This window comes from Fructilactobacillus sanfranciscensis (genome assembly GCF_029023685.1).
Classification (GTDB): Bacteria; Bacillota; Bacilli; order Lactobacillales; family Lactobacillaceae; genus Fructilactobacillus; species Fructilactobacillus sanfranciscensis.
This window is the reverse complement of the sequence record NZ_CP118925.1, coordinates 230,687-346,029: the sequence shown is the minus strand read 5'-3', so window position 1 is coordinate 346,029 and position 115,343 is coordinate 230,687. Positions and strand designations below refer to the sequence as shown.

Below are 115,343 nucleotides of genomic sequence, written 5' to 3'. Positions count from 1 at the left end.
ATTGGTTTTGGTTTGTTTCCGTTGGCTAATTACGTGAGCCCCATAACTAAAGATAATCGACAAAGAATCTCCAAGGTTGTGAATCGCATCTGATAGTAGTGACAAACTACCAGAGAAAATTCCACCTAAAAATTCCACAATTGTAATCACAGCATTTAAAACCGTGACTTCAAAGAACCGTTTTCCCGATAATTCTGCGTTATGTTCATGTTCGCTCATTTATAAGTCTCCTTCACATTCGACTTTGTTTCAATTAAATAAATTCGCCATTATATTCACTGATTGGCATCTTCTTAAAATCATAGTTTTCCACTTCTTCACCGGTTTTAAGGTAAGCATGGAGACTTTCTGAAATCATTAAGTTAACCATATTGTCTTTTTGTTGGAAAACCACGACTGGTTTACCCATGGCAACGGCTGCTCCAATTTCGTAAGCAGTTCCACTATCAACGTTTGGGCCTTCAAAATCAATCACAGCTAAAACAGCATCCGCTGCTTCAATGTTTTCGATATCACGTTGGTAAATTTCTTTAGCCCAAGGTTTTGTGAATTCTTCATTTTCAGCTTCTTGGTGTTTTCGTGGTGAATAAAAATCAGCCACCGTTGGGTTATTGGTTAAAGCTTTTTCGACCATTTCAATTCTAGTAATTTGTTCTTCACTAAAAAATGGACTTGCTAAATAGATTTGAGCCATCTTAGTCCTCCTCATTTTCTGCGACAATCCGCCAAGTACCTTCATCTGTTTTTTCTAGTTGTTCAAGATAAGCTAAAACTGCTTCTGCACGAGTTTGATCGTGTTTTTCAAGAAGGTTTAATCCAGCTCCCGTATTCATTGGTTGACTTAAATTAAAATCACCATCAGACTCTAAATCTCCTTGCGAAAATGCCATGACCGTTTCACCAGTAGCAATCTTCGTGATAATGAAAAACAATGTAAAATCATCATCGGCTGTCATATAAACTGGCAGCGCCCAAATCTTGGGTGAAATTTCCATCATTTCGTAATTCTCGAAATGGTATTTTGCATGATTTTCTTCAGTCACTGGTTCGGCTAAAGTAAACATCATCTTATCAAAGGCTTTGGTGCCTAATTTAATGTTATCTTCCACTGAAAGTCCTCCTAAACAGTTCTTACAAATATTTTAGCATATTATTTTAAGAAAGAATTAATAATTATTAACTTTAACTTTATCTTTGACCCTTTAATTCTCGAATATCATGATGTAATTCATTAACTTCACGTTGTAATTCGCTAATCATTTTTAATTGAATTTGAGCAATCGAAATGGCATGTGGCATTTGTTCTCGTGAAAGTAAATCTAATTTAGCGTGTAAAATCCGTAATTCTTGTTCAGATTTCAAGCTTACATGATAATCATTTTCGGCATTCATCCGATCTAAATCAGCAGCTCGGTTTTGACTCATTAAAATAATGGGTGCTTGAATCGCAGCCACACAACTCAAAAATAAATTTAACAAGATAAAGGGATATTTATCAAAGTGAATCCCAAACAATTGCATTCCATTTAGAATCATCCACGTCGCTAAAATGATAAGAAAAATAATGATGAACGTCCAACTTCCGCCAAACCGCGCAACAGCATTAGCAATCTTTTCACCCACCGTCAAACTGTGTTTCATCACATCATTAACGTCGGTAATTTTGAAATTGGCTTTAGTCATCGTTTTGGCTAACCGGCGATCAAGTTTTATTAATTTTTTATGGTCATCTTGCACTAAAGTATCAACGTGTTGCAAAGTATAATGCAAAATATCCCGATTACAAACAAAATCTGTCGACTTTATTTTTGGATGCTTAACTCGAATAATTCTTTGAACTGGGGCGGCTAACTCAGAAAATAATTCCCCTTCACTCAGTGAGAAATGTTTTCCGTCTAGGTAGCAAGTTTGTAAATCGTCATTTTTCATGCTATTTTCCTTCTTCCATTACCGTTTGCATGTCAGCTGGAATTGGTGCTTGAAATTCCAAAGTTTGCTTTTGAAAGGGATCAACAAACTTTAAACTTTCAGCGTGGAGGGCTTGTCGTTCAATTCCGAAGTTCATTGGTCCATGATAAAGTTCATCACCGAGTAACGGCTTTCCTTGGTGGGTAAAATGAACTCGGATTTGATGGGTTCGCCCCGTATGTAATTTAACTTCCACAACTGTGGCATTCTGCAAGCGTTTTTTAACCCAGTATTCGGTTTTTGACGACTTCCCTTGCTCGGTAACTTCCCGATAGAAATGATCATCAACGCGACCAATTGGTAAATCAATTATCCCGTGTTCATCAGCTACTTGACCTTTGACAATCGCTAAGTAACGTTTATCAATGGTTTTATTAGCCAGTTGTTGATTGGCATAGCTGTTGGCTAATCGATTTTTAGCCACTAACACGACGCCACTCGTAAAACGATCCAATCGCGTAATAATGTGGGGGCGTAAATCAATCGCTTTTTCATCAATTAAATGGCCCTTAATCCGATTTACTAAGGTATCTGTTGAATTAGCGGGACCAGGGACAGTCGTCAATCCCGCTGGTTTATTGATGACTAGCCAATTGTCATCTTCATATAAAATATCTGTTGGCTCATGACTAACGGTAACTTGGGGATCAGCTGCTTCGGGCGGAAAAGTGACCGTTACCACTTCTTGTGGTTCAATTTCACGATTAGCGGGAATACTTTGCCCTTGAATTTGAAAGCTAGCTGCATTTTCTTTCAAAGTTTGATACATTCGATGGCTAACGCCATGTTCCGTGACCAATTTCTTTAATGAAATTGGTTGCTGCTCGTCATTTTTCCATTCCACTCGCATGCTAATCTCCCTTTAATTTAATTCGGCTTTTTGTTACCTCAATCTTAACAAAGTGTATTAGGTGTCACAATCAATTTTAGGTAATAAAAAACTCCCCAAATAAATTGGAGAGTTTTTACACTTTAATTAATCTTGATCATTAAAGACCCCAGAAGTAATTAAATAATTGTAAGCATCGTCTGCTTTTTTGTAAACATGTTCTTTCGTGTCGTTCCAGTCTTTAGAAATTACCATTCCAGTATCTGAAAGATAGTTAGTAAAAGCTCGAACAGCAACCGCATCTTCACCTTGAGGAACTACTTTGGCACATTGTTGTAAAGTACCAGCATCATCAATGGTTCCCATGATATTAGCATCGTCGCTACCTTTTTTCACTTGAAGGCCAGCATTTTCAGCTAACTTTAAAACTTCTGCATAAACTTTATTATTCATTATAATCACCTATCATTTTTTATTTGCTTACCTTTAGTTTTACCGATTATCTGCGCATATGCAATGTTAATGCATTAATTGCCACGATAATTGTTGAAAGTGACATGATAATGGCACCGATTGCAGGTGATAAAACAATTCCAATTGGTGCTAAAACTCCGGCAGCTAATGGCATGGCAATAATGTTATAACCAGACCCCCACCAAAGGTTTTGAATCATCTTACGATTAGTAGCTTTAGCAAGGTCAATGAAATCAATGATATCTTCTGGATCACTCTTAACCAAAACCACATCAGCTGAATCAATTGCTACGTCAGTTCCAGCTCCAATGGCAACTCCGATGTTAGCACGTGACAAGCTAGGAGCATCGTTCACCCCATCACCAACCATCATGACATCATTTCCTTTAGCTTGATATTCTTTAATAATTTCTTCTTTTTGACCTGGTAATAATTGAGCTTTGTAAGCAATGTCACCTAATTCATGAGCGACGCGTTTGGCAGCTAAATCATTATCTCCAGTTAGCATAACTGGCACAATGTGCATGGCGCGAAGGTGTTTAACTAATTCAAAGGAAGCGGGACGAATCACGTCTCCTTGAGCGACAATTCCTAAGACTTGGTCACCACTAATCAAGTAACTAACTGAATTACCTTGACCAGCTAATTTATCAAATTGGGCTTGATCATAAGCCATGTTGTGAGCTTTAAGATAAGCAGCGGTAACAATCGCATAGTCTTTACCAGCAATCGTTCCTTTGACTCCAACCCCTTGCATAATATCAACGTTTTGGGCTGGAACAACGGTTACCCCTTCTTTTTTAGCAGTGCGAACTAAGCCAACTGCTAAAGGATGACTCGAATTGACTTCGAGGTCAGCTAGAATTTGGAGAACTTCCTGTTTTGTTAAATCAGAAAGTGATTCCAAAGCATTAACGGTAAAGACCCCTTCTGTTAAGGTTCCAGTTTTGTCCATAAAGACGTAACTAAGTTTTTTCACTGCTTCAATTGATTGACGATTTCTAATTAACAAACCATTTTGCGCAGCAATTGAAGTACTTCGAGCAATCACTAATGGAACAGCTAATCCTAAAGCATGAGGACATGCAATTACTAAGACTGTTACCATCCGTTCTAATCCATAACTAAAGCCACTGATAATTGTCCAAACAATTAAGGCTAAAATTCCGATTGATAAGGCACTGTAGAATAACCATCGTGAAACGCGATCAGCTACAGTTTCCGCTTTTGATTTTTCTTTTTGCGCATCTGCCACTAATTCAATTACTTGGGCAAGATATCCATTTTTACCAGTTGCCGTAACTTTAACGGTTAACGCACCATCACCATTAATAGAACCACCAATTACTTTGCTATCAACCTTTTTGGTAACGGCTTTTGATTCACCAGTGACTAAAGCTTCATTAACAGCGCTAGTTCCTTTAATAACCACTCCATCAGTGGGAATCTTTTCCCCGGCTTGAACTAAGACTTCTTCACCAACCATTAAGTCACTTAAGGGTACATCTTTAGTCGAACCATCTGGTTGAATTAGGTGGGCAGTGTTAGGAAGTAAGGCAGCCATTTTTTTCACCGCGCTCCCCGCACTCATTACGGCACTCATTTCAATCCAGTGACCCAATAACATGATGACAATTAAACTTGCTAATTCCCAAAAGAAATTCATAACCATGACATGTTTATCTACAAAGGTATTCATAATAAAGGAATAAACACTGTAAATGTAAGCCACACTAATTCCCATGGAAATCAAGGTCATCATAGCAGGTGCCTTGGCTTTTAGTTCTTCTTTGGCTCCACTAAAGAATGGTTGTCCTCCATAGAAGAATAAAATCGTCGCTAAGACTAAAACCACCCATTGTGATCCAGGAAAAGTAAGTTGAAATGGTAAAACAATTCCCATAAATGGTGAAAGTAATAAAATTGGAATCGCCAAAATTAGGGAAATCCAAAAGCGACGTTTAAAATTATCCATGTGCATCATGTGACCGCCGCCCATATCCATCATGTCATCGTGTTTCATGTTCATGTGATGATCCATTTTCATCGAATGGTCCATGTGCATGTCTTGCTTATTCATATCCATTTTGAAACCTCCTACTCACAGCTACCTGATGGTAAACAGTTACAATCAACTTCATCAGGAGCCGTCTTCATTTTTTCTGTAATTACTTTTTGTAAAGTAGCTAAATCATTTTTCGTCATTTCTGTTTTTTGCACCAACTCAATGAGTGTTTTTCCACTCTTCATCTTGCAGAGATGGCTAAATAACTCGTCGGCGCTTTGGTTCATGGCCGTTTGTTCTGGTACTAAAGCCCGATAAACAAACTGCCGGCCGTCTTTTTCACTCGTTAAAAAACCTTTTTTAACTAAGCGAGCTAGCAATGTTTTAATCGTCGAATCTTTCCAATCTGACGCTGCTTGTAAATTTTCAATGATGGTTCGTGTCGAAGCAGAACCTAGTGACCACACGATTCGCATCACATTCCATTCTGCTCCCGTAATTAATTCAATGTTATTTTTCATATTTCACCTCACTTTCATCTACAGTTGTAAACACAAATTGATTATAGTCTACATTTGTAGATTTTGCAACTAAAACAACATCAATTTACTTTTATAGTTGAAGTAGTGCAAAAATACGTCAAAATGGCTAAAGACTTTGGTGTTGAAAAAGTAGTCGGAATGACAAGCGAATGGGAAATCATTAGATGAAATTAATGGTTCTGTAACCGTTCCGCGTAACATTGGATTTTGGAAAACCTTATTTATGTACTCAGGACCTGGTGCATTAGTCGCGGTTGGTTATATGGATCCTGGTAATTGGTCAACTTCAATTACTGGGGGACAAAATTTCCAATACCTATCGCTGTTTTCATTACAGTCCTAGATGTTTTGGTATTGCTAATGTCCTCTTGTTAATTATGGGTGTGGCTGTCTTTAAATCTGGAGTAGTAAAGGATCCATCATTCTTTGGTTTGTTCCATGCCTTATCAGATCCAAGTATGATGAGTAACGGAATTCTTAAAAATGTTGCCAAAACAGGAATTTTATCAACTTTATTCGCCGTTGCCTTATTAGCTTCTGGTCAAAACTCCACGATTGCTGGAACCTTAACTGGTCAAGTAGTTATGGAAGGTTTCATTCACATGAGAATGCCTCTTTGGGCACGTCGTTTAGTAACTCGGATTATTTCAATTATTCCAGTTACCATTTGTGTAATGATGTCAAGTGCGGGATCAGAAATTTCTCAACATGAGGCCCTCAATGACTTAATGAACAACTCACAAGTTTTCTTGGCCTTTGATTTGCCATTTGCGATGTTGCCATTATTAATCTTAACTGATAGTGCCTTTGAAATGCATGGTCATCGCTTTACTAACTTGGGTTCTCTACGAAATTGTTAAGAATGGAAAGATGTTAGAGAAAAAAGAAAAAGCTGCTTCTGAAACATTTAACTAAACTAACAAAAAAAGTCCCAATCAGTTAGAAATTTCTAACTAATTGGGACTTTTTTAGTATTTACGTAAATAAATTTGGTCAATTCGATGTTGCGGTCCTTTATGAATAATCACATTGGCCCGATCACGAGTTGGTAAAATAAATTCATTTAAGTTAGGTAAGTTAATGGTCTCCCACGTGTGACGTGCCATTGCTAAGGCTTCTTCATCGCTATATTTGGTATAACGATATAAATAGTTTTCTGGATCGTTAGCTGACGTTTTCACTAATTGTTGGAAACGATTCAAAAACCAGTCTTCAATTAGGTTAACATCAGCATCAATGTAAATCGAAAAATCAGTAAAATCACTTACATAAATATTTTGTTCTGCTGGAATTTGTAAAGTGTTAATTCCTTCCACAATCAAAATATCCGGATTATTAATCTCAGCAAATTGATCTGGAATCACATCATAAACTTGATGCGAATATAACGGAGCCTTCACCTTTGGTTGTCCTTCTTTAACTTTGACTAAAAAATCAATTAACGCTGTCATGTCATAGCTTTCGGGAAAACCTTTCCGTGCTAAAATCCCCTTCTCTTCTAAGATTTTAGTTGGATACAAAAAGCCATCCGTCGTAATCAACTGGGTTTTCCGATTCGGCAATAAATAAGCAAATAAATATTGCAATAACCGAGCGGTCGTTGATTTTCCCACGGCAACACTCCCCGAAATTCCGACAATAAAAGGTGCTTTAACCGGTTTACGATGTAAAAAATCACTCTTTTTATCCTGCCATTGCCGATAACTCGCTAGTGCTTCACTAATTAAGTGGACTAGTGGCATATAAACTTTGGTCACGTCATCAAGCGATACTTTATCATTAAAAGCCTTTAAATTTTCCAAATCAGCCAAAGTAATTGGATTTAAATTAGTGGGATAAAATTGTTCCCAGGTTGCTTTATCATAAGCATAAAAATTGTCCATAGTTACCCTTTCACGAGCTCATATTGGTCTTTAGGTTCATTGGCAAAAATTGGTGAAGGTTTCCCAATTGAGACAATGGCTAAATTATGCATGGCCCGCGTACAAATTGTATAAACTAGTTTGTCATCTGCAGCGGTTGGATAGTTTTCTGCCGAACCATTCCACATGATAACGTCATCGAATTCAAGTCCTTTAGCAAGGTAAGCTGGCACCACAATGGCTCCTTTTACCAAACGTTGGTTTTCAGTTTGAATTAAAGTAGCAGTAATTGCTTTAGCTTTTAGTTGTTGCGCCACTTCACGACATTCAGCAAGTGTTTTACAAATAATAGACGTTGATTCGTTAGCTTCATTATTTTTGGCAACTGTTTTTCCCACTAAATCAATAGCGGCAATTTCGGTAGGAACCTCAGCAAGCACCGGCTTTGGTCCTTTACGTGCAAAGGCTTCGATTTCTTTTCCGTCTGGAATTAAGTACTTACTAAAATCAGTAATTTCCATCGTGGAACGGTATGATTTCAAGAGTTTAATTACCCGAATTTTAGCGGGATCAAAGAGTTTCTTCAAATCATCCATCACCGTATGACTGTTTTGGCGAGTAAAAATAGCCTGGTTCAAATCTCCAAGTAAGGTGAACTTTGCTCTGGGATAATTCCACTTTAAGTAAGCCAATTGGAAAGGAGTATAGTCTTGTACTTCATCAACAAACAAGTATTTCATTTCTAAGTCAGGGCGTTTTCCTGTCACTAAATCAAATAAAGCTAAATAAATTGAAACATCAGCCATACTAATTTGACCTGCTTTAAACCGTTCAATTGTATTATCCACACTCTTTTGCCAATCTGCTTCAGTAATTTGATATTTACTCAAATCAACTAATTGAGGCACTGTTTTCAAGAAGTGGGCAAATTGACGATTAATACTAAAGAAACGTTGTTTTTTAATTTGTATTAAAACGGGACGAAGCGCCTGTTTAACAATTCGTTTGGCTAAAAAGTTATATTCCTTATCGCTATCGCCAATTTTGTCACCATATTTAGAATACAATAACTTAAGTTGTTCTTTAGAAAGTCCTTCAATCGTCTCTTCAACCCAACGTTGTTTCATTTCACTACTAATGTGGCCGTTTAAAATCTTAACTAAAGCATCCTTAGTTGACTCTAACCGAGTTCGAAGTGTGTAATTATCGTTAAAACTATAGTAAATTTCTTTGATTTTTTCTTTAGAAATAAAAACTTGGCCTTTAAACATAATGTTTTTAAACTGAATGTGACTTTGATTCAAAGTCTTAGCATATCGGTTCACTAAATCATAAAATGCCAAACTGCTCTTAAAGGTCGTTACATTTTGTTGTTTTGGATCTAATACTTCCTCAAATCGCTCTTGTAAAGTTTCGACTTGTAAATGTGGAACCCGACAACTCATAAATTGATAATAAGTCATCTGGACCATATTTTGTTCTCCAAGTTCTGGTAAAACTTGGTTAATATAATCATTAAATAATTGGTTTGGTGAGAATAAAATCAATTGACCAGGATTTAAGTTACCACGATACCGATAGAGCAAATAAGCAACTCGTTGTAATACGGCCGCTGTTTTCCCGGAACCTGCGACCCCTTGCACAAATAACAAGTCCGAACTCGTATCTCGAATAATGGCATTTTGTTCTTGTTGAATAGTGGCCACGATACTCTTCATCTTGGTAGCTGATTGATGACTTAAATTTTCTAATAAAACAGGATCTCCAACGGCTTCATCCGTATCTAAGACGTTTCCCACAATTCCATCTTTAATTTGAATTTCCCGTTTCAAAGAAACGTCAACGGTTTGTTTCCCCATTGGCGCATCATACGTCATTTTTCCAATTCCACTATCATAGTAAACACTACTAATCGGAGCCCGCCAATCATAAATTAAATAATCATCAGGATGATCAGGATTCGTAAATGAAGCGAGTCCAATGTAAATTTTTTCTGTTTGATTACCATCTTCTTGCACGTCAACTCGAGCAAAGTAGGAATTCTTGTCTAATTTATCCAGGGTTTCCATATCTCGTGTAGCCGTTTGCCAGCGATTTTCCTTTTGCATCAACATTTGTTGTTGCTGACGAACTGAAACACCAGTTTCCATAATCCCTTCATAGGTGCTAGTTTTCACTCGGACGTCATTGTAAAAATCTTTTTCTAAGTCTTTTTGACCAGCTTTAGCCTTGGCAATTGTTTTCGTTAATTTTTCCTTGGCTTTGCCAATTTTTTCTCGCACAAAGTTTAAGTGTTTCTGTTCATATTCTTTAATATTCTCTAATTCAGTCATGTTCCGCCTCCAAGTCGTTCAACTCGACTAATAATTCTAACATAACGACAAGGTAAACACGATAATAACGGGCTGAAATATGCTAGAATTAAGGAAAAGCACAAGTACGGAGGAAATTATGACAGGAATTAATTTATATTTTGTACGTCACGGCCAAACTCATTTGAATCATTATCGTCGGATTCAGGGTTGGGCTGATTCTGATTTAACTGATCGAGGCGTAATGGATGCGCAAGCTGCTGCTAAAGTGCTTGCCCCAATCAAATTCGACCAAGCCTACAGTAGCGATACAAAACGAGCTAGTCGCACAGCACGAATTATTCTAAAGGCTAATCCCACTGACATCAAAGAACCAACGCAAACCATGGCTTTACGTGAAGAAAACTTTGGTTACTTTGAAGGAAACGATACTTCACAAACTTGGAACATGATCGGTGGACCAAAAGGTGCTAGCGATTATTCTGACATGATTAAAATGTTTTCTATCGAAAGAACACGCGATATGATTTCGGATGCTGATCCATTTGGTGAAGCTGAAAATGATGCACAATTTTGGGCTCGAGTTCAACCAGGAATGGATGAAATTGTTAGCAACGCTAAACCTGGTGACAACATTCTCGTGGCAGCCCACGGGACTTTAATTAGAAGTATTGTCAGCAAATTTAGTGACATTGACATTACTGCACGAATTTTAAATGGTAGTATTACCAAACTCGTTTACGAAAACGGGGAATATCAGGTAGAATACTACAATCACACTGATAATATAGATTAATAAGGAGCACTATGGAAAAAACAACCACCCCAGTTATCACAATTGGGTTAAACGTAAATAATCAAGCCTTTGACTATTCTATGGAAGAATTAAAAAATTTGGTCATGGCCAACAACATGGAAAATGTCGAAACGGTCACGCAAAAATTAGACCATCCCGATTCACGGGCGTATTTCGGAAAAGGAAAGATTGAATACCTTGCCCAATTAGTCACGACTACTGGTGCGCAAGTGATTGTTGCTAATGATGAATTAAGCCCCAGTCAAATTAGAAATATCGAAAACGAAACCAACGCTACTGTAATTGACCGAACTGGTTTAATCTTGGAAATCTTTGCTAACCGTGCGCAAACCCGAGAAGCAAAGCTCCAAGTCCAAATGGCAAAATTGAAATATCAACTTCCCCGTTTACGGACAAGTGCCAGTCAACGACTTGATCAACAATCAGCTGGTGGTGGCTTAGCCAACCGTGGTGCTGGTGAAACCAAACTAGAATTAAACCGTCGAACAATTGAACATCAAATTGATCATGTCCGCCACGAACTAAAAGAAATTGATAAGGCTTATGAAACTCAAAGTAAGCGTCGCAAAGAAAATAAAATTCCCACTGTAGCCTTAATTGGTTATACCAATGCCGGTAAATCAACCATCATGAATCAATTAGTTACTAAATTCGGGGAAAATGACGAAAAACAAGTTTTCGTTAAAAATATGTTATTTGCAACTCTTGATACTAGTGTTCGTGATCTTCATTTGCCTGACCATAAACAGTTCCTATTGAGTGATACGGTTGGATTCGTTAGTAACCTTCCCCATCAACTAGTTCAAGCATTTAAGTCTACTTTAGCTGAAGCAGCTAGTGCTAACCTATTAGTCCAAGTCGTCGACTATTCAGACCCTGATCAACAGCTCATGATGGAAACAACCGAAACAACCTTAAAAGAAATTGGTGTACCTGATTTACCAATGATTAAAGTTTTCAACAAAGCCGACTTAGCTGGAACTAATTATCCAACCCGTGAAGGTGATAATTTAATCATCTCTGCCCTTGATGACCAATCAATTGAATTATTAACCAGCGTCATTAGTGAAAAACTATTTAAAAACTATGTAACAAAAACCTTCTTATTTCCCTTTGATAAAGGCGATTTGGTTTCAACCTTAAATCATAAATTTAACGTACAATCAACTGACTATACAGAAGACGGAACTAAATTGACGGTTGAGCTTCCTGAACCAGATGTTGCCCGTTATTCACAATACTTAGATAAAGATTAACATTTAGCGTTGACAAGTGTTTATTATGAATGTACAATAAATTCATAATCTTAAAGAAGAAATTTAAGTTCCGTTTCACAGAGAGTCCGATGAATTCTGGAATTCGGATGAAACAACTTATTTAGCCGCTTTAATTAATCATTATGAATATTAAAAAGTGCTTCTACCAACTTTGTAGAAGAATCTGGGTGGAACCGCGCGAAAGCGTCCCTGACATTAATTTGTCAGAGACGTTTTTATTTTTAGGAGGAATTAAGAATGAAACAGCAAGAAAACGTTACTTTAAATCGAGCGCTGGGATTACCAGCTGCCTTAGCTTTAGTAATTGGAACCATCATTGGTGGTGGGGTATTTGTAAGACAAGCTGCTGTGATTAATGATGCCGGTTCAGCTAAAGCAGCTATCTTAGCTTGGATTGCCGGAGGAATTTTAACCTTAGCTGCGGGTCTTACAATCGCTGAAGTAGCTTCCCAAATCCCCAGTACTGGTGGACTTTATGCCTACATGGAAGAAATGTACAACGAACTTTGGGGCTTTCTCTCTGGTTGGGTCCAAATTATTGTGTACGGTCCTGCCATGATTGCCGCACTAGGATCATTCTTAGCAATTCTTACTTCGGCGTTTTTCCATACTAATCCGATTTGGAATCTACCAATCGCTTTAGGAAGTATCATTTTAGTGGGAATTCTAAACATTTTCCCTAATAAATATGGAGCTAGCTTTGCTTTAATTACTACGGCTTGTAAATTAGTCCCTGTAGCAGCATTGATTGTCTTTGGTCTTTTCTACGGTCATGCCGATGCCCTTGGTCAATCAATTAAAGAAATTCATTCAACCACTGGTGGTTTTGGAGTCGCTATGTTAGCAACTTTATTTGCCTTTGATGGTTGGATATTAATTGCCAACTTAGGTGGAGAAGTTAAGAATCCCCGTAAAGTCTTACCACAAGCCATTTCATTTGGAATTTTAGCCGTTTTAGCCATCTACGTTCTAGTAGCTTACGGTGTTTTAAAAAGTATTGGTGCAGAAAAAGTCCACGAATTGGGTACTGCAGCAATTCCTTATATTGCCAATCATGATTTTGGTAATATCGGTGGAAAAATCATTTGTATCGGGATCATCATTTCGATCATTGGTTGTATGAATGGAAAAATTATGACCTTCCCACGAATTATGTATGCGATGGCTGAAAGAAAACAATTACCTTTCTCAAAGCAACTTGCATACCTTAACCCTAAAACAAGAACTCCAATTTTTTCCATCTTTGTTGTCATTTTTATTGCAGCAGTAATGATTTGTTTAGGAAGCGCTGATCGTCTTTCAGAACTATGTATTTTCACCATTTACTGTTTCTACGTAATGGCCTTTGTCGGGGTCTTTCTGCTTCGGAAACGGAATCCAGAAATGAAACGTGAATTTTCGGTTCCTCTCTTCCCCTTTACACCGATTGTAGCCATCCTCGGTTCACTCTTTGTGTTAATCTCAGAAGTAATGTCTGATCCAATCGGGGTTTTCATTTCCCTAGCAATTGTTGCCTTAGGGATTCCTGTTTTTTATTATCAAGTTTATAAACGTAAATAATGCAAAAGGATCTCAGAAAACTGAGATCCTTTTTTGTTTATTGATAGTCTTGCATTAATCGTTGAACTAATTCAGCGACACTCGGTTGATCCTGAATAAGGTCAATTCCAGTATTAATTGAAATTTCACCATCTTCTAGTTTTCCCTCTAACATCGCCGTACGTGTTCCACCCATTTTACGCGTTTCCGCAAATGTATCATGATCACCATCTGCAAATCGTTTAGCTAATTCATCCATTTTTGCATTTCGAATTGAACGTTGTTGAGGAGCAACTAAAACCATATCTTCTACTGTTGAACTGATAATCTTAACTTTGGCGTTCTCAGCTGTCCGATTTTCTTTAGTCACAATAAAGCGACTTCCAATATAAAATCCTTCAGCACCTAAAGCCCGAGAAGCTCGTACACCACGTACGTCGGTGATTCCACCAGCTGCCAATACTGGAACTGAAACAGCGTCAACAATCCTTGGAATTGTGGTAAAAGTTCCGTTTCCCTTGGTTGGAATCACACCACCTTCGTCATAACCCGTTGCCACAATCAAATCAGCACCCAAATGCTCTTGAAGTTGAGCTTCTGCTGGAGTTGGATTATAACTTCTCGCAATTAACACGGCTCCTGATGCTTTAATTTGTCGATAAATATCTTCATCAGGTTCTCCACCAACGATAAAGTAACTGACATTTTCGGCCAAAGAATTATCCAAAATTTTGTGAGCATAGGCTTGGTCTTCACCTTGTGGGTTTAACCCAATCGTCATCGCAAATGGACGATTTGTTAATTGTTGGGCTTTGCGAATTTGTTCTCGCATCACCTTCATTGAATCTTGTTCCAAAGAATCACGCCCAGCATTAGGGCCAAAACTGCCAAGCCCACCTGCATTAGAAACTGCTGCTACAAATTCTGCATCAGTTAACCAATTCAAAGGCGCTTGAATCAAGGGATATTTAGTATTTAAAATTTCAGCGACACGATTTTTCATTAATTCATTCTCCATTCACTAACTAATAGTAATTAAAAGTATAGTTGATTAGAGCAAAAAAGACCACTAATCGGCTTCGACTAGTGGTCTTTTCAATTAATTATTTAAGTTCTTTTTTATTCTTACGTTCCCAAACCATATAACCAATAATCATGGTAGCAAAGAAAATTACCGTTGCAATCACAGAAATTCTTGTTTCTGCATTGAAAAGTAAAACAGCTAAGACTGCTAAGTAGAATAAAATGGTTAAATAACTTGATCCAGGGAAGAATGGCATCTTAAAGGTGTCAGCTGGATTAGGATTTTTCCGCTTGTATTGGATATGAGCTAACATAATGATAATCCAAACGAAAATAAAACTAATTGTAGCAACTCCTGTAATCAAGACGAAAATCTTACTTGGATAAAAGTAATTTAATAAGACAATTCCTAGGAATACAAATGCAGAAACTAAAATTCCAACATAAGGTACGTTTGCCTTAGAAAGCTTACTAAATGATTTTGGTGCATGACCATTATTACCTAAAATGTAAAGAGTTCTTGAAGTTGAGAAGATTGCTGAATTAGCAGCTGATAAAGCAGCTGTTAAAACAACAAAGTTAATTAAATTAGCCGCAAAGCTAATTCCTAAACCTGAGAACACTTGTACAAATGGTGATGTAGAAGCATCAATTTCATTCCAAGGATAAACTGACATAATTACAATCATTGATCCAACATAAAATAGTAAAATTCTAAGCGGAACTGAGTTAATCGCCTTTGGAATGTCCTTTTCAGGGCTCTTTGTTTCACCGGCTGATAGACCAACCATTTCAATTCCAGTAAAGGCAAAAATTACCATTGGAAATGCCAAGATAAAACCAAGTCCACCAGTAGCAAAGAAGCCACCGTGACTAACTAAGTTAGATAATGATGCTGTATTACCTTGAGTATGGAAGCCGAATGCAATCATCCCAACTCCAGCAACAATTAATGCTAAAATAGCAAAAATTTTAATACTTGAGAATGCAGATTCTAATTCTCCGAACCAGGCCACATTAATTAAGTTAAAAGTTACCAAAATAGCAACCACAATTAATGGCGTAACCCATTGTGGTAATTGGGGGAACCAATATCTTAAGTAAATTCCGGAAGCTGTCAAATCAGCCATTGCTAAACTGGCCCAACTTAACCAATAAGCCCAACCAATTGCAAATTCCCATTTGTTACCTAAATATTCACGTACAAAGTCAATAAATGAATGTAACTTAGTATTGGAAAGTAATAATTCACCAACTGCACGCATCATTAGGTAAGAAAAAATACCTGTAATCAAGTAAGCAAGGATTAACGCTGGCCCAGCCGATTTAATTGCAGTTCCTGAACCCAAGAACAATCCAGTTCCAATGGCTCCTCCAATCGCAATCATCTGAACGTGACGAGAAGTTAAGCCTCGTGACAAATCTTGATCATTCGTTTGATTCTTTCCAGTCATAGTACATCACCTTTCTCAAATAAAAAATGTCCCCTATCAAATCATTTCGGTTTGGGGGTGTTCCCATTGTTTTTTATTAAAAATTCCTTAATTCAACTAGACCAATCGTAACAACTATTTTTTTGTCAGTCAACTAATTACGATTCAAAATTCCATGATACAATTAAAAAAAGGAGTGTAATTTTTATGCAAAAAAAACGAAAACGCATCGTGTGGATTGCCTTCATTCTTATCTTTATCGCAATGTTAGGATTGAAACTTTACACCGAAAAGCAACAACAAAAAGTAAGTGAAAACAAAGCTGAAATTGTTAGACAAATTAACATGCTCTAATTAAAAAGAAACCGAAAATTTTCGGTTTCTTTTTATTTTTTCGTGTAAGCCACTTGAACTTCAACATGATAATTATCATCAGTTTCGATGATACCGTTACGCCCTTTAATTTTATATTTACCACCAGTTAAATAGGCAGCTGCTAAATATAAATTAATTTCGGTTGAATCAATCTGTTTTATTGACTGTAGCCCCACTGTTTTAAGGTGACCAACTGCTTTTGCATTTGGTTCATTAATTCCAGCATAAACAACATATTGTCCATCAACCTTTTTCATAGAGAAGTATGGAATAATTGTCCCATCACCAATGGCATAAAGTGGTTTATCATTTTCTCTTAAAGCAACCTTAATTTGATGTTGATCTAATCCATTATAATCATCTTTAACTAAATTTTCTTTTATCATTTGCACTGCTAAATCATTAATGGCAACTTGTTGAGTGGTGTCACTAGTTAATTTAGCAGGCATTGTCCGTCGTTCATCAAATAATCCATTAGCAGGAATATCCCGATATCGTTTTGTTGAGTTAGTTACTTCTTTAGGTTGAATGTGAAGCGTCTTATTAATAATTGGCGTAATATCAAATTTTGAACTTTTATTAGTAAAATAATAAATAAAGTTCAAATAAAGAAAATAACCTAATAAGACTGTTACACCAAACATTAAAAGTCCTCGGGTATATACTTGATTGGTTAAAAACCGATAAGTGATGTAAATCATATAAAGCCAACCAAAGAACCCTAAAATCGTATAAATGCGGGCCTTGGTTTTCGCTTCAATACTAATATAAGATAACCAAGAATTAAGTCCACCTAAAATACTAAACATTATTGATTACCTCCTGAAGTTGGTGTAGACGCAGGATTCGTAGTTGAACTATCATTGTTTGCTGCTGGTTTACTACTATCATTCCCACCCGTTGCATTAGAATTAGTCCCGCTATTGTTAGAATTTGATGTATTTGAGCCATCTGTTCCCGTTTTTTGACTATTATCAGAACTATTATTATTTGTTTTATTATCAGTTGTATTATTTTTATTGCTATCAGCGTTTGGAGTAGTAGAATTAGAATCTGTTTTTTTACTGTCATCCGCTGTTTTATTAGTATCGTCTGTTTTATTAGTATCGTCTGTTTTATCGGTATCTTTAGTTTGATTTGTGTCTTTATTTTGATCATCGGGGGTATCTTGCTTTGGATCCGTTTTAGCTGGAACATTTGTGTTAGTAACTTTGGCTCCTTCTTGGGTATGGGTCACCGTATTAGTTACAACATTAGTTGCACCAAGGGCTAAACAAATTGTTAAAATTGCAAATGGTGTTAACAATGGTGGAACTCTCTTCATAAAATTATCCCCTTTCCTTAATCTTCTTATTATTGTCCCTTAAACTTAAAAAAGGGTTAATCATTACTTAATTTTTTGATAATTTGATCAATCGATTGTTTTGTTTTTTGCCAATTTTCATTTTCAATGATTGTCGCATGTCCTTGTAATTCACTTGGTAAATTCAAATCACGATTAACTTCTTTACTTTGCATTCTTTTTTCTACATCAGCTAACCGATCACCGCGCTTAAGCATTCTGGTTTTGATTTCACATTGATTATCAACTGTCAAAAAGATAATTTTAGCTTTTTCACCTAACTGTTTTTGGTAAGTAATCGCCCCGGCAGTATCTAAAACAATACTGGCAAATTGATGTTCTTGAAGGGCTTTATTAATTCCTTCCCAAGAAGAACCATAACGATTGTCAGCGTATTGAACAGATTCTAGCAAGTGAAGTTGGTCAAAACTAGCCTTATTTTCAAAGTAATAATCAACTCCACCTTGTTCACCGGTACGAGCTGAGCGAGTAGTATGCGTAATAATTGAGGGCATTTGATAAGCTTGTTTCAAATAATTTTGAACCGTGGTTTTGCCGGTTCCGGCAGCCCCAGTCAACACAATTACCCGTTGATTTTCTCGCATTTTAATTCCCCCTTGCATTAATTAAATGTTTCTCTTTATTGTACCGTAATTACTCTCGATTACCACTTAACAAGAACATATTTTAAAAGAATTGGTGAAATAACGGTCGTCAAAATAATTACTAAAATAATCTCTGAATAAAGTTCTGACGAAAGCAAGTGGCTACTAATCGCAACTTGAGCCACAATTAAGGCCATTTCTCCTCGCGAAATCATCCCAATCCCAATCACGTTGGCATCTTTAAGATCAATTTGGCACAGTTTGGCACCAACGCCACAGCCAATCCATTTGGTTAAAACCGCAATTAAAGTCATTAAAACAACAATCAAAACGCCGTGCCAGTTAGTAATTAATTTTAGTTCTAAACCAATTGAAACGAAAAAGAATGGAATTAAAAATGAAGAACCTAAAATTTCGATTTGCTTAGAAACATCTTGTTTCACAGGAGTCCTTGCCAAACTGACTCCTGCAACAAAGGCACCTAAAACAGAACTTAAATGACAAAGTTCTGCTAATTCAGCCATTCCAAAACAGATCAGTAAGCCAACCGTAATCGTTAAACTGAGACTTTGAAAATGGATCACTATTTTAATTATTTCAGGTACTAACCACTTAAACATCACGTAAACAAGTGCGACATAGATAAGTTGTAACCCGATAATCACCAATAAGTTGGTTGATTTACTGGTATAAATACTGGAAAAAACACTCAACAAGATAATCGAAATTACATCATCAACCACAGCTGCTCCTAAAATGATTGCTCCTGCAGTGGTTTTTAACTTCCCCATTTCCTGTAAGACAGCCACCGTTATTGAAACAGAAGTAGCTGAAAAAATAACGCCCCATAAGATTGCTTCTTGGGTAGTTTGTTGTAATGCCATTCCTAAGCACCAAAAAGCAGTTAGCGGTAAAACCACCCCACTAACAGCTATGATACTAGCCGCTTTTAAATGTTTTGTGACTTCTTTAAAATCGCATTCCAATCCAGCAATCATCATTAAAATGATAATTCCTAAATCTGCAAAATTAGAAATCATCTGGTCTAGATGTACTAGATTCAAAAGTAAGGGTCCCAAGATAATTCCTGCTGCAATTTGGCCAACGACCCGTGGTAATTGGATGCGCAGTGCTAATTCACCACCGATTAAAGTTGCTAATAAAACTAAGATAATTTCAGTTAAATAATTCATAGTGCTCCTAAATAAATTTTTTCTACTATAATAATAGCGATTTCAACAAAAGACAATTTGGGTTTACTTCTATGATACCACGATGCGTTTTAGTGGTATCATAGAAATAAATTTAATAAGTAGGTGGAAATGATTATGAAGCAAGGAACAAAAATTTTAACATTAGATAACGGCTACCATTTATGGACCAACACACAAGGTGAAGGAAAGATTCATCTTCTAGCTCTTCATGGTGGACCTGGTGGAACTCACGAATACTGGGAAGATACTGCCAAACAACTCAAGAAACAGGGACTTGATGTGCAAGTTCATATGTACGATCAATTAGGTTCATGGTACTCAGATACTCCTGATTGGGATGATCCAGCTGTAGCAAAAAACATCGAAACTTATGAATACTTTGTTGATGAAGTAGAAGAAGTTCGTCAAAAACTTGGTTTGGATAATTTCTATCTCATTGGTCAATCATGGGGTGGCGCTTTAGTCCAAATGTATGCTGCTAAATATGGTGATCATTTAAAAGGTGCCATTATTTCATCAATGGTTGATCGGATCGGTGACTACACTGATCATTTAGCCCAAATCAGAGAAAAAGCCTTAACTCCTGATGAATTAGCTTACATGAAAAAATGTGAAGCTGAAAACAACTATGATAATGACCGTTATCAAGAATTGGTTGGCAAACTTAACGACCAATTCGTTGATCGTAAGAAACCTGCTGCCATTGCTCATTTAACAGAAACAATGAGTGTTCCCCTTTACAACGCTTTCCAAGGTGACAATGAATTTGTCATTACTGGTAAGTTAAAAGACTGGAACTTTACCGATCATCTTAAAGACATCAAAGTGCCTACCTTAGTTACTTTTGGTGAACACGAAACCATGCCAATGGAAACTGGTAAACGAATGGCAGAAATGATTCCTAATGCCAAGTTTGTTTCAACTCCTGAAGGTGGTCACCACCACATGATTGATAACGCACCCGTTTACTATGATCATTTAGCAACTTTCATTCGTGAAGTGGAAAATGGTACTTTTAACAAATAAATATTTCATTAAAAAATGTCCTATCTCAACGATAGGACATTTTTTTATTCTCTTTCAAAGTTAGTAATTAAATCAGCAACTTCTGTTTTAATGGATTCATTAGCAAACGAATGATTAATCGCATTTAAATTACATTGACGTAATTGCTCTTTAGTCATGTCATTATGATGAGCCATTTGGAAATATTCTTCTGTTAAAGTTGTATCAGAAAACGTTCGATTATCTGTATTAATACAGAGTGCCTGACCTTGTTTTAACCACCGTTGGAAAGGATAAGCAGCATGATTGGGAAGCGCATGAGTTTGCACGTTACTAGTAGGACAACCTTCAATACAAGTCCCTTTTTCTAACATTGCTTTTTCAATGGTTTCGTTACCCATGGCAGCGATTCCATGTCCAATTCGTTCACTACCAGCTTGAATGGCGGCCAAAACATTGTCAGCACAGCCACATTCACCGGCATGAAGCGTTAACTGAACTTTTTGACCATCTACAATCATCGGGAAAGCTGCTTTATACATATCTACAAAACCTACCTGTTCAGGTCCAGCTAAATCGACACCCACTAATTTTTCGTTTACATCTTTGGATTCAGCAAATACTTTTGCAACCTCTGCTTCTTGATCAGTCCGCATTCCACAAACTAAAAGATTTCCATAAATATCATAAGTTGCTTCTGCACGTGCAATTCCCTTAACAACAGCATTGATTGTCTGGGCAATTGTTAATCCTTTTTTGGTAGAAAGAGTGGGTGCAAATCTAATCTCGATGTATTTTACTCCATCTTGATAAGCTTGTTCCATCACATCATAAGCAGCTCTTTCTAAAGCAACTTCTGTCTGTAAATATTGCAACACAAAATCAAATGGACGTAAATAATCAGCTAAATCCTTGGCATCATCTGATACCACCATTTTTTGGGTTAATTCCATTAGATTAAAGTGGACCATTTCTCCTTGTCCTTGTGCAATTTCACGTAATGTATGGGGTCTAATTGACCCCTCTAAATGACAATGTAGTTCGGCTTTTGGGAATCTTTGAATCTCCGCTCTTGTTAACATTGGTATCTCCTCCCGCTTTTTTCTCGCTTTAAATTGTTATCATGTTACCGAAAATTGACCTTCTTTGCAAGAACTTTTTAAAATTTTTTCAAAATAAAAAGCGAATCTTTAAAAAGTTCGCTTTCATTTTTATTCGTCTTCTTTAAGACTAAGTTTTTCAACATCAATCTTTTTATCCACTAAGCCGTCATAAAAACTAGCCTCATGACTAACCACAATCGCGTTCCCTGGGAAATCATTAATTGCTTTTTTCAATGATGCCTTAGTTTCATCATCTAAATGATTAGATGGTTCATCAAGAATCAAGAAATTACTAGGGACGAATTCCATTAAAGTCAATTTAACCTTAACTTGTTCTCCCCCGGAAAGCTTGCCAATTTCTTTAAAAGCATTGGAAGCATTCATTCCAGAACGAGCTAACTTAGTTCGAATTTCTTTTTGGGTTAACTTAGGATACTTATCTTGAATAATTTGCATTGGGGTTTCTGTTTTATCTTCCCACACTAAATCTTGACTAAAATAATTAATTTTAGCTGATGGAGAAAATTCAGCTGTCCCACCTAATGCAGGAATAATTTTCAAAATACTCCTAATCAAAGTGGATTTACCAACTCCATTGAATCCTTGAAGTCCAACCTTTTGATCAGTATCAACGGAAAATGTTACAGGACTAAGTAATGGTTTTTCGTATCCAACTGATAAGTCTTTAACCACTAAGGCATTTTGTGAACCAGTCTCGTCATAAGGAAAACTAAAGTTAGCTTTCACATTACTCTTAGGTGGCTCAATCACGTCCATCCGGTCCAACATCTTTTCCCGAGATTTAGCCATGTTAGAATGGCTACCAGCCTTATTCTTTTGAATGAATTTCTTAGCTTTTTCGATGGCAACCTGTTGCTTTTCAAATTCCCGTTGTTGGGTCATTTCTTTTTCAGCCCGCTGACGCATGGCTGACTTAAAGTCTCCTCGATATTTAGTGATTTTTCCAAACGCAACGTTAATAATACAATTAGTAACGGGTTCCAAAAAATCATAATCATGAGAAATTACAATAAAAGCACCATCAAAATTATTGAGATAATCTTCGAGCCAGTTAATATGGGTCGTATCTAAATAGTTGGTTGGTTCATCTAATAGTAAAACATCTGGATTTTCTAAAATTAACTTAGCTAAGATAATTTTAGACCGTTGTCCCCCACTCATTTGGGAGATTTCGTGATCTCGACCAATATCATCGAGTCCTAAACCAGTAATTACTTGTTCAATTTGGGTTTCCACATCATAGAAGTTTTTTGCTTCTAATTGAGCTGAAATCCGTCCTGCCCGTTCAAGCAGCGTATCGTCCATGGTTGTAGCATATTCTTCATACAAATTTGTCATTTGCTCATTTAAATCATATAATTCTGCAAAAGCCGTATGTAAGAAATCAATTAATGTCATTCCACTAGGAATATCTACGTATTGATCTAAATAACCAATTGTGGTACCTTTTTGCCAATTAATTGAACCAGTGACGGGTAATTCTTTCCCAATCAAAATGTTAATTAAAGTTGATTTACCAACTCCATTTTGACCCACAATTCCCATGTGTTCACCTTTGTTCAATTGGAAACTTGCATCTGAATAAAGTTTTTTATCTGCAAAACTCATACTCAAATCTGAAACTTCTAAAAGAGCCATTTGTTCACCTTTAAACCTTTCAATCACTAAATAATACAGTAACATATCACCGCAACTTTTGCAGTTTATTTTAGTTTAATGTTATAATGGTATGTATCTTTTTGAAAAGGAGTTAAAAATTATGCGAGTTCAAGATATTGATCATATTGACTTAACTGTTGATGATTTGGAACAAGCCATGCGTTTTTACCACGAAGTACTTGACCTTCCCATTCTTTTCGAGGGAAAAACAAGTATGATTTTTCAATTAGGTAAGCAGAAGTTGGTCTGCAAAACCCCAGCTGATGATAACTTGCATGCTATGAATCCAACTGTGGGATCAACCACCTTTAGCATTCTTGCTAAGGATTCACTAGCTACGATTGAAAAACATCTTGCAAATTATTTTATTGATATTGTCGCAGGTCCCGTTGAAAGTGATTTAACTAAGAAAAAAATGACTTCACTTTTCATTAATGACCCCGCTGGAAACTTAATTGAAATACGTGAATATCATAAATAGCAACTATTAGGATTAAAGAAAGGATTATTTTATCTATATGAATCAAAATAACAATACCAAAGTAGCAAAGCCAAAAATGTCTTTGTTCAGTGTCGTAATGTTAGCTTTAAGTTCAATTATTGGATCAGGTTGGCTTTTCGGGGCTTGGGAAGCTTCTAAAGTCTCTGGACCAGCCGCAATTATCTCATGGGTAATTGGTGCTATCGTAATCGGAATCATCGCTTACGTTTACATCGAATTAGGAACAATGTTTCCTGAAAGCGGTGGAATGAGTAAATATGCAGGTTATACCCATGGACCTCTTCTGGGTTTCATTGCTTCTTGGGCAAACTGGGTTTCTCTTGTGACCTTGCTTCCAATTGAAGCGGTTGCTGCAGTTCAGTACATGAGTTCTTGGCCTTGGGCTTGGGCAAATTGGACAAATCATTTTGTCGCCAACGGAACTGTTACTACTGAGGGTCTAATGATGGTTTTCTTATTCATCTTAGTCTTTACCTTATTAAACTATTGGTCAGTTAATTTATTAACGCGTTTCACTAGTTTAACTTCGATTTTCAAATTAGTAGTTCCATCAGTAACCATTATTATGTTATTAATCAGTGGATTTCATCCTGGTAACTTTACTAACCATAATTTTGGTGGTTTCTTACCTTACGGAACTGCTCCTATTTTCGCTGCCACGACTGTTTCTGGAATCATTTTTTCTTATAATGCTTTCCAAACTGTTATTAATGTTGGTGACGAAATTACTAACCCTAAGAAAAACATCTGGCGTGGAATTGTAATTGCCCTATTTGCTAGTATCGTAATTTACATCATGCTTCAGTTTACTTTTATTGGTGCAATTGATCCCGCAATGTTAGCCAAACACGGTTGGCATGGAATCAACTTCGAATCACCATTTGCTGACTTAGCCATCATGTTAAACATTAACTGGTTAGTTATCTTACTTTACTTAGATGCCTTTGTTTCACCATTTGGAACTGGAGTTTCCTTTGTTGCTTCAACCAGCCGTACTTTAGCCGCTATGACTCAAAACGGTCATATGCCAAAAATTCTTGGTAAAATAAACCAAAAATGGGGAACTCCTCGAATTGCTATGGTAGCCAACTGGTTAATCAGTTGTATTTTAGTTTCTATCTTTAAAAACTGGGCTGTGTTAGCTAGTGTTATTTCAACTTCAACGTTAATTGCCTACGTTACTGGTCCGGTTACATTGATGGCCTTAAGAAAACATGCTCCTGAATTCAAGCGTCCCGTTACGATTAACTTTGCTAAAGTAGTTGCACCATTGGCATTTATTTTGGCCAGTCTCGCAATTTACTGGGCCATGTGGCCAACTACCATGGAAGTTATCGTGGTGATTGCTTTAGGATTACCATTCTACTTATTCTATGAAGATAAATTGAATTGGAAAAATTCAATGAAAAAATTCAAGGGTAGCCTTTGGATGTTATTCTATCTGGCCTTCATGTCTGCCTTTTCATATGTTGGTTCAACTCCTTTTGGTGGTCAAAACTGGATTCATTATCCTTATGATTTCCTTGTAATTATTGCTGTATCCCTTGGATTCTATTACTGGGGTGTTAACAGTTACCAAGAAACAAAAGAAATGCAAGATGCCAAAAATGTTAACAATAAAGTGAAAAACAATTAGAATAGTTATATAATGAGTTAATCATATAACTATTCTTCCATCTGGGAATCGAGGTCATTATGAACAATCAAGATCAAGATACTAGATTCCAAAGATATGACTTTACTCCTAAGCGTTCGCAAAACAAACGCAAACATCGGCCGCATATTTGGCCATGGATTTTAGGGTTAGTCATTGTTGTACTTATTCTAACTTTTGGAATTCGGTATGCTTTAAATACCAGTAACCAAGTGACAAATAATACTGATACTTCGAAAAGTACTTCGACAAATAGTAGCGACAATTCAGATAATAGTTCCACCAAAAATAGTAAAGGTAATGATACTACATCATCTGCTCCAGCAACCCAACCTGCTAAATCAGCTAGTCCCGCTATGAGTCCTTCTGCCAGTTCATCATTTGCTGAACCACATACTTTTAATTCAGTTCAAGATGCAAAGGATTGGGCTAATGCAACTAAGCCAGATTGGACAAGTGACGGATATAATTACTGGACGGTTACACAAAACAGTCAAGGTTACTATGTACTAACTTTTACTAAATAATCAAAAGAAGTCTTAAATTAAGTTAAATAATTTAAGACTTCTTTTTTTATGTTCGAAATTAGTTAGTTTATAATAAACTTGAGGAGGAAGCACATAATGAAAATTTCAGTTCCCTTACAAAACGGTTGGTTACCTGATCGTTATACCAAACACGCAAATGATTCTGATAAAATTGATGGTCGTCCTTATGTTTCATTTCCAATTAACATTGAAGAAGTTCCTACTAATGCCCAATCATTGGCTTTAGTACTAACTGACGACGACGCTATTCCTGTTTGTGGATTCACTTATATTCACTGGGTAGCTGCAAACATCGATCCTAAAACAACTTTAATTCCAGAAAACGCTAGCCATGCCGAATTGATTCCCATGACTTATGGTCACAATAGTTTAGCTGGTCAATTACTTGATGTTCAAGATCCAATGGTCAATGAACATTATGTTGGTCCTACCCCACCTGATAAACCTCATGATTATCATTTGACACTTTATGCTTTAGATCAAAAATTAACATTAAAAAATGGTTTTTGGCTAAATGAATTAGAAGCAGCTAGCACAGATCACGTTTTAGCAGAAGCTAACGCAATCTTACCAGTTAAAAATTAATTGGAGGAAATTATGTACAACGAATACAAAAACATCCTAGTTCCAGTCGATGGTTCAAAATATGCAGAAGCAGCCGTAGCAAAGGCTGCTGAAGTTGCCATTCGTAACGAAGGCCGCTTAGATATCTTAAGCGTAATTAACACAACATCATTTGGCTTTACCTATGGCGTTTTGAGTGATGATGCCATCACACAAATAGTTGACGGAGAACTTGATTACCTTAAAGATTTAGTGAAAAAGATTAGCACTAAAACTGGTTTTGAAAACATTCATATGCACGTTCGTTTTGGAAACCCCAAGAATGTGATTACCTATGATTTTCCTAAAGATTATCATACTGATTTAATTATGATGGGTGCTACTGGAAAAAGTGCGGCTGAACGATTATTAGTTGGCTCAACTGCTAGTTACGTTAATAGTCATGCTAAGTGTGATGTCATGATTGTTAGAACAAGCCTTAAAAATCAACCAATCACTAAATAATTAATCAAATAAAAGAACTACAACAATTGTTGTAGTTCTTTTATTTTGAGTTTATTTTACATAAAATGAGGAATTAACTTATCCCATAACCAGGTTGGCAAACATGCATATAGAAAAACAGTTAATTTTGCCATAAACCCGATTAAATACCGTGACTTAGGGTGTTTCCTGACAATTATTTTTTGAATGGTTTTTGCAATCAATTCCGGCTGAGACGCAAATTTAGAAGCATAAATTTTATCTAAATGTTGCTTCAATGTTGTAGCTCTTTTTTCGTAATCGGTTCCTTGAGAAGCTGACTGCAAATTTTTCATGGCAATCTTTTCCCAAGCACTTCGAACCACCCCTGGTTCAAGTAAAACCACTTCAATTTCAAACCATTTAACTTCCATCCGTAATGAATCACTGATAATTTCGAGTGCATGTTTAGATGCAAAATACCACCCGCCCATTGGGCTACTGAAACGACCTGCCATCGATGAAATATTAATTATCTTACCATGATGTTATTGCTTCATATATGGTAAAACCAGTTTGGTTAAAACTACTAGTCCAAAGACATTTACCGAAAATTGACGTTGTGCTTCTTCATCAGAAACATTTTCAATGGCACCAAAAGATCCATAACCAGCAGCATTCACTAAAACATCAATTTTATGTGCTTGTTGAATAATTTCAGCAATCCCTGCTTTCTTGATTGATCATTAGTCACATCCATTTCAATTGGGACGACACCAAATTCTTTCAAGGGTTGCATCTTTGCAACGCTTCGTGCAGCTCCAAACACTTGATAACCTGCTTTAGCTAGGCAAAGTGCGGTTTGATATCCCATTCCAGAACTAGCACCTGTGATTAAAATTGTTTTCATCTTAATCCATTCCCATAATTCGTTTTTTGGCCAGAAAAGCATCCAAATAATCAAACGCTAGTTCATCAATATCATTTACTGATAACTCAATCAATTGCGGTTCATTTGGTTTGTCCTTATCCAGATACCTTACCGAAACAGTACCTTTTTCAAATTTAAAGGGTACCCCAAAATAAGTTTCACCTTCATTTGATTTAATCCGCAAAAAACGTTTAAATTTAACGGCTTGATTAATCACTCCCACAAACTGATCAACGGTACTATCAAAGCTCCGCTCATTATTTAAAAGTGGTTGCAAAAAGGTATCGTGTGCCATATTTAAAGAAACAAAGTGATTAATTAAACGTAAATAATCACTTTTAATTTCAAGATGACTAATCTCATTTAAACGAATTAATTCATAACCACCAAACTGCCCGTTCATGTCCACCACGGCAAAAACAACTGAATCAGCATTGACTGCCCGAACTTGTCCAATGAAAAATAACTCTGGATTGATTTTTGGAATCATAATAATTCGACGTCCACTTTCTAAAGCCTGATGTAGGGCAGCAAAAATCTCTAAATCACCACCGATATCCTGTGATTCAACGTGTCCAGTCATCAAAAGTTTTTTGGAGTGTTCCAATAAATTCAATTCTTGTCCTAAAAACTCAATTAATTTAATGTCGTAAAGAGGCATTCTAGCATGCTTAACTTCACTACTATCAAATTTATCAAAATTCGTTAATTCCACTTCGTTATCAGAAAGTGACGAGACAAATCCTTCCATCATCGTATCATCTTCTTTGATTAGCAAAATGGGACGCTGATACACAAAAGAACTACCTAATACTTGTGTTAACAAAGCACCTTTATCGTTTAATTGTAAGTCTGGTTGCTCAGCAGAAATCAAATGAAGGTTACGCGCCATTTTAATGCGTTCTTCCATTTTTGTTAAATCTTCACTGTAAAAATCAACATCAAAAATGTCATTATAATCTAAATAAACAAACCCATTACTGAGTCCGTCCTCAGTGAAAGTGCTCAAAATCGTCCCATTTCGATCAACTCCAAAAACAGTTCCAGTATAAAAAATGGATGATCCAGTTTGAATAACGTTTACTAAAGTTTGATTTTCCATTGAGTAACGAAGATTTTTAACAATCTGCATTTTTTGTGAATATTCCAAGCTGAACCTCCCTTTTTAAGAAAGAGCATTTGCCATATAATCTTTCAAATCTTTGCCTTTTTTCCCACAACTGAGAGCGACAATTAATTTCATGCGCGCCTTTTGTCCGTTTAACTGGGTACAAAATAACAATCCAAGATTTTGTAACTCAATTCCCCCACCTGGATAAGCGTAAATTGGTTGGGCAGAGCCACTAAAACAACGTGAAACTAATACAATTGGAATTCCACGATCCAATATTTTTTTGATTGCAGGTAAAGTTACAACGGGTAAATTACCAGCCCCCATTGCTTCAATAACGATTCCTTTGGTTTGATCATTATCTAATGCTTCAAATAACGACTCAGTCATACCAGCATATGCCTTTAACAAATAAACGTTGTCTACTACTCGATTAATGGCAGTATATTCACTACCGATTAGTTGTTGAGCAAAAACCACTTGATCATGATCGACGGTTCCTAAAGTTCCATAAATTGGATCTTTAAAAGTATCGACACTGGTCGTATGCGTTTTGGTAACAAAGCGTGCTGCGTAAATTCCGGTATTGAAAACCACTAAAACACCCTTATTTTTGGCTTCATCAGAAGCTGCAACTTGAATCGCAGATTTAAAGTTAAAGACTCCATCCGCACCAATTTCGTTAGATGAGCGCATTGCTCCAGTAACCACTACTGGAATCGTATTTGGTAGGGTTAAATCCAAAAAATAAGCGGTTTCTTCTAAGGTATCGGTTCCATGAGTTACAACCACTCCATCAATTCCATCCGCAATTGCTTGCTTAATTCGGTTAGTAACTTGCAACATTGTTTCGGGTGTCATGTGTGGAGATGGTAAATTCATTAATTCATCATTAATGACATTAATATCAGAAAGACCTAAAATATCATTATTATCAATTGGATTTTCGTCGTTTTGAACAACGCCACCTTTTTCGTCCTGTGACATTGAGATGGTACCACCTGTATGGATTGCTAAAATATTTTTCATTTTAAACTACTCCTAATCGTTCTTAATGTTTACCATTAATCTTACCACATAGCCTACTTACAAGTAGACATTCTAGACCATTATTTTCTTTTAATTAAGTTAGCTTTTATCCAAAAAAGAAAGGGAATTTCAATGCCAAATTCTAATCGTTATTATCAACCCACTAATTCAAAAGATGCAATGCGTAAAATTCAAAAACTATTTAACCAATATTGCCAAGCTCCATTGACCAATGAACTACTCCAATATCACTTTAAGTTACTTAACCAAGTTAAAACAAATGTTCTCCCCATTGCTAAAACTGAAAACGTTCCTGAACGCATTCAAGCCGCTCAAAGTATTATTGAAATCATGGAAAATTGGTTATCTTTGCGTTTAGCTGGAAAAGACTATCACGGTAAAATGCAACATTTTCATTTTGTATCTGATCGCGATGTTTTACACTATAAACGCCATGAAATTAAAGTGAAAAGTAATCATAATTTTAGAAGTAGTCGGCATTAGTAACATGATTTCCCATTCTGGAAAATCTGGTCTAAAATAGAGGTGAGGTGAAAGAGATGTCAGGTAAAAAAATAGAAAAAGAAGCAAGAGAAAAAATTGTAATTGATATGAATGATTTTCTAATTACATATGCTAAGACTATTTTGGGACCCGTACCTGATTTAGCACAAAAAATTTATGCAGCCGGCAAAAATGATATTACTGGCCTTGACCAACTTTTTAATGATTCTGGTTATGGAAGAAAACAAAAATACCAAGCCATCGCACAAGGTTTCGTCAGTGACTTTTATCACACCGCTCCTGATAATACCAAAAACGATGTCGATAAATTAGTTCATGAAGCAATGCAATATCTTGGTAAACATTCTGAACAACTTAATCATTGGGCTGAAGTATAAAAGTAACTGTAATATGGTTACTTTTTTTGTTTGCACAGAAAGAAGGTGAAAACTTATGAATAAAATTGGTGTTCGTGATATGGTGGGCTTTATTTTACGAAGTGGTGACTTAAATTCCGCCATGAATAGTACTAATACTGCTCAAGCAGGAACCAGAATTCACCAAAAATTACAGCGAAATCGGACCGAAAACTATCAAGCTGAATATTATCTCGCTGATAATACCCAAATTAATGGCCACAAATTTACGGTTGATGGTCGTGCGGATGGTGTTATCTTACAAGATACAACGGCTGAAATTGAAGAAATCAAAACTTCAGATATTGAATTTAAAGAGTTACCTCAAAATAAATTAACTTTGTATTGGGGACAAGCCAAGGCCTATGCTTATTTATTAATGAAGGCCAATCCAGAAATTATTGAAGTTACTCTAAAGCTAACCTATGTTCAGACGCCTGATGAAATCATTACAGAAACCAAACAAACCATCACTCAAGCAGATGCTACTGAATTTTTCCAAAAGTTAATTAATGAGTATGCTGAATGGATTCGATTACAAGATCAATTACAAGCCGAAAAAGTAACGTCAGCACAAAAGGTAAAATTTCCTTTTGGTGCTTATCGCAAAGGACAACGTGAATTAGCTGCTGTAGTTTATAAATCAGTTTTATATCATAAGCACCTTTTTGCTGAAGCTCCCACGGGAACTGGGAAAACAATTTCTACCCTCTTCCCGGTTATCAAAGCGATGGGCTCACAACTAACGGAACGAGCCTTTTATCTTACTGCAAAACAGTCAACAAGACGCGTTGCCGAAGAAGCTATTAGCATGATGAGTGAAAATGGCTTACAACTTCATAGCATTACGCTAACTGCTAAAGATAAAATTAAATTCCCTGAAGAGGCGGATTTGCGTCCTGAACAAAATCCCTTTATGGTAGGTTATTATGATCGACTTAAGCCTGCCTTAAAAGATTTGTTAACCCATGAACATCAGATTACTCGTCCAATTATTGAAGAATATGCTCGCAAACATACCCTAGACCCTTTTGAGTTTTCTTTAGATGCTAGCCTATTTTGCGATATTATTATTGGCGATTATAATTATCTGTTTGATCCCCGTGTTCACCTCACTCGTTATTTTGAAGTGGAAAACCCTGATAATTTCTTCTTAATTGACGAAGCTCACAATCTAGTTGATCGTTCTCGAGACATGTATTCAACTGATTTAACCTCCGAACCCATCAAAAACCTAATCAAAATTTTTAGTGAGGATAAAGAAAAAAATAAAAATATTTTAACTAAATTACGTAGTTTAAACCGTGCATTTAATGCAATTGCCAAACCCTTAAAAGATGAACACCAAACTCAAGCAGAGTACCTCGAAGAAAATGAAAAATTTACGAAAGCAGTTATTAACCTAACTAAAGTTTTACGAAAATGGTTAGCGAAAGCCAAGCCATCCGAAACTAGCGATACCGTACTCGACTACTTTTTTCAATGTATTAGTTATACTAAGATCAATGAATATTTTGGACCTAATTATCGGTTACGCGTCTTATTGAATGATGCTGGTGTGACGGTCCGTTTGTTTTGTATGGATCCCAGTACCTTTTTAGCTGATACTTTAAATTTAGGAGGCGGTGCTGTATTATTTTCTGCGACCCTTTCTCCTATGGATTATTACAGTTCGGTATTAGGAGATGAAGTTGATAGTCTTAAATATCAACTTGACTCACCTTTTGATCCTAAAAATCGGGAAATATTAATAACTTCTTATATCGATACTCGTTATAACCAAAGAGATCAAAGTATTCCAAAAATTGTTGCTTCCATTAAAAGACTAATTGACGGTAAAAGAGGTAATTATCTTATTTTTGCCCCCTCTAATCAGTATTTACAGACTATTTATGATGCTTTTCATCAAAAGTACCCCGAGATTAACCTAGTTAAACAAGAATCAGCCATGAACGATGATGCTCGTGCCGACTTTTTGCATGCCTTTGATCATCCAGATACTAAACCAGTACTTGGATTTGCACTCTTAGGTGGAATCTTTTCTGAAGGAATTGATCTGGTTGGGGATAAATTAATTGGAGTTGGAATTGTAAGTGTTGGCTTACCTGGTTTAAATCACGAAACTAATTTAATTCGTGATTACTTTGATGAAAAAAATGGCCATGGTTTCGAGTATGCATACCAATTACCTGGTCTAAATAATGTTTTTCAGGCTGCCGGACGTTTAATCCGAGGTACAAGTGACAAGGGAATTATTCTGTTGATGGATAACCGTTTTATTGAAAATCGGTATCATGACTTTTTTCCTAAATCATGGTATAGTAATAACATAGTGTACAATTTAAATGAGCTAATTTCTTCTGTCAAAAAATTTTGGCAGTCGAAGTAAACTTGGCTTGATTTCAGCGCATTTAATAAAATTTTAATGCAACATTAGTAATTTAAAAACGAGGCAAGTATGACTAATAAACATTACGATAATGCGATGAAACGTTTGAAAGAAAATAACGTTCGCATTACTCCGCAAAGACAAATTATCTTAAAATATTTGATTGAAAACGACAATCATCCCACTGTTGAAACTATTTTCAACGTGTTAGACAAAACTTTTCCTAATTTAAGCATGGCAACGGTTTACAATAACTTACGACTCTTCAAAAAGTTGAATTTAATTATTGAATTACCTAGTGTTGACAGTGGTTATCGTTACGATTTCTACGATCACCCTCATTTGCACGCTGCCTGTGATATCTGTAATAAGATTATCGATATCGATGATCCTGAGTTTGCAGAGATTGAAAAAAATTTGAAAGATAAAACTCGCACAGTTGGTTTCAAACCAACTGTATCAAGCATTTCCATTCATGGGATTTGTAAAGAATGCCAAGAAAAGCTTGCGAACCAATAAAAATTTCCCACGAATCAATTTCGTGGGTTTTTTAATACATATTTTAATTAAGGAGTCTGAACTATGAATTTATATTCATTACAATACATTGAACATAGTTTTAACTTAATCACCTATTTTCATTCAATTCTAACGGCTTTTATTGCCCTAGTTATGATTATCAGTGGAATTTTTTACTACCGAAACCAAAATAATCCTCGTTTTCGTACCTTATTTATTTTAGTTTCGATGATTGGAGCATTAATCATCGAAATGCAAGCTGGTCGTTTAATTGACCAACAAAATTCTGATAGTAAAACTGGTTAAACTGTCCAATTAATTAAAAAAGTTGCCAAAGACCATCATGTTTCTACTAATCAAATTTATTCAAGTAGCACTACTCTTGCTGATGGCATGACCTTACAAATTGGGAAAAAATACTATACTGTTAGTTTCAATGGTGATCAATCTAGTTATTCATTAGCAAAAACAAATTTAGTTAATCAACCCCATCAAGTTAAATCTGCTGATTTTAGTTTTGGTAGTGCTGGCGGAACAAATGGTGAAATGGATTACTGGGACATTGCCTTGAAGTTTATCGTTGGTTTAATTACGATTGTGCTTCAAATAAACCTCTCTGGAAAAGGTAACTTAGCCCCTTCTAATGCCATTGATCAGGTTCAAAACTACATTCTTGGGGGAATTATTGGGGGAACCATTTACAATTCTCAAATTACTAACCTTCAATTCATTGTCATTATGTTAATTTGGTCGGTAATTGTCTTTACAATTAAATTTTTAACCTCGCAGAATACAACTTTAAATAAGCTGATTAACGGGAGCCCACAAGTTTTGATTTCAAATGGAATCATTAACGTGCGTCGAGCTCTCAAAAATGGTATAACTGCCAGTGAATTAACATTCAAACTTCGAACTCATGGAGTTAATGATATTAAAGATGTCCAAAATGCTACTTTAGAACAAAATGAACAACTTATCGTTAACACTTACGATGATGACTCTGTCAGCTACCCTCTTATTTCTGATGGACAATTAAATCCAAATTCTTTAAAACGTGAAGGAATTACGGAAGAACAATTAAATGAAATGTTACAAGCTAAACACACTAATATTTCAAATGTCTATTTAGCACAAATGAATGATCATACATTAGACATTGTTAAATATCCATCTCTAAATAGAATTTTTAAAATTAAATACCCAACTCAAATTTAGTATTTACTACAATTAAATTTTAAGGTAAAATAAAAGAGTGTTATAAATTAGAATAATTCCAAATAGGGAGTCTCGATTATGAAAAAGAAAAAAATGTCATTAGCCCAAAAAATTAACGTTTTACGGGCTAGTGTGATGGGTGCCAATGATGGGATTTTGTCAATTGCTGGAATTGTTTTAGGGGTAGCTGGGGCCTCTACCAGTAATTGGGCCATCTTGGTGTCTGGTTTAGCCGGAATGCTAGCCGGTAGTGTTTCTATGACCATGGGTGAATATGTTTCGGTTAATAGTCAAAAGGATTCCGAACGTAAAGCCGTTGCTACTGAGAAACAAGCCTTAGCTGATAATTATCAAAAAGAATTTGATTTCGTTCAACAAAAATACATGGCAACTGGAATGGCTGAAGAATTAGCACATAAAGCAACTACTGAAATGATGACTAATAATGCACTTACCACTGCTGTACGGGAACGTTACTCATTTGACCCAAGTAAATTCACTAGTCCATATGCAGCTGCTTTGGCATCTTTGATTTCATTTCCTTTAGGATCATTACTTCCTTTGATTTCAATCTTTGTGGGTCCTAAGAACATGCATATTGCCACGACTTTTATTGCTGTGATTATTGCTCTAGCAATTACCGGTTATTTAGCTGCAATTTTGAGTAAAGCTAACAAGACACATTCAGTATTACGAAACGTAATCTCAGGAATCGTTACCATGACTGTTACATACTCAGTTGGGGTATTGGTTGGAATTTTAGCAGGTTAGGAGGAATAAATCATGAAACTATTTAAAAAGCATCATAAATTAACAATGGACGAACGATTAAATAACCTTCGAGCCGGAGTCCTTGGTTCTAACGACGGAATTTTAACTGTTGTTGGTGTGCTATTCTCTGTCGGAGTAGCAACTACTGACATCTATACAATTTTCATTGCTGGTCTTGCGGACTTACTTGCTTGTGCCTTTTCAATGGCCGGAGGAGAATATGCCTCAGTTAGTTCTCAACGTGATACAGAAGAATCTGCCGTTCGTGAAGAAGAAACGTTATTAGATACTAACTTTACCGGTGAACGTCAAGACGTTGTAGACTACTACATGGAACGGGGAATTTCAGAAACTACTGCCGATGAAATTGCTGATGATTTATTAAGTAAAAACGCCCTTCAAACTATGGTCTCAGTTAAATATGATATGCAAATTGGTCATTACATGAGCCCCTGGTCAGCTGCTTTTTCTTCATTAGTATCTGCCGCTCTTGGTGGTTCACTTCCATTATTGGCAATGACCCTACTTCCCACAGAATTTAAATGGACAGGAACCATTATTGCCGTTGTAATTGCAGTTGCCTTAACTGGTTACTTTAGTGCAATTCTTGGAAAAGGAATCGTTAAAACTGCTATTATTCGGAACGTTTTCGTCGGAATTTTAACAATGTTTATTCACTATTTCGTGGGTATCATTTTCGGACATTACTTCTAATCATTTAAAAACCAAATTAAATTTAGAAAAAACTACGTTAAAGTTACTTTTACGTAGTTTTTTTGTTACTATTAATAACAATCATTGAAAGGATTTGCTAAATATGACAAAAGACAAGTTTACAGTAGATAAAAATGAAATTAAGCAAAACATCTATGATGCCGTAAATGGTACCTGGATTAAACAAGCTACCATTCCCGGTGATCACTCATCTGTTGGTGGTTTTATGGATTTAGTTGACGGCATCGACAAAACCTTGATGTATGATTCCGCTGCTTTAGCTGATGGCTCACTTACAGCTAAAACTCCCGAATTAAAAGAATATACTAAGTTTTACAAAATGGCAGAAGATTACGCACATCGTGATGCTGATGGTGCCACACCATTACTTCCAGTTATTGATAGAATTAATAATCTTGCCAATTATCAAGCTCTTAATGATCAACTCCCAGATTGGATTTTAAGTGGATTACCTACTCCATTCAGTCTAGGAATTGATCCTGATATGAAAAATGCAAAACTTAATGCTTTATTTGCCGAAAGTCCTTCTCTATTCATGCCTGATAAAACATACTATGAAGATGGTAACCCAGCTTACGCACAATTAATGCCAATTTTTACTGATATGAACGTTAAATTATTAGAAATGATTGGTTATAATCATGCTGAAGCAGTTGAAACCGTTGAAAAAGCCAAAGCGTTTGATAAGCTAATTGTGCCAAACGTTAAGTCAGCTGAAGAATCTGCCGATTACAGTAAGATGTACAATCCTCAAACTACTGATGAATTAGCTAGTTCAACGACTGCTTTAAACTTAAAAGCAGCAATTAATCAATTAGTAGGCGAAGTTCCTAATACAGTTATTGTTACTGAACCTAAATACTTTGAACATTTAGAGGAATTATTAACTCCACAAAACTTTGATTTGATGAAAGCTTGGATGATTGTTAAAACAGTGAGTGGTTACAGTTCATTACTTAGCGAAGAGTTCCGTCAAGTTGGTGGCATTTACAGTCGTGCTTTGTCTGGTAAAAAAGAAGCTACTAACCCAACTAAAGCTGCTTATTACCTTGCTTCCGGTACTTTTGATCAAGTTGTTGGTGATTACTATGGACACAAATACTTTGGTGAAAAAGCCAAAGCAGATGTTCATCACATGGTCGAAAATATGATTGCTGTTTATAAAAACAGACTAGAAAACAACGATTGGTTGAGTCCTGAAACAAAACAAATGGCCGTTAAAAAGTTAACAAGTCTCGGAATTCAAGTTGGTTACCCTGACGAAGTTGATCCTCTTTACAGTAAATTCCACGTTGATGAAAAATTATCCTTATTAAATAATGCTAGAAACTTTGGCAAAATTGCTACCCAAGATTCTTTTGCCAAGTGGAATCAACCTGTTGAAAGAGAACGTTGGGAAATGAGTGCTTCTACAGTTAACGCTTATTACCATCCTTTCAAAAATATAATTGTCTTCCCTGCCGCTATTTTGCAAGCCCCATTTTATAGCTTGGAACAAAGCTCAAGTGAAAACTATGGTGGGGTTGGAGCAGTTATTGCCCATGAAATTTCTCATGCCTTTGATAACAATGGATCACTTTTTGATGAATTTGGAAACCTTAACAACTGGTGGACCAAAGCTGATCATGAGCATTTCCAAAAATTAGCTGATCAAATGATTGCTGAATTTAATGGCATTCCATTTGCAGGCAGCAAGGTTAACGGAAAACTAACTGTTTCTGAAAACATTGCTGATGCCGGTGGTCTTAGTTGTGCCGAAGCAGCTGCTAAAAATGAAGATGATGTTGATTTAGCAGCATTCTTCATTAATTGGTCAAGAATTTGGCGGATGAAAGCTACCCCAGAATACCAACAACTATTACTTTCAATTGACGTTCATGCTCCCGCACCATTAAGAGCATCCGTTCAAGTTAAAAACTTAGATGATTTTTACACAACTTTTGACGTTACTGAACAAGATGAAATGTATCTTGCTCCCGAAAAACGAGTAAAAATCTGGTAATAAACAAAAATTCCCCATCCAAATGGATGAGGAATTTTTTTAATCACTGAATAAGAAACGATTAACTAGTCTTTCAGCAATTTGATTATCTAAAATATTAGAATGTAATGCGGCTGGCCCAGTAAGGCGAAGTGATTGGTAATTATCAGACTTAACTAATTTTTTAATCGCAGTTGCTGATTGTTCACTAACACGACCATCTGATTTATCACTTGGACTTAAGACTCCGTATATATTAAGAACCTTAGTGTTTTCGTCCAAATTACCTGATTTCTTCTTTAAATCAGAATAATTGGGGAAACGACTATTTGTAATTTGTTGATTATTAACTTGGATATGGGAATGTATCTGATGATCATTGGTCATCTGATTTGGCGTTGCATGCGGATCATTTGGATGATCATCCATTACCCCTTGATATGGTCCCGCAATTGAAATAAAATGACTTAAATTCATCTTATTTTTCTTTGTTCCATATGTGATTGCATTATCATAAACCGTCAATGCACCTGACCCGAACCCAATTGCATCATATGTTTTATATCCATACTTTTTATTCAAATGAACTAAAATTGCTTGTAATTTAGCAGACTGTTCTTTTGTTGTATTAGAACGACTACTGTAACTAACCTCAATAATCGGTTGCTTAGCTTCCTTCACGTTCTTATTGGCAAGATACTGAATCTTACCATTATCATAAACATCAACATGCATAGCAACTGATCCACCAGAACGGCTTGTCGTAGTTACTAAATGTCGTGCAGCACTTGAAGTTCGATTTTGATCAGAAACAAAAATAATTGGTTGTTGTGAATTAACTGATTCAGGTTTATCATCAACGCCCACTCCAAATTGAATATAGACAAATCCAATAATGACAGCTAAAATTCCGACAATCAGGACAAAAAAATCCTTTTTGTTAAATACTTTACTCACTTAATTATCACCTTTTTGTGTTTATTTTAATAACTTCGTCAACTTCCATCATAACATACAAATAAAGTTTATCAGATAACTGATTCTCTCAAAACTAATTGCAATTTATGCCAAAAACGTTTTTAATAACATTATTAAGCAAATAAAGGAGTTTTTGTTGTGGAAAAATTTACTGTACTATGTGCGTTTGTAGCTGATTGGCTTTTATTTATTTTTCCACTTTATCAAGGGAAAATGGAATTAATGGAATCAAATACGGTTTTTGCTAAATATCAAGGTAGCAAAGGAAAGAAAAAAAGCATTTCATTTGTTTATTGGCTTTTTCCTCCCCTTCTCCTTCATTATTATAAAAAGAATACCCATCAACAGTTAGTTAGACTGGCTTCTAACAAAAAAGATTTGAAAAATTTTTATAGCTTTTATAATAAAGAATTTGCTTGGTACTTTGTTTCCTATGCTGGTTTTCTACATGCGATTGTTTCAAGCTATGAAGTCATGGAAAAACTTGAATTAGGTGAATTTTCAACATTAGCTAACTTAATTGTGGTTGTTATTTTTTTCTTTGCTGGTAATCACTACGTTGACTATCTCTGTAGTAAGAAACGTCATCAGCGTTTCATTAAAGGAATTGCAACTACCTTCATTTCAGATGGAATTTCCAAAAAAACAAATAAATAAATAACGATTAATATGGTGGAGGAAAATCCATATGGATTCTTTAAATACACAAATAAAAAGCTTTTTAACTGGAAATTTCATGTATAACTTTTCTAGGGTATTGCCCATGCCATATTATCTGTAATTTTATTGGATAAAGGTTTTTCAATCAGTCAAATTTCTTTAATTCAAAGCATTTTCATGATTGATGCACTAATCATGGAAATTCCATCTGGAATAATCTCTGATATTATTTCAGAAAAAACATGTATCAATTATCGTTAATTTTCATCTTCATCTCTTATTTTTTAATTTTTTCAACAAGTTCATTTCTTTTAATTAGTTTAGCGTGGTTTTTTTATGGAATGTCATCGGCGGGAATGACTGGATCATTGGATACATATTTTGTTAAAACAATCAAAAGAAAGCATGAAAGCATCAAAAATTTCAATGTTAAAAATAACTACTCACTGTTATTCAGTGGCTTAATTGGTGGTGGAGTGGGTGCAACTATCTATAGTTACATCGGAATCAACATCTATCTCTTGTCGTTATCAGGTTTTATTATTGCATTTATATTAATTCAAATCTTAATTCCTAAAAAAATCATAAAATTGGAAGATCGAATTACTTTGGAACAGATGTTGGTAGGACTAAAAAGTCTGAAGCACAATAACAAATTAACATTGAATTTCAATATAACGTTAACAGCAAAATGATGTCAACATTCATTTCTATTATGGAATTCTTATCAATGATCGTGGCAGCTTTAACTTTGTGGTTCATTGCGGCTTTTGTTTCTAGCAGTAATTTGATGATGGTTTTAAATATTGTTGTATTAGTTTTCTTTATATTTTCAATGATAATAAATGTTTTTAGAAAATATGAAAAAATAAGCAATGAATAGGCTTTGAATTTATAATAATCCTGTGAAAAAGAAGACTAGTGCTTCTTTTTTATTTTACAGATATTTAAATCTGTAACCTTCCAAAACGTTTTCCAATCCCCACTTAGTCACATTCGTAAAATTGATTATCTCAATTTTCTCTTTTAACGAAGTCTAATTTATATAATTAAGCTAATTACATTTGCGCAACTAAGGAGATTCTAATGATTCATATTGTAACTGACACAACTACCCAATTAAATGCTGAAGAAATTAAAAAATACAAAATTCAAATGGTTTCTCTTCAAGTTATGTTTGAAGGGAAAACTTATAAAGATCAAATCGATATTAGTTCTAAAGAATTTTCTGATATTTTGGCAACTAAAAAAGAGTTTCCCACTACTAGTCAACCAAGTATGGGAGATTTTGTTGCAGCTTATCAATCCATTATTGATCAAGATCCAGATGCCCAAATCATTTCCATCCACATTGCGAGTGTTTTAAGTGGAACTAGTAGTACAGCCACAGTGGCCGCCCAACAATTCCCTAATCAAATTAAAGTAATCAATAGCGAATCGGCCGCTCGGGGAACATCCTTTTTAGTTTTAAAAACTGCTCAACTGGCAGAAGCTGGGGCAGAATTAGAAACAATCATTCAAAGATTAAAAAATTTAATTCCTGATAACAAAGTCTACTTATTCATTAATAATTTAGACTATTTGGTAAAGGGAGGTCGTGCTAGCAAAGCAACCGGATTTATTTCTTCGGTAATTAGATTGAAACCCGTACTGACATTAGAAAACGATAAATTACAATTCAAATACAAGTGTCGTGGTAAAAAACAACAACGTAAGATTGAAAATCAAATTGTCGCAGATATCATTGCTAATCCCAATGTCAAAGACGTCGGTTTGCCATTTGTCGATGATGACAGTGAAGTACGTAGAATTGCGGCTGAAATTTTAGAGGCTCGGCCAGACATTAACACTGAAATCAGTTATGTTAGTCCGTCTTTAATGCTCCATGCTGGTCCTGGAGGTTTTGCTATTATTTATAATGAACAATCTCAAATCTTTTATTAATCGTTTCTTCTTTAATTAGTGGTATATTAGACATATAGAAACAAATCACTATTAAAGGAGAAAACTCACTTGATTACATTAAAATCAGATCGTGAAATTAAAAAAATGGCTGAATCTGGCGCTGTTTTAGCTGGTGTTCACCAAGGATTACGTAAACTTATCAAACCAGGTCTCGATACTTGGAAAATTGAAGAATTTGCTGACAAATACATTACCGAACATGGAGCTACTCCCTCTGAAAAGGGATTTGATGGTTACAAATTTGGAACTTGTATTTCTATCAACGACGAAGTTGCTCATGGAATTCCCCGTAAGGGTTTAAAACTCAAAAACGGTGATCTAGTTAAAGTTGACATGTGTGTCAACAAAGATGGATTTGAAAGCGATTCATGTTGGACTTATGCCGTTGGTGATGTAAGTCCTGAAGCCAAAAAATTAATGGAAGTTACCAAAACTGCCCTTTACAAGGGTATTGATCAAGCTCAAGTTGGTAATCGAATTGGTGATATTGGTGCTGCCATTCAAGAATATGTTGAAGATGAAAACGGTATGGGTGATGTCCGCGAACTAATTGGTCACGGAATTCAACCTTCAATTCATGAAGATCCTGCTGTTCCTGCATATGGTGAAAAAGGTCAAGGACTTCGCTTACGTCCCGGAATGACGATTACCATTGAACCAATGGTTACACTTGGTACTTGGAAAATTAAAGATCGTTATGATGCTAAAGATGATTGGACTTATTACGTTACGGCTGACGGTTCCCTTTCAGCACAATATGAACACACATTAGTAATTACTAATGATGGGCCTAAGATTTTAACTTCTCAAGATCCTGATATTGATGCTAAATATTTATTAAAATAATCAAAATTAAAAGCTCGATGAATTTTAAAAAAATTCATCGAGCTTTTTTTATTAATATTTTTTTCCTAAAATATCGACACTATATAATTTATCATCCATCACGGCTACACCAGGCAAATGCGCCCACTTTGCAAAACCGTTTTTCTTAAACAATCCCTGACTAGGAATATTATGAGAAAAGATAAATGCCACAATTGTATTAATTTTTAGCTTTGGTAGTTGAGCCTCAACAAACTGCAGTGCTTGTTGACCTAAACCATGGTGGTGATAATCATTAGCAAAGTAAATTGAAATTTCTGCTGTTTTACCATAAGCTGGTCTACCATAAAACGCTTCGAGCGAAATCCAACCAACGATTTGATGATTAACTTTAATTACCCAAATTGGGTAATGATCATGATTAAATTCCTGAAACCATTTTTCTCTACTAGCAACGGTTATCGGTTCGGTATCTGCAGTTGCTAAGCGACCAGGAATCGCTTGATTATAAATTTCTACAATCCGTGGAAGGTCCTTACGATCAGCAAATTCAAATTCTGCCATTTTATCTCCTACATTAATTCGCGAAGCTTTTCTTCAGCTTTTGAAATTCTCATTCTGATGATTTGTTTAAGTCCCAAAATCACGATTGAAACAATTACAACAGTGAAAATTACGGTAAAAATGGTTGCTCCTAATTGAATTCCAAGTAGATGTAAAGATCCACCTTCAAAAAAACCACTTTCTGAAATCGTTGGATTAACTGCTTTACTAGCAAATAATCCAGTTAGAATGCTTCCAACAATTCCAGCAATTCCATGACAACCAAAGGCGTCCAAAGTATCATCAATTTTAATGATTGGCTTAACTTTATTAATGAATAAGTAACTTGCCAAAGTAGCAACTAACCCAATTACCATTGATCCAGTAATTGTTACGTAACCACAGGCTGGCGTGATGGCAACTAACCCACAAACTGCCCCAGAACAAATTCCTAATAATGAAGCATTTTTCTTAAAGAAAACATCTAAAATGATCCAAACTAACATCGCAGTCGCCGTTGCAATTGTGGTAGTAAGCATTGCTTGCATGGCAATCGTGTTCATTCTCAATGCAGAACCAGCATTGAATCCATACCAGCCAACCCAAAGCATTGAAGTACCTAAAACTACCCAACTTAAGTTAGCTGGACTAGCATTTTGCTTAACTAAACGAGGTCCCAAGAACCATGCTAAGATTAGCGCCGTAACACCAGCATTAATGTGAACAACTAGTCCACCGGCAAAATCTAGCGCACCTAATCCTTGAAGAAATCCTCCACCCCAAACCATATGTACCATTGGATAGTAAACAAAGATTGACCATAAAACAACAAATGAAATCAAAAATTTAAAGTCCATCCGTCCCACAATTGCACCTACAAACAAAGCTGGTGTAATCACAGCAAACATCATTTGAAAAATAATGAACGTTACATTATTTAATTTGCCATCCGTTAATGCTGAAACAGCACCCATTTTAACGTTATGTAACATGAAATTATGTAAATCGCCAATCAAGTTCCAGTTGTTCCCAGAAAATGAAAGTGAGTAACCACAAATTACCCATAATAGAACAGGAATACTACACATGATGAAAACTGACATCAATGTATTGTTAACCTGTTTCTTAGGAACCATTCCCCCATAAAAAAAAGATAATCCTGGTGTCATAAAAAATACTAATACTGAACAAACAAAGATAAACACAATGTTAGTTGCCATGAAATAAATTCCCCCTAATCAATTAATGTTGCAAGTATATCTGTCTATTTTTAGCTTGAATAGGTTTAGTGTTATAAATCGTGACATCAAACAAAAAAGTCCAATTTTCCAAAGAAAATCGAACTTTTACTTGAAATTAATTAAGCTAATTCGGCAGCTGAATTATTAATTAAAACGCGTTTGTTAGGAACATCTACTTTGTATTCAAGTCTAACTTCTTTACCTGAAGGGGTTACGACTGTAATGATTTTGCTATCACGAATGTAACCATCAAGAATATCATCATCAGATTTAAGTATACCTTGACCATCATTGTAAATAACTTGTGAATCATCGATTCGATAAGCAATTAATCCCACAATAATTTTGTTAATTGAAACTTCTTTCATAATGTATACCTCCAACGTTTTCTTTTACTTTGTTCATCTCTAATTTAACACAAATTAGACTATTTTATTTAAGATAAATCTGAACGCTTAATTGTTTTAATTTGATCTCCACCAATAATTAATTCGTCACAAACATTTAAGAACAACCCATGTTCTACTACTCCAGTTTGCTTCTTCAAATCAATGGATAATTTTTCTAAGTCAGCATCTTTTGGAATGATAATGTTAATTAAATAATTACCTGAATCAGTTTCCAATATATCACCGTTATCTTTAAAGCGAAATTCTGGTTGATATCCATTTTCCTTCAAGTAACGAAAGACTCCCATTCCACCAAAAGGAATTACTTCAATTGGTAAAATATGCCCAGCTAAAGAATCGGTGTATTTACTCTGATCAACAATCCAGATATTTTGCTTAGACATATCAGCAACAAGTTTTTCAAATAGTAGTGCTGCACCACCACCTTTAATTCCGTTAAATTGATGATCAACAACATCCGCACCATCAACCGTTAAATCTACTTGATCAATAGTGTTAACATCTAACATCCGCATGCCCAACTTTTCAGCTAATTTTTCTGTCCCCACTGAAGTTGCAACACATTGAATATCTAAATGCTCATCATTGATTCGTTGATTAATGGCTTTAACAAAGTAAGCAGCTGTTGTTCCTGATCCCAATCCCAATACAATATGGTCAGGAACAAGTTTAGCAGCATAGGCTGCAGCTTGAGCTTTTTGTTTTTCAATTTCTGTTTTAGTCATCTGATCTTGATTAATGACATTCAAAATTGCTTCTCTGGTTGGAATTGAATTCTGTGCACCTGCAACTTGAATAGTTAATGATGAAGCATGACTAGCATAAAGCATTGCTTTTCGAATATTTGACAAATCAATTTCTAGTTGTGATGCAAGAGAACCAATAAAGGTATCTCCGGCTGCAGTAGTATCAACTACCTTTGCTGGAAATGGTGGAATTAAAGCATGGTCATCTGGGGTAGCAAAAAACGAGCCACGCCCACCAACGGTGATTATAACCATCTTAATTCCTCTTTCAAAGAAGAATTTTGCATTGGCTAACATCGATGTTTCATCTTTAACTTCAATTCCAGTTAAGGTTGCTGCTTCTGATTCATTAGGAGTAATAATATCAGTTAATTTTAGTAATTCTTCTGGAAGTTCCTTAGCAGGAGCTGGGTTCAAAATCGTCTGTACGCCATGTTCTTTCGCAATCTTAAAGGCCTCAATAACTGCTGGAACAGGAATTTCCAATTGAGCAATTATACGATCAGCATTAATAATTGCCGATTTGTGGGCGTCAACATCAGTAGGAGTCATGGCCATATTTGCACCACCATAGACATAAATCGAATTTTGACCTGATTTATCAACAGTGATGTAAGCTTTTCCGGTTTCTTGATTGGTGGTTGTAATCACATCGTCAATATTCATTCCGTCTGCTTTAAAACCCTTAACCATCATTTTCGCATCTTCATCATTACCTAGTTTAGTAATAAATGTAGTGTCTGCTCCAGAACGAGCAGCTGCAATAGCTTGGTTAGCACCTTTACCACCACCATGTGATTGTTGGTAAGTATTAATAGCCAAAGTTTCACCTGGAAGGGCATATTTTTCAACATTTAGAACTTTATCTACATTAGTCGAACCGACGACAACAATTTTTTTCATCTTTGTAGCCTCCTCTTTTCCACCTTAATTATAACGCACTTTCTAATTAATGTAAGCGTTTTCTTATTTTGAAAAACTTTGTGAAATATTAAACGAAGTTTTGAAAAAACATAATTGATTTTTTGGTTGTCATGATAAGCTTTGGCCCTATAACCTTTGCATTTAAAGTTTGTGAAATAAAAATTAATCAGTAAAACACCTTGCAATCAGTAAGGAAATCGCTTACTCTTGTAAGAGCAAAGGGCAAGCAAAACAGAATTTTATCGTTCAATACACAAATTAGCAATTTTGTTAGGCTTGCTCATAATGTAACTATATAAATTATATTTAAGAGGAGATGTATTATGGCTGAAAAAATGAAAGCTTTAGTAATGACTGGCAAACAAGAAATGAAAATGGAAGAACGTGACATTCCAACTCCAAAAGACAACGAAGTATTAATTGAAACTGCTTACGCTGGTATTTGTGGAACTGATGACGCCCTCTTTAATGGACTTCCAGGTTCAGCAGATGCTGTTCCTCCAATTGTTTTAGGACACGAAAACTCTGGTGTTGTTAAAGCTGTTGGTAAGAATGTTACTGAATTTAAAGAAGGAGACCGTGTTTCCGTTGACCCTAACATTTACTGTGGTCACTGTTTCTACTGTCACACTGGTCTTTTTGAAGAATGTGAAAACCTTTCTGCAGTTGGTGTAACTCGTGATGGTGGTTTGGAACAATACTTCACTGCTCCTGATACTGTTGTTTACCGCATTCCAGATGCAGTTTCACTTAAAGCTGCATGTTCAATGGAACCTATCTCATGTGGTGTTCACACTATGCACATCATGGAAAACATCCAACCACATATGAGTGCTTTAATCATTGGTGATGGTTTCATGGCTAAATTATTTGCTCAATTATTAAGAGCTTACGGAATCCGTAACATCACTATGACTGGTCGTCATGATGATCTTCTTGCTAAAGAACAAAAAGAATTAAAATTAACCCGCGTTGTTAACACAACTAAAGAAGAAATTCCTGGTGATTACGATATCGTAATCGAAGCCGTTGGTAAGCCTGAAACTCAAGAAGCTGCCGTTAAACACACTAACAATGGTGCTCAAGTATTCATGTTCGGTGTTGGTGAACCAGGCCAAACTTTCTCAATGAACACTTACGAAATTTTCAAGAAACAATTAACTGTTAAAGGTTCAATGATTAACCCTAACTCATTCGAAGACACTCTTGCATTACTTGAAACTGGTGCAGTTGAAGTTGAACCATACCAAGCTAACACAATTAGCTTAGACCAAGTTGAAGATGTATTGAACAAGACTACACCTATGACTGGTAAGACTGTTGTTGCAGTTAACCCAAACCTTAAATAATTAAATACGAGGAGAATTTACATGGCTGTTAAAAAAAACAAAAAAACCCCTCGTACAATCTCTATGAAAGCTTCAATTATTTACTTTGTAATTTCCTTAGTAATTAACTCACTTGGTAACGTATTAACTTTAGTTACTAGTGCCAAAGTTTTCCCATCATTCTTAGGTTCTGCCTACTGGACTGCTGCGGAAACCAACTTTGGAATTGCTTTCCATTGGAACTTGTTCTGGGCTTTCTTAATTCTAGGAATTGTGATTACCGTCTTAAATGCCATTTTGGTTGGTCGTTGGGATTGGGGTCGTGCATTAGGAAACGTAATCTTCATGGTACCTTTCTCATGGTTGATTCAAACTTTCTACACCCTCTTTACCACTACCATCAAATTACCAGAAGCACATTCATTAGGACTAATCATTCTTTACGTCTTAATTAACTTCTTTGGAGTTGCTTTAATTGCGATTGCTATCTCAATCTATCAACGAGTTAACCTTGTGTTACATCCCGCTGATGATTTAATGCAAATCCTCCGATTCAAATACTTCAAAGGTGCTGCGGGAAAAGCAATGTGGGCCTCATATATTCCCCCTACCATTATGGGAGTAGTTGCTTTTGCCATTACTCACCAGTTTACTTATTATGGAATTGGAACTATTTTTGCTTTCCTATTCCAAGGTAACATTACTGGGATAGCTGATAAACGCGTTTTTCCTAGCTTAAAACATCAAGCTGTTGATATTGATCCTGAATTGGAAGAATCAATTGTATCAACTGATATTGATGATGACATCGCAAAAAAAGAACAAGAAAAATAAAATAATAATTATTTTAAAACACATAATCTTCGGATTGTGTGTTTTTTTCTTCTATATAAATCTTTAAATTTCGGTATTTATAATGTATGTTTTCGTTACATTAACAAATGTACAAAATATATTGACAGTATTTTCTTGCCCGTGGTATATTAATAAAAATTTTATTTTTAACAAACAAGGAGGAATAAAAATGAAATCTTTATTTAGAAAAAAAGACATCACTGGTTTGTTAGAACAAAAGACCCCCTTAAAAAGAACCCTGAAAACTTGGGATCTGACTTTTCTAGGGATTGGGGCCATTATTGGAACTGGAATTTTTGTTCTAACTGGTAAAGGTGCTTTAGTTGCTGGACCTGGACTAGCCCTTTCATTCCTGTTAGCTGCCATCTGTTGTGGATTTGCCGGACTTTGTTACGCTGAATTCGCTTCGATGGCTCCGATTTCTGGATCAGCTTACACATACTCATACATTGCTTTTGGTGAAATTACTGCCTTTATCATTGGATGGGACTTGATTTTGGAATATGCCTTAGGGGCTGCCACTGTTTCAGTGGGTTGGTCGGGTTATCTGGTAAACTTGCTCGATAACTTTGGAATTCATATTCCAACCGTGTTAACTGCTGCAGCCGGTACTACTCCAGGAGTACACACCATTTTTAACCTCCCTGCTTTCTTGATTATTATCCTTATCACTTGGATTCTTTCAATGGGCATTAACCAAACTAAACGGGTTAACGACATCATGGTCCTTGTTAAACTTGCCGTAGTAATCCTCTTCATCGTTTGTACCGTTTGGTTTATCAAAACGGCTAACTGGCACCCATTTGTTCCTTACGGTTTGTACTCAGTTCATGATGGTACTGCTGCTGGAATTATCCCTGCTGCTTCAATCGTTTTCTTCTCATTCATCGGATTTGATGCCGTTTCTTCCAGTGCTGAAGAAACCATCAACCCTAGTAAAACGCTTTCTCGAGGAATTCTTTTATCACTATTCATCTCAACGGTTCTCTACATCATCATGACCCTCATCATGACTGGAGTAGTTAAATACACGGTTTACAGTAAATACCTAAACGCACCCATCCTAGCTGTTTTAGTAAAAACTGGTCAAGGTTGGCTCTCAATGATTGTTAGTCTGGGAGCTATCTTAGGAATGACCACCGTTCTATTGGTAATGCTTTACGGTCAATCAAGAATTAGCTACGCAATGGCACGTGATGGTCTCTTCCCTAAAGTATTTAGTAAAGTTGATGCTAAGAGAAAAACCCCATTCGTGGTAACTTGGTTCTTTGGAATTGTAACTGCTTTAGCTGGTGGTTTCATTAACTTAAACATCTTAGCAGAACTAGTAAATATCGGAACGTTATCAGCCTTTATCCTCGTATCAGCCGGAATTTTAGTAATGAGATACACACAACCCAAAGCAAAACGGGGCTTCAAAACTCCATTGGTTCCTTTCACACCAATCATGGCAATTCTCTTCTGTTTAGTTCTAATCGCTGGATTGAACTGGGAAACATGGTTACGGTTCCTCGTTTGGTTAATCCTAGGGATGGTATTCTACTTTACTTACGGTCGGAAACATTCCGTTTTAAATAAATAATGTTAACAAAAAACAATCTCTTTACGAGATTGAACTGCACCCCAAAAATTGGATAGTAATTATGCAACTAGCTGGAAGGTTTGTTGCCGGTATTTAACCGGCGATAAACCTTCCAGTTTTTCTTTAATACGATAATTATTGTAGTAGAATAAATAATCTTTTGTTGATGTTTGAAGCTGATTTAACGTCTGATAATGATTGTTTCTAGTGGTTCCAACTTTTAACTGATTGAAAAAACTTTCCATACAAGCATTATCCAAACATGTAGCCTTACGGCTCATGCTTTGGAATATTTTGTTTTCCTTGAGAAGGTGGATAAATTCATCATTTTGATATTGAAATCCTTGATCAGAATGAATAGTCATTCTATATGGTAAATCCGGTCTAATTTTAATAAGTTCCCTAAGTGGTTCCAGTATAAATTCAACTGTTGGATGTAAGCTTAAATTCCAAGTTAAAATTTCTCCATTAAATAAATCCATATAGGTTGTTAGATAAGCTCTTTCACTGGTTGTCTCATTTCCCCAACGTAATTCTGTAACATCAGTAACAATCTTTTGAAACGGACGATCAGTATTAAATCTACGATTTAAACGGTTAGGTGCTTTCTTACCACAGTTACCTTTGTAAGAGTTGTACTTTCTAACTTTCTTATCATATGCATCACATAATATTTTATTTTCATTCATAATACGCAGAACTTTTTTATGGTTAACATGAAACCCACGGTTTCTTAATTCTAATGTAACTCGACGATAACCATAATCTTTAAAGTTCTTTCTTATCTCACGAATTTCATTAACTAAATCATTATCATCTTTATTGTAATCATGATTAACAGCGTGATAGTAACTACTACGAGAAAGATTAGCAATTTTTAAAAGGTGCACTATTTTAAATTTATGCCTTAGCTCAGTGACTATTTGTGCTTTTTCTTGGTTTGAAATTTTTTCTTCCTTTGAACCAAGGCATCTAATTTTTCCAAGTATGCAATCTTCGCTTTTAAGTAATCATTTTCTTCTTTTAGGTCTTCATAACTCTTATTTGAACTTTTTTTATCAGGTTTAATCATTTTAGGGGCCTTTCTAATCGAGAGTTAAGGCGTCCCTCTAGATAATCCCTTTCCCAACTATAAATAGTAGTAGGGTTTCTGATTTTAAAATGCCGAGCGGCATTTGGATAAGAAGATTGATTATCAAGACGCCATTTAATTACTCTTATTTTAAATGAATAATCGAATTTTGTCTTTTCATGTTTATAAACTAATCCATCAATTCCAAATTGATCCATACGCCTAATCCATTCAGAAATTGTAGCAGACCCTTTAATATTATATTTTTTCATAATTTCAGAACGGGAAATTCCTGAATGAAAGTCATTAAGTGCTGCAAGTTTTTCATCTAAAGAATACAAAAAGAACCTCCTAAATTGTTTGTCCAATTTAGGGGGTTCAGGTCAGATTGTTTTTTTATGTGAATTTTGCATAATACCATAGTTCGGATTTTAATCAAAGTGTCGGTGTAACATAACCCAACATCTAACTTTTTTTAATGTTAAAGGTAAAATATTGACCTTAACATTAAGAAATTACATTTACATTTTTGGAAAATTGCCCTATGATTAAGAGAAACTTAAGTTTTTAAATTTTATGGAGGTGGTCCACAATGAAAAACTTACGTTATAGCAAGTTAATTTCATTTGCAATCATCGGAGTTTCTGCCTTGGTGTTAACTGGGTGTGGTGCCCAGAAGCACGATAGTAGTTCTCCGAAAGACAAGACCATGGCAGTTAGCTCAAAAGCAACGATTACAACCATGGATTCAAGTCTAAATACTGACCAATATGGTGCGCAAAACTTAAACAACACCATGGAAGGTCTTTATCGTTATACTGGTAAGCAACTTAAGCCTGGAGTGGCTAAGAGTATTGCGAAACCAACTGATGGTGGTAAAAGATACACCATTGAACTTAAACATACGAAGTGGTCAAATGGCGATCCTGTCACCGCTAACGACTTCGTTTATGCTTGGCGTCGGATTTGTGATCCCAAAACTGGTTCACAATATTCTTACATCTATAGCGGAATTAAGAATGCCGATGACATTGTCGCTGGTAAAAAAGCTCCCGATACTTTGGGAATCAAAGCTTTGGGTAAATACAAGCTTCAAGTAACTTTGGAACACCCAATTCCTTACTTTGATACCTTAGTTTCTGGTGGTCAATTCTTACCAATCAACAAAAAAGCCGTTGATAAGATGGGTGACCAATACGGATTGACTAGTAAGGGAATGATTTTTAACGGACCATTCAAACTCGAAAACTGGAAAGTTGGAGATACCGAATGGCACGAAGTTAAGAATAAATCTTACTGGAATGCTAAAAATGTCAAACTTAACGAACTTAAGTACTACTACATTGCCGATCCAAATACTGGATTGAACTTGTATGATACGAACGTGCTTGATCGTTATGCTGACCTTAGTGGTGACTCTGCACGTCAACTTGCTCACAACAAGGACTTCAAAACTACTCCAAATAATGGAACTTATTTCCTTGAATTAAACGAAAAAGCTCATCCTTACTTGAAGAATGAAAAACTTCGTCAAGCCATGTCAATGACGATTAATCGTGATGAATTATGTAATAACATTCTTGGTAAGACTGGTCTTCCTGCTCATAGTTTAGTGCCATCAAAAATGAGCAAGAGTCCAACTACTGGAGTTGACTTTACTGATGAACCTTCAGCCATTGCCGACCGGAAGTACACTGAATACAACCCTGAACTTGCTAAGAAACTCTGGCAAGAAGGATTGAAAGAAACTGGACAAAAACAAATCAACCTAACCCTTACGGCTGATAATACTGATACCACTAAGAAAATGGCTGAATATCTCCAAAGTAACATGGAAAAAGATTTACCTGGTTTCCACTTGAACATTAGTAGCGTGCCATTCAAGACCCGTCTTCAAAGACAAGTTAGCAAGAACTTTGACATGGTTACTAGTGCCTGGGTTGCTGATTATCCTGACCCAACTAACTTCTTAGATCTTCAAACCACCGGAAACTCAAACAATGATGGTAGTTGGTCAAACAAAGAATATGACGAGGCCGTTAAGAAAGCCGAAACCACGGATGCTAACAATCCAGAAGCTCGTTGGAACGACATGCTTAAAGCACAACATATTATCACTAAGGAACAAGGAGTTATCACGACTTACCAAGATAACGGTGCTGCTTTAACTAAACCAAACAGTAAAGGATTTAACATCACCCCAACTGGTATCTACGACATGGGTGCTGCATACAAAAAATAGGAGGTAAATAATGACAAAATATATTCTTAAACGTATTTTCTACTTATTTTTAACATTATTGATTATTGCCTCGATTACATTTTTCATGATGAAGGCTTTACCGGGAACTCCATATACTAACCAAGCTAAAATGAGTCCCGCTCAATTAACCGTTATGAATCATAAGTATGGTTTTGACAAACCAGAATACGTTCAATACTTCAAATACTTAGGTGGCCTCCTTCACGGTGACTTAGGCACATCTTTCCAATTTAACAACCAACCCGTTACACAATTAATCGGTGATCACATTGGTCCATCGATGCAACTTGGATTACAAGCGATGATTATCGGTAGTCTGTTAGGAATTATCCTTGGAAGTATTGCAGCAATTAAGAAAAACACCTGGGTTGATGCCCTTGCTACAATTGTTTCAATCCTTGGAATTTCAATCCCAAGTTTCGTTTTAGCAATCTTGCTTCAATACTACTTTGGTTACAAACTTCAATGGTTCCCAGTTGCCCTCTGGCATAACTTTAGTTCCTCAATTCTCCCAACGCTAGCATTAGCAGCCTTTCCACTGGCTAGCATTGCCCGTTACATGAGAACTGAAATGGTGGACGTTTTAAGTAGTGACTACATCGAGCTTGCAAAAGCCAAAGGTGATGCTACTTGGCAAGTAATTACGAAACATGCTTTACGTAATTCCTTGATTCCCATCATCACAGTTGTTGGTCCAATGGCCGTTTCAATCATGACTGGTTCAATGGTTGTCGAATCAATCTTCTCAATTCCTGGAATTGGTGACCAATTCGTTCAATCAATTTTAACCAATGATTACCCTACAATTATGGGATTGACTTTGTTCTACTCACTCTTGATGGTAGTAATTATCTTGGTCGTTGATATTCTCTATGGAGTAATTGATCCAAGAATTAGACTAGGTAAAGGAGGAAAAGCATAATGCATGATAACTTACCACCACAAGAAACCGAATTTCAATATCTAAGTAATGATTTATCTAACATCCCTACTGAGGTGTTTGGTGCTTCAAGAACTTACTTCCAAGATGTTAAACGCCGTTTCTTCCACAATAAAATTGCCATGGTTTCTTCAGTTATTTTAGTTTTTATTATTTTGATTGCTTTCCTTGGACCGGCATTTGTGCCAACTGATCCAAATGCCCAACACGTTTTATTTGCCAACTTACCACCTAAATTAGGAAACCTAAACATTCCTGGAATGAACGGAATGCAAACGATTGGTGGCCACACCATCAATGCTTATAAAGAAGCCCATGTTCCCGATGGGACTTACTATATTTTTGGAACTGATTACCTTGGTCGGGACCTATTTGCCAGAATTCTTTATGGAACTCGTCTCTCAATCATCGTTGCCATGGTAGCCACTTTACTTGATTTAGTAATTGGGGTCCCTTATGGGATTGTGTCTGGATTAGCTAGTGAACGAGTTGATACTTTCTTACAACGGATTATTGAAATCATCTCATCCGTTCCTGATCTAATCATCGTAATTCTTTTACTAGTTGTTTTAAAACCAGGATTAACTTCAATCATCATTGCCATTGCCTTCACAGGTTGGATTACGATGGCTCGTTTGATTAGAGCCCAAGTTTTCAAACTTAAAGAAAACGAATACGTCTTAGCTTCTAGAACTTTAGGTGAATCAAACTGGAAAATTGCTACTAAGCATTTAATTCCTAACCTTAGTTCAACGATTATTATTCAAACCATGTTCTCAATCCCTACTGCCATCTTCTTTGAAGCTTTCCTAAGCTTTATCGGAATTGGGATTCCCGCACCAAATGCTTCACTTGGTACTTTGATGAATGACGGTCAAAAAGCTTTCCACTTCTTGCCTTACCAAATGTGGATTCCCGCAATCATCTTGAGTTTGATTATGATTACAACTAACTTAGTCGGTGATGGAATGCGTGATGCATTCGACCCTCAATCTGATTAGAAAGGAGCCCCATAATGACCAAAAAAGTTTTAGAAGTTAAAGATTTAAAAGTTGATTTTACAACGTTAAACGGAACGGTACATGCCATTCGTGATGTTAGTTTTGACTTAAACAAAGGTGAAACTTTGGCCTTAGTTGGTGAATCTGGTTCTGGTAAATCAGTTACGGTTCGAAGTGTGATTCAACTTTACGCCAAAAACGCCATTGTAACTGGTGGTAAAATCAAATTTCGTAACCAAGACTTGCTTAAGTTAAGTCCCAAAGAAATGGATAAAATTCGGGGAAAAGACATTTCGATGATTTTCCAAGATCCGATGACTTCACTTGATCCAACCATGCCAATTGGAAAACAAGTTGCTGAACCTTTACTCGTGCATAAAAATGCTGATAAAGCGGATGCCATGAAACGGGCTCAAGAAGTCCTGGAATTAGTTGGGATTCCGAATGCGGCTAACCGATTGGGTGATTATCCTCACCAATTCTCTGGTGGACAACGCCAACGGATTGTAATTGCGATGGCAATTATCGATAATCCTGAAATTTTAATTGCCGATGAACCAACTACGGCCTTGGATGTGACCGTTCAAGCCCAAATCATTAAGCTATTAAAAGATCTCCAAAAGAAAATTGGAACTTCAATCATCTTCATCACTCATGATTTAGGCGTGGTAGCTGGAATTGCTGACCGAGTTGCCGTAATGTATGCTGGTAAAATTATTGAATACGGAACTACTGACGAAATTTACTATGATCCAAAACATCCTTACACTTGGGGACTATTGGATTCCATGCCTACTTTAGACATTAATGGGAAACGTTTGAAAGCTATTCCAGGAACACCTGCGAACTTAATTAACCCACCTAAGGGGGATGCATTTGCGCCACGAAATGAATTTGCTTTAGCAATTGATAAACGTTTACAACCACCCTACTTCAAGGTCACGGATACCCATTATGCCGCAACTTGGCTATTAGATCCTCGTGCTCCCGAAGTAATCCCACCTGTTTCCATTCAAAACCGGCGGAAGAAGTACAAACCAGCAGGAGGTGAAAATGATGGCTAATGAAAAAGACAAACGTAAAGTAGCCGTTAAGGTCCGTAATTTAAAACAATATTTCAACGTTGGTAAAAAAGACGAAGTTAAAGCCGTTGATGATATTTCATTTGATATTTATGAAGGTGAAACTTTAGGTTTAGTTGGTGAATCTGGTTCTGGTAAAACGACGACTGGTCGGAGTATCATCCGCCTTTACGATCCTACTAGTGGAGAAATCGACTTTGAAGGCCAAGATATTGCTAAACTTAAAAACAGTCAATTAAAGGATTTCCGGAAAAACTTACAAATGATTTTCCAAGATCCTTATGCTTCATTAGACCCACGAATGAAAGTTAAAGATATCATCGCTGAAGGAATTGACATTCATGGTTTAGCCAAAAACAGTGAAGATCGTGACCGTCAAGTCCGTGAATTACTTAAACAGGTTAACTTAAACCCGGAATTTGCCAACCGTTATCCCCACGAATTCTCTGGTGGTCAACGGCAACGAATCGGGATTGCCCGTGCTTTAGCGGTGCAACCTTCTTTCATCATTGCTGATGAACCAATTTCAGCCCTTGACGTTTCGATTCAAGCCCAAGTGGTTAACTTACTCCAAGATATTCAAGAGGAAAAAGGTCTCACTTATCTATTTATCGCCCATGATTTATCCATGGTTAAATATATTAGTGACCGAATTGCTGTGCTTTACAAAGGTAAAATCGTTGAGTTATCAGATACCGAAGAGGTTTATAACAATCCCCTTCATCCTTACACTCAAAGTTTACTATCAGCAGTTCCCATCCCTGATCCTGAATTAGAAAGAAACCACAAAATTAAAACTTTTGATCACAGTCATCCTTTCAAAGAAGGAGAAGCCCTTCGAGAAGTTCTTCCCGGACACTTCTTATACTGTGATGAAGAAACTGCTGCTTCATTTAAAAAATAAACAGTTAAAAAGCCTTTCCCATGCATTCGCATTGGTAAGGCTTTTTGTTTGGCAAGATTTAAGTCGTATTATTGTAACGAAAAGCTTTAAAGACCTATGCTTATCTTGGTAAAGATACTAGCTTACTCAGAAATAAAAGGAGCAATTATGAAAGCATTTGGCATTAAAGCATACGGTGGTCCAGAAAATATCACCGAATTAGAAGTTGATCAGCCAGAAATTAATGACGACGAAGTTTTAGTCGAAACACGCGCCGAAGGAATTAATCCATTTGATTGGAAAATTGCTGAGGGAATGGTCCAAAGTTGGTTAAAACTAACCTTCCCCATCATTACTAATTCTGACTTTGCGGGAATCATTACCAAAGTGGGAAAAAACGTTCAAGCCTTTAAACTTGGTGATCGAGTCTGTGGCTTCACTTTGACTGGAGCCTCTGCTCAATCAATTGCCGCTAAACCGAACCGCTTAGCTCTTTTACCTGATAACGTGGACTTTGTCACGGGAGCTGGGATTCCAGAAGCTTCTATGACTATTTGGCAAGGAATTTTCAACCATGCTCACATTATCCCAGGCCAAAAAGTGCTCATCCAAGGGGGAGCTGGCGGTTTAGGGACTTTCGGCATTCAGTTACTTCATCAAATTGGAGCAACGGTTTACACGACTGCAAGTACCAAAAATAAAGACCTGTTACTTTCTTTAGGTGCTGATCAAGTAATTGATTATCACACGACTAACATTAAAGACGTCTTACATGATATTGACGTCGTCTTTGATACCATTGGCGGTGACAGTGTGGCGGATGATTTTGCGGTGCTTAAACCGGAAGGACTCCTAGTTTCGACCTTAGGTGCTAAAGCTGATCAGTTAGCTAAACAAAAGCACATTCGGGTGATTGATGAAAGTGCTGACTTTAACCACCTTGATTTACAACCCATGGTCGACTTAGTGGCAAACGGCAAAGTAAAAGTTATTATTAGTCAAACTTTCCCCTTCTCTGTGGACGGGATTCGCCAAGCAATTAAAACGAGTCAAAGTCACCATGCGGTTGGTAAACTAATTATCGATTTTGATAAATAATGCAAAAATAAAGACGCCTTTAGATTAATTCTAAAGCCGCCTTTTTACTTAGTTGATTAATTGGGCATAGCGATTAAAGAAACTCTTGTACCCCATGTAACAACCAATAATAGAACTAATTGAAGTGATTCCGAGTAACATAAACGTTACCATGATTTGATATTTAATGGCTAAAACTGGATCAGCTCCGGCAAAAATCATTCCCGACATCATACCGGGTAAAGCAACTAACCCAACTGTTTTAGCAGTATCAATGGTTGGTTGTAACCCGGTTTTGATGGAATCTCGAATGATATTTTTACTGGCCATCATCGGCGTGGCGCCTAAAGCAAGCATTTCCATGATTTGAGAACGACGGTCTTTAAACATCGAACTCATCGTCCGAAAACAAAGTCCCATCGCTACCATTGAATTACTAACAATCATTCCAGTTAAAGGAATAATTTGCGATGGAATAAATTTAACTGAGCCATCAAGCACTAGGACTAATAAAATGACAATCGTACTAGTTGCAATTGCTGTCAATGAGATTTTAAACGCATTAGCTAACCCATTACTACGTCCCTTAGCATTGTAAGCTCCATTAAAAATGATAATCAGAATCAAACAAATCGTTAATAACCAGTTATCAATCTTGAAAACGTATTTTAAAACATATCCGACCACAAATAATTGAACGACACAACGAATTGTAGCGATGATTAAGGACTTCGCAATTCCTAAATCTTGTTTATAACCAATCCACAAAGCAAATAAAACAAACACACTCGTTAACGCTAACGCCGTGTTGGAAACAATCAGATTATGCATCGTCACGCACCTCTTTCATTTGTCCATCAGTAATCTCATAAAGATGTTTAGCCAATTTAATTTCTTCATCATCATGTGTAATCATAATAATGGTCACTCCGTGCTTGACGTTAAAATAATCAATCATTTTGTGAACACTAGCTTTACTAGCATTATCTAATCCCGTCGTAACCTCATCTAAAATTAAAACTTTGGGCACAAACATCACATTTCTTAATAAGGCAATGCGTTGCTTTTCACCACCGGATAAACTGGTAACTTGTCGATCTAAATCATTAGCCCCTAAATCAACTGTTTGAAGGGCTTTAATCGCATGTTGTTCATCAAATGGTTTCTTCCGAATCATGTACGGAAATTCCAAATTTTCGCGTACCGTATCTCCAAATAAAGTTGGTTGTTGGACGGCATACGAAACTTCACGTCGGTACGAAACCGAGTTATAGTCCTTAACGTTTTTCCCTTCAAAATAGACTGCTCCAGAAGTTGGGGTTAACAATGATGCTAAGAGCTTCGCAAACGTTGATTTCCCACTTCCTGAAGGTCCAGTAATTGTAACGATATCAGCCTTTTCAACTGAAAAATTAATGTCTTTGATGATTTTAGTTTGACCCACATCATAACAAAGCTTTTTAGTCTCTAACTGTCCCATTTATCTTCTCCTATATCTAGTAATAATTAAATTATACGCTATCTTGATAAGCAAGAAAAATGCCAATTAATGATGTTTCCCGTTATCATGCTATAATTAGAGTAATTGATTCAAACAAAAGGAGCACAAATGAAAAACGAAAATAACAATTATCGGCCCAAAAGAAACAACTTTAATAATCGTCGTCCTAGCAATCCGGGAGTACAAGTTAAATTAGGTCAACGGGTAACCGTGACCATCAAACGGCTTGGAATTAACGGTGAAGGAGTCGGATATTACCGTCGCAAGTTAATCTTCATTCCAGGTGCCCTTCCTACTGAAGTTGTTCAAGCTGATATTACTGACATTCAGCCTAAATTTTTACGTGGTGAAGTCGTTCAAATCGATAAAAAGAGTCAATTCCGAATTGAACCTCGAGATGCCTACGCTAGTGAAGTCGGTGGCTTTGAACTCGAAGATTTAGAATACAGTCAACAATTAAAATTCAAAAGAGACTTGGTTAAACAGGCCCTTAGTCGCTATCACCCTCGTGGTTTTGAAAAGTATGATGTTCGTCCCACAATCGGGATGGAAAATCCCTATGAATATCGGAATAAAGCGGCGTTCCAAGTTCGGACGAATGCTGATGGCTATGTGATTGCCGGATTATACAAAGAAGGTACTCATGAAGTTGTGAATATGCCAACTTGTTCTGTTCAATACCCATTAACTATGAAAGTCATAAGAGCTGTAGTTAACATGGTCGAAGATTTTGAGATTCCCACTTATGATGAAAAGACTAATTCTGGAATTTTAAAAACCATTGTCGTTCGTGCTGCTTTAAACACAAATGACGTTCAAGTAGTTTTCATTACCAATTCAAACAAGTTAATCAAAAAGCAAAAATTAATTATGCGGATTGCCGAAGAACTCCCTGAAGTTACTTCAATCATGCAAAACGTTAATCCTGGAGAAACTCCACTTATCTGGGGCGATGAAACCATTCATTTAGCTGGTAGTGAAACCATTACCGAAAAAATTGATGGTTTAGCTTTTGACTTATCTCCTAGAGCTTTCTTACAATTAAATTCAATCATGACGCCCAAACTTTACCACTTAGCTGGTGAAGCCTTGAACCTCGATGCAAGTGATTATTTAGTTGATGCTTATTCCGGAGTTGGAACCATTGGACTAACGTTAGCTAATCAAGTTGCCGAAGTCCGTGGAATGGATACGGTTAAAGAAGCAATTGAAGATGCTAACGAAAATGCTAAAATCAATCACATTGATAATGCAGAATATTTCTACGGTAAAGCCGAAGATGTCCTTCCTCAATGGATGGCAGCTGGTTGGCGTCCAACCGCTTTAGTAGTTGATCCACCACGAGTTGGATTAGATCAGGCGTTGATTGATACTATTTTACAAACTCGTCCAGAAAAGTTTGTGTACGTATCATGTAATCAATCAACTTTAGCCCAAAATTTAGTGCAATTAACTAAATCATATAACGTTGATTATCTACAACCAATTGATATGATGCCACAAACCCCTCACGTCGAAATCGTCGTTAAATTTACCCTTAAAAAATAGGAGGAATCTGTTTTATGGATCCATTTTTCAATGGGAATAATGATGAAAATAATCAAGATGAAGAAGAAAAGAAAGCATTCTATTCTTTACTACCTAGCAACTATGCAATTGTTACTAATGGTGAAAACACAAAAGTAAATAAAGTCGGATTTTCATATACTTCACTATTTTTTGGTGTTTTACCTGCTATTTTAAGATCTGATTGGTACAACTTAGCTTGTATGATTGGAATCCAACTATTTTTTTCAATGTTGGTTACCTTTGTAACTGGGATTGGTTTAGATCAAGCCTCCGAATCACTTAGCTTTTTATTTCAGGTTATTTGGGGATTTATTTATAACTTAATGTATTTTAGACATCTTCAAAACATTGGTTATAAAGCTGGCACTCCAGAATCACTCAAGTTACTAGTTGAAAATCATTATTTCAAAGTTAAACGCAAATAAAAAATCCCCTTCTAACGAAGAGGATTTTTTGTTATTCAATTTTATAAGAATGCAGTAACTGTTGCTGCAAGAATAATCAAAGCTAAACCGATAAGCGTTGCAACCATTTCTTTGGTTGTTTTCTTTTGGTGAAGCATGTAAATTCCACTAAGAGTTGCAAGAACAACATTAACTTGTGAAAATACAAAGGCTGTTGATAATCCTAAGAAAGCTGGTTGAGCTGCTACTAAGTAAGCTAACGCAGCAATTCCAAAGAAGAAACCAGCAACAATTTGTTTATATGAAACAGATTCTTTAAAGACGTTTTCTGACTTAAGGTTCATCAAACTGTAAATTACAGCTATCAATAACATTCCAAGAGTTTGTGGCAAGAATGCTTCCAAACCATTCATTGGAGCAGTTCTAGGAATAAAACTATGTGCCCAGTTTAGGTTTTCAATTTGTGGTGCAGCTGAGTACAACCAGTAACCTATTACCCCAATTAATTGATAAATCGTAGCTTTTCTTAAAGCAGCTACGTCAGTATTTTCTTTGTTTGAGCTCCAGGTAGTTAAAGTAGCACCAAGAATAATTACTACTAATGCAATAATTCCAATCACTTTGTGCATAATCCCAGGCCAACTACTTAAAGCAAAGGCACCCCATAAAGTAGTTGCAATCAATTGAAATGCCGTTGTAATAGGCATAACCCGTGATGAACCAACTAATGAATATCCTTTAAAGGCCATGATTTGACCGAATCCCCAACCAAGACCAGAAAGAATTCCGAAGACTAAGTTCCAACCCATTGGGAAACCGCATCCTGTAAAGAGAAATACAATAAATGCCACAATTACGGCACCTATTGTTGCACCTAGAATTTGGTTTGAAGGTTTACCACCAATTTTTGATGAAACTGTGGGAAAGAATCCCCAACCAAGAATCGGAATAAGCCCAATTAACAAAGCTAACATTATTACATCCTCCAATATTTATCTGTTTTTACAAATTTAATTATACGTTCATTATAACGCACTGAAACTTTATATGAAAGCGGTTTCAACGAAAAACTTTAATTTATTTCTGGTTTAAAAGTCTGGGCTGCCTTGACTGCTCGTTTCCAACCATGATAAAGTTTTTCTCTTTCTTGAGAACTAATTTCGGGGGTGAACAGCTTACCAGGTTCATGAATCGATTTTACTTCATCAATATCTTTCCAGAATCCAGTTGCCAAGCCAGCCAAAACAGCTGCTCCAAAGGCCGTCGTTTCTTCATCCGCCGCTCTTTCAACTGGTTTATCTAAGATATCAGCTTGAAATTGCATCAAATAACTATTCCGACTAGCCCCACCATCAGCTCCAAGTTGTGAAATTTTAATGTTGGCATCTGCTTCCATCGTATCAATAATATCTTTGGTACTATATGCAATCGACTGGAGGGTTGCCTTAACGATATCATCATCATTTGTTCCGCGAGTAATTCCAAAGATTGCACCCCGGACGCTTGAATCCCAGTATGGAGCACCTAATCCTGTAAAAGCAGGTACCAAATAGACTTCATTATCATTATTTGAACGTTTTGCCGCAATTCGTGAACCAGGAATACTACTAATCAATCCTAATTTGTCACGAAGCCACTTCAATGCACTTCCAGCCGTAAAAATCGATCCTTCTAATGCGTAATAAACTTTTCCATTCATTCCATAGGCAATCGTTGTTAATAATTTTTCATCTGAAATTTCTGGTTTAGTACCAGTGTTCATCATGATAAAAGCACCATCACCATAGGTACTTTCTACCATCCCTGGTTCAAGCCCCATTGATCCAATCAATGCTGCTTGTTGATCCCCAGCAATTCCTGCAATTGGCACTTGAACTCCATAAAATTGGTAATTCTCGGTTGTTCCATAAACCTCATCAGAAGCATGGACCTCAGGTAACATTTGCACTGGAATATGCAAAATATCTAAAATATCTTGATCCCATTTCAATTCGTGAATGTTATAAAGCATTGTCCGACTGGCATTACTGTAATCAGTAATATGATATTTTCCATCTGATAACTTCCATACCAGCCAACTGTCAATCGTTCCAAACAGTAATTCACCTTTTTCAGCCCGTTCTTGGGCTCCTTCAACGTGATCTAAAATCCAACGAACTTTGGTGGCTGAAAAGTATGCATTCAACACCAATCCCGTTTTTTCCCGAATTAAATCACTGTAGCCTTCCTCACGAAGTTGTTTAGCAATTCCAGTAGTTTGTTTTGAAAGCCATCCAATCGCATTATAAATTGGTTTACCGGTGTTTTTGTCCCATACAACGGTTGTTTCTCGTTGGTTAGTAATTCCAATTGCTCTAATCTTTTCAGGATGAATTCGGGCGTCAATCATGGCACTAGAAATTGCTGATAAAACAGAACTCCAAATTAAATCAGGATCTTGTTCCACCCATCCATTTTTGTCATTTTTTTGGGACAATGGTTTCGTACTTTCAATTACCTTGCGACCACTATGGTCATAAAAAACGGCTCTAGTACTTGTTGATCCTTGGTCAATTGCTAGTACATACTTAGTTTCGTCATCTTCCACAAGTTTCCCTCCTTTCTGCTTTTAATTTGTTTAATCATCAGATCTGTTTAGCAACAAAAAAGAAGCGACATTTGTCACTTCTCTTTTACCGATTAACTAATTAACGTTTAATTTGAACACGAATATCAGCATCAACTTCTACAGGTTCAACTTCTTCTTTGTAGTCAAAGTCAGCTTCTTTAAAGTATTTTTTCATTTCATCGTTAATCACGTTAAGATCACGAACATCACCATTTTGACGATTAATTAAAATCGTGTATTCGTTAGTATCTTCATCAACGTTTTCAAAGTTATAAATTACATCGACAGTATTCAAAATTTCTTGAATCATTTGACGTTCAGACATTTCCATAATTATGTATCCCCTTAATTGTTTTCTATCCTTAAGATTAGTCCAATTGTTCTGCTTTGTAAACAAAAATAGCTTGCAAATGAAAGTGAGTCTAAAACAGTGATATAATAGGCATACTGAATACAGATAAAAGGACGTGAAATAATGGAAAACAAACGTGTAATTGATCTTGATAATGCCGATAATGTTCGTGAATTAGGTGGCTATCAAACAATGGACGGTCACCACATTAAATGGCATAAGTTACTTCGTTCTGGTAGCTTAGGCTTCATTAATGATCGCGAAGTTCAATTTTTAGAAGATTATGGAGTCCGTTATGACGTTGATCTTCGCTCTGCTCAAGAGGTCAAAGATGTTAAAGATCTTGTTGATGGTAGCAAACTTCACTATATTTTTGATCCCGTCTTTAACGAAGATCGAACTGATAATTCCCAAGACCCAGAAGAATTTCATCAACTTGTAGAAGAACATCCCGAATATGGAATGCAACACATGGAAGAGGTATATCGCCAAATGATTACCCAAGCTCCTTGTCGTAAAGCATTCCATGAATTATTCATGGTCTTATTAGAAAATAAAATTGACGGTCAATCAGTCCTTTTCCATTGTACTGCTGGAAAAGATCGGACCGGAATGTCAGCTGTTTTCATTTTAGCTGCATTAGGTGTCGATATGGAGACCATCCGTAAAGACTATATTCTTACCAACGATGTTGTCAAAGATGTGATTGAACGAAAAGTCCAAGAAGTTCGAACAGCTGGTTTTTCTGAACACGCTGCTAACAATTTAAAGACCCTATACAGCGTTAACATGGTCTTCTTGGATGCTGCTTTAGAAGAAATCACAAAACATTATGGTAACATGCAGAATTTCTTACATGATGGTTTAGATTTAACTGATGAAGATATTGATAAACTTAAAACTTATTATTTAGATTAAAATTGTCGAATTTTAAGTGTTATGTTAAGATTACTGTATTAAATAGTTTTATTTCTGTGATGTCAGAGAATTGGCGGTTGCTGCAAGCCATGCAGGAAATAAAATGAATTACCTAACCTTTAAAAATTAAATATTAATGAGTGTAGACTTCGGTCTAAACGTGGGTGGTACCGCGCAAATTTGCGTCCCTATAGCAGTTGCTATAGGGATTTTTTTACACTCAAATTGGAGGATAACATGGATATTTTAGAAGATTTACAATGGCGTGGTGCCATTAATCAAGAAACTGATGCTGAAGGTTTAGCCAAAGAAATTGCTGACCATAAAATTGCCCTTTACTGTGGTACTGATCCCACTGGTGACAGTATGCACATCGGTCATTTAATTCCCTTCATGATTTTGGAACGATTTGCTCGTTACGGTCATCACCCTTACATTTTAATCGGTGGTGCCACTGGTTCGATTGGTGATCCTAGTGGCCGAAAGTCGGAACGTCAACTTCAAACCATGGAACAAGTTCATCATAATGAAGTTGCTTTAACCAAGCAGATGAAAAAACTCTTTGGTAGAAACTCTGATATTACCATCGTTAACAATTACGATTGGACTAAAGACGTTAGTTTACTTGATTTCTTGCGAGACTACGGAAAGTTATTCAACGTTAACACCATGTTAGCGAAAGACGTTGTTGCTAGTCGTTTAGATCAAGGAATTTCTTTCACAGAATTCACTTACCAAATTCTCCAAGCCTTTGATTTCTACCACCTATACAAAAATCATCACGTACAACTAGAAATTGGTGGTTCTGACCAATGGGGAAACATTACAGCTGGAACTGATCTAATTCATCGTTTAGCTGGTCCTGATGCTAAAGTCTTTGGTTTAACGATTCCATTAATGGTTAAAGCCGATGGAACTAAATTCGGTAAAACAGCTGGTGGTGCTGTCTGGCTTGATCCAGAAAAAACATCTACTTACGAATTTTACCAATTCTGGTTTAACCAAGATGACCGTGACGTTATCAAATACTTGAAATACTTTACTTTCTTGGATAAAGACCAAATCGATGCTTTAGCTGAAAAAGTGAAGGCCGAGCCTTGGAAACGTGAAGCCCAAAAAGTCCTAGCTGAACAAGTCACTGAATTCGTGCACGGTAAGGAAGCTGTAGAAAATGCGGAACGAATTTCTGCCATCCTCTTCAAAGGTGATATCCAAAAACTTTCAACCGCTGAAGTTGCGCAAGCCTTTAATGGGGTTCCTACTTCAGAAATTAGTAACACTCCAATTAACATCGTTGACTTAATCATGGAACTAGGCGTTGACAAGTCAAAACGACAAGCTCGTGAAGACGTTACTAACGGTGCTATCACCGTTAATGGAGTTAAAGTAACTGATGTCGAAACTGAAATTAATCCTGCTGACAACTTTGACGGTAAATACGTAATTGTGCGTCGCGGAAAGAAGAAACATTTCTTAGCAAAAGTTAAATAACATCACGAAAAAAGCTAATCACAAAATTTATTGTGGTTAGCTTTTTTTATATATTCTTATTTAGCAACATTCCATAAAGGTTGTTCACCTTCTGAAACTCTAACAATTTCACTAGCGGCATCATAGGCCATCCGATTCATGCATTCAACCATATTTGAAGCAATATGAGGAGTTAATAATACATTATCTAAACTTAAGTAAGCTACGTGGTGCTACTTTCATATAATCAAGTCCCCAAACGTTCCAAGACTGAGTAATATCAGTTGAAACAGCAAGTAGTGTAGGAACGTACATCAAAGGCAATAAATACATATCACTAAATAATCCAGTTGCCGAAAGTACCGCAGCAGTAGCTGCTCCAGCTCCCCAAACGTGAAGAGGTCCTCTAAATAAAAGCATTTCCAATTCATTTTTTAAATCATTATTAGAGTCAAGCATTACTGCTGTATAGCCTTTTTTTTCTTAATGATGAACTAACTCCCTTAAATATTTCAGTCGAAAAATAATCGTTAACGTTAGCTACTAACACAGCAATTAAATTACTTTTTTGTTACTAAATTTCTTGCTGCCTCATCAGGGGTATATTTTAATTTTTTAATCGCATCTTTAACTTTTTCGGCTGTTTTTAACGATAGGTGCTTATTTTTACCATTTAGATATCTCGAAACAGTTGCGATTGATACTCCTGAAAGTTCAGCCACATCACGCATTGTTACATTATTTTTCATTTTTTCACCACTTTTATAATATTTTATAATTATTTTAATTATACGATTTTTATTTAGTCTTTTGAACTTCGGTAAAAAAAAACTACATTATCTGCTATGTTACTTAATTTAACCTAACAGGTAGTGTAGTCTTTTTTTACTTAAATTATAAACTTTGCGTTGTAAATGATTGTGATTCTAAAACTTGTAAGATTGCTTCCACTGTATCTAAAGAGGTAAATAATGGAATATCGTGAGAAATAGCAGCACTCCGAATGCGAGCACCATCATCTTCACTTTCCTTTTCGTTCGAAATAGTATTTACCACCATTTGAATCTTCTGATCCATCATTTGTTTTAATAAACTATCTTCTTCGCCCAGCTTACCAACTGTAGTTACGGGAACACCAGCCTTTTCAAGGGCTTTGGCAGTTCCTTCAGTGGCTAAAATTTGGTAACCTAAATCCCAAAAACGTTTTGCTAGAGCATCCGTTTCTGCTTTATCGCCATCTTTAACAGTAAACAAGATTTTACCGTGATCTGGGACATGAAGTTTTGCGGCTTCAAAGGCTTTGTAAAGTGCCTTAGACAAAGTAACATCAGAACCCATCACTTCCCCCGTTGATTTCATTTCGGGTCCCAATAAGCTGTCAACATCATTTAATTTTGAAAATGAGAAGACTGGTGCTTTCACATGGATTAATTTACTTTCTGGTGCAAGACCTGATTTGTAACCTTGTTTTGCTAAGGATTGACCCAAAATAATGTTAGTTGCTACTTGCGCCATTGAAATTCCGGTTACTTTACTCAAGAACGGAACGGTCCGACTAGCACGGGGGTTAACTTCGATTACATAAACTTCTTCATTATGCACAATAAATTGAATATTCATTAAACCGATACAACCCAGTTCAAGAGATAATTCTTTTGTATACTTAATAATTTGATCTTTAACCTTTTGGGAAAGAGTTTGCGCTGGGTAAACGGCCATTGAATCTCCAGAATGGACACCAGCTCTTTCGATATGTTCCATAATTCCAGGAATCAAAACGTCTTTTCCATCACTAATGGCATCAACTTCACATTCTTTACCAGTTAAATATTGATCAATTAAGACCGGATGATCGTTAGAAACTTTTACGGCATTCCGCATGTAATTTTCCATGTCGGCACGTTTGTTAACGATTTCCATCGCCCGTCCACCAAGCACATAACTAGGACGAACAACAATTGGATAACCAATTTCATCCGCACATTTAATGGCTTCGGCAACAGTACTAGCAATTCCCCCAGTTGGTTGTGGAATTCCAAGTTTTTTGATAACTTTATCAAATTCATCCCGATCTTCTGCCCGATTTAAATCAGCCACTGAAGTTCCTAGAATTTTAACACCGCGTTTGGCAAGTGGTTCAGCTAAGTTAATTGCAGTTTGTCCCCCGAATTGAACGACAACTCCCTTAGGTTTTTCTAAATCAATCACATTCATAACTTCTTCCACTGTAAGTGGTTCGAAATAAAGTTTGTCTGAGATCGAAGAATCAGTCGAAACCGTTTCTGGATTATTATTCATAATAATGGATTCGTAACCGGCCTTTTTGATGGCTTCCACTGAATGAACGGTAGCGTAATCAAATTCGACCCCTTGTCCAATTCTAATTGGACCTGAACCCAAGACTAAAACTGATTCTTGATCTGTCTTCACACTTTCATTTTCTAATTCGTAAGTACTGTAAAAGTATGGTGTTTCTGATTCAAATTCACCAGCACAAGTATCAACCATTTTGTAAACTGGAATAATGTCGTTTTTAACTCGCAAATCACGAACTTCATCTGCGGTTTGATTCCATAATTTAGCAATGTTTTCGTCCGAAAAACCGTTTCGTTTGGCAATCCGTAAAAGATCAACATCATTAATCCCTTCCCGTAAAGCCTCTGCTATTTCATAAATATGAAGTAATTTATCAAGGAAGAAAATATGAATCTTAGTCATTTCCGCTAATTTTTCAATTGAATAACCCCGTTTGATTGCTTCATAGAGATAGAATAAACGGTCATCTTGAGCCTTCACAATGCCACGATCTAATTCCTCATCACTTAAGTTAGCTAATTCAGGATCATCCATGTCAGTTAAATCAATATCTAATGAACGCACGGCTTTTAGAATTGAACCTTCAATGTTTCGGTCAATCGCCATTACTTCACCAGTGGCCTTCATTTGTGTTCCTAAAGTTCTGTCAGCCTTTGTGAACTTATCAAATGGCCAACGAGGAATTTTACATACGACATAATCTAAAGCAGGTTCAAATTCTGCATAAGTGGTTCCCGTAACTGGATTCATAATTTCATCTAAGTTTAAACCAACTGCGATTTTAGCAGCTACTCGAGCAATCGGATAACCAGTTGCTTTTGATGCTAAAGCACTTGAACGACTAACTCGTGGATTAACTTCAATCACATAGTAATTCATACTATTGGGATTTAAAGCTAATTGAACGTTACAGCCCCCTTCAATTTTAAGGGCACGAATAATTTTCAAAGCAGCATCACGTAACATTTGCACTTCATCATCAGAAAGAGTTTGAATTGGAGCAAAAACAATTGAATCTCCTGTATGAATACCAACGGGATCGAAGTTTTCCATGTTACAAACCACCATTGCATTATCAGCGGCATCTCGCATTACTTCAAATTCAATTTCTTTGTAACCAGCGATACTTTGTTCAATTAATACTTGAGTTACTGGTGAGAGATATAAACCATTGTCAGCAATTTCACGGAGTTGTGCTTCATTATCAGCAATTCCACCACCTGTTCCACCCATCGTAAAGGCTGGACGAACAATCACTGGATAACCATGTTTTGAAGCAAAAGCAACCGCTTGATCAACGGTGTTAGCAATTACTGATTCGGGGACAGGTTGCTTTAAGTCCCGCATTAATTGACGGAATTGTTCCCGATCTTCGGCTTCGTTAATGGCCTTCAAATCAGTTCCTAATAATTTGATTTTCATTTCATCAAGAATTCCTGAATCAGATAATTCTTTGGCCATGTTCAAACCTTGTTGGCCACCAAGCGTTGGTAAAATGGCATCAGGGCGTTCTTTTCTCAAAACTTGAGAAACAAAATCAAGGGTCAATGGTTCAATATAAACTTTATCAGCAACTTCTTTATCAGTCATGATGGTAGCTGGATTAGAGTTTACCAACACCACTTCATAACCAAGTTCTTTTAAAGCAAGACAGGCTTGGGTTCCTGAATAATCAAATTCAGCGGCTTGGCCAATAATAATCGGACCAGAACCAATTACCATAATTTTTTTAACATCTGTTCTTTTAGGCATTATTCGCTCACCTTTCTTGTCCAATCGAGTTGCTTATCGTCCATCATCTTCATGAAAACATCAAAAAGATAATCAGCGTCATGTGGTCCCGGAGCAGCATCTGGATGAAATTGTGCAGAAAAAGCTGGTAGCTTAGTATGTTGTAGACCTTCCACTGTTCCATCGTTGATTTCTTCTAAAATGACTTTTAAATCTGTTCCTTTAACTGAGTCACGGTCAACCATATAACCATGATTTTGTGAAGTAAAATCAATTCGTCCAGTTTCTAGGTTACGGACGGGATGATTAAACCCACGATGCCCAAATTTCATTTTTTTAGTTTTAGCACCATTAGCAAGGGCAAACAATTGGTTACCCATACAAATTCCAAATAAAGGATATTTTTGTTCAGCTTGTCGAATCATTTCAAGCGTTGATTCTGGCACGTCAGTTGGATCTCCAGGTCCATTTGTAAGCATGACCCCATCTGGATTAAAGTTTTCGATGTCTTGAATTGTCGCAGTTGGAGGAAGCACGACTACATCACAATCACGTTTGGCTAATTCACGTAAGATTGAATATTTAAGACCAAAATCAATTACGACTACCCGACGTCCCATTGCAGGAGCAGGATATGCATTACTAGTGGCACTTTCTGGAATTTCATTATGACTTAATTCAGTCGCTTTTAATTTAGCAACACTATCATCATCAATGTGATTTAAAATGGCAGCCTTCATTGCTCCATGTTCACGAATGTGTTTTGTGATTGCACGAGTATCAATTCCACTAATTCCAGGAATGTTTTCTTGTTTTAAATATTCTGGAAGGGTCATACTCATTCGCCAGTTAGCAGTTCGACGTGCAATTTCACTGACAACTACCCCTTTACAAGTAGGTGTTGTTGATTCTAGGTTGTCTCGATTAATCCCGTAGTTTCCAATCAAGGGATAGGTAAACATTAAAATTTCACCATTGTATGATTGGTCTGAAATTGATTGTTGATACCCGGACATTCCGGTACTGAAAACTAACTCACCGACTGTTTCCTTGTCGCCACCGAAAGCTTCCCCAGTATAAATATTTCCGTCTTCTAAGACTAAGTACCGTTTTTTCATGCCATCCTCCAAATTTTAGACAAATAAAAAGCTACTAACCAGTTTCCGAGTTAGTAGCCCAATTGATTATCATTATTAGCTTTCAATTGGTTCCTCACTGGAAACTTTAAATTGACAATATGCGTAGTGTTAATCAGATGATTTTGACATCTCACGGGATGCACTTAAAACCATCAGTTCTTTTCTCATAATCTTACTTTTAAAAGGTGCAAAAGTCAAGCTAGATTACAAAAAGCGATTGAACTCAGATAGAATTCAATTGCTTTTTTAGACTAATTTATAAAAAATATTTATTATTTATCTTCGTTTCTCTTTTTAAATCCATTGATTCCAAGGAATCCAAAAATTGAAAGTAAGATTGAACCAATGATACTCATCAAACTAGTTGAAGCTGCTTGACCATTTTTTGGTAAAACCTGTCTCAAATATTGACTTCAATCCACATTGTTTAAGCCACGTTTCAGCTCACTAGTCCACATAATTGAGATATTTTATCGTTGAAAATTTGGTTGAACATCCTTAACTTTTTAAAATTACACGAACTATATAGTGAAATAGCTATTATATAGTTCACTTTATTTTTAATTTTCATTGACTTTTCATGAAAATGTATGTATTCTAATAGTTGTAAGCGAACGATGGCCATCTTTCTTATAAATAAAATTAGGAGTGTGAATTCTTTTGGCAAGCATTTTTTCAGATATTAACAAGGCGCTAGAAACTTTGAAAAATGGCGGTATGATTATCTTAGCCGACAATGAAAGCCGTGAAAATGAGGGTGACATCGTCGCTTTGGGCGAAACGATTACCCCCGAGACTGTCAATTTCATGATTGGTCATGCAAAAGGACTTCTATGTGCCCCGATGAGTCCAAAAGTTGCTGAAAAACTCGGCTTTCGAATGATGGTTGAACATAGTACTGATCCCAATCAGACCCCATTTACCATTTCGACCGATGGTGAATATCACGCAACTGGTGTGACAACCGGCGTTTCTGCGTTTGATCGGGCTGCCACAATTAAACATTTGGCAACTGCAGATGCCAAGCCAACCGATTTTAACCATCCCGGCCATGTTTTCCCATTGATCGCCAAAGAATCCGGCCTGCTTTCACGTGACGGTCACACTGAGGCCTCGGTTGACCTTGCTAAACTATGTGGTAAAGCACCTGTTGCTGCAATTATTGAAGTGATTAAGTCAGATGGTCATATGGCTCGTCGCGATGATTTAGCTCAAGACGCTAAAGAATGGGGCTTGCCGTTAATCACCATTGACCAAATTAAAACCTATATGCATGAAAAATTGGTGGCTGCAAGCGTTTAAGGTTTCGATAAGACTATCAGCCAAACAATTAATCAAAGACGACTCTTTAAAGATTATGTCACATTGTAATCTTTAAAGAGTCGTTTATTGATTGAAGTGATTCATTATGATCGAAAATAGATATCATGGTGCAACTGACATTTCGGATTAAATGCATGGCCACAATATGGACAATGACCAAGGCGGTATTGCTGATACGTTAATGTGTTCCGACAGACGCCACATAAGACCGGCGTTGGATCATCGATGTCAACCGGGGCAAAATGATGACCAGCCAGTTCGTCATGGCATTGATAACACGCGTAATATCGCTGACACTTGGCACATTTCAACACAACAATATCGACTTCCGTATGATAATGCGCCAATGGAATCCTTTCACGCTTCCCTCAAAAAGGAATGTGTTTATCCAGTGCCGGTCTTTGAAGATTATGAAACTGCCGCTGCCGTCCTTTTTGAATATGTGCATGCTTTCTACAATAGGAAGAGAATTCATAGTTCACTGGGCTACTAGACCCCCTTACAAGTTGAAATTGTAACACTTACGAGCCAAATGGCCGCCTGATTTAATGCTTTCCAGGGTTCAAATAAGTTATTAATCGCGATTAATGATTTATTTGAGCTGTGGAAGGTAAACGCGGTTCTGAATGTCTCTTAAAATCTGTCTCAAACATTGACTTCAATCCAGTAATTGATATTAATTTTAGATTAACATTTCATTAAACTTACAACATTAGAAATATAGTAGTTTATAAAAGCAAAAAAACGACTGAATTATTAAAATTCAATCGTTTTTTCAATTATTTAATATAATTTTTTTACCATGAACCATGTGCGGCGTGATAAGCTGCAGCAGCTTGAACTGAACCGTAACGACTCACTGCATATTGTTGAGCAACTTCTTCTTGATGAGCTGGTGAATAGTCACCATTTAAGTAAGATGCTGACAATTGATATTTACCAATGTATTGACCATTACGAGCATTATAATTATTACCAGATTCTGCTTGAGCAATTCCGTCCATGGTACCGTTAGATGCTACAGGAGCACTAGCAGCTGGTGCAGGTGATGTAGGTGCTGCAGCAGCAACTGGAGCTGAAGGTGCTTGTTGTACAGGTGCAGCACTTTGTGTAGTAGCTTGAGGTGCAGCAACTGAACTTGTGTTTGCAGCACTAGCAGTTGTTTGAGTGTTAGCATTGCTTGAATTTGTGTTTACAGGAGCTTTGGCACTATTCTTATCAATTTTAACGTGTCCCTTACCATCAAATACAAATACTTCACCAACATAAATGGTATTAATGTCTTTTCCTTTATTAGCTTTTTGAATTTTCTTTTGTGACACATGGTATTGTTGTGAAAGACCACTGATAGTGTCTCCATTTTGAACCGTATGTTTAACTTTTGCATTGGCATCAACATTTGCTGTAACAGCAAACATAATTCCAACTGAAATTGCAGCCATTACTGCGATTGATTTAGTGAACTTCATATAGAAATTTCTCCTCGTATGTATCGAATATTAGATTCTTCATCTAGAATTTATTAGTGATATGTATCAACTAACTTTATTTAGGATATCTATAACATGTTACATTTACATTACATAAATGTTACTCAGACCGAACTCATTGTAATATAGAAACATTGTTGAAATACTAATCATAATTAATGTTGAAAATGCCGTTTTTATCGTTAAGTAATATTACAAATATGTAATATTTAAACACCAATCATGCTAAACAAATTTAGTTTTTAATAAAAAAATCGAAAAACCACGGTTAAATGGTCTTTCGATTAAATAAATTTTCATTTTTGATTTAACCTTTTCATTCCAATTCCAGTAAACCCACTTAAAATTGAAAAAACGGGACAAAGTAAACTAAAGAAGACAAATGGTAAATAATGAAGCGTTGGAACATTTAAAGTGTTAGCCACAAAGACTCCAGCAACTCCCCAAGGAACTAAATAATTAATCACAGCTCCCCCATCTTCTAAAGTTCGTCCCAAAGCTTCCGGTGCTAAGCCGGCCTTTTGATAATCAGCTTTAAACGCCGTTCCTGGAAGAATAATTGAAAGATATTGTTCTCCAATAAAAATATTCACACCAATGGCAGCTAAAACCGTACTTAAAACTAACATTCCAGTTGACTTAATATGAGACGAAAATCGGTCCATGACAACGTTAATCACACCCAAATTAATCAATAAACCACCGAGTGCCAACGCAATAATGATCAAAGTCATCGTCCCCATCATCGAACTAATGCCACCCCGATTCAAAATTTGATTAATTTCGGAATTAGTTGTATTAATTTTAAAACCATTTTGCATCACATCCGCAATCTTAGTAAATGAATAATGATGCTTAGGATTAACCAAAATTATAATAATACTAACTAATATGTTTATAAATAATGTCGGAATTGTAGGAATCTTAGTCCACGCACAGATTAGTAATAATAATACTGGAATTAACATCCAAATAGAAATCGTAAAATTATTCATCAAAACGCGAGAAGTGCTAGTTATTTTAGTTAAACTAGCAGCATGATGATTACCCCCGATAATAGAAAACAGTACTAATGAAATAACAAACGCGGGAACCGTTGACCACATCATGTTTTTAATGTGATTATACAAATCATCTCCAGCAATTGCAGAAGCTAAGTTGGTTGTGGCAGACAATGGTGACATTTTATCGCTAAATACTGCTCCAGAAACTACCGCTCCAGCAATCATTGCCGGATTGATTCCCATCGTAATCCCAATTCCCATTGCTGCAATTCCAACAGTGGAAATAATTGTAAAAGCACTCCCAATAAAACATCCCACAAAAGCACACATTAAAAAGACAGATGGCAAAAACCAGCGAATGCTAAGGATATGAAAACCATAGACCATTAAAGTGGGAATTACGCCTGCCATAATCCATACACCAATTAATGAACCAATTAATAGGAAGATAAATAAAGGAATAATTCCGTTTTTAACCCCCATCACAAAACTATCATTGATGTCATCCCAACTAAAGCCACGCAATTTTCCCCAAAAAATCAGTAATAAAATCACCATCAAAATGGGAACGACTGGAGTTAAATGTAATTCAATAATGCCAATTCCCATAATAACTAACATCAGTAATAAAATGACAATGGCTTCCCATAGTTTGGGCTTTACTTCTTTAGCCATTACTATTCTCCACTTCTTCTAATTTACGGTTTAGATAGTGGGTTAGTTTTTCAATTGGATAAACTCCAGTTACCTTTTCTACTCCTTTGCCATTCTTAAATAAAACAAAGGTTGGCATACCATAAACAGAATATTCTTTAGCAATCTCCTGTTGGTTATCAACATTGACTTTTGCAAATTTAACTTTACCCGCAAACTGTTGTTCAAGTTTGTCTAAGATAGGATCCATAATCTTACAAGGTCCACACCAAGGGGCCCAAAAATCAACGATTGTCATTGGTCCTTGGACTTCTGCTTTAAAATTTTCACTATTTAAATTAACTGCCATAATTACCTTTTCTTTCTAATAAAATGAATAATGATGGTAACGATAATTGCTAGAACTACAAAAACTCCAAATAAAGCCGATGGAATTTCGATATCAATTGCTGAAATGGAAAGTAAGAGTTTTACCCCAATCACAAACACTAGCACATATGCCATCGTTTTTAATTCAGGAACTTTTTTCATTAATAACATTACAAATTCAGCAATACCACGCATGGCTAGAATCCCAACCATTCCTCCAATTAAAACTACGACTGGATTCGATGAAACCGCTAAGGAAGCTAAAACTGAATCCACTGAAAAAAGGATATCCATCATTTCGATTTGAAAAACGATCCACCAGAAAAATTTCCGACTGTTTGGATTTCCCTTTTCTTTAATTGGTCTTTTAGAGTTTTTTTTGCCAACTCCAGGCAAAAAATATTTAACCGCTAGATAAATAAGATAAACAGCCCCAATAACCTTAATTTCCCAAAAATGGATTAAATAAACTCCAACGCCAATTACTAAAAAGCGAAAGAAATATGCTCCCCATAACCCATAGAAAAGCGATTCTTCTTGAAGTTTCTTAGTTGGCAAAACTTGAGTTTGGGTTGCCAATACAATCGCATTATCGACTGACATAACACATTCTAAAATCACTAATGAAAAAATAATTAACCAGTCATTGCCAGATGTGATTACAGTTTTCCAGTTGTTTAAATCAAAAAATGGTCCATAAAGTTGTTCAATTAATGAAAACAATCAAAATTCTCCTTTAGTTGTTAATTGCTTCTTTGTCATATTTAGCAAGTTTGTGTGTTTCAATTACTTTGATTAATTTTTTGGCATAATCTGGATCAGTTGCATAAGTGTTCTTTTGCAATAATTTAGCTTGTTCCTTATAACTGGTCATTCCTGATTTATGCAAGAATTTTTCGTAAAGTGCTTCACTATGATCTTCAATTGCCGTTTGCAAATCAGGGTATTTTCTAAATTGGGCTACTTGAGTAATATGTTTCCCATTGATATATTCACCAGTATCATATGAAATAGATTCACCTTCATAAGTTCCCTTAATTCCAAATGGATTATAAGCATTAGTGTAAAGTTTTGATTTACCCCAATCAGATTCCAAAATTGCTTGAGCAGTTACGATACTAGGCAAAACTTGTTTATTTTTCTTATACAACGCAACTGACGGACCGGAAACTTGTTTAATAAACTTACGGTGTTGTTTCAAAACTGGATCATGAGCTTCTTGATACGCTTTTTCTGATTTGATTAAATTTTGTTGGTTAATGTGTTGACGAATTTTGTAGGTTCCATACAACAAACCCACTGTTCCAAAAACAATTACGAACGCAATGATTGGATACCAAATACTGTTACCATTCTCATTAGTTTTAATTTTAAATTTCATTTTAAGCACCCCTTTAATATTTTTATTATACCCTATCGAATTTAATTTTTGCTTAATATCTTGTTTCAACAAATACGAATTTAAAATTATATTCTAAACTTTTTTCGTAAGTTATAATATAATTAACAACATTGCTACAAAGGGAGGCAGTTGCGTTGATTAAAAAAGAAAAAATTAACCAAAACATCGAATGGATCCAAGTAACTGACTGTCTGCCAGTCGAAAAACAAACCTTAAAAGATAAATATCATTTAACTGCAGAAATGCTTTACTACGTACTTGATCATTACGAACGTCCTCGGATGGAGTATTATGATGACGAACAATTACTTTTAATTATCTTTGACGTTGCTGAACCATCACGTTTTAGTGGTGATATTTCAGCTGAACCAATTGGTTTAATTATGGCTGGAGACCGTTTATTCACTTTCACCGCAAATCAAACCAACTTTGTTAATCAACTACTACGTGGAATCGTTGATAAATTACCTGATGTAAATCGTGATACAATCTCAACTCTTGATATTGTTTTCAAAACACTCTACCAACTCGCAATCCAATACTTTGATTACATCAATAACATCAATAGTGTTCGGACTAAAATCCAACGGAACTTGCGTGGTAAAACAAGAAAGAGTGCGATTAACCAACTTTTGAATTTGCAGACAGACCTAGTTTATTTTTTAACTTCACTTTCAGCTAATAATGATATGTTAACGATGGTGAAAAGAAGACTGGGTAAAACTCTTTCTGATGACGATAATGATGCTTTAGATGACGTCATTGTCGAAATTCAACAAGGTTTATCAATGGCGCAAATGGCTAATCAAGCCGCCCAACAAGTTGCTGGTGCTTATTCAAACTTACTTGATAGTAACTTGAATAGTACGATGAAATTTTTAACGGTCTTTTCGATTGTACTTACCGTTCCAAACATCGTCTTTGGTTTTTATGGAGAAAACGTTAATCTTCCGTTCATGAACTATGCGATGGCTTGGCAATTAACCATTTTAATCAGTTTTATTCTGATTGTAATTGTTTTATTAATTATGCGTTTTAGTGATTTTTTCAACCGTTAAACTACACTTCCCTTTACATTCGTAAGGGGAATTTTTTATGCAAAAATTTAAAGCATTTGTTACAAAACACTGGATTATTTTATATTTAATTGGTGGTTGCATCACTTGTCTTGCATTAGTTATGCTGCCTAACCTCAGTAACTTAGCCATACAATCAATTACACCAGTTTCTGAACTAACCCAAAATACAAATAAAATAACCAAAAATTGGGGTAACCACTTAAATAATGCAACTCCAGTCTCAATTACATACTCTGTTCCAACCGAATTTTCACCAAGTCAAAAATTACGACTAGAAAATAAAGAACGCTTTTTTATCGAACATAAAGCTAACTTAAAACTTTACAAGATTAGCAGCATGCATACTAATCCACATGCCGAGCATAATTTTAATGGTAGAAATTGGCGAAAATTAATCATTTGGATACCCAAAAGTCTTGTTAATCAACCACTTTATCAAGCACAAACTCGTCATTTCTGTGCCTTGTCTGGAATTAAGACTCAATGGAATAATCCGGTCAACGAACGTTATCAAAAATTTGTTAGCCAATGGTATCAACAAAAAATCATCTGTATCTGGATTTTGCTGATCAGTTTCATTTGCTTGCTAACTTTAACATCACTAACAAAAGCCTGCCTATTAAGCTTAGCAAATTTTGAACTAAATATTGTTACACTAAGTTTGTCGGCTAAATTAATTAAACCATTTTTCTTTTATACCCCGTTAATTGTCTGCCTAGTATGTTCTCTGCTAACAATTACATTCGTGCTTTTTACTAATCAACCAAAATGGTTAGCCAAATTGCGTAATCCAATGCGTGATTGGCATCCGCTAATTACAATATTGTTAATCATTAGCTTGATTTTCCCACTTTTAACTAATTGTAAAATCAGCTTGCAGCAACCACAACCCCATCAAACCATTACCGTTTATTTAAATAGTAAAAAAAGTTTGTTAAAATCGAAAACTTTAATCGACTTAGATCATTTAACTAAAGTAATTAAATCATTGCCTAACGTTAGTCAAGTTGCTTCTTTGACCCAACCTGCTGGTCATGAAATTAATAAATATCAATTGGGCAATCAATTAGATGAAATTAAGCAAAACTTAGTCACAAATCAAAAACGCACTCACAAATTGGTCCACGAATTTAAAAAATCAATCAACAATAAAAATATTCCAACCGACCTCCAAGTGCAAACTGAACAACTTAAACAACTTCAAACAAAAACAGAAATGGATGAAGGGTTAACTAAACTAGTTAAAGAACAATCAGACACTAATACAGACATCACAAAACACTTTAAACAACAAACCGCTGCATTAAGTAATACCCAAACTCAATTAACTGAAATTAATGCGGATGACGAACTTCATTTACTCTCGCAGATGCAAAAACAAACTCAACATCAATTCAATTTAAATAAAACTGATGCCCTTGATTCTGATTTTAGCCAAACCTGTTTCAATTTTAATAATGAATCTCAAACGGCAACTAGAATTGACATTACTTTACGAAATGGAAAGTTAGGCCAACTGCCCAGACTAATTAAACATCAGTTAAGCGACACTGATTTTTCTAACAACATTGGAATAAGTGGAACTCCAGTTTCAGAAGCTACTCAGCAACAAAATTTTAAACATCAACTACCAATTTTGTTACTGTTATTGAGTTTGTTATTATTAATCAGCAATAGTCTTCGTTTCAAATCAATTGGTTTTGGCATTATCACAATTATCTTAGCTTCGATATCTGCAGTTGCTAGTTTAGGGATGTTAAATTACCTTACTAATTATCAATTCACTCCTACTACCGGCTTTCTTTTTCTAATATTAATCTTTATTTTGACTATTTTACCTAGTTCTAAAAATACAATCTTATTCTACCTTTTCCTTCTAATTCCGTTTTTCTTAGTTTCACAATTCCACGCTTTAGGAATATTTATGTTAACTTTTAGCATGATTTATCACTGCTCACTGCCCGTTTTACTTAAGATTAAGCAACAAAAAAGACTTCTTTTCAGAAGTCTTATAACTTTAATTTCATAATTTATTAAAATACCAAAAATTATTTGGTATTTTTTTCTTTAACATTTTCAACCTTATAGACCAAATTTCCCTTATCATCAAGATAACTATAAAGGCGTTTTTGCTGCTTATCATCAAAATAGCCCATATCCATCATGGTAACCCCATCTCTTTCGACGAAGCCATGGTGCATTTCCATAATAATTTCATGAGTATCTTTTACATATTTCATTCGCTTACGTGATTTTTCAATGGCTGCACTAAGTGGACAACCTTCATCTAAACAATGTTTAATCAATCGAACCATCACAAAGTTTTCATGATTAAAAACACGTGATGCCATTTTTTCACTACGAACACTATGAATATAACCTTTTTGTTCCCAGTAACGGAGTTGTCTTGGTGAAACGCCAGTCATTTTACTAACTTCACCAATTCGAAAGATATAATTTTTTTCATTAAAATTCTTTAAAAATTTAGGATCTTTCAAGCCCTGTTTCCTCTTCTCTCATTAGAATTAACTTATTTATTATACTCAGTTACCTTAATTTGGTCGCCATCAACGATCATTTTGGTAATACTTCCATTAGCGGGACGAACGCTCAAATCAAATTGACCAGGTTCTGAAAAACGGTCAACTAGACTCAATAAAGTATTCCCGTGACTAACTAACAACACATTGTCACCGTCTTCTAGATTCGGATTACTCGTAATTAATTTTAGACCTTGGTTAACTCTTTTCCAATATTCTTCAGCATTTTCCGCCAAATGAAATGGATCAGCTTCTTTCATGAAATCCTTAGCATGATCCATATCATATTTAGTAATTATGTCTTTAAAAGTTGGTGCACCATGGGGAGCCCCGGTTGCGTACCAAGCTTCGTCCATATTTAAGCCTTCAAAATAGCCATAAAATTGTTCACGGAAAAATGGCGATACCATTGGTGGACAAACGTTAAAAGCTTTGTTTTGATCATCAATAATTGACATGGTTTTACAAGCACGTGGCATATCACTACAATAGGTAGCTTTAAAATCAATATCAGCCAATCGCTTGCCAGTTTCGACAGCCCCATCAATCCCTTTTTGCGTAAGTGGAGAGTTACTCCAGCCTTGTAATTTATTAAAAATATTAAAGTAAGTTTGTCCATGACGAACAACGTATAAAGTGAATTTTGCCATAATTTCGATTACCTTCTTTTAATTTTAGTATACCACGCAATTATCGTCAGATTAATTCTTATACATTGCTTAGTTTTTTTTACGTTTAAAGTCTGCTATGATGTACAATATGTACTATCTTATTTACTTATTATATGAGGAGTTATAACCGTGAACTTCATAAAAAAAACGCTGGCAAAAATCAATACTCGTGTTGGTTTTTTTGTCCTATTAGTCTTTCTTTTTTGGGCTAAAACAATTTATGCCTATTTCATAGACTTTCATTTAACAACGTCTGATTTTTTACAACAAATCTTATTATTCGTTAATCCAATTGCAACTACTGTGATTTTATTTGGGCTAGCCTTCTATTTAAAGCCTGCCAAACTATTTTATCCAGCAATTATCTTCTTAGATTTTTTAAATACAGTTCTGCTTTATTTAAATGTCATTTATTTTAGAGAATTTACCGATTTCATGACAGTTTCGACCATGACCGGTTATTCCAAAGTTGATCAAGGTTTAAGTGGTGCCTCTTTAGCACTAACCGCACCACATGATATTTTTTACTGGCTTGATATTATCATTATTATTTTATTGATAATTTTCCGAGTAATTAAAATTGACAAACATCAGTTGAGTACCAAATTTGCTTTTGCCATCTTTTCAATCGGTTCCCTATTACTGGTTACTAACATTACGTTGGCAGATATGGATCGTCCTCAACTGCTAACTAGAACGTTTGACCGAAACTACGTGGTTAAATACCTTGGTTTAGACGTCTTTACTACATATAACGGCTTTCAAACGCATAAATCCAACGAACTACGCTCGAATGCCAATAAATCAGAAATATACAAAGTCAAAGACTTTACCGATAAACATTACGCTGCACCTAACAAAGACATGTACGGCTCTTTAAAAGGCAAAAACGTTATTATTATTCATTTAGAAAGTTTCCAGCAATTTTTGATTAACAAAAAAATTAACGGGAAAGAAGTTACACCTTTCTTAAATTCAATTTATAACAGTAATCACACCTATGCTTTTGATAATTTCTTCCATCAAGTTGGTCAAGGAAAGACTTCTGATGCGGAAAACATGCTAGAAACTAGTACGTATGGATTACCGCAAGGTTCTTTATTTGCCCAACTCGGAAGTGATAATACTTTCCAAGGTGCTCCTGCCATCTTTGACCAACAAGGATATGTAACTGCTGTATTTCACGGAAACGTTGACAGTTTCTGGAACAGAAATAATACCTACAAAAACTTAGGTTATCAATATTTCTTCGCTGCCAGTTATTATGATACTTCTGGTGACAAAGCCTCTGGTTATGGACTTAAAGATAAGTTATTGTTTAAAGATTCAACCAAATACCTCCAACATTTGCAACAACCTTTCTACGCTAAGTATATTACGGTTACGAACCATTTCCCTTATGATTTAGATGATAAAGATCAAAAAGATGATCCACTTACTCCTCCAGATACTGATGATGATGCCGTTAATAATTATTTCTTAACTGCTCATTATCTTGATCAATCGATTAAAGAATTTTACAAGTATCTTGATAAAACTGGATTAAGTAAGAATTCTGTCGTGGTTTTATATGGTGATCATTATGGACTTTCAAATTCTGAAAATCCTAGTTTAGCACCGCTTTTAGGCGTAAAATCTAATGATTGGAACGACTTTGATAATGCTCAACTCCAACGAGTTCCATTCATGATTAACTCACAATCATTTACGCACGGACACGTTGACCACACTTATGGTGGAGAAATTGATGTGCTTCCAACCCTAATGCATTTAATGGGAATTAGTTCTAAAAAATACATTCAGTTTGGAACTGATCTCTTCTCAAAACAACACGACCAGGTCGTCGCCTTTAGAAATCAAGATTGGGTATCACCAAAATATACTTGTATTGGTGGAACTATTTATGATTCTAAGACTGGTAAAGTAATTAAACCAAATGCTAAGTTGAAAAAGAAAATTGATGCTATGCAACAGCAAGTTAACACTGAATTAAGTCTCTCTGATACACTTAATTCCCAAAACTTACTTCGTTTCTATCACCCCAAAGGTTTCAAAGCTGTTAACCCAGCTGATTACAATTACTCAAATGAACTTAAACGAGAAGAAAAAATTGAAAACAAATTAGGTGATAAATCAACTAGTGTCTTTGATACTGACGGACACAAAGATACGCAAAAAACGTATAAGACTGATGCACCAGAAGCAAACGAACCACGAAGTGATACAAATAAGATTCAAATTACTAACCCTGATTCAAATAATCAATAACAAAAAAATTCCAGATCAATTGATCTGAAATTTTTATTTAACATTTTATTTGTGTAACGCCGTACTATGAATTGGCATCCGTCGATCTGGGTAAAGACGTTTCATAATTTCATTAATGGCAACGGGAGCTTCACCAAAACCAGTAACAATCAAAGTATCCTTTCCAGGATAAGTTGCTTGATCACCAATACTAAATACACCTGGTTCAGAAGTTTCCATCTCTGAATTAACTTCTACTAAATGATGATTTAAAGCTGGTTGAATTTGCCAACTTTCTAAATCTTTATTGTTAGAAATAAAGCCATAATTAACGACTAACTTGTCAGCCATAAACGTTGATTCATCATCTGTTTTAAGCTTCTTAGCAGTCACTTGAAGTCTTCCATCAATTTCATCAAGTTGTTTAATCAAATATGGAGTCAAAATTTCAACTGATGATGCTTTTAATTTATCGACCATGTTTTCTAAGCCACGAAATTCATTGCGACGATGTAATAATGAAACATGATTAGCAACTGGTTCTAACATCAAAGCCATATCAACAGCAGAGTCTCCTCCACCAGCAACTATAACATCTTGATTAGCAAACTTTTTAAGGTCTCTAACACTGTAAGTGATGAACTTTTCAGCAACTGCATCAACATTATCTGCTCGTAATTCTCGCGGCTTGAATGATCCATTTCCTGTAGCTAAGATCACAGCTTTAGTTTCATAAGTTGCTTGATCAGTTTCGATTTCAAAATGATCATCTTTACGAATAACATTGGTTACCTTAGTTCCAACACGTTGTTCTACTTCTGGCATAGTATCTAATTGGGTTTGTAGATTGTTAATCAATTCAGAACCCTTTAGTCCAGCAAATCCAGCCACATCCAGAATCGTTTTCTCTGGATATAAAGCATTAACTTGTCCTCCTAATTCAGAAAGACTTTCAATAATCTGAACTTTAGCATTTCTCATTCCTGCATAAAATCCAGCAAACATTCCTATAGGGCCACCACCAATAATTGTGATATCATATAGTTTGCGCGACATTTATAATCAACTCTAATCTAAAATTTATTTACAAAGGAAATTTTACCATTATGAAATACAAAAAGACACTTATTTTCAGCATTTTTATTTTAATCCTAGCTGTTGGGTTTGGCGGATGGTACTACAACGCTCATAAAGAATCATCGTATGCCGTCAAACAAACTAGAACAGCAACCGTGTTCATTCCTGGACTAGGTGGTAACTTTATCACTTCTGATTACATGGTATCATCTTGGGACAAGGATGGTGTAGCAACTCGTGCTCTCCAAGTTTATGTCAAGAATGACGGTAAAGTGGAAACTACTAAACAATTTGCTAAAGTTGGTAAAAATAATCCAGTTATTCAAGCTAACTTCCAAACTAATAATAAGCCCGCTCAAGAAGCACGTTTAATGCCTAACTTAATGAGATATCTTCACCAAAAATATGGAATCAAACATGTTAATTTGATTGGTCATTCTTCTGGTGGTGAAATCATTTATAACTACCTTACTGATAAAGATGGGTTAAATAAAGTGCCGGCCAAAGATCTTCCACAAGTTGATCACTTTGTTTCAATGGCTAATACTTATCCACTTCACGATAAGAATATCAAAAACTTGCCTAAGAACTTGGAAATCTTAAACTTCTGTGGTGACATTGATCATACTGGAAGTGATGGATTGATTCCAACGCAAGAGGTTAAACCATTTGGAACCCTCGTTAAAGGTCACGTGAAGAGTTATAAATTCATGGTCTACCATGGTGATCCACAACAAGCACAACACTCAATGCTTCATGAAAATCCAGCTGTTAACAAAATCATTGCTCAATACATGTACAATTAATTAAAAACGAACAAGTTTTGGAATAATATCCTAAATTTGTTCGTTTTTTAGTATAAAACTATTGAGTTATAGTTAAAAATCCAGTATTATAGAGAAAATAAGCTAACAATTACTGGAGGAAAACTCATGAGTGTTAAGAAAATGATTTTAGACGTAGATACTGGTGTTGATGATGCAATGGCCATCACTTACGCCGTTGCTGATCCAGAAGTCGAATTAATTGGAGTTCTTTCTTCATATGGTAATATCGATGCACAAAGAGCTGCTGACAATGCCCTTAAAGTGTTACATTTACTTCATGCAGATAACGTTCCTGTCTTTATCGGGGAAACTGATCCATTAGATCATAAATATCAAAGAATCGCAATCAATGCCCAAATTCATGGAGAAAATGGAATTGGTGATGTTGAATTAACCGAAACTGAAACTAGTGCAGAACCACAAAATGGGGTTGATTTCTTAATTGAATCAGCTAAGAAATATGGGAAAGATCTGACAGTCGTGGCTACTGGTCCAATGACTAACATCGCTGCTGCTATCAAAAAAGACCATGACGCAATGAAAATGGTTGGTAACATCACTATCATGGGTGGTGCTTTGACTGTTCCTGGTAACGTTACACCTGTTGCTGAAGCTAATATCGAACAAGACCCTGTGGCTGCTAATGAAATGTTTACTAGCGACCTTGAAATTACCATGGTTGGATTAGATGTCACCCTTCGGACTTTGCTTACTAAAAAAGAAACTAAGCAATGGCGGGAAACTAATACTGAAGCTGGTGAAAAAATGGCTGATATCGTTGATTTTTACATCGACGTTTACGATGACATTTACCCAGAACTCGGTGGTTGTTCCCTTCATGATCCATTGGCCGTCGGAGTAGCAATCGACCCTAGTTTTGTAGACTATCTTCATATGAACATCATGGTAACAACTGAACACGACGCTTACTACGCTAGAACCATTGGTGATAAGGCTCGTTTAAATGACCCAGAAACAAACGTCAATGTAGCTGTGACCGTTGATAAAGAACGTTACCTTAAAGTGTTTATGGATAACTTCTTGACTTTGTTTAATAAATTGAAATAATAATCTCGGAAGTCTAGGCTAATGCTTAGGCTTTTTTGATACCTACTTTTTTCTTGCAATCATTATAAAACGGTCTTCATTGGTACTGATACTTCCAAACTGATGAATGATTTTTGCTAAGTTTTGTAATTCACACAAATTATTTTCTACACTTAATACCTAATTTTTCTTCTAATTTCCACTTATCAATTTCTTTCATCCCGTCGACCCTTTCTTATTTATTCAACATTGTCCGTTAATTCTTGTTAAATTACACGCTTTTTTCCTTATAATTGAAATATTGTTAGATTAACTAACTATTGAATATTGAAAAAATACATAAATTTATAAAAAAATAGGACCTGAACTTTTACATTCAGATCCTATTTTTTATTTAGTTAAAGAATTTAACCAACTATTCGTGTATTCCAAATTAGACTTAATCACTTTAATTTGTGGATTGGCTGGGTCAAATTTCTTTGATTTAGAGCTCAACGAATACGATTGTTTTAGCAATGTCTTAGCTTCTTTTTCTTCACTATTAGTAATATTGTGTTTATTTCTAGTCCAGGGAAAAACATCTTTACTAACGTTATGTTTTTCAACGATTTGTCCTTGAAATTGATTAAATTTATACATAAAACTCTCAGAATTAAACTGATAATCGTCAAGATTTATAGCTGTATACTTTTCTCGTTGCGTCTGAATTCGTTCAAGCCTTATTTTTTCAATAGTTTCTCTTCTTTGTTGTAATTTAAAAAGAGATCCAGAAATAACGATAACTAGAATACCCAATACTATATATGAAGTAATTTTAAAATAGTGTTTTTTAATAAATTCAGTTAAATTCTTTTCATTTTTTAAAGCCATGTTTGTGCTCCTCAATTGTTACTTTCATTATAGTTTAATTTTACTATTTATGGTGAAGTAATATTCATTAAAATGCACTTATTAATGACAAATTTTAGGCATGGATTGAAGTCAATATTTGAGACAGGTTTTAAGAGACATTCAGAACCGCGTTTACCTTCCACAGCTCAAATAAATCATTAATCGTGATTAATAACTTATTTGAACCCTGGAAAGCATTAAATCAGGCGGCCATTTGGCTCGTAAGTGTTGCAATTTCAACTTGTAAGGGTGTCTGGTAGCCCAGTGAACTATGAATTCTCTTCCTATTGTAGAAAGCATGCACATATTCAAAAAGAACGGCAGCGGCAGTTTCATAATTCTCAAAGACCGGCACTGGATAAACACATTCCTTTTTGAGGGAAGCATGAAAAGATTCCATTGGTGCATTATCGTATGGACACCCCTTACGGCTGTAAGAGTGGCGGATATGTAGTTCTGTTAACCGTTGGTTGTAATCATCGCTGGTGTACTGTGATCCTAAGTCTGTGTGGATAATCAGGTCCCCAGTAATGGTTCGATTTTTAATCGCGCTTTCCAGGGTTTTTAAGACTAAATCAGTATTCATCTTTTTTGAGAACGAATAGCCGATAATCCGTCGTGAGTGCAGGTCCATGATGGTTGATAAGTAACACCAGCCATTACGCTTCGTTTGAATATAGGTCATATCAGCGGTCCATTTTTGATTTAAACCAGTGGTCGAGAAATCCTGCTTAAGCAAGTTGGGACGCTGTTCAACCTTGGTTTTGGAAGCCGAAGCCGCTTTCCACTTATTGACGGTAACGGAGTGGATATCCAGTTCCTTCATGAGCCGGAAAATCCGTCGTGGACTGCACCGAAGCTGCAGTGGTTGAAGTTCCAGATTCAATTCATGGTGGATCTTCATAACACCGTATCGCTGTTTAAATTCCGCAAAGATCCGCAGAATCCGTTGTTTCAAGTCCGCATCTTCGGCCCGGCGTTTGGAAGGTTTGGGGGATCGATAACGATAATACTGAGCTCTGGAAACACCGAGGATTCGGCACATCTTGGTTACCTGGTGGTGATGGCTTTCTTGGTGAATGTAATCAAAGATATTGGTTACTTCTGCGCAAGGAAGCCCAGGGCTTTTTTTAGGATTTCGTTCTCCTCAGACAGCGAAGCCAGTCGCTTTTCCATCGCTTTAATTTCGTCTGGTGATTTACCGGATTGAGTTTTGGCTTGGCCCTAGATCCACTTATGAACGGTTGAATAGTCAATGCCATATTCTCTGGCCAGTTGGGCGGCTGATTCGCCTTGTTTATATAGGTTGATGATGTTTTGTTTGAATTCTTTGTCGTAACGAGTTGGCATGTAAAAATTCCTTCCTTTTGAGAGACGATTTATTCATTATACCCTCTCTTAAAAGTTGTCTCAGGAATCAGCTTACATCCAAAAGTTGTGGGAGTAGCTTCTGGAACAAATTTGCTTTTAGTTTGCGTTGTAGTTGTCATAATTTTTCCTCCTTTTATATAAAACAATTAAAAAATTGAAATAAAAAACGCCAGTTAGAGTATGGCTCTAACCAGCGTGTACATGAATATGATTATTCAATGATATCCTCTGGTCGACCAATTTTGTTTAGCCGACACAAAGTGCTCGACTGCTTTACTTTAATTAAGTTAATAGCAATCAAGACTAAATTAGTATTCAAGTTCATCATTGAGTTTTTCATAACATGCCTCCGATTTCTTTTTTTATAATTACGCCTTAATTTAAAAGAAAGTCAACATGTTTTTTATAAAATATTAAGATTTTAATGATTTTTGCGATTTTTAAGTAAAATAAAGTTAAGAATTTAGCTGTTTAAAGTTTTAAAATAGTTTTTTAAAAAGACGGCGACCCCATCTTGATCATTAGATAAGGTTTCTGCATTGGCAATTTTTTTAATTGCTGGAATCGCATTTTCCATTGCAACTCCAACTTTAGCATGTTCTAACATTCCAGCATCATTTTCAGCATCGCCAAATGCCATTAAATTAGAGAAGTCCCAACCAAAATGGTGTAATAGTTTTTCTAATCCGGCCGCTTTATCACTGTTAGCAGGTAAAAATTCTAAAATTCGATCTTGTGATCTCACAATATGGTAGTTTTCTGAAATTGATTTAGGCATGTTTGCAACAACTTCATCTAGGATTTTCGGTGTCGTTGCCATAATTGCCTTTGAATACAATTTATCTGACAAATCATTAAATTTAGTTGGGATAAAATCCATTTTTGCGGCCAACATTTGATGATAAATGGAAGGGTTTAATTCTGACATAGGATAAACTTGTTTAAAATCAAGAATATCTAATGGATATCCCTTTTCTTTAGCATAAGTAAAAAACGGTTCCAATTGTTTTTTACTCATTCCGATTCTAGACAATTCAGCCTTATCACGATTGTGAACTACCAAGCCTCCGTTGAAAGTAATGGTATAATCGTCTTCATCATCAAGTCCTAATTGTTCAATAAATTTCCAAATCGCATTAATCGGACGTCCCGTACATAAAACGACTTTAATCCCTGCTTGATGTAATTTTTTTAATTCATTTTCATTAACTTTACTAATCGTTTTGTCTGAAGTTAGCAAAGTATTATCTAAGTCTAACGCAATCATTTTAATCATCTTTATTTCTCCATATCAAAAAAACGCCCCAAGGGACGTATTCATTTTTTTATGCTCTAAGTTTTTCTTCTAATTGTTTAAGTTCAGCTTGTCTGATATCACGAGGTAAAAATCTTCTGATTTCTTCTTCATTGTATCCAACTTCAAGGCGTTTATCATCAAAGATAATTGGACGCTTGATTAAATCTGGATACTTAACTAGTAAATCAACCAATTGACCTAATGAAAGATCATCTAAATCAAGATGAAGTTTCTTGAAAATATTCGATCTAGTTGAAATAATATCCTCACTACCATTTTCTGTTAGGCGTAAAATGCATTTAACTTCATCAGCATTTAATGGTTTTGAATTAATGTTTCTTTCCTTAAATGAAATTTCATGATCCTTTAACCAAGTGCGAGCTTTACGGCTTGAAGCACTACTAGGGGCAACATATAAGTTCAACATATTAAAACAACCTCCTCATATTGAAAGACGTGTTAGGTGTTAGATAAATCTTGACTATTTATCTAACACCTTAACTATATCATAACCAAACTTTTCGTCAATAAACTTTACAATACTTAATGAATTATTATCATTTTTTAGGAATTAGTTAGAGAATGTTAATAATAAATTTACACAATGGTAGATTAATATTATAATTTATACATTACACAAACCTAATATGGAGGCTGCATATGAAACTAACGATTTTAACTACCAGTGACACACATGGTTACCTTGCTCCAACTAACTATGTTAAGCCAAATGCTAATATGCCATTTGGTTTTGAAAAAGCAGCCTCAACGATTCGAAAAGAGCAATTAAAAGCAGAAAATACTCTAATTTTAGATGACGGTGATTTTCTTGAAGGTTCGCCTTTAGCATACTATCAAGCTGAAGTGCAAAATAATAGTCAGCCAAGTGCCATTACCGACGCCTTTAATACAGTCGATTATGATTTTGGTACCATTGGTAATCATGAATTTAATTACGGTCAAGCGTATTTACGAAACGCCATTAAAAAAGCAAAACGAAAATTTGTATCTGCCAATATTTTAAACGAAAATGGTGAATCTGCTTTTGGTAAGCCATACGAAATTAAACAATATGGGGACTTAAAAGTCGGAGTAATTGGTTTAACCACTCAATCAGTTGATGCTTGGGAAAATAAAGCAAGTGTCGCCGGTTTGAAATTTACTTCAGCTCTGGAAGCTGCCCAAAAATTCATCCCCGAAATGCGCAAAAAAGCAGATATCGTGGTGGTTTTATATCATGGTGGTTTTGAAAGAGACTTACGAACTGGTAATCCCAACGATAAGATTGATGGTGAAAACGAAGCATACGAAATTATGCAAAAAGTTCCTGGAATTGATGTCATGGTAACTGGTCATCAGCATCGTGCTTTAGCGGGTAAACTTTTCGGGATTCCTTATGTCCAACCCGGACACCGTGGTAACTATGTTGGTAAAATCCAACTAACCATTGAAAAAGAAAATGGCAAATATGTTGTGGCCCACAGTACTCAAAAAATCATTAAGACTGGTGAAGAAAAACCAGATAAAGTAGTTAAAGAAGTCATCCAGCCAGTTGAAAATCAAGTTGAAAAATGGTTAGCCGAACCACTTGCTCGAATTGAAGGTTCAATGCATTATGATGATCCTTTCCAAGTTAGAATTCACGGATCAGCTTTCATTAATTTCATCCAAAAAGTGCAAATGGAAACAATGGGTTGTGATATTTCAGCTACTGCATTGTTCTCTAATGAAGCCCGTGGATTTGAAAACCCAATTACGATGAGGAACATCATTACTAACTACGTTTATCCAAATACCTTAGCATTAGTCGAAATTACTGGTGCTGACTTAAAGGCAGCTTTAGAAAAAACTACAGAATACTTTATGATTAAAAATGATCAAATTATTGTTGATCCTAAATACCATCACCCTAAGATTCGCGATTACAATTATGATATGTACGCTGGAATTGATTACACCATTAAGGTTTCCAATCCTATCGGCCATCGGGTACTTAATCCAACATATCATGGCAAACCAATCACTAACAAAATGAAGCTAAAGGTTGCATTAAACGCATACCGTGCTGTTGGTGGTGGTCATTATCCAATGTATAATGAAGATAAAGTCATTAAATATAACACTGTTACCATGAGTAATTTAATTGCGGGATATCTCAAACAACATCCCAATATTGATGCTGATAAAACTCGTAACTTCAAAGTCATTAAATAAAAAAGGAATTCCAATCATGGAATTCCTTTTTGTTAGCTAACGTGTTGTTTTTTCTTTGGTGCAGGTTTCCCACCAACATATTCAACAGCAGATAATTTTCTAATTGTAGTAACTTTTATTTTACCTGGATAAGTAAGTTCGTTCTCGACTTGTTCGCAAACTTCTTCAGTAATCTTTTGGCTCATTTCATCATCAACTACTTTTGGATTAACGATGATTCGAATTTCACGACCGGCTTGAATTGCGTAACTTTCCTTAACTCCTTCATGAGAGTTAGCAATTCTTTCAAGTCCCTTCAAACGATTGATGTATTCTTCAACCGATTCACTTCGAGCTCCTGGACGTGCTCCCGACATTGAATCCGCTACTTTTACTAAAATAGCAATTAAATTATCAGTTTCGATGTCTCCATGAGATGAAGCAATTGAATTAACGACAATTGGATCTTCACCATACGCTTCGGCAATCTTAACACCCAATTCAACGTGAGTTCCGTTAACTTCGCGGTCAATTGCTTTTCCAATATCATGAAACATTCCTGACCGCTTAGCTAAGCGTACATTTATCCCGAGCTCAGCCGCCATAATGCCACATAATTCAGCAACTTCTACCGAATGTTGTAAGACATTTTGACCATAACTAGTCCGATACTTTAAGCGGCCTAAAATCTTCATCATGTCAGGATGAACCCAACCAAGATGAAGTTTAGCACAAGTTTCTTCACCAAAGACACGAAGATTATCCATCACATGACGTTCAGCTTCTGCAATCATATTTTCAATTACCCCACTATTCAAAGAACGGGCTGTAATTAATTCATTGATGGCATTACGCGCAATTTCGCGACGGATTGGATCGTTAGTACTAATAATCAAAATTTCTTCATGTTCAGGATGGAAAATCAAATCCACTCCGGTCAATGATTCAATTAAACGTAAACGTTGTTCATCATGACCGGTAATTTTATTTCTAATTCCAGGATCTGGAATCACAATATTACGTTCAATATGCTCACGCGGAACATCTTGAACCCCACTTTGGATTGATTCCATCATTAAATTACGCGCTTCTTTAGCGGCATTTAAAACCATATCATCATGATTTTCCCGAACTGTAACTTCATAGTCACGATTCAAAGTGGTTTCAGTATTCGTTAAAATTACTTGTTTAGCCTGTTCAGGGGTTAACTTACTTTTTTCATAAATTGTATCTTCACGAACCTGTTTTAAATCACGAGCCTTTTGTTTTGTTTCAGCAACTTGTTGTTTCATATTATTATTTTCGGCTTGATGATTTTCCAACAATTGTTGACTTTTATTTAATCGAGCTTCTGAACCTTCTAAGCTTTTTTCCCGAAAATCAAGACGATGGCTACGAGCTTCATTTTCTGTTTTTTGTTCTTCAATTTCTAATTCTTCGTCATTTTGTAATTGTTGTAATTCTTCTGCATTAGTTGCGTTAATTTCAGCAACAGCAGTTTTGATTTGATTCTGATTATTTTTTTCAATTTCTTCCGCCTGTTTTTTAGCTACAGAAAGACGTAATTTAAGTTGCTTATTTTGCAAAACATAACCAACCACGCCACTCAGTACCATACAAACAATGGCAACTAAAAGGACTTGCATTGAGCTTTCCCTCTCTCTATTTTTAAATTTTAAAATTCGATTTTTCTATTTATCTTAATCATACCATTTAACTTGTCATTTTTAAACGAACCGGTCATTCTCTTTTGACAATAAATTAGGTTATAATAAAGATAAATGAATTTACACATTAAGGAGCTTAGGTATGTTTCCAGAAAGATTAAAAGCCTTGCGGAGTGGTCGTCACATCACCTTAGCAGAACTGGCTGATGAACTAAACAAAATGTTTGCTACTGATGAAGCTCACGAAAATACTGCTTCTCAAATTGGAAATTGGGAACGTGGTATTCGAAATCCATCCTATATCGAAGTTCGCAAACTCGCTACATATTTTAATGTTTCCATGGATTATATTAGTGGACGCGTTGACAGTGAAAATATTGATATTTCAAAACTATTTATTTCTGGAACTGATTTATATTTTAATGAACAACCCATTAGTGGATCTGATCGATATGAAATCTATCAATTAATTGATGGGTACCTTCATGGTAAAAAAGAACGGAAAGCAACTGACCATGATCATCAAGAAGAATTAGACCTTGGTTATTAAGGAGCTAAGCTGATGAATCGCAAAAAATTACTTAAAAAAATGAAGAAAAATAAGCAAATTAAGCCAGCCGTTCCCGCTTATATCCAAAGTTTAAATCAATTTAGAGATGAATTTAACGACTATCCTGAGATTAATTTCCTACTTAATCATGCTCTTATGGCGGACCATCTCTTATCATTAAAACAATTACCCCAAGATTTACCAAACTTACAGTTACCTGATGACATTCAAGATCAAATCTACCAAAAAATTAACCAAAAGTATGATTTTGGAAATCCCGAAGGTGATGCAGAGTGGGATAAGCTATCGAATGACCTTCCCAAGCTAGATCAACAGCTTCGTGGTTTTCGGGATTATTTAGAAGAACAATACGGTATGTGGGCTTATATTTCTTCTTCTTTCACTAATCAGTTAGCTAAATTTTTAGATGGTAAGCCCACATTAGAAATCATGGCCGGAAATGGTTATATTTCTAAAGGCCTAAAAGACCATCGTGCTAACATTATCACTACTGATAGTTTGGAATGGCAAAAAGAAAACGAAACTGGCAAACACCAATTAGTTCCGATTGAAAAACTTTCAGCATTAGATGCCTATCATAAGTACAAAGATCAAGTTGATTACATCATTATGTGTTGGTCACCAGATGGCGTACCAATTGATAATGAATTATTAGAAGCCATTCGTAAAGATGGTAACCCAGTTCAACTAATTGTGATTGGTGAAAAAAACGGTGCTACTAACTCCAAAACATTTTGGCAAAATGCTGAATTTGTAAAAAATACTGGGATCGATACTTTAAACCAATACTACCCTCACTTTGATCTAATTCATGATCAAGTTTATCTAGTTAAATAGGAGAAATTATGCTCAACGAACAAGTAAATTTATTACCTCTCAGTAAAGATACAGAAGATGAAAATTTAGTCCGTAACCTTTTTTTACAACCTTCAACTTTACGTTATTGGTTCCGTCCCCCTTTTGCTAATGAAGACGAACTAACTCAATTTATTGATACTCACATCAAAGCTGATGATGTCGTTAGTATGACCATCAACGTTACTGAATCAGGAATGGCTGAACGCCAAATTAAAGTTGGTTTAGTTGAAGTGATTGATATTGATCAAATTGCGCGTGTTGGTGAAATTAAAATCACGATGTTAGATAAACAACAAGGTCACGGTTATGCGCAAATTGCTTTTCAACAAATGATTGACCACATGTTCCAGATTTATAACATGCACAAATTATACTTATATGTCGATGTGGAAAATGCTGCTGCCGTGCATATCTATAAAAAGCTAGGCTTTGAAACCGAAGGAACCATTAAAGACCAATTTTATGCCATGGGAAGTTACCATGATGCTTATTACATGGGCCTTACTCGAACTAATTACGATAAATAATTTAAACCAAAAAAAGAGGACTGACATAAATGTCAATCCTCTTTTTTCGTAGGCATTTGAATAAATTCAAACGGATTAGGGACGTTCACATCGTCTATCTAATCAAACCATCCGCAATTCGGCGGAAAACATGGTTCCTAGCAAAAAAATAAGCTATGCTTATTTCGGCTCTTCGCATATAAATAGTATACCACAGCTATCCTAAAATAGCTAATCTGCAGTATCTTCTGATTTTTCATCGGCTGCTTCTGCTTCATGGGCTTCAATTTGATCCAGCTGGAGCTTGGTCCAATCGACAAATTGAGTGACCATGTCCGGCAAATTTTTCACAAATTCATCAGAAAGTGCTAACTCGTCAATTCGCATTTTAGATTTATTAATGAATGGTGAAGCGATAATCATATAGACGTTAACTGGTACGACTCCATCACCCACCATAATTTTATTAATATTCTTGGCGTATTCTAACGGCAAGTTAATGATCGACATTTGAAGCTTAATCGTAATATCACTTTTAGGCAAAAATAATTCTGCACTACTGATTTTATCAGAATTAATCCCTGCTTCGATAAAATCACACATGGGTTGTAAGACTTGAGCTGGCTTCTTTTTTAAATCTGCTAACGTAGTTTCAAAATTTTTAATGGCATATTCAGTTGCTGATGCTTCTGCAATGAAATCTGCTTCTTCAATTTTCATTTTTTCACCTATCTATTTTCTATATTTCATGTAACGTTCTGTTCGTGCTTTAGTGGTGGCTTTTCGAAATTTCCAAGCCAACATAAACCAATAAACGTTGATTAATAAAGCAATTATAACGACCACCATAACGGCAATTTTACTAAACACATGAGCATGACTTAACATGGTAACTTGATAAGCTGCACTAAAGTAACCCACGGTGTAAATCAATTGGATCAGCGCTAAGAAATAAAAACCAACTCTTAAACGAAAGACCGTCAATAATAACGGAATTCCAAAAAGTCCAATGGCCATTAAATTGGTTCGCATTAAGTCACTGGATTGCATGCCAATGGCTGGTAAATGCATGATGTAGTTCAACACTAAAAACATTAGTAAAGAAATCAATGACCACACTATCATTTTAATTGTTTGCATAAATATTCATCCTCTAAGTTTAGTATAGCGAAATTTTGTTGCTGATACCAATCTCAATGCAAAAAAATCACTTCAAATTAAAAGAGAACTCACAAGAGTTCTCTTTTTTGCTTATTAAACTTAATTTTGTACCGCTTTAATTGCTGCACCCATCCGTTTAACTCCCTCAACGATTTGTTCATCGTTCATGTTGGAGAAGTTCATCCGGAACGTTCCTGGTTGTTCTTCATTAGCGAAGAAAGCAGATCCAGGGACAAAGGCTACATCATGTTTGATACATTCATCAAATAATTGTTTAGTATCAACACCTGGAACTTCGACCCAGATAAACATTCCCCCTTGTGGAATACTGTGATGCACGTTTTTAGGGAATTGTTTGTCAATTTCTTGCAACATTAAAGTAGCCCGGTGTTCGTAAACATCAGTAATTTTCTTAATATGTTCCGTTACATCAACATCTTGTAAGAATTGCACAACAACGTATTGTGCTAAATTATCGGCGTGTAAATCAGCATTTTGTTCTAATAAAGCAAACTTAGCCATAAAATCTTGACTAGCAACTATCCAACCTAAACGCATTCCTGGAGCTAGAATTTTAGAAAAAGAACTTAAATAAATTACCCGTCCCTCTGTATCGAAATGTTTCAATGAAGGTAAAAATTCGCCAGCATATCTAATTGCACCATAAGGATCATCTTCTAAGACAGGAAGATCAGCTTCATTAGCAATTTTAATTAATTCTTTACGTCTCTCAATTGCCATCGTTCTCCCAGTTGGGTTTTGGAAGTTAGGAATGGTGTAAATGAATTTAGCTTCGGGATATTTCTTTACAGTTTCTGCTAAGGCATCGGTCTTAATTCCGTCTTCATCCATTGGAACTCCGACCATTTCAGCACCGTAAGATTTAAAAACATCAATCGCTGCTAGATAAGTTGGGTCTTCTGTAATGACCACGTCACCAGGATTAATCAACATTCGTGCTACTAAATCAATGGCTTGTTGTGATCCAGTAGTAACCGCAATGTTATCAACTGACGTTTCAACAGCACGTTCTTTCATCATTTTCACAATTTCTTTACGTAGTCCAAGATAGCCAAGGGTGCTAGCGTATTGCAAAACTTCCTGACCATATAAGTCAAAAATCTTATCCGAAGCAGCTTTCATTTGTTCAACTGGAAAAAGTTCTGCAGCTGGCAAACCACCTGCAAATGAAATTACTTTGGGATCTGAAGCAGCCTTTAAAATATCAGCAGTGGCATTTTCATTACTTTTTGGTACGCTGTTTGAATATTTGAATGTCATAATATTTTCTCCTACACATCAATTAAATTAAAAAGCTCATCAACAATTGCTTGTTTAATGAGCTTTTCAGAATTTATCAAAGAAATTCTGACTAACCACACAGTTAAGCAACCATAGAATTGTCAACATAACTAGCTGAATTTTTAGTTACATTATCTGAGCTTCTTCCCTTTTAGTTGTTATCATTTAATCATTTTAAAGTAAAAGTGTCAACAAAAAAACTTAAAATATGATTTTTTTCGAACTTATAATTCGTATTTAGTTTACAAATTAAAAGTGCTCCTACTTCAAAGGAAAATTATTATAGATTAACTGGAAAAATGTTATACTATAGGAAATAGAAATTATGAGGTGATCGAAATGGCAAAAAACTATGAACGTATTTTAGCTCCAGTTGATGGCGGAGAAGATACGATGCCCGTATTAGATAGAGCAATTGAACTTGCAAAACAAAACGGTAGTCATTTGGATATTTTAAACGTTATTCAAGTAACCCAGTTTAACCGTAATTACGGTAATGCAGTTTCAGCTGACACCGTTTATAAACTAACTGATCAAACTAAAGAAATTCTCGAAACTTTAAAGCAAACTGCTATTAAACAAGGTTTAAGCGATGTTTCAATTCACATGCGTTTTGGTAACCCAAAGAAAATTATTGCTCAAGAATTTCCTAATGATCATAACGATGATTTAATCGTAATTGGCGCTACTGGACTTACAGCTGTTGAAAGATTAGTTGTAGGTTCTGTTACTAACTATGTCGTTAGAGTTGCAAAACCCGATGTTTTAATCGTTAAATAATTAATTATTAAAAAGGCCCATCATCCGATGGACCTTTTTCTTTGGAGAAAATTATGTCAGTTTATCATTATCAGTTAAAGGTTCCAAATAGCTTTGATAATCAATCTGTAAGAGCATATTTAAGCGATTACTTATTACTACCTAAACATCTGATTTTTTCGCTTAGAACGCATTTCCGCGTTAAAGTTAATCAAAAATATTTACCAATGAATTTTAAAATTCATGCTGGTGATCAAATTGATTTAACTTTTACAGCTGAAGACTTCACTGCTCCACACCAACCGTTGATTGTTGATCAATCTAAGCCATTAAAGGTCCTTTGGGAAAACGAAGATTTCATGATTGTTAATAAAGATCGAGGAGATAAGACGCATGCTAACCAGCCAGACGAAAGTCATGCAACCTTAAACTATGCAGCTGGCTATCTCGATCCCCAAAAACCTTACATTGTTCATCGATTAGATCAACAAACCAGTGGTGCATTAATCATTGCGAAAAATCTAGTTGTTGTTCCTATATTAACTCGATTAATTAGAGAAAAAGCAGTTAAACGAACTTATTTAACTTGGGTTCGAGGACATTTCAAACAATTATCGGGTACTATTAATTTACCAATTGGTCGTGATTTGACGGACCAACGCAAGCGTAAAATTAATGGTGAGGATGCTAAACGGGCTATCACGCATTATCAAGTCGTTAAAGAAGTAGCAGGTAATTCATTGTTAAAGGTTCAATTAGAAACTGGCCGAACACATCAAATTCGCGTTCACTTAGCTAGTTTAAATCACCCAATTATCAATGATCCCCTTTACGATGTGAAAGCTAATTTACAAAAGCCAATGTTATTGCATTCATGGAAAGTGGAAATGAAGACTCCGTTTTATCACAATTCATTAGATGTTACTGCCCCACTTCCATCAGAAATGAAAATTTAACCACAAAAAAAGAGAACTCGAACGAGTTCTCTTTTTATTTTTAACAACTAATTAAATTATTTGTTAAGTGGTTCCCATTTCCAGTTAGTAACTTCTGGTAAATCAGTACCTTCAGTTCTAATGTAGTGGTTGTGCTTGTCAATCATATCGTTCATTTCTTGAATGAAGTCCATGTTGCTTTCAGCTAAACCAGGGATGTCTTTAACGATATCTTTAGCCAAATCGAAACGATCAAGTTGGTTAAGAACACGCATATCAAATGGTGTAGTAATATCACCATTTTCACGGTAACCGTGGACATCAACATTCTTGTTGTCACGATCGAAGAAGATAGTTCTGATGATATCTTCGAAACCGTGGAATGCAAACAAGATTGGAGTATCAGTTGTGAACAAGTTGTTAAAGTCTTCGTCAGTTAAACCACGAGGGTCGAGCTTAGGATTACGTAATCTCAACAAGTCAACAACGTTAATGAAACGAATCTTCATTTCTGGGAAACGTTTGTGTAAGATTGATACAGCAGCTAATGCTTCAAGTGTTGGTTCAACACCAGCAGTAGCAATAACGATATCAGGTTTTGCACCTTGGTCTGTAGAAGCCCATTCAACGTAACCTAAACCATTTTTAACAAGGTTTGAAGCTTCGTCAATATTGAACCATTGTGGACGAGGGTGTTTTGAAGTAGTAATCAAATTAATCTTTTCGTAATCTGAGAAAGCTACATCTGAAACAGCTAATAATGTGTTAGCATCAGCTGGGAAGTATTCACGAATGAATTCTGGTTTCTTTTCAGCAAGATGGTTGATAAGACCTGGATCTTGGTGAGTGTAGCCATTGTGATCTTGTTGGAATACAGTTGAACAATCAATAAAGTTCAATGAAGGATATTGGTTTCTCCATTCCATTTCAGCAGCTTTTCTTAACCACTTGAAGTGTTGTGTAAGCATTGAATCCACTACACGACCGAATGCTTCATAAGTAGCAAAGAAACCGTGACGACCAGTTAATACGTAACCTTCTAACCAACCTTCATCATCATGTTCTGATAATTGTGAGTCAATAACACGACCATAGTAAGCCATGTGTGCATCATAAGGATCATCGATTGTACGTTCCCATTGACGGTTAGTAGTTTCGAAGATATCCCAGATTCTGTTTGACCATGTTTCATCAGGACCAAAGGCACGGAAGTTAGTAGGGTTTTTCTTCATAGTATCACGAACCCATGCTGACCATACAACCATGTCCATTGCTTCCATTTGACCTGGAGTTTCAATGTTTAAAGCATAATCACGGTAATCAGGTAAGTCTAATGGTTTAGGATTGATTCCACCATTAGTAATTGGGTTAACTGACATACGTTTGTCACCCTTAGGAGCTAATTCCTTAAGGTAATCTTTAAGGCTACCATCTTCGTTAAATGAATCTTCTGGCTTGTAGCTTTCCATCCATTTAACAAATTCATCAACAGTACCCATATCATCAGCTGATAGAGGTAGTGGAACTTGGTGAGCACGGAATGAACCTTCGATAGGAAGACCTTCAGCGTTGTATTCTGGACCAGTCCAACCTTTTGGTGAACGGAAGATAATCATTGGCCATTGTGGACGAGTAGCAGTTTCAGCAGTTTCGTTTTCACGAGCATTCTTTTGAATTGCTAAGATGTCTTCAATAGCTGAATCCATAGCTTTTGCTAAGTTAACGTTTGCTTCGTCAACGTCAGTACCATGAGGTTCGTTAGTTTCAACAAAGTAAGGTTTCCAACCTAAACCTTCGAAGTACTTACGTAAGTCTTCGTCAGAAGTACGGTTGAAAATAGTTGGGTTAGCAATCTTGAAACCATTTAAGTTAATGATTGGAAGTGCAGCACCATCTGTAACAGGGTTAATGAATGAGCTTGAGAACCATGATCCAGCTAAAGGACCAGTTTCAGCTTCACCATCACCAATTTCAACGGCAGCAATAACGTCAGGGTTATCTAAGATAGCACCAACACCGTGAGAAAGTGAGTAACCTAATTCTCCACCTTCATGAATTGAACCTGGTGTTTCAGGAGCAGCATGAGATGCAATACCACCTGGGAATGAGAATTGTTTGAATAATTTAGCCATTCCTGCTTCATCAGCAGTAATTTCTGGGTAAATGTCTGAATAGCTTCCATCCATGTATGAATTAGAAACCATTACTTGACCACCATGACCTGAACCTTCGATATAGAACATGTTTAAGTCATACTTGTTAATTACACGGTTTAAATGTGTGTAAATAAAGTTTTGTGATGCAATTGTACCCCAATGTCCGATTGGTTTAACCTTTACATCTTCAGAAGTCAAAGGCTTCTTCAATAAAGGATTGGCACGCAAGAACAATTGACCAACTGAAAGATAGTTGGCAGTGTTCCAATATTGCTTCATTTTGTCAAAGTATTCTTTTGAATTGTAATCTACTGACATGCAATAACACTCCTTTTAATAATCATCAACCAAATGATTGATTTTAAAATATGATTAAGTTAAAAATCTAACTCAGCTACACAATCTATATTAACAACATTTCACAAAAAGTCAAACTTTTTGAAGATTGGTACGTATCAATTTCAAATGTGATGTTGCAAGCGTTGTATCCGCTTTCCTAGAAAGCTAATCTGAGAGATTAACAAACGTATTGTAACTAAAATATTTGTAGTGAATTCGCATTGTAGAAACTTCAAAAGGTGTCCCATCATCTAGGAAAAAGACCCCTTCCATAATGCCAACTGGTTCTGTCGGTTTTAAGTCTAAAAGGGCTTGATCATTTTTATTTGAAGGTTGAGTTTCAATTGACATAAAAGATTTGGTCCCCGTATGATGTAATTCTTTGGCAAAATAATCGAACAAAGAATGACTCACAATTTCTTTTGTTAATGCTGGAGCAATCTTAATTGGAATATAACTATTTTCAATAATAATTCCTTGATCATTTAATAAACGAAGTCGTTTAATTTCGTATACAAACTCTTCAGATTGTAAAAATAAATTTTCTTTAACTTCTTTTGAAGCTGGAATCACCTTAAAATCAAGTACTTTAATGGTTGGATTATACCCTTCCTTTTTCAAGTTATTGGTAATCCCTAAGTTTGAGCCCTCATAGCGAAAAATAGATTTATTTTTTAAATACAATGGATTAACAAAAGTTCCCGATCCGCGCTTTTTAAAAATCACGCCCTCTTCGGCTAAAATTCCCAAAGCACGTTTAATTGAACTTCGACTAACTCCTAATTCTTCACTTAACGTTCGTTCATCAGGTAAACGATTATTTTCAAAATCATTAGCCCGAATTCGATCTTTCAAATTTTGCATTACTTTTTTATAAACTAAATCAGCCACTGAACAACTACCTCGTTCTTTATTAATATCTAAAGTATAGCAGAATCAAAAAAAGGATTCCTGATATGAACCCCATAAGTTAGATTCTTGTCCAACTTATGGGGTTCATATCAGGTAATTGATGATCTAAGGCGTAAATTCAAAGTCAGTCTTAGCTTCATTTTAAAAGCTGTTAAATTACCTAGAAGTAACTATTACTATGCGACTTCGTCGCAATCAATAGACAAAGATAAAAATATAATTAGGTTAATAAATAATATTAAAGAAATCAATCCTAACTATGGTTATAGAAGAGTTACGATGGCTCTCAATAATGATGGATATAACGTTAATCAAAAACGTGTTCTTCGTATTATGAAAAAATATAATCTTTTATCGTCGGCTTTTGGAAAAAAGAAAAGAAAATATAGTTCTTACAAGGATAATGTTGGTAAAAGATTTAAAAATAGATTGAATCGTCGATTCAATACACCAATTCCATTTCAAAAGTTAGTATCAGATACTACAGAGTTAAGGTATGGAAAACAAAGTATAAATGAACGTATATATTTAAATCCAGTGCTAGATTTATTTTCTGGAGAGATAATTTCATATAGTATTAGTAACCATCCTGATTTTAATTCCGTCTTTTTACCAATTAAAGAAGCTATTTTAAAGCTACCTAAAACACACTTCAAAAGATTCTTCCATTCTGATCAAGGAGTTCATTATCAAAATAAACGATTAAATAAATTTCTAAAGAAAAACCACATTACACAAAGCATGTCGCGTAAAGCAACCTGTTTAGATAATGCGGTTATTGAATCATTTTTTCACCTTTTAAAAATTGAAATAGGAAACAATTTTAGTACGAAAGAAGAATTAATAAATTCCGTTAGGAATTGGATTTATTATTACAATAATTTTCGTATTAAAACAAAACTAGGAGGCAAGTCTCCGATTCAATATCGAAAACTTGTCTCCTAGAAAAACTAAATAATGTGTCCAACTTTATGGGTTCACATCATCCCAACGAATTGGAAATCCTTTTTGATTATTGATTATTTAGTTGATTCTTGTTTACCAACTTTTTCTTCTTCAGTAAAAGCTTTGTTTGATTTGTAAATATCATAAAGTACCCAAATCAATAAGGCTAATACTAAGAAATCAGTAGTATAAGCAATCGTGTTAGCCATGTGAGTTTGACTAGCTGTAATATCATCTCCGAAGAATCCAGCAACAGTACTAGGCATGTTGTAAAGGTTCAAGAAGATTAAAGTAACAACTGAAATCCAACCAGCAATTTTAATCCACATTGCATTTGCAAAACGTTTACCACGCATTTCAAGTTCACTATTAGTAAACATCAATAGTGGAAGCATTGAGAATGGTAAGGCAAAGGCCAAGAATATTTGAGAGTTTTCCATTAAATCATTCATAGCAGTATGTTGCGCAATCTTTGAATCGCCAGCAGTCATCAATACACAAAGTAAAACTGGGATGATTGATAGTAAACGAGTTACTAAACGACGTGCCCAAAGTGGCATTCTCATGTGAATGAAACCTTCCATAACAACTTGACCAGTTAAAGTACCAGTAATAGTTGAGTTTTGACCTGATGCCAACAAGGCAACAGCAAACAATGTTGAAAGGACACCAGTTTTAGCAACACTAGCTAATAAACCGTTACTCATGAACACTGGATCTTTAAGAGCTTGGTAAAGTCCGAAGAATGAAGTATCTTGAACAGCACCTGATTTAAATACGGCAACTCCCATGATCAATAGCAATGCATTAACGAAGAATGCCATTGTTAATTGAATGTTTGAATCAAGAGCTGAGAATTTAACGGCACGTGCTAAATCATCTTCATCATCATGATCAACTTTACGAGTTTGTGAGATAGCTGAGTGAAGGTATAAGTTATGAGGCATAACAGTGGCCCCAATGATTCCAAGTGAACCAGCCAATGGTGACATTCCGTGAACAACGGGAGTTTCTTTAACTGTATCAATACTTGGAACTAAACCTTTAATTGCTCCTAGCCAATCAGGGTTTGATAATGCAACTTCGTAAGCAAAAACGAAGAAGATAACTAAAATCAAAGCACAAACTATGGCTTCAATTTTTCTAAATCCAATTGATGTAAGTAAAAGTAATACCAAAACATCAAGAACAGTAATTAATACAGCAATTACAATTGGAATACCGAACAATAGGTAAAGCGCAATGGCTCCCCCAATAACTTCGGCAATATCAGTTGCCATGATGGCTAACTCAGTTGTAATCCAAAGTACAATTCCTAGTCCTTTACTAGTACGGGCACGAATTGCTTGTGCCAAGTCCATTTGTGTCACGATTCCAAGTTTAGCTGCCATGTATTGCAATAACATCGCAATCAAACTTGAAATCAAGATAATAGACATTAACATGTATTGGAAGTTTTGTCCCCCAGTGATTGATGTTGCCCAGTTACCGGGATCCATGTAACCAACCGCAACTAGTGCACCTGGTCCTGAATACATTAATAATGTTTTCCAAAATCCAATATTTTTTGGAACTTCCACAGTACCATTAATTTCGTCTAATGATTTACCATTAGCATATTCAATTAAATGGTGCTTCTTTTTAGCTTCTGCCATCCGAAAAATCTCCTTTTCTATAAAACCAATATTAAATTCAAATTTATTGTACATTAAAAAAAACCAGTTGTCATTAGAAATTTTTAATATGTTAAAATTATCGTAAGAGGTGTTCAAGAATGTCACATAAAAAGAATAAAATCCACAAAACTTTAGTGGAACAAATCTTAGATCAACACAAAATTCCTTATCAACAAATTATCTTTCCTACCTATCAAGATGGTGATGTTTCCCAAATTAATACAGCAGATGGTGATTATCCGAAACATCAAATTTACAAAACCCTTGCTTTAACTGCCAAAGGTAATGGTCCGTTAGTCGGGGTGGTTCCCTTAGATGCCCGCTTGAGCTATAAAAAACTAGCTAAAGCTTCTGGCAATAAGAAGGTTGGGATGATTCCTTTGAAAGACCTCGTACAAGCGACCACGTACGAACATGGAGCTAACACTCCGATTGGAATTTACGAAAAGAAAGGCTATCCTATTTACTTTGACGAAAGCGCCAAGGAACAAGGCGACATTATTGTTTCATCTGGTCAAATTGGGCGCTCAGTATTAGTGAATGCTGAAGCAATTGCTAAATTAGTTCACGGTAAGTTTGCTGATATTGTCGAAATTTATGAATAAACAAAAAATCCAATCTCAATTGAGGTTGGATTTTATTTTAGCGAAAATTATAATGATGTGGTTCGTGTTTAATCACATGACTCACGTGATCAAAGGTCAACTCGATAATGCTTAAGATGTGCGGATCATCCAGGGTGTAACTGACGTATTTACCTTTTTTATTAAAAGAGATTAGCTGATGCTCCCGCAAAATAGCCAACTGATGTGAAACCACAGACTGAGCTAAATCTAATTTTTCCGCAATTTCATTGACGGTCATTTCGTTTGATTCTAATGAATAAAGCAGTTTCACCCGCGTCGGATTACTCAAAACTTTATAAATCTTAGTGGTCTCCGTTAATAGTTCATCATCAAAACTGTTTTTCAAAATTCATCATCCTACAATAATTTAATTAGATGGGCGATTAATCCACTATCGAATAACACATAAATTCCGATTAAAACGTAACAAATCTTCATCAAAATTTCTCCGTGTTTTTCAATTAGTGACTGCACCCAATGGCTACTCTCAACTGCTTTAGCTAGTAAAACAATTAATACCGTTAAGCATAGCAGATATAGACTAGCTTCGCCAAATTCTAGCCAACTCTTTCCAATTAAAACGGGAACAAAGATGGAAAGTACACAACCGGTACAGACTGATAGATAAGTCACAAAGACGGTGTAAATTGCTGATTTAGAAACCGTACTAGCTGCCTCATCGTCGTCATCTTTAAAGGCCATGTAAATCGGCAATAATCCTAAAATTCCTAAAATCCATTCTGGAAGAAACTTGCCTAAGACATCACCCACCACAAAACCAACTAATAATAGGGCAAAAACGGCCAAAGCATATCCAATCATAACTTTAATCGTCGAAAATTGTTGTAACAAGAAAATTAACATGATGAAAAAATCGATGTTAATTGCAATAAAAGTTAAGGTTAAGACTGAAAAATTCATAAAATGCTCCTCCATATGTTATATGCTAAATATAACATATGTTTTCTATAAATAAAGCAGAAACTTTAATTTCTGCTTTATTTATAGAAGTCTTTATCATCTGGATCAAACGGTTTGATTTGATAAACCGTTGGCTTAGGTCGATTAACAATCTCTCGTTGCACTAGATAATCATCAATTTCTTTATAAATAAAGAGTGGTGAAATTTCTTGCACAACATCACTAAATTCGAGTCCAAACCAATTAATTGGTGAGGCCGTCAAATTCTGCATGTAAATTCGTTCCCGAATCATATGACGGTCAAGCGGTTTGATGCTGTTATTAAAGACCAAATCATTTGGCATTTCTTTAATAATGACGAACCTAAAGTTTCCAATCTTACGCCCTTTTTCCGTCGTATATTTAGGGACTTGATTTTGAAGAATTCCCTGTTGCAACAAATTATCCACAATTTGATGTAAGTAAGTACTAATATGTTGGTTTTTCTTAAATCCTAGGTAAAGTTGCACGTTTACCATATTATCAGTGCCCATCATATCAACGGTGTAATTACTTTCGTATGGCACATCCGTTTCATTAACTGAAACAAACCAATAAACTTGAGCTCTTTTAGGATCTTCATCCAAAATGGAATACATAACGTTTCGTTTAATCTGATAACCGTCATGCATTTTTGTCATATAAACTAAGTTCGTAGAATACATTGGAATGCTTTTATCTTCACTTAATTTTTCTAACTGATCACGATATTGCATTACATCAATATATTCACTCTCTTGATCGTAACGTTCACGAGCTTTGTTTCCAAAGTACCAAACCCACATCACGTACAAAATAATCATCATGATGAAGAGCGTGACATAACCACCGTGAACAAACTTCACCATGCTGGCAAGGAAGAAGACCACTTCAATACTACCAAAGAAGAGGACGACAGGAATCGCAACTTTGCTACCATATTGATCTTTCATGTACTCTCCAAGCAAAATCGTCGTCATTAGCATCGTCACAGTAATGGCAAGTCCATAAGCAGCTTCCATTTTTTCTGAACTACCAAAGTACCAAACGACACTTAAAGTAATCGCACAGAGCAACCAGTTCACCATCGGAATGTAAATTTGGCTTTTGGTATTACCAGTATGTTTAATAATCATCCGTGGCAATAATTTAAGCCCAATTGCTTCGGAAACTAAGGTAAATGATCCAGTAATCAAAGCTTGGGAAGCAATAATGGCAGCTAATGTCGCAATTATCGTTCCAAAAATTAACCAGGCATTCGGTAACATGCCATAGAAAGGGTTAATCGAAGTAAAATGAGTCGCAAAACTCTGACTTTGATAATGATTAATAATCCAAGCACCTTGCCCCAAATAGTTTAAGGTCAAAGCAGTATACACAATGGGCCAAGTCATGCGAATATTTGCTCGTCCCACGTGTCCCATGTCAGAATACAAGGCTTCGGCACCAGTAGTAGCAAGAAACACACTTCCTAAAATAAAGATTCCCGATTTATTTGCAGGACTGAAAAGCGTTTCCAGAGCCTTTAAAGGATTCAAAGCTTGAATAATTTGCGGATAACTAAAAATATTAATTACTCCAAAGACGCCTAAGAAAATAAACCAAAGCGTCATCACTGGTCCCAATAAACGTCCAATGACCGCTGTCCCAAAGTGTTGCGACATAAACACTAAAATTAAAATAATCGTCGTAATGATTAAAACGGTATGTTGATTAATTCCAAAGTTTTGGTTTTTTAAGCCTTCCACGGCTGAAGTCACTGTTACTGCGGGCGTTAACGTTCCATCAGCTAAGATGGAAGCTCCACCAACTAAAGCAGGAATAATCAACCATTTGGCGTTCTTTTTGACCAAGGCATACAGTGAGAAAATCCCACCTTCCCCGTGGTTATCAGCGTTCATCGCTAAAACAACGTATTTAAAAGTTGTGATAATCATTAACGTCCAAAAGATCAACGAAATCGCACCTATGACATAGGCTGGTGTAATGTTCATTGACGCTTTAGCATCATTAATAATCGCGTTCATGACATACAGTGGCGAAGTTCCAATGTCACCATAAACAATCCCGATGGCAATAATCATGCCAGCAAGTGAAATCTTATTCGTATTTTTCACAATTTTCTCCTAAAGCTCTTTGTTTTCCCATTCTGCTTTAAATTGTTGAATGAATTCCGCCACCGCAAACCGATATTGGGCAAATTCTTTTCCTGTGTCCGTATTAAAGCGTTTAATCACTTCGTTCATCCGTTCTTCATAGTGATTAATCGTGGCTCGTGGTTTCCGATACTCAGTCTTGGTATGACTAACTTGCGTTTCGTTTGGGTCGTACATCGGATAATCATAGACCCCGCCAAACGCAATTAACTGACGGCGAACATCGGCTTTGCGGCCAGCCACCTCATCAGTTAATTTATCATCAAACACATCATGCAAATAAGCGGCCGTTAGTACCAGCTCGACATTGGCCGTTTCATTTTGCAGAATTTTTTGGGAGTTATTAACGACCCGCTGAACGTGGTCAAAACCATGACCAGTTTGATCACCATTCATCATTTTGTAAGCATAGTTACGGACTTTATCAATTCGCTTGGTCATCATCGCACCTCAAATAACTTCTAGTTGATTAGAGTTCGTTCCATTCTGATTTAAATTCTTCCACAAACCGTTGCATGTAAACTTTCCGTTCGTAGGCAATCGTTTTCGCAGTTCGCGTATTCATTTCATCCGCAATTTTAAATAGTTTTTCGTAGAAATGATTAATCGTCGTACTTCCATCACGATAATTATCCCGCGTCATTTTCCGGCGTGGTCTAATTTTGGGGTCATACATTTTATTGCCATGAACTGCGCCATAAGCAAAGGTTCTTGCAATTCCAATTGCACCAATTGCATCTAATCGATCGGCATCTTGCACAATTTGTCCTTCTTTAGAAAGTTCTTGGTGTGCTTCTAAGTTATCAGCAAAGGACATATGTTCAATAATCGCAAAAACCTGTTCAATTTCAGCAGCTGAATAACCAAAATCAGCCAATTTCTGACGGACATCTGCTTTGCGTCCAGCAACGTCATCAGTTAACTTATCATCAAACACATCGTGCAGATAAGCAGCAGTCAAAACAATTTCCCCGTTTGCTGGTTCATTCGTTAATAATTTTAAAGCCATGTTGATAACTCGATCAATATGGTCAAAGCCATGACCAGAATGATCGCCAGCCATCATTTTTTCAGAATATGCACGTACTTGGTTTAGTTTTTCATTCATTTTATTCATTACCCTTTCATCTTGATGGTTTAACTTCTATTTTAGGACACAAAAAAACATCCGTAAATTACTACGGATGTTTTTTTAAGATTTTATTTTCAATTAAATCAACGTTAAAATTTCCATCAAAATTGGCACGACCACCACGAACAAGACGGTACTCGTTACCACAACGTTAGTTGCATACCCAACGTCTCCGTGAGAACGACCAACTAAAATTGGAAGAACAGCTAAACATGGCGCAGCAGCTTGAATTACAAAAGTACTCGTTTCCATACTTGGAATTGTAGCACCAGTGTGCATAAAGAAGATCAACACTGAAAGCATAATGGCCGGTGCAATCACGAACCGGGCCACTAAAGCTAGCACTGAGTCCCGGTCAAAGTGAATTGATTTCAATCCCGCATCGGCCAAAATAATTCCAATGTAGATTAGTGACAATGGAGTTACTAAGCCACCTATCATTTCGAAGGTGTTTCCCAACATAGGAAATCCCTTGGGCTGCACGATAAAGGTAATTGGTAAGCCCAAGATTAACCAAACTAAGGCCATAATGAATCCAATCAAAGGAGCTGGCAGTAACTTCTTCCAATTAAAGCCAGCGGCATTTTTTTCGCCTTTGACCTTAGTTGGATCATCAGCAGAGATAAAGAAGATTCCAATTGCCCAAGCTGAGATGGTATTCATGAGGTAGTAAATCAAGAAAAATGGTAAGACTTGATCACCGAATAAGGCCAAGTTTAATGGCATTCCAATGAAAATCGTATTGGCATTGACCGCCATGTTAATAAACGTGCCTCGTCGTCCCTTTTGAATCTTAAAAATTTTAACTAAAGCAATCGCAATGACATACCCCAGTAAGAAACTCAAAAAGACGTAGAATAAACTGCTGGATAAACTAAGTAATTTGTTTCGATTTAGCTTAGTTACCACTGACATAAAAATCGAAACTGGTAATGCGATATCCATAATGATGAATGAAATATTATTTTTAAAGGTATCACCTAAACGGCCTGAATTACGCAACCAAAATCCTAACGCAATTACTAAAACAATTTCACCCACACTTGATAATGAGGTTAAGAATGCTGTCATCTAAAATTCATCTCCTAAATTTAGTTTAAAAAAACAAAAAACGCTCGTAGTAAATACGAACGAATTTTGCTTAACATTAAATTATTTAACTTCTTTGTAAACTGGGTACCATTTTTCTGCTTCAACGGCAGCCTTAACGTCGGTAATTGTTTCACGAGTAATACCTTCGTCAACGGCAGTTTGAGCAACAGAGTTGGCAACTGTTTGTGAGAATTCAGTTAATTGATCAACTGGTGGTAAGATTGCAGCACCTGGTTGGTTTGGATCAACAATTCCACCCAATGAGTGAGCAGCAGCTGAAATCATCTTGTCGCTTAACTTAGTAGCAGTTGCGGCGATGGCACCTAAACCAATCCCAGGGTAAACAAGGGCGTTGTTAGCTTGACCGATTTCGTAAGTAACCCCGTTGTATTCAACTGGAGCACTTGGAATTCCAGTAGCAACTAAAGCACGACCATCTGACCATTTAATTACATCAGCAGCAGTTGCTTCAGTTAACTTAGTTGGGTTTGAAATTGGCATCACGATTGGACGTTCAGTGTGAGCAGCCATTTCTTTAATAACGTCTTCAGTGAAGGCACCGTGAACAGTTGAAGTACCAACCATGATGGTTGGGTGAACTGCTTTAACCACTGAAAGTAAATCAGTTAAGTCTTCTGAATTAGCAAATTCTGAACGACTTCTAGCAAATTCTTTTTGACCAGGAGTTAAGTCAGGCATGTCGTCAAACAAGAGACCTTGTTTGTCAACCATGTAGAAACGTTTCTTAGCTTCTTCTTCTGATAAACCTGATTGAACCATTTCTTCAGCAACCCGTTGAGCAATCCCAACTCCGGCAGTACCGGCACCAAAGCAAAGGTATTTTTGATCAACCATTTTTTCGCCAGAAATGTTAAGTCCACCAAGGACCCCAGCTAATACAATGATTCCAGTTCCTTGAATATCATCATTAAATACTAAGTATTTGTCTTTGTATTTGTCTAAGATGTTGGCAGCATTTGCACGACCAAAATCTTCAAAGTGAAGGTAAA

The 115,343-nt window shown here is 35.9% G+C and carries 114 protein-coding genes and 6 pseudogenes (2 of these 120 running past the window's edge); 52 read left to right on the top strand and 68 right to left on the bottom strand.

Going from position 1 to position 115,343, the window contains the following annotated elements; translation table 11 throughout:
• The 8 genes from PY770_RS01730 to PY770_RS01695 form a co-directional block, all read right to left on the bottom strand.
• On the bottom strand, nucleotides 1-219 hold the beginning of the coding sequence (locus tag PY770_RS01730) for a cation diffusion facilitator family transporter (RefSeq protein WP_103428781.1). 687 nt of this gene lie to the left of the window's left edge; 219 of the gene's 906 nt are visible here — the first part of the coding sequence; the start codon lies at nucleotides 217-219; the stop codon falls past the left edge of the window.
• A gap of 34 nt (nucleotides 220-253) precedes the next feature.
• Entirely contained in the window at nucleotides 254-694 is a 441-nt protein-coding gene (locus tag PY770_RS01725) for a nucleoside 2-deoxyribosyltransferase (protein WP_103428782.1), read from the bottom strand.
• Nucleotide 695: 1 nt separating this feature from the next.
• Nucleotides 696-1,109 carry a hypothetical protein gene (locus PY770_RS01720; RefSeq protein ID WP_163615500.1) on the bottom strand — a complete coding sequence of 138 codons (414 nt, stop codon included), beginning with the start codon at nucleotides 1,107-1,109 and terminating at the stop codon, nucleotides 696-698.
• A 79-nt stretch (nucleotides 1,110-1,188) separates the two neighbouring features.
• Nucleotides 1,189-1,929, bottom strand: coding sequence for a DUF1003 domain-containing protein (locus tag PY770_RS01715; RefSeq protein WP_275046026.1), 741 nt, complete (start codon nucleotides 1,927-1,929; stop codon nucleotides 1,189-1,191).
• Nucleotide 1,930: 1 nt separating this feature from the next.
• Nucleotides 1,931-2,818 carry an RluA family pseudouridine synthase gene (locus PY770_RS01710; protein WP_275046025.1) on the bottom strand — a complete coding sequence of 296 codons (888 nt, stop codon included), beginning with the start codon at nucleotides 2,816-2,818 and terminating at the stop codon, nucleotides 1,931-1,933.
• Nucleotides 2,819-2,944: 126 nt separating this feature from the next.
• Nucleotides 2,945-3,250 (bottom strand): hypothetical protein, encoded by a 306-nt coding sequence (locus PY770_RS01705; RefSeq protein ID WP_103428783.1) that lies wholly within the window; start codon nucleotides 3,248-3,250, stop codon nucleotides 2,945-2,947.
• A 46-nt stretch (nucleotides 3,251-3,296) separates the two neighbouring features.
• Nucleotides 3,297-5,357: a heavy metal translocating P-type ATPase gene (locus tag PY770_RS01700; RefSeq protein WP_395350143.1), complete on the bottom strand. Its 2,061-nt coding sequence runs from the start codon at nucleotides 5,355-5,357 to the stop codon at nucleotides 3,297-3,299.
• Between the two features lie 11 nt (nucleotides 5,358-5,368).
• Entirely contained in the window at nucleotides 5,369-5,797 is a 429-nt protein-coding gene (locus PY770_RS01695; RefSeq protein ID WP_056957711.1) for a CopY/TcrY family copper transport repressor, read from the bottom strand.
• A gap of 166 nt (nucleotides 5,798-5,963) precedes the next feature.
• On the opposite strand from PY770_RS01695, the pseudogene PY770_RS01690 reads away from it, so the two are divergent.
• Nucleotides 5,964-6,654: pseudogene (locus tag PY770_RS01690) on the top strand (divalent metal cation transporter); the annotation flags it as partial.
• 132 nt (nucleotides 6,655-6,786) lie between these two features.
• Here the strand turns inward: PY770_RS01690 and coaA are convergent.
• Entirely contained in the window at nucleotides 6,787-7,701 is a 915-nt protein-coding gene (gene coaA / locus PY770_RS01685; protein WP_014081643.1) for a type I pantothenate kinase, read from the bottom strand.
• Nucleotides 7,702-7,703: 2 nt separating this feature from the next.
• The gene (gene helD, locus PY770_RS01680) at nucleotides 7,704-10,013 is read right to left on the bottom strand and encodes an RNA polymerase recycling motor HelD (protein ID WP_275046024.1); all 2,310 of its coding nucleotides are present in this window, start codon (nucleotides 10,011-10,013) and stop codon (nucleotides 7,704-7,706) included.
• Between the two features lie 118 nt (nucleotides 10,014-10,131).
• Here helD and PY770_RS01675 point away from each other — a divergent pair, with 118 nt between their 5' ends.
• The 3 genes from PY770_RS01675 to PY770_RS01665 all read left to right on the top strand — a co-directional run bounded on the left by PY770_RS01675 (nucleotide 10,132) and on the right by PY770_RS01665 (nucleotide 13,646).
• Nucleotides 10,132-10,788 carry a histidine phosphatase family protein gene (locus PY770_RS01675; RefSeq protein WP_056957708.1) on the top strand — a complete coding sequence of 219 codons (657 nt, stop codon included), beginning with the start codon at nucleotides 10,132-10,134 and terminating at the stop codon, nucleotides 10,786-10,788.
• An 11-nt stretch (nucleotides 10,789-10,799) separates the two neighbouring features.
• Nucleotides 10,800-12,065 carry a GTPase HflX gene (gene hflX, locus PY770_RS01670; RefSeq protein ID WP_041817587.1) on the top strand — a complete coding sequence of 422 codons (1,266 nt, stop codon included), beginning with the start codon at nucleotides 10,800-10,802 and terminating at the stop codon, nucleotides 12,063-12,065.
• 258 nt (nucleotides 12,066-12,323) lie between these two features.
• Nucleotides 12,324-13,646 (top strand): APC family permease, encoded by a 1,323-nt coding sequence (locus PY770_RS01665; RefSeq protein WP_275046023.1) that lies wholly within the window; start codon nucleotides 12,324-12,326, stop codon nucleotides 13,644-13,646.
• A 37-nt stretch (nucleotides 13,647-13,683) separates the two neighbouring features.
• Here PY770_RS01665 and PY770_RS01660 read toward each other — a convergent pair whose 3' ends face one another.
• Both PY770_RS01660 and PY770_RS01655 read right to left on the bottom strand, forming a co-directional pair.
• Nucleotides 13,684-14,628, bottom strand: a complete 945-nt coding sequence (locus PY770_RS01660) for an NAD(P)H-dependent flavin oxidoreductase (protein ID WP_275046022.1) — start codon at nucleotides 14,626-14,628, stop codon at nucleotides 13,684-13,686.
• Nucleotides 14,629-14,728: 100 nt separating this feature from the next.
• Entirely contained in the window at nucleotides 14,729-16,102 is a 1,374-nt protein-coding gene (locus tag PY770_RS01655; protein ID WP_103450706.1) for an amino acid permease, read from the bottom strand.
• Nucleotides 16,103-16,288: 186 nt separating this feature from the next.
• Here PY770_RS01655 and PY770_RS01650 point away from each other — a divergent pair, with 186 nt between their 5' ends.
• Nucleotides 16,289-16,435 (top strand): hypothetical protein, encoded by a 147-nt coding sequence (locus PY770_RS01650; protein ID WP_153198628.1) that lies wholly within the window; start codon nucleotides 16,289-16,291, stop codon nucleotides 16,433-16,435.
• 32 nt (nucleotides 16,436-16,467) lie between these two features.
• Here the strand turns inward: PY770_RS01650 and PY770_RS01645 are convergent, their stop codons facing one another.
• Genes PY770_RS01645 through PY770_RS01630 form a run of 4 tightly spaced genes read right to left on the bottom strand, consistent with a single transcriptional unit; the run spans nucleotide 16,468 to nucleotide 19,596 of the window.
• Complete coding sequence (locus PY770_RS01645; RefSeq protein ID WP_275046021.1) at nucleotides 16,468-17,265, bottom strand: DUF6681 family protein; 798 nt, start codon at nucleotides 17,263-17,265, stop codon at nucleotides 16,468-16,470.
• A complete protein-coding gene (locus PY770_RS01640; protein ID WP_275046020.1) occupies nucleotides 17,265-17,780 on the bottom strand; it encodes a hypothetical protein in 516 nt (171 codons plus the stop codon). The genes PY770_RS01645 and PY770_RS01640 overlap by 1 nt, the downstream gene beginning before the upstream one ends.
• Before the next feature lie 56 nt (nucleotides 17,781-17,836).
• A complete protein-coding gene (locus tag PY770_RS01635; protein ID WP_275046019.1) occupies nucleotides 17,837-18,403 on the bottom strand; it encodes a guanylate kinase in 567 nt (188 codons plus the stop codon).
• A 59-nt stretch (nucleotides 18,404-18,462) separates the two neighbouring features.
• A complete protein-coding gene (locus PY770_RS01630; protein WP_275046018.1) occupies nucleotides 18,463-19,596 on the bottom strand; it encodes a cation:proton antiporter in 1,134 nt (377 codons plus the stop codon).
• A gap of 135 nt (nucleotides 19,597-19,731) precedes the next feature.
• On the opposite strand from PY770_RS01630, the gene PY770_RS01625 reads away from it, so the two are divergent.
• Nucleotides 19,732-20,643 carry a proline iminopeptidase-family hydrolase gene (locus tag PY770_RS01625; RefSeq protein WP_014081631.1) on the top strand — a complete coding sequence of 304 codons (912 nt, stop codon included), beginning with the start codon at nucleotides 19,732-19,734 and terminating at the stop codon, nucleotides 20,641-20,643.
• A gap of 44 nt (nucleotides 20,644-20,687) precedes the next feature.
• Here PY770_RS01625 and add read toward each other — a convergent pair whose 3' ends face one another.
• Together add and PY770_RS01615 are read right to left on the bottom strand one after the other, a co-directional pair.
• Nucleotides 20,688-21,704 (bottom strand): adenosine deaminase, encoded by a 1,017-nt coding sequence (add, locus tag PY770_RS01620; RefSeq protein WP_163600832.1) that lies wholly within the window; start codon nucleotides 21,702-21,704, stop codon nucleotides 20,688-20,690.
• 129 nt (nucleotides 21,705-21,833) lie between these two features.
• Nucleotides 21,834-23,384 carry an ABC-F family ATP-binding cassette domain-containing protein gene (locus PY770_RS01615; RefSeq protein WP_103428792.1) on the bottom strand — a complete coding sequence of 517 codons (1,551 nt, stop codon included), beginning with the start codon at nucleotides 23,382-23,384 and terminating at the stop codon, nucleotides 21,834-21,836.
• 121 nt (nucleotides 23,385-23,505) lie between these two features.
• Here PY770_RS01615 and PY770_RS01610 point away from each other — a divergent pair, with 121 nt between their 5' ends.
• The 5 genes from PY770_RS01610 to PY770_RS01590 all read left to right on the top strand — a co-directional run bounded on the left by PY770_RS01610 (nucleotide 23,506) and on the right by PY770_RS01590 (nucleotide 27,177).
• The gene (locus PY770_RS01610) at nucleotides 23,506-23,886 is read left to right on the top strand and encodes a VOC family protein (RefSeq protein WP_103428793.1); all 381 of its coding nucleotides are present in this window, start codon (nucleotides 23,506-23,508) and stop codon (nucleotides 23,884-23,886) included.
• 37 nt (nucleotides 23,887-23,923) lie between these two features.
• Nucleotides 23,924-25,543, top strand: coding sequence for an APC family permease (locus PY770_RS01605; RefSeq protein ID WP_139571157.1), 1,620 nt, complete (start codon nucleotides 23,924-23,926; stop codon nucleotides 25,541-25,543).
• A gap of 59 nt (nucleotides 25,544-25,602) precedes the next feature.
• The gene (locus tag PY770_RS01600) at nucleotides 25,603-26,088 is read left to right on the top strand and encodes a hypothetical protein (RefSeq protein ID WP_275046017.1); all 486 of its coding nucleotides are present in this window, start codon (nucleotides 25,603-25,605) and stop codon (nucleotides 26,086-26,088) included.
• 96 nt (nucleotides 26,089-26,184) lie between these two features.
• Nucleotides 26,185-26,694, top strand: a complete 510-nt coding sequence (locus PY770_RS01595) for a YbhB/YbcL family Raf kinase inhibitor-like protein (protein WP_041817580.1) — start codon at nucleotides 26,185-26,187, stop codon at nucleotides 26,692-26,694.
• Nucleotides 26,695-26,706: 12 nt separating this feature from the next.
• Entirely contained in the window at nucleotides 26,707-27,177 is a 471-nt protein-coding gene (locus PY770_RS01590; protein ID WP_103450699.1) for a universal stress protein, read from the top strand.
• Between the two features lie 56 nt (nucleotides 27,178-27,233).
• Here the strand turns inward: PY770_RS01590 and PY770_RS01585 are convergent.
• From PY770_RS01585 to PY770_RS01575, 3 genes and pseudogenes are all read right to left on the bottom strand, one after another.
• Nucleotides 27,234-28,009: pseudogene (locus PY770_RS01585) on the bottom strand (oxidoreductase).
• Nucleotides 28,010-28,046: 37 nt separating this feature from the next.
• A complete protein-coding gene (locus PY770_RS01580; protein ID WP_275046016.1) occupies nucleotides 28,047-29,216 on the bottom strand; it encodes a hypothetical protein in 1,170 nt (389 codons plus the stop codon).
• A gap of 15 nt (nucleotides 29,217-29,231) precedes the next feature.
• On the bottom strand, nucleotides 29,232-30,206 hold the full coding sequence (locus PY770_RS01575) for an asparaginase (protein ID WP_014081622.1): 975 nt from the start codon (nucleotides 30,204-30,206) through the stop codon (nucleotides 29,232-29,234).
• A 132-nt stretch (nucleotides 30,207-30,338) separates the two neighbouring features.
• Here PY770_RS01575 and PY770_RS01570 point away from each other — a divergent pair, with 132 nt between their 5' ends.
• From PY770_RS01570 to PY770_RS01530, 9 genes and pseudogenes are all read left to right on the top strand, one after another.
• Nucleotides 30,339-30,710 (top strand): hypothetical protein, encoded by a 372-nt coding sequence (locus tag PY770_RS01570; protein ID WP_103428798.1) that lies wholly within the window; start codon nucleotides 30,339-30,341, stop codon nucleotides 30,708-30,710.
• A gap of 56 nt (nucleotides 30,711-30,766) precedes the next feature.
• Nucleotides 30,767-31,108 (top strand): hypothetical protein, encoded by a 342-nt coding sequence (locus PY770_RS01565; protein ID WP_014081620.1) that lies wholly within the window; start codon nucleotides 30,767-30,769, stop codon nucleotides 31,106-31,108.
• Nucleotides 31,109-31,163: 55 nt separating this feature from the next.
• A complete protein-coding gene (locus PY770_RS01560) occupies nucleotides 31,164-33,515 on the top strand; it encodes an ATP-dependent DNA helicase (protein ID WP_163600830.1) in 2,352 nt (783 codons plus the stop codon).
• A 69-nt stretch (nucleotides 33,516-33,584) separates the two neighbouring features.
• Nucleotides 33,585-34,034 (top strand): Fur family transcriptional regulator, encoded by a 450-nt coding sequence (locus tag PY770_RS01555; RefSeq protein WP_014081618.1) that lies wholly within the window; start codon nucleotides 33,585-33,587, stop codon nucleotides 34,032-34,034.
• Between the two features lie 63 nt (nucleotides 34,035-34,097).
• Nucleotides 34,098-34,508, top strand: a pseudogene (locus PY770_RS01550) (DUF3290 family protein); the annotation flags it as partial.
• A 72-nt stretch (nucleotides 34,509-34,580) separates the two neighbouring features.
• Nucleotides 34,581-35,249 (top strand): DUF421 domain-containing protein, encoded by a 669-nt coding sequence (locus PY770_RS01545; protein WP_337740784.1) that lies wholly within the window; start codon nucleotides 34,581-34,583, stop codon nucleotides 35,247-35,249.
• Between the two features lie 78 nt (nucleotides 35,250-35,327).
• Nucleotides 35,328-36,020 (top strand): VIT1/CCC1 transporter family protein, encoded by a 693-nt coding sequence (locus PY770_RS01540; protein ID WP_056957686.1) that lies wholly within the window; start codon nucleotides 35,328-35,330, stop codon nucleotides 36,018-36,020.
• A 12-nt stretch (nucleotides 36,021-36,032) separates the two neighbouring features.
• Complete coding sequence (locus tag PY770_RS01535) at nucleotides 36,033-36,734, top strand: VIT1/CCC1 transporter family protein (RefSeq protein WP_103423466.1); 702 nt, start codon at nucleotides 36,033-36,035, stop codon at nucleotides 36,732-36,734.
• Nucleotides 36,735-36,837: 103 nt separating this feature from the next.
• Nucleotides 36,838-38,757 carry a M13 family metallopeptidase gene (locus PY770_RS01530; RefSeq protein ID WP_163600829.1) on the top strand — a complete coding sequence of 640 codons (1,920 nt, stop codon included), beginning with the start codon at nucleotides 36,838-36,840 and terminating at the stop codon, nucleotides 38,755-38,757.
• 39 nt (nucleotides 38,758-38,796) lie between these two features.
• On the opposite strand, the gene PY770_RS01525 is transcribed toward PY770_RS01530, so the two are convergent.
• The gene (locus tag PY770_RS01525) at nucleotides 38,797-39,693 is read right to left on the bottom strand and encodes an alpha/beta hydrolase (RefSeq protein WP_275046015.1); all 897 of its coding nucleotides are present in this window, start codon (nucleotides 39,691-39,693) and stop codon (nucleotides 38,797-38,799) included.
• A gap of 159 nt (nucleotides 39,694-39,852) precedes the next feature.
• Between PY770_RS01525 and PY770_RS01520 the strand changes: the two genes are divergently transcribed.
• The 4 genes from PY770_RS01520 to map all read left to right on the top strand — a co-directional run bounded on the left by PY770_RS01520 (nucleotide 39,853) and on the right by map (nucleotide 43,185).
• Nucleotides 39,853-40,371 carry a hypothetical protein gene (locus PY770_RS01520; RefSeq protein ID WP_163600828.1) on the top strand — a complete coding sequence of 173 codons (519 nt, stop codon included), beginning with the start codon at nucleotides 39,853-39,855 and terminating at the stop codon, nucleotides 40,369-40,371.
• 344 nt (nucleotides 40,372-40,715) lie between these two features.
• A complete protein-coding gene (locus PY770_RS01515; RefSeq protein WP_163600827.1) occupies nucleotides 40,716-41,069 on the top strand; it encodes a hypothetical protein in 354 nt (117 codons plus the stop codon).
• A 391-nt stretch (nucleotides 41,070-41,460) separates the two neighbouring features.
• Nucleotides 41,461-42,318: a DegV family protein gene (locus PY770_RS01510; protein WP_168848084.1), complete on the top strand. Its 858-nt coding sequence runs from the start codon at nucleotides 41,461-41,463 to the stop codon at nucleotides 42,316-42,318.
• A 69-nt stretch (nucleotides 42,319-42,387) separates the two neighbouring features.
• Nucleotides 42,388-43,185, top strand: a complete 798-nt coding sequence (gene map / locus PY770_RS01505; RefSeq protein WP_103428807.1) for a type I methionyl aminopeptidase — start codon at nucleotides 42,388-42,390, stop codon at nucleotides 43,183-43,185.
• A gap of 51 nt (nucleotides 43,186-43,236) precedes the next feature.
• Here the strand turns inward: map and PY770_RS01500 are convergent, their stop codons facing one another.
• The 4 genes from PY770_RS01500 to rbsK form a co-directional block, all read right to left on the bottom strand.
• On the bottom strand, nucleotides 43,237-43,728 hold the full coding sequence (locus PY770_RS01500) for a GNAT family N-acetyltransferase (protein ID WP_139562884.1): 492 nt from the start codon (nucleotides 43,726-43,728) through the stop codon (nucleotides 43,237-43,239).
• An 8-nt stretch (nucleotides 43,729-43,736) separates the two neighbouring features.
• Nucleotides 43,737-44,927: an ammonium transporter gene (locus tag PY770_RS01495; protein WP_163600825.1), complete on the bottom strand. Its 1,191-nt coding sequence runs from the start codon at nucleotides 44,925-44,927 to the stop codon at nucleotides 43,737-43,739.
• A gap of 140 nt (nucleotides 44,928-45,067) precedes the next feature.
• A complete protein-coding gene (locus PY770_RS01490; RefSeq protein ID WP_163600824.1) occupies nucleotides 45,068-45,316 on the bottom strand; it encodes a hypothetical protein in 249 nt (82 codons plus the stop codon).
• Nucleotides 45,317-45,384: 68 nt separating this feature from the next.
• Nucleotides 45,385-47,007, bottom strand: a complete 1,623-nt coding sequence (rbsK, locus tag PY770_RS01485) for a ribokinase (protein ID WP_163600823.1) — start codon at nucleotides 47,005-47,007, stop codon at nucleotides 45,385-45,387.
• A 356-nt stretch (nucleotides 47,008-47,363) separates the two neighbouring features.
• Between rbsK and PY770_RS01480 the strand changes: the two genes are divergently transcribed.
• From PY770_RS01480 to PY770_RS01470, 3 genes are all read left to right on the top strand, one after another.
• Entirely contained in the window at nucleotides 47,364-48,377 is a 1,014-nt protein-coding gene (locus PY770_RS01480; protein ID WP_163600845.1) for a zinc-dependent alcohol dehydrogenase family protein, read from the top strand.
• 21 nt (nucleotides 48,378-48,398) lie between these two features.
• On the top strand, nucleotides 48,399-49,190 hold the full coding sequence (locus PY770_RS01475) for a DUF6198 family protein (RefSeq protein WP_163600822.1): 792 nt from the start codon (nucleotides 48,399-48,401) through the stop codon (nucleotides 49,188-49,190).
• A gap of 190 nt (nucleotides 49,191-49,380) precedes the next feature.
• Nucleotides 49,381-50,793 (top strand): amino acid permease, encoded by a 1,413-nt coding sequence (locus PY770_RS01470; protein ID WP_163600821.1) that lies wholly within the window; start codon nucleotides 49,381-49,383, stop codon nucleotides 50,791-50,793.
• A gap of 59 nt (nucleotides 50,794-50,852) precedes the next feature.
• On the opposite strand, the gene PY770_RS01465 is transcribed toward PY770_RS01470, so the two are convergent.
• Genes PY770_RS01465 through PY770_RS01455 form a run of 3 tightly spaced genes read right to left on the bottom strand, consistent with a single transcriptional unit; the run spans nucleotide 50,853 to nucleotide 52,206 of the window.
• Complete coding sequence (locus tag PY770_RS01465; RefSeq protein WP_263853754.1) at nucleotides 50,853-51,740, bottom strand: IS3 family transposase; 888 nt, start codon at nucleotides 51,738-51,740, stop codon at nucleotides 50,853-50,855.
• Nucleotides 51,713-51,865: a hypothetical protein gene (locus PY770_RS01460; RefSeq protein ID WP_156843555.1), complete on the bottom strand. Its 153-nt coding sequence runs from the start codon at nucleotides 51,863-51,865 to the stop codon at nucleotides 51,713-51,715. The genes PY770_RS01465 and PY770_RS01460 overlap by 28 nt, the downstream gene beginning before the upstream one ends.
• Nucleotides 51,862-52,206 (bottom strand): helix-turn-helix domain-containing protein, encoded by a 345-nt coding sequence (locus tag PY770_RS01455; RefSeq protein ID WP_163600820.1) that lies wholly within the window; start codon nucleotides 52,204-52,206, stop codon nucleotides 51,862-51,864. Before PY770_RS01455 ends, PY770_RS01460 begins: the two co-directional genes overlap by 4 nt.
• A 251-nt stretch (nucleotides 52,207-52,457) precedes the next feature.
• On the opposite strand from PY770_RS01455, the gene PY770_RS01450 reads away from it, so the two are divergent.
• The 6 genes from PY770_RS01450 to PY770_RS01425 all read left to right on the top strand — a co-directional run bounded on the left by PY770_RS01450 (nucleotide 52,458) and on the right by PY770_RS01425 (nucleotide 59,132).
• Nucleotides 52,458-54,107 (top strand): peptide ABC transporter substrate-binding protein, encoded by a 1,650-nt coding sequence (locus PY770_RS01450; RefSeq protein ID WP_163600819.1) that lies wholly within the window; start codon nucleotides 52,458-52,460, stop codon nucleotides 54,105-54,107.
• A gap of 10 nt (nucleotides 54,108-54,117) precedes the next feature.
• A complete protein-coding gene (gene opp3b / locus PY770_RS01445; protein WP_139554918.1) occupies nucleotides 54,118-55,050 on the top strand; it encodes an oligopeptide ABC transporter permease in 933 nt (310 codons plus the stop codon).
• Nucleotides 55,050-56,069 (top strand): ABC transporter permease, encoded by a 1,020-nt coding sequence (locus PY770_RS01440; RefSeq protein ID WP_139554919.1) that lies wholly within the window; start codon nucleotides 55,050-55,052, stop codon nucleotides 56,067-56,069. The genes opp3b and PY770_RS01440 overlap by 1 nt, the downstream gene beginning before the upstream one ends.
• Before the next feature lie 14 nt (nucleotides 56,070-56,083).
• Nucleotides 56,084-57,133: an ABC transporter ATP-binding protein gene (locus tag PY770_RS01435; RefSeq protein ID WP_275046014.1), complete on the top strand. Its 1,050-nt coding sequence runs from the start codon at nucleotides 56,084-56,086 to the stop codon at nucleotides 57,131-57,133.
• Nucleotides 57,126-58,055, top strand: coding sequence for an ABC transporter ATP-binding protein (locus PY770_RS01430; protein ID WP_139554921.1), 930 nt, complete (start codon nucleotides 57,126-57,128; stop codon nucleotides 58,053-58,055). Before PY770_RS01435 ends, PY770_RS01430 begins: the two co-directional genes overlap by 8 nt.
• 147 nt (nucleotides 58,056-58,202) lie before the next feature.
• On the top strand, nucleotides 58,203-59,132 hold the full coding sequence (locus PY770_RS01425) for an NADP-dependent oxidoreductase (RefSeq protein WP_163600818.1): 930 nt from the start codon (nucleotides 58,203-58,205) through the stop codon (nucleotides 59,130-59,132).
• Between the two features lie 48 nt (nucleotides 59,133-59,180).
• Here PY770_RS01425 and PY770_RS01420 read toward each other — a convergent pair whose 3' ends face one another.
• Both PY770_RS01420 and PY770_RS01415 read right to left on the bottom strand, forming a co-directional pair.
• Nucleotides 59,181-59,942, bottom strand: a complete 762-nt coding sequence (locus tag PY770_RS01420; protein ID WP_139562169.1) for an ABC transporter permease — start codon at nucleotides 59,940-59,942, stop codon at nucleotides 59,181-59,183.
• Nucleotides 59,935-60,591: an ABC transporter ATP-binding protein gene (locus tag PY770_RS01415; RefSeq protein ID WP_139562168.1), complete on the bottom strand. Its 657-nt coding sequence runs from the start codon at nucleotides 60,589-60,591 to the stop codon at nucleotides 59,935-59,937. The genes PY770_RS01420 and PY770_RS01415 overlap by 8 nt, the downstream gene beginning before the upstream one ends.
• A gap of 129 nt (nucleotides 60,592-60,720) precedes the next feature.
• Between PY770_RS01415 and rlmD the strand changes: the two genes are divergently transcribed.
• Both rlmD and PY770_RS01405 read left to right on the top strand, forming a co-directional pair.
• Nucleotides 60,721-62,160, top strand: coding sequence for a 23S rRNA (uracil(1939)-C(5))-methyltransferase RlmD (rlmD, locus tag PY770_RS01410; RefSeq protein WP_103428813.1), 1,440 nt, complete (start codon nucleotides 60,721-60,723; stop codon nucleotides 62,158-62,160).
• A 14-nt stretch (nucleotides 62,161-62,174) separates the two neighbouring features.
• On the top strand, nucleotides 62,175-62,606 hold the full coding sequence (locus PY770_RS01405; RefSeq protein WP_014081592.1) for a hypothetical protein: 432 nt from the start codon (nucleotides 62,175-62,177) through the stop codon (nucleotides 62,604-62,606).
• A 41-nt stretch (nucleotides 62,607-62,647) separates the two neighbouring features.
• Here PY770_RS01405 and rbsU read toward each other — a convergent pair whose 3' ends face one another.
• The 3 genes from rbsU to PY770_RS01390 all read right to left on the bottom strand — a co-directional run bounded on the left by rbsU (nucleotide 62,648) and on the right by PY770_RS01390 (nucleotide 65,524).
• The gene (gene rbsU / locus PY770_RS01400; RefSeq protein ID WP_163600817.1) at nucleotides 62,648-63,559 is read right to left on the bottom strand and encodes a ribose/proton symporter RbsU; all 912 of its coding nucleotides are present in this window, start codon (nucleotides 63,557-63,559) and stop codon (nucleotides 62,648-62,650) included.
• 98 nt (nucleotides 63,560-63,657) lie between these two features.
• Nucleotides 63,658-65,172, bottom strand: a complete 1,515-nt coding sequence (gene glpK / locus PY770_RS01395) for a glycerol kinase GlpK (protein ID WP_103423455.1) — start codon at nucleotides 65,170-65,172, stop codon at nucleotides 63,658-63,660.
• A 100-nt stretch (nucleotides 65,173-65,272) separates the two neighbouring features.
• On the bottom strand, nucleotides 65,273-65,524 hold the full coding sequence (locus tag PY770_RS01390) for a hypothetical protein (protein WP_082610573.1): 252 nt from the start codon (nucleotides 65,522-65,524) through the stop codon (nucleotides 65,273-65,275).
• 144 nt (nucleotides 65,525-65,668) lie between these two features.
• Here PY770_RS01390 and PY770_RS01385 point away from each other — a divergent pair, with 144 nt between their 5' ends.
• Together PY770_RS01385 and tyrS are read left to right on the top strand one after the other, a co-directional pair.
• The gene (locus PY770_RS01385) at nucleotides 65,669-66,463 is read left to right on the top strand and encodes a tyrosine-protein phosphatase (protein ID WP_168880857.1); all 795 of its coding nucleotides are present in this window, start codon (nucleotides 65,669-65,671) and stop codon (nucleotides 66,461-66,463) included.
• A 237-nt stretch (nucleotides 66,464-66,700) separates the two neighbouring features.
• On the top strand, nucleotides 66,701-67,954 hold the full coding sequence (gene tyrS, locus PY770_RS01380) for a tyrosine--tRNA ligase (protein WP_103428817.1): 1,254 nt from the start codon (nucleotides 66,701-66,703) through the stop codon (nucleotides 67,952-67,954).
• Nucleotides 67,955-68,010: 56 nt separating this feature from the next.
• Here the strand turns inward: tyrS and PY770_RS01375 are convergent.
• The 6 genes and pseudogenes from PY770_RS01375 to PY770_RS01350 form a co-directional block, all read right to left on the bottom strand.
• Nucleotides 68,011-68,154, bottom strand: a pseudogene (locus PY770_RS01375) (phosphoglycerate dehydrogenase); the annotation flags it as partial.
• A pseudogene (locus PY770_RS01370) lies at nucleotides 68,147-68,353 on the bottom strand (gluconate:proton symporter); the annotation flags it as partial. The pseudogenes PY770_RS01375 and PY770_RS01370, both read right to left, overlap by 8 nt.
• A gap of 140 nt (nucleotides 68,354-68,493) precedes the next feature.
• The gene (locus PY770_RS01365) at nucleotides 68,494-68,682 is read right to left on the bottom strand and encodes a LacI family DNA-binding transcriptional regulator (RefSeq protein WP_103428818.1); all 189 of its coding nucleotides are present in this window, start codon (nucleotides 68,680-68,682) and stop codon (nucleotides 68,494-68,496) included.
• 145 nt (nucleotides 68,683-68,827) lie between these two features.
• Nucleotides 68,828-72,001, bottom strand: a complete 3,174-nt coding sequence (gene carB / locus PY770_RS01360) for a carbamoyl-phosphate synthase large subunit (RefSeq protein WP_275046013.1) — start codon at nucleotides 71,999-72,001, stop codon at nucleotides 68,828-68,830.
• Nucleotides 72,001-73,098 carry a carbamoyl phosphate synthase small subunit gene (locus PY770_RS01355; protein ID WP_103428820.1) on the bottom strand — a complete coding sequence of 366 codons (1,098 nt, stop codon included), beginning with the start codon at nucleotides 73,096-73,098 and terminating at the stop codon, nucleotides 72,001-72,003. Before PY770_RS01355 ends, carB begins: the two co-directional genes overlap by 1 nt.
• Before the next feature lie 293 nt (nucleotides 73,099-73,391).
• Entirely contained in the window at nucleotides 73,392-73,523 is a 132-nt protein-coding gene (locus PY770_RS01350) for a hypothetical protein (RefSeq protein ID WP_163601569.1), read from the bottom strand.
• A 256-nt stretch (nucleotides 73,524-73,779) separates the two neighbouring features.
• On the opposite strand from PY770_RS01350, the gene ribB reads away from it, so the two are divergent.
• Nucleotides 73,780-74,421, top strand: coding sequence for a 3,4-dihydroxy-2-butanone-4-phosphate synthase (gene ribB / locus PY770_RS01345; RefSeq protein WP_103428821.1), 642 nt, complete (start codon nucleotides 73,780-73,782; stop codon nucleotides 74,419-74,421).
• A 104-nt stretch (nucleotides 74,422-74,525) separates the two neighbouring features.
• Here the strand turns inward: ribB and PY770_RS01340 are convergent, their stop codons facing one another.
• Complete coding sequence (locus tag PY770_RS01340) at nucleotides 74,526-74,795, bottom strand: CHY zinc finger protein (protein ID WP_103450736.1); 270 nt, start codon at nucleotides 74,793-74,795, stop codon at nucleotides 74,526-74,528.
• Between PY770_RS01340 and PY770_RS01335 the strand changes: the two are divergent.
• A pseudogene (locus PY770_RS01335) lies at nucleotides 74,771-74,935 on the top strand (IS3 family transposase); the annotation flags it as partial. The gene PY770_RS01340 and the pseudogene PY770_RS01335 sit on opposite strands and share 25 nt — an antisense overlap.
• A 304-nt stretch (nucleotides 74,936-75,239) precedes the next feature.
• Here PY770_RS01335 and PY770_RS01330 read toward each other — a convergent pair.
• The 5 genes from PY770_RS01330 to PY770_RS01310 all read right to left on the bottom strand — a co-directional run bounded on the left by PY770_RS01330 (nucleotide 75,240) and on the right by PY770_RS01310 (nucleotide 79,340).
• Entirely contained in the window at nucleotides 75,240-75,911 is a 672-nt protein-coding gene (locus PY770_RS01330; RefSeq protein ID WP_139562164.1) for a LysM peptidoglycan-binding domain-containing protein, read from the bottom strand.
• Nucleotides 75,912-76,228: 317 nt separating this feature from the next.
• Nucleotides 76,229-77,611 carry a Na+/H+ antiporter NhaC gene (gene nhaC / locus PY770_RS01325; RefSeq protein WP_163600811.1) on the bottom strand — a complete coding sequence of 461 codons (1,383 nt, stop codon included), beginning with the start codon at nucleotides 77,609-77,611 and terminating at the stop codon, nucleotides 76,229-76,231.
• Nucleotides 77,604-77,939: a thioredoxin gene (gene trxA / locus PY770_RS01320; protein WP_014081580.1), complete on the bottom strand. Its 336-nt coding sequence runs from the start codon at nucleotides 77,937-77,939 to the stop codon at nucleotides 77,604-77,606. The genes nhaC and trxA overlap by 8 nt, the downstream gene beginning before the upstream one ends.
• A 2-nt stretch (nucleotides 77,940-77,941) precedes the next feature.
• Nucleotides 77,942-78,682, bottom strand: a complete 741-nt coding sequence (locus PY770_RS01315; protein ID WP_103450678.1) for a TerC family protein — start codon at nucleotides 78,680-78,682, stop codon at nucleotides 77,942-77,944.
• 13 nt (nucleotides 78,683-78,695) lie between these two features.
• Nucleotides 78,696-79,340, bottom strand: a complete 645-nt coding sequence (locus PY770_RS01310) for a glycoside hydrolase family 73 protein (protein ID WP_168848082.1) — start codon at nucleotides 79,338-79,340, stop codon at nucleotides 78,696-78,698.
• 155 nt (nucleotides 79,341-79,495) lie between these two features.
• On the opposite strand from PY770_RS01310, the gene PY770_RS01305 reads away from it, so the two are divergent.
• Nucleotides 79,496-80,419 (top strand): magnesium transporter CorA family protein, encoded by a 924-nt coding sequence (locus tag PY770_RS01305; RefSeq protein ID WP_275046012.1) that lies wholly within the window; start codon nucleotides 79,496-79,498, stop codon nucleotides 80,417-80,419.
• Between the two features lie 37 nt (nucleotides 80,420-80,456).
• Nucleotides 80,457-82,469 (top strand): hypothetical protein, encoded by a 2,013-nt coding sequence (locus tag PY770_RS01300; RefSeq protein WP_103450676.1) that lies wholly within the window; start codon nucleotides 80,457-80,459, stop codon nucleotides 82,467-82,469.
• Between the two features lie 19 nt (nucleotides 82,470-82,488).
• Here the strand turns inward: PY770_RS01300 and PY770_RS01295 are convergent, their stop codons facing one another.
• Nucleotides 82,489-82,938: a MerR family transcriptional regulator gene (locus PY770_RS01295; protein WP_163600810.1), complete on the bottom strand. Its 450-nt coding sequence runs from the start codon at nucleotides 82,936-82,938 to the stop codon at nucleotides 82,489-82,491.
• A 32-nt stretch (nucleotides 82,939-82,970) separates the two neighbouring features.
• Complete coding sequence (locus PY770_RS01290; RefSeq protein WP_103423630.1) at nucleotides 82,971-83,630, bottom strand: histidine phosphatase family protein; 660 nt, start codon at nucleotides 83,628-83,630, stop codon at nucleotides 82,971-82,973.
• Between the two features lie 159 nt (nucleotides 83,631-83,789).
• On the opposite strand from PY770_RS01290, the gene PY770_RS01285 reads away from it, so the two are divergent.
• Complete coding sequence (locus PY770_RS01285; protein ID WP_395350447.1) at nucleotides 83,790-85,919, top strand: LTA synthase family protein; 2,130 nt, start codon at nucleotides 83,790-83,792, stop codon at nucleotides 85,917-85,919.
• A 45-nt stretch (nucleotides 85,920-85,964) separates the two neighbouring features.
• On the opposite strand, the gene PY770_RS01280 is transcribed toward PY770_RS01285, so the two are convergent.
• Nucleotides 85,965-86,954: an NAD(P)/FAD-dependent oxidoreductase gene (locus tag PY770_RS01280; RefSeq protein WP_056958717.1), complete on the bottom strand. Its 990-nt coding sequence runs from the start codon at nucleotides 86,952-86,954 to the stop codon at nucleotides 85,965-85,967.
• A gap of 50 nt (nucleotides 86,955-87,004) precedes the next feature.
• On the opposite strand from PY770_RS01280, the gene PY770_RS01275 reads away from it, so the two are divergent.
• Nucleotides 87,005-87,781, top strand: coding sequence for an alpha/beta hydrolase (locus tag PY770_RS01275; protein WP_275046011.1), 777 nt, complete (start codon nucleotides 87,005-87,007; stop codon nucleotides 87,779-87,781).
• 126 nt (nucleotides 87,782-87,907) lie between these two features.
• Nucleotides 87,908-88,870 (top strand): nucleoside hydrolase, encoded by a 963-nt coding sequence (locus tag PY770_RS01270; RefSeq protein ID WP_103423632.1) that lies wholly within the window; start codon nucleotides 87,908-87,910, stop codon nucleotides 88,868-88,870.
• A gap of 369 nt (nucleotides 88,871-89,239) precedes the next feature.
• Here PY770_RS01270 and PY770_RS01265 read toward each other — a convergent pair whose 3' ends face one another.
• The 5 genes from PY770_RS01265 to spx form a co-directional block, all read right to left on the bottom strand.
• Nucleotides 89,240-89,719: a hypothetical protein gene (locus PY770_RS01265; RefSeq protein ID WP_056958711.1), complete on the bottom strand. Its 480-nt coding sequence runs from the start codon at nucleotides 89,717-89,719 to the stop codon at nucleotides 89,240-89,242.
• Between the two features lie 223 nt (nucleotides 89,720-89,942).
• Entirely contained in the window at nucleotides 89,943-90,821 is an 879-nt protein-coding gene (locus tag PY770_RS01260) for an IS3 family transposase (RefSeq protein ID WP_275046092.1), read from the bottom strand.
• A 143-nt stretch (nucleotides 90,822-90,964) separates the two neighbouring features.
• On the bottom strand, nucleotides 90,965-91,090 hold the full coding sequence (locus PY770_RS01255; protein WP_014081567.1) for an IS3 family transposase: 126 nt from the start codon (nucleotides 91,088-91,090) through the stop codon (nucleotides 90,965-90,967).
• Nucleotides 91,091-91,574: 484 nt separating this feature from the next.
• Nucleotides 91,575-92,387, bottom strand: a complete 813-nt coding sequence (locus tag PY770_RS01250; RefSeq protein WP_275046010.1) for a Cof-type HAD-IIB family hydrolase — start codon at nucleotides 92,385-92,387, stop codon at nucleotides 91,575-91,577.
• A 49-nt stretch (nucleotides 92,388-92,436) separates the two neighbouring features.
• Nucleotides 92,437-92,835 carry a transcriptional regulator Spx gene (gene spx, locus PY770_RS01245; protein WP_103423635.1) on the bottom strand — a complete coding sequence of 133 codons (399 nt, stop codon included), beginning with the start codon at nucleotides 92,833-92,835 and terminating at the stop codon, nucleotides 92,437-92,439.
• 233 nt (nucleotides 92,836-93,068) lie between these two features.
• Between spx and PY770_RS01240 the strand changes: the two genes are divergently transcribed.
• Nucleotides 93,069-94,622 (top strand): bifunctional metallophosphatase/5'-nucleotidase, encoded by a 1,554-nt coding sequence (locus tag PY770_RS01240; RefSeq protein ID WP_103428830.1) that lies wholly within the window; start codon nucleotides 93,069-93,071, stop codon nucleotides 94,620-94,622.
• A 32-nt stretch (nucleotides 94,623-94,654) separates the two neighbouring features.
• On the opposite strand, the gene rny is transcribed toward PY770_RS01240, so the two are convergent.
• Complete coding sequence (rny, locus tag PY770_RS01235; protein WP_168848123.1) at nucleotides 94,655-96,247, bottom strand: ribonuclease Y; 1,593 nt, start codon at nucleotides 96,245-96,247, stop codon at nucleotides 94,655-94,657.
• A 163-nt stretch (nucleotides 96,248-96,410) separates the two neighbouring features.
• Between rny and PY770_RS01230 the strand changes: the two genes are divergently transcribed.
• The 3 genes from PY770_RS01230 to PY770_RS01220 are packed head-to-tail and all read left to right on the top strand — an operon-like array spanning nucleotide 96,411 to nucleotide 98,224.
• Nucleotides 96,411-96,818: a helix-turn-helix domain-containing protein gene (locus PY770_RS01230; RefSeq protein ID WP_014081560.1), complete on the top strand. Its 408-nt coding sequence runs from the start codon at nucleotides 96,411-96,413 to the stop codon at nucleotides 96,816-96,818.
• A gap of 12 nt (nucleotides 96,819-96,830) precedes the next feature.
• Entirely contained in the window at nucleotides 96,831-97,676 is an 846-nt protein-coding gene (locus PY770_RS01225) for a hypothetical protein (protein ID WP_056958616.1), read from the top strand.
• An 8-nt stretch (nucleotides 97,677-97,684) separates the two neighbouring features.
• Nucleotides 97,685-98,224 (top strand): GNAT family N-acetyltransferase, encoded by a 540-nt coding sequence (locus PY770_RS01220; protein ID WP_014081558.1) that lies wholly within the window; start codon nucleotides 97,685-97,687, stop codon nucleotides 98,222-98,224.
• 210 nt (nucleotides 98,225-98,434) lie between these two features.
• On the opposite strand, the gene PY770_RS01215 is transcribed toward PY770_RS01220, so the two are convergent.
• The 3 genes from PY770_RS01215 to PY770_RS01205 form a co-directional block, all read right to left on the bottom strand.
• Nucleotides 98,435-98,923 carry a hypothetical protein gene (locus PY770_RS01215; protein WP_056958612.1) on the bottom strand — a complete coding sequence of 163 codons (489 nt, stop codon included), beginning with the start codon at nucleotides 98,921-98,923 and terminating at the stop codon, nucleotides 98,435-98,437.
• Between the two features lie 12 nt (nucleotides 98,924-98,935).
• Complete coding sequence (locus PY770_RS01210; protein WP_275046009.1) at nucleotides 98,936-99,343, bottom strand: hypothetical protein; 408 nt, start codon at nucleotides 99,341-99,343, stop codon at nucleotides 98,936-98,938.
• A gap of 120 nt (nucleotides 99,344-99,463) precedes the next feature.
• Nucleotides 99,464-100,645, bottom strand: coding sequence for an aminotransferase-like domain-containing protein (locus PY770_RS01205; protein WP_275046008.1), 1,182 nt, complete (start codon nucleotides 100,643-100,645; stop codon nucleotides 99,464-99,466).
• Nucleotides 100,646-101,005: 360 nt separating this feature from the next.
• Here PY770_RS01205 and PY770_RS01200 point away from each other — a divergent pair, with 360 nt between their 5' ends.
• Nucleotides 101,006-101,446 carry a universal stress protein gene (locus PY770_RS01200; RefSeq protein WP_056958605.1) on the top strand — a complete coding sequence of 147 codons (441 nt, stop codon included), beginning with the start codon at nucleotides 101,006-101,008 and terminating at the stop codon, nucleotides 101,444-101,446.
• Nucleotides 101,447-101,499: 53 nt separating this feature from the next.
• Nucleotides 101,500-102,381, top strand: a complete 882-nt coding sequence (locus PY770_RS01195; RefSeq protein ID WP_275046007.1) for an RluA family pseudouridine synthase — start codon at nucleotides 101,500-101,502, stop codon at nucleotides 102,379-102,381.
• 56 nt (nucleotides 102,382-102,437) lie between these two features.
• Here PY770_RS01195 and PY770_RS01190 read toward each other — a convergent pair whose 3' ends face one another.
• Nucleotides 102,438-104,834: a phosphoketolase family protein gene (locus PY770_RS01190; RefSeq protein WP_103428836.1), complete on the bottom strand. Its 2,397-nt coding sequence runs from the start codon at nucleotides 104,832-104,834 to the stop codon at nucleotides 102,438-102,440.
• A gap of 186 nt (nucleotides 104,835-105,020) precedes the next feature.
• Nucleotides 105,021-105,746 carry a GntR family transcriptional regulator gene (locus PY770_RS01185; RefSeq protein WP_056958600.1) on the bottom strand — a complete coding sequence of 242 codons (726 nt, stop codon included), beginning with the start codon at nucleotides 105,744-105,746 and terminating at the stop codon, nucleotides 105,021-105,023.
• An 87-nt stretch (nucleotides 105,747-105,833) separates the two neighbouring features.
• On the opposite strand from PY770_RS01185, the gene PY770_RS01180 reads away from it, so the two are divergent.
• Complete coding sequence (locus tag PY770_RS01180; RefSeq protein ID WP_275046006.1) at nucleotides 105,834-106,712, top strand: IS3 family transposase; 879 nt, start codon at nucleotides 105,834-105,836, stop codon at nucleotides 106,710-106,712.
• 74 nt (nucleotides 106,713-106,786) lie between these two features.
• Here PY770_RS01180 and PY770_RS01175 read toward each other — a convergent pair whose 3' ends face one another.
• On the bottom strand, nucleotides 106,787-108,367 hold the full coding sequence (locus PY770_RS01175) for an Nramp family divalent metal transporter (protein ID WP_275046005.1): 1,581 nt from the start codon (nucleotides 108,365-108,367) through the stop codon (nucleotides 106,787-106,789).
• A 119-nt stretch (nucleotides 108,368-108,486) separates the two neighbouring features.
• On the opposite strand from PY770_RS01175, the gene PY770_RS01170 reads away from it, so the two are divergent.
• Complete coding sequence (locus PY770_RS01170) at nucleotides 108,487-108,993, top strand: aminoacyl-tRNA deacylase (protein ID WP_014081547.1); 507 nt, start codon at nucleotides 108,487-108,489, stop codon at nucleotides 108,991-108,993.
• A 37-nt stretch (nucleotides 108,994-109,030) separates the two neighbouring features.
• On the opposite strand, the gene PY770_RS01165 is transcribed toward PY770_RS01170, so the two are convergent.
• The 7 genes from PY770_RS01165 to PY770_RS01135 form a co-directional block, all read right to left on the bottom strand.
• Complete coding sequence (locus PY770_RS01165) at nucleotides 109,031-109,360, bottom strand: ArsR/SmtB family transcription factor (RefSeq protein WP_275046004.1); 330 nt, start codon at nucleotides 109,358-109,360, stop codon at nucleotides 109,031-109,033.
• Nucleotides 109,361-109,371: 11 nt separating this feature from the next.
• Nucleotides 109,372-109,935: a cadmium resistance transporter gene (locus PY770_RS01160; protein ID WP_275046003.1), complete on the bottom strand. Its 564-nt coding sequence runs from the start codon at nucleotides 109,933-109,935 to the stop codon at nucleotides 109,372-109,374.
• Nucleotides 109,936-110,012: 77 nt separating this feature from the next.
• Entirely contained in the window at nucleotides 110,013-112,073 is a 2,061-nt protein-coding gene (locus PY770_RS01155; RefSeq protein ID WP_395350445.1) for a KUP/HAK/KT family potassium transporter, read from the bottom strand.
• Between the two features lie 6 nt (nucleotides 112,074-112,079).
• Nucleotides 112,080-112,553, bottom strand: a complete 474-nt coding sequence (locus tag PY770_RS01150; RefSeq protein ID WP_275046002.1) for an HD domain-containing protein — start codon at nucleotides 112,551-112,553, stop codon at nucleotides 112,080-112,082.
• 25 nt (nucleotides 112,554-112,578) lie between these two features.
• Nucleotides 112,579-113,226 (bottom strand): HD domain-containing protein, encoded by a 648-nt coding sequence (locus PY770_RS01145; RefSeq protein WP_014081543.1) that lies wholly within the window; start codon nucleotides 113,224-113,226, stop codon nucleotides 112,579-112,581.
• A gap of 93 nt (nucleotides 113,227-113,319) precedes the next feature.
• Entirely contained in the window at nucleotides 113,320-114,312 is a 993-nt protein-coding gene (locus PY770_RS01140) for an AEC family transporter (protein ID WP_103428842.1), read from the bottom strand.
• Nucleotides 114,313-114,393: 81 nt separating this feature from the next.
• On the bottom strand, nucleotides 114,394-115,343 hold the 3' portion of the coding sequence (locus PY770_RS01135; RefSeq protein ID WP_275046001.1) for a malolactic enzyme. 694 nt of this gene lie beyond the right edge of the window; the window shows 950 of its 1,644 coding nt (coding positions 695-1,644); the start codon falls outside the window, past its right edge; it ends in the stop codon at nucleotides 114,394-114,396.

What these genes read in the sequence shown, in the direction of transcription:
- PY770_RS01430 (WP_139554921.1), top strand. Translation starts at nt 57,126, where the DNA reads ATGGCTAATGAAAAAGACAAACGTAAAGTAGCCGTTAAGGTCCGTAAT.
- PY770_RS01265 (WP_056958711.1), bottom strand. Translation starts at nt 89,719, where the DNA reads ATGGCTTTAAAAAATGAAAAGAATTTAACTGAATTTATTAAAAAACAC.
- PY770_RS01300 (WP_103450676.1), top strand. Translation starts at nt 80,457, where the DNA reads ATGCAAAAATTTAAAGCATTTGTTACAAAACACTGGATTATTTTATAT.
- PY770_RS01435 (WP_275046014.1), top strand. Translation starts at nt 56,084, where the DNA reads ATGACCAAAAAAGTTTTAGAAGTTAAAGATTTAAAAGTTGATTTTACA.
- PY770_RS01515 (WP_163600827.1), top strand. Translation starts at nt 40,716, where the DNA reads ATGTCATCGGCGGGAATGACTGGATCATTGGATACATATTTTGTTAAA.
- PY770_RS01695 (WP_056957711.1), bottom strand. Translation starts at nt 5,797, where the DNA reads ATGAAAAATAACATTGAATTAATTACGGGAGCAGAATGGAATGTGATG.
- PY770_RS01365 (WP_103428818.1), bottom strand. Translation starts at nt 68,682, where the DNA reads ATGAAAAATAATGTAACAATGCGTGATGTGGCTGAACTTTCAGGAGTA.
- PY770_RS01560 (WP_163600830.1), top strand. Translation starts at nt 31,164, where the DNA reads ATGAATAAAATTGGTGTTCGTGATATGGTGGGCTTTATTTTACGAAGT.
- PY770_RS01600 (WP_275046017.1), top strand. Translation starts at nt 25,603, where the DNA reads ATGAACAATCAAGATCAAGATACTAGATTCCAAAGATATGACTTTACT.
- PY770_RS01510 (WP_168848084.1), top strand. Translation starts at nt 41,461, where the DNA reads ATGATTCATATTGTAACTGACACAACTACCCAATTAAATGCTGAAGAA.
- PY770_RS01280 (WP_056958717.1), bottom strand. Translation starts at nt 86,954, where the DNA reads ATGTCGCGCAAACTATATGATATCACAATTATTGGTGGTGGCCCTATA.
- PY770_RS01565 (WP_014081620.1), top strand. Translation starts at nt 30,767, where the DNA reads ATGTCAGGTAAAAAAATAGAAAAAGAAGCAAGAGAAAAAATTGTAATT.
- PY770_RS01530 (WP_163600829.1), top strand. Translation starts at nt 36,838, where the DNA reads ATGACAAAAGACAAGTTTACAGTAGATAAAAATGAAATTAAGCAAAAC.
- PY770_RS01495 (WP_163600825.1), bottom strand. Translation starts at nt 44,927, where the DNA reads ATGGCAACTAACATTGTGTTTATCTTTGTTTGTTCAGTATTAGTATTT.
- tyrS (WP_103428817.1), top strand. Translation starts at nt 66,701, where the DNA reads ATGGATATTTTAGAAGATTTACAATGGCGTGGTGCCATTAATCAAGAA.
- rbsK (WP_163600823.1), bottom strand. Translation starts at nt 47,007, where the DNA reads ATGAAAAAAATTGTTGTCGTCGGTTCGACTAATGTAGATAAAGTTCTA.
- trxA (WP_014081580.1), bottom strand. Translation starts at nt 77,939, where the DNA reads ATGGCAGTTAATTTAAATAGTGAAAATTTTAAAGCAGAAGTCCAAGGA.
- PY770_RS01605 (WP_139571157.1), top strand. Translation starts at nt 23,924, where the DNA reads ATGAATCAAAATAACAATACCAAAGTAGCAAAGCCAAAAATGTCTTTG.
- PY770_RS01615 (WP_103428792.1), bottom strand. Translation starts at nt 23,384, where the DNA reads ATGGCTCTTTTAGAAGTTTCAGATTTGAGTATGAGTTTTGCAGATAAA.
- PY770_RS01150 (WP_275046002.1), bottom strand. Translation starts at nt 112,553, where the DNA reads ATGATGACCAAGCGAATTGATAAAGTCCGTAACTATGCTTACAAAATG.
- PY770_RS01640 (WP_275046020.1), bottom strand. Translation starts at nt 17,780, where the DNA reads ATGAAGAGAGTTCCACCATTGTTAACACCATTTGCAATTTTAACAATT.
- PY770_RS01700 (WP_395350143.1), bottom strand. Translation starts at nt 5,357, where the DNA reads ATGGATATGAATAAGCAAGACATGCACATGGACCATTCGATGAAAATG.
- PY770_RS01450 (WP_163600819.1), top strand. Translation starts at nt 52,458, where the DNA reads ATGAAAAACTTACGTTATAGCAAGTTAATTTCATTTGCAATCATCGGA.
- PY770_RS01665 (WP_275046023.1), top strand. Translation starts at nt 12,324, where the DNA reads ATGAAACAGCAAGAAAACGTTACTTTAAATCGAGCGCTGGGATTACCA.
- PY770_RS01310 (WP_168848082.1), bottom strand. Translation starts at nt 79,340, where the DNA reads ATGAAATTTAAAATTAAAACTAATGAGAATGGTAACAGTATTTGGTAT.
- PY770_RS01215 (WP_056958612.1), bottom strand. Translation starts at nt 98,923, where the DNA reads ATGAAAATTGAAGAAGCAGATTTCATTGCAGAAGCATCAGCAACTGAA.
- PY770_RS01330 (WP_139562164.1), bottom strand. Translation starts at nt 75,911, where the DNA reads ATGAAGTTCACTAAATCAATCGCAGTAATGGCTGCAATTTCAGTTGGA.
- coaA (WP_014081643.1), bottom strand. Translation starts at nt 7,701, where the DNA reads ATGGACAATTTTTATGCTTATGATAAAGCAACCTGGGAACAATTTTAT.
- PY770_RS01470 (WP_163600821.1), top strand. Translation starts at nt 49,381, where the DNA reads ATGAAATCTTTATTTAGAAAAAAAGACATCACTGGTTTGTTAGAACAA.
- PY770_RS01160 (WP_275046003.1), bottom strand. Translation starts at nt 109,935, where the DNA reads ATGAATTTTTCAGTCTTAACCTTAACTTTTATTGCAATTAACATCGAT.
- PY770_RS01475 (WP_163600822.1), top strand. Translation starts at nt 48,399, where the DNA reads ATGGCTGTTAAAAAAAACAAAAAAACCCCTCGTACAATCTCTATGAAA.
- PY770_RS01650 (WP_153198628.1), top strand. Translation starts at nt 16,289, where the DNA reads ATGCAAAAAAAACGAAAACGCATCGTGTGGATTGCCTTCATTCTTATC.
- PY770_RS01500 (WP_139562884.1), bottom strand. Translation starts at nt 43,728, where the DNA reads ATGGCAGAATTTGAATTTGCTGATCGTAAGGACCTTCCACGGATTGTA.
- PY770_RS01275 (WP_275046011.1), top strand. Translation starts at nt 87,005, where the DNA reads ATGAAATACAAAAAGACACTTATTTTCAGCATTTTTATTTTAATCCTA.
- PY770_RS01200 (WP_056958605.1), top strand. Translation starts at nt 101,006, where the DNA reads ATGGCAAAAAACTATGAACGTATTTTAGCTCCAGTTGATGGCGGAGAA.
- PY770_RS01210 (WP_275046009.1), bottom strand. Translation starts at nt 99,343, where the DNA reads ATGCAAACAATTAAAATGATAGTGTGGTCATTGATTTCTTTACTAATG.
- PY770_RS01555 (WP_014081618.1), top strand. Translation starts at nt 33,585, where the DNA reads ATGACTAATAAACATTACGATAATGCGATGAAACGTTTGAAAGAAAAT.
- PY770_RS01715 (WP_275046026.1), bottom strand. Translation starts at nt 1,929, where the DNA reads ATGAAAAATGACGATTTACAAACTTGCTACCTAGACGGAAAACATTTC.
- PY770_RS01440 (WP_139554919.1), top strand. Translation starts at nt 55,050, where the DNA reads ATGCATGATAACTTACCACCACAAGAAACCGAATTTCAATATCTAAGT.
- PY770_RS01710 (WP_275046025.1), bottom strand. Translation starts at nt 2,818, where the DNA reads ATGCGAGTGGAATGGAAAAATGACGAGCAGCAACCAATTTCATTAAAG.
- PY770_RS01385 (WP_168880857.1), top strand. Translation starts at nt 65,669, where the DNA reads ATGGAAAACAAACGTGTAATTGATCTTGATAATGCCGATAATGTTCGT.
- PY770_RS01405 (WP_014081592.1), top strand. Translation starts at nt 62,175, where the DNA reads ATGGATCCATTTTTCAATGGGAATAATGATGAAAATAATCAAGATGAA.
- PY770_RS01625 (WP_014081631.1), top strand. Translation starts at nt 19,732, where the DNA reads ATGAAGCAAGGAACAAAAATTTTAACATTAGATAACGGCTACCATTTA.
- PY770_RS01595 (WP_041817580.1), top strand. Translation starts at nt 26,185, where the DNA reads ATGAAAATTTCAGTTCCCTTACAAAACGGTTGGTTACCTGATCGTTAT.
- PY770_RS01205 (WP_275046008.1), bottom strand. Translation starts at nt 100,645, where the DNA reads ATGACATTCAAATATTCAAACAGCGTACCAAAAAGTAATGAAAATGCC.
- nhaC (WP_163600811.1), bottom strand. Translation starts at nt 77,611, where the DNA reads ATGGCTAAAGAAGTAAAGCCCAAACTATGGGAAGCCATTGTCATTTTA.
- PY770_RS01140 (WP_103428842.1), bottom strand. Translation starts at nt 114,312, where the DNA reads ATGACAGCATTCTTAACCTCATTATCAAGTGTGGGTGAAATTGTTTTA.
- PY770_RS01255 (WP_014081567.1), bottom strand. Translation starts at nt 91,090, where the DNA reads ATGCCAACTCGTTACGACAAAGAATTCAAACAAAACATCATCAACCTA.
- PY770_RS01415 (WP_139562168.1), bottom strand. Translation starts at nt 60,591, where the DNA reads ATGGGACAGTTAGAGACTAAAAAGCTTTGTTATGATGTGGGTCAAACT.
- PY770_RS01190 (WP_103428836.1), bottom strand. Translation starts at nt 104,834, where the DNA reads ATGTCAGTAGATTACAATTCAAAAGAATACTTTGACAAAATGAAGCAA.
- PY770_RS01390 (WP_082610573.1), bottom strand. Translation starts at nt 65,524, where the DNA reads ATGGAAATGTCTGAACGTCAAATGATTCAAGAAATTTTGAATACTGTC.
- PY770_RS01540 (WP_056957686.1), top strand. Translation starts at nt 35,328, where the DNA reads ATGAAAAAGAAAAAAATGTCATTAGCCCAAAAAATTAACGTTTTACGG.
- PY770_RS01425 (WP_163600818.1), top strand. Translation starts at nt 58,203, where the DNA reads ATGAAAGCATTTGGCATTAAAGCATACGGTGGTCCAGAAAATATCACC.
- rny (WP_168848123.1), bottom strand. Translation starts at nt 96,247, where the DNA reads ATGCAAGTCCTTTTAGTTGCCATTGTTTGTATGGTACTGAGTGGCGTG.
- PY770_RS01590 (WP_103450699.1), top strand. Translation starts at nt 26,707, where the DNA reads ATGTACAACGAATACAAAAACATCCTAGTTCCAGTCGATGGTTCAAAA.
- PY770_RS01420 (WP_139562169.1), bottom strand. Translation starts at nt 59,942, where the DNA reads ATGCATAATCTGATTGTTTCCAACACGGCGTTAGCGTTAACGAGTGTG.
- PY770_RS01610 (WP_103428793.1), top strand. Translation starts at nt 23,506, where the DNA reads ATGCGAGTTCAAGATATTGATCATATTGACTTAACTGTTGATGATTTG.
- carB (WP_275046013.1), bottom strand. Translation starts at nt 72,001, where the DNA reads ATGCCTAAAAGAACAGATGTTAAAAAAATTATGGTAATTGGTTCTGGT.
- PY770_RS01655 (WP_103450706.1), bottom strand. Translation starts at nt 16,102, where the DNA reads ATGACTGGAAAGAATCAAACGAATGATCAAGATTTGTCACGAGGCTTA.
- PY770_RS01705 (WP_103428783.1), bottom strand. Translation starts at nt 3,250, where the DNA reads ATGAATAATAAAGTTTATGCAGAAGTTTTAAAGTTAGCTGAAAATGCT.
- PY770_RS01460 (WP_156843555.1), bottom strand. Translation starts at nt 51,865, where the DNA reads ATGATTAAACCTGATAAAAAAAGTTCAAATAAGAGTTATGAAGACCTA.
- helD (WP_275046024.1), bottom strand. Translation starts at nt 10,013, where the DNA reads ATGACTGAATTAGAGAATATTAAAGAATATGAACAGAAACACTTAAAC.
- PY770_RS01725 (WP_103428782.1), bottom strand. Translation starts at nt 694, where the DNA reads ATGGCTCAAATCTATTTAGCAAGTCCATTTTTTAGTGAAGAACAAATT.
- PY770_RS01250 (WP_275046010.1), bottom strand. Translation starts at nt 92,387, where the DNA reads ATGATTAAAATGATTGCGTTAGACTTAGATAATACTTTGCTAACTTCA.
- PY770_RS01170 (WP_014081547.1), top strand. Translation starts at nt 108,487, where the DNA reads ATGTCACATAAAAAGAATAAAATCCACAAAACTTTAGTGGAACAAATC.
- rbsU (WP_163600817.1), bottom strand. Translation starts at nt 63,559, where the DNA reads ATGTTAGCTTTGTTAATTGGGCTTATTCCGATTCTTGGTTGGGGATTC.
- PY770_RS01240 (WP_103428830.1), top strand. Translation starts at nt 93,069, where the DNA reads ATGAAACTAACGATTTTAACTACCAGTGACACACATGGTTACCTTGCT.
- PY770_RS01355 (WP_103428820.1), bottom strand. Translation starts at nt 73,098, where the DNA reads ATGAAAAAACGGTACTTAGTCTTAGAAGACGGAAATATTTATACTGGG.
- PY770_RS01630 (WP_275046018.1), bottom strand. Translation starts at nt 19,596, where the DNA reads ATGAATTATTTAACTGAAATTATCTTAGTTTTATTAGCAACTTTAATC.
- opp3b (WP_139554918.1), top strand. Translation starts at nt 54,118, where the DNA reads ATGACAAAATATATTCTTAAACGTATTTTCTACTTATTTTTAACATTA.
- PY770_RS01635 (WP_275046019.1), bottom strand. Translation starts at nt 18,403, where the DNA reads ATGCGAGAAAATCAACGGGTAATTGTGTTGACTGGGGCTGCCGGAACC.
- PY770_RS01145 (WP_014081543.1), bottom strand. Translation starts at nt 113,226, where the DNA reads ATGAATAAAATGAATGAAAAACTAAACCAAGTACGTGCATATTCTGAA.
- PY770_RS01220 (WP_014081558.1), top strand. Translation starts at nt 97,685, where the DNA reads ATGCTCAACGAACAAGTAAATTTATTACCTCTCAGTAAAGATACAGAA.
- PY770_RS01480 (WP_163600845.1), top strand. Translation starts at nt 47,364, where the DNA reads ATGAAAGCTTTAGTAATGACTGGCAAACAAGAAATGAAAATGGAAGAA.
- PY770_RS01645 (WP_275046021.1), bottom strand. Translation starts at nt 17,265, where the DNA reads ATGTTTAGTATTTTAGGTGGACTTAATTCTTGGTTATCTTATATTAGT.
- PY770_RS01175 (WP_275046005.1), bottom strand. Translation starts at nt 108,367, where the DNA reads ATGGCAGAAGCTAAAAAGAAGCACCATTTAATTGAATATGCTAATGGT.
- PY770_RS01660 (WP_275046022.1), bottom strand. Translation starts at nt 14,628, where the DNA reads ATGAAAAATCGTGTCGCTGAAATTTTAAATACTAAATATCCCTTGATT.
- PY770_RS01545 (WP_337740784.1), top strand. Translation starts at nt 34,581, where the DNA reads ATGGATTACTGGGACATTGCCTTGAAGTTTATCGTTGGTTTAATTACG.
- spx (WP_103423635.1), bottom strand. Translation starts at nt 92,835, where the DNA reads ATGTTGAACTTATATGTTGCCCCTAGTAGTGCTTCAAGCCGTAAAGCT.
- PY770_RS01535 (WP_103423466.1), top strand. Translation starts at nt 36,033, where the DNA reads ATGAAACTATTTAAAAAGCATCATAAATTAACAATGGACGAACGATTA.
- rlmD (WP_103428813.1), top strand. Translation starts at nt 60,721, where the DNA reads ATGAAAAACGAAAATAACAATTATCGGCCCAAAAGAAACAACTTTAAT.
- hflX (WP_041817587.1), top strand. Translation starts at nt 10,800, where the DNA reads ATGGAAAAAACAACCACCCCAGTTATCACAATTGGGTTAAACGTAAAT.
- PY770_RS01230 (WP_014081560.1), top strand. Translation starts at nt 96,411, where the DNA reads ATGTTTCCAGAAAGATTAAAAGCCTTGCGGAGTGGTCGTCACATCACC.
- PY770_RS01490 (WP_163600824.1), bottom strand. Translation starts at nt 45,316, where the DNA reads ATGAAAGAAGTTTCAATTAACAAAATTATTGTGGGATTAATTGCTTAT.
- PY770_RS01675 (WP_056957708.1), top strand. Translation starts at nt 10,132, where the DNA reads ATGACAGGAATTAATTTATATTTTGTACGTCACGGCCAAACTCATTTG.
- PY770_RS01570 (WP_103428798.1), top strand. Translation starts at nt 30,339, where the DNA reads ATGCCAAATTCTAATCGTTATTATCAACCCACTAATTCAAAAGATGCA.
- PY770_RS01225 (WP_056958616.1), top strand. Translation starts at nt 96,831, where the DNA reads ATGAATCGCAAAAAATTACTTAAAAAAATGAAGAAAAATAAGCAAATT.
- PY770_RS01290 (WP_103423630.1), bottom strand. Translation starts at nt 83,630, where the DNA reads ATGGCAAAATTCACTTTATACGTTGTTCGTCATGGACAAACTTACTTT.
- add (WP_163600832.1), bottom strand. Translation starts at nt 21,704, where the DNA reads ATGTTAACAAGAGCGGAGATTCAAAGATTCCCAAAAGCCGAACTACAT.
- PY770_RS01195 (WP_275046007.1), top strand. Translation starts at nt 101,500, where the DNA reads ATGTCAGTTTATCATTATCAGTTAAAGGTTCCAAATAGCTTTGATAAT.
- PY770_RS01270 (WP_103423632.1), top strand. Translation starts at nt 87,908, where the DNA reads ATGAGTGTTAAGAAAATGATTTTAGACGTAGATACTGGTGTTGATGAT.
- PY770_RS01575 (WP_014081622.1), bottom strand. Translation starts at nt 30,206, where the DNA reads ATGAAAAATATTTTAGCAATCCATACAGGTGGTACCATCTCAATGTCA.